We start from the raw sequence: 113,073 nt of genomic DNA on the forward strand, positions 1-113,073 counted from the left end.
GCTAGGTTGCCGCGGTTTAGAACGATCCAAATTGATGTCCGGCCCGGCCCCGGACCAGGAGCGAACGATGCCCCGCCTTGCCCTCACTACCGCCACACCTTCCGCGCCGCGCCGCCTGTTCCTGCTGTCCGCGCTGTGCACCTGGGCGCTGGCCGGGATGGCCGTCGCCGCGCCGGCGCCGAAGACTGACGCCGCGGCCGCACGCGCGTATGCCTCGGTCGATCCTTTCATCGGCACCGGCGGCGAAGGCCACACCTTCCCGGGCGCCGTGGTCCCGTTCGGCATGGTCCAGCTCAGCCCGGACACCCAGATCAAGTCGCGCAAGGAAGGCTACGGCTGGGCCGCCGGCTACCGGTACGACGACAGCACCATCACCGGCTTCTCGCACACGCACTTCTCCGGCACCGGCCATTCCGACCTCGGCGACGTGCTGGTGATGCCGATCGCGGGTGAGGTGAAGCTCGAGCGCGGTGAAGCGGGCAAGCCCGGCAGCGGCTACATGTCGCGCTTCAGCCACGGCGACGAAGTCGCCCAGCCCGGCTACTACGCCGTGACGCTGAAGGACTACGCGATCCGTGCCGAACTGACCGCCAGCCCGCGCGTCGGCGTGCACCGCTATCAGTTCCCCAAGGGCAAGCCGGCGCATGTGCTGGTCGACCTGCGCACCAGCATGTACGACTACCCGGGCAAGGTGCAGTGGTCGCGCATGCGCCTGCGTGCCGACGGCACCGTCACCGGCTTCCGCGAAACCCGCGGCTGGGCGCCGGGCCGGCAGCTGTACTTCGCGATGCGCTTCTCGCAGCCGGTCAGCGGCCACCAGTTCAACGACACCGAGCAGGACGTCGTCTACAAGGGCTTTCCGCCGCCGGGCGAGAACGACCCGCGCCAGCGTGCGCAGATCGAAGGCCGGCAGCTGGTCGGCGCATTCGACTTCAACGGGTCCGCGGGCAAGTCGATGGTGGTGAAGGTGGCGATCTCGCCGGTGAGCGAGGACAGCGCCATCGCCAACCTCGACGCGGAAGTGCCCGGCTTCGACTTCGACGGCGTGCGCGCCGCCGCCAAGGTGCAGTGGATGCAGGCGCTGGGCGCGATCGACATCGACGCACCCGAGCCGCAGCGCCGCAGCTTCTACACCGCGCTGTACCACACGCTGATGGGCCCGAGTCTGTTCATGGACAGCGACGGCCGCTACCGCGGCCCCGACAACGCCGTGCACCAGGCCAAGGGCTTCACCCATTACTCGACGTTCTCGCTGTGGGACACCTACCGCGCGCTGCATCCGCTGCTGACGCTGGTGCAGCCGGAGCAACGCAACAACGACTTCGTCAACTCGCTGCTCGCATCGTACGAACACAGCCCTTACGGCGTGCTGCCGGTGTGGGCGTTCCACGGCCAGGAGACGTGGTGCATGATCGGCTACCATGCCGTGCCGGTGATCGCCGATGCCTACATGAAGGGCATTCGCGGCTACGACACCAGCAAGGCGCTGAAGGCGATGGTGGACAGCGCCAGCTACGGCCCTTACGACGGCATCGCCCAGTACATGCAGCTGGGCTACGTGCCGATAGACGAGGAAGGCGAGGCCGCTTCGAAGACGCTCGAGTACGCCTTCGACGACTGGACCATCGCGCGCGTGGCCGAATCGATGGGCAACAAGGACATCGCCGCGCAGTTCGGCAAGCGCGCCGGCAACTGGCGCCACGCCTTCGACGAGAAAACCGGCTTCATGCGCGCACGCAAGCGCGACGGCAGCTTCCGCGAACCCTTCGACGCCACCGCCAGCGGCTACGGCAGCGACTACACCGAAGGCAACGCCTGGCAGTACTCGTGGTACGTGCCCCAGGACGTCGCCGGCCTGGCTGCCGCGCACGGTGGCGAGGACAAGCTGATCGCGCGGCTGGACGCGGTGTTCGACGCCAAGGTCGACCCGAAGATCTTCGAGCACATGGAAGACATCACCGGGCTGATCGGCTGGTACGCGCACGGCAACGAGCCGAGCCACCACGTGGCCTACCTGTATGCGTACGCCGGCCAGCCGTGGCGCACCCAGGAGCGCCTGGGGCAGATCATGGCCACGCAGTACGCGCCGCGGCCGGACGGCCTGGCGGGCAACGACGACCTTGGGCAGATGTCGGCCTGGTATGTGTTTACCGCGCTGGGGTTCTATCCGGTCGCGCCGGGCAGCAACGAGTACATCATCGGCCGGCCGTTCCTGCCGCGCGCCAGCCTCAACCTGCCCAATGGCAAGCGCTTCACGGTGGTGGCCGAAGGGCTTGACGCGGCGCACCCGTATATCGGTCGGGCGATGCTCAATGGCAAGCCGCTGGAGCGGGCGTTCCTTCGCCACGAGGAGATCATGGCCGGCGGAGAACTGCACTTCACCATGCAGGCGCAGCCCGACAAGGCCTGGGCGACGGGGGCGGCGGAGCGGCCGTACTCGATGTCGGCTGGGCGCTGAGGCGGGACGGGGGTTGCCCGAAGGCCGGGCTGCCGGAATCCGTGGGCTGGTAAGATGCGCAGCCCACGGGCCTATAGCTCAACGGTTAGAGCAGGGGACTCATAATCCCTTGGTTCCAGGTTCGAATCCTGGTGGGCCCACCAGTTCATTGCGTCGTCGTCGACCGCAGTGTGCGTTCAACCATAATCTGGCCGGAATGGCCAAACTATGAGGAACGTCCAGCAAGTTGGGCCGCAATTTGACGCGGGAAAGGCACTGCGATGTGTGGCCGACTCCGCAGGCGAGCATTCCGGAGTGTGGGCCCTTGAGGCGCGGTCACCACGACCGCTTGAAACCGCAACCCATAGCGCGCGTTCACGTCTTCAGAATCCGATCGCACACTCGTTCGTTACTGGCTGTGAAGAAGGAGTGACCTCACGCCAACAGGTCACTCACTATGATGAAGGCAGGTGCGGAGCGTTCGCCGCGAATCGGAGCATCCGATGGCCGCCTCAAACAAGCCCAATTTCATCATGATCATGGCTGATGATGTGGGCATCTGGAACATCAGTGCCTACCATCGCGGCATGATGGGCGGCAGCACGCCGAACATCGATCGGCTAGCACGGGAGGGTGCGCTGTTCACCGATTACTACGGTCAACAATCCTGTACTGCGGGACGCGCGGCGTTCATCACGGGGCAGACGCCGTTCCGGACCGGGCTGTTGAAGGTCGGCCTGCCTGCGGCGAAGCAGGGCTTGCAGGATTCTGATCCGACGATCGCGGAGTTCCTCAAGCCGTTGGGATACGCGACGGCACAGATCGGCAAGAACCACCTTGGCGACAGGAACGAGTATCTGCCGACGGTCCACGGCTTCGACGAGTTTCACGGGATCCTCTATCACCTCAATGCGATGGAAGAACCCTACGACGCGGAGTATCCGACGGACAAGAAATTCCGCGCAATGTTCGGCCCGCGCAACGTCATCCACAGCGTGGCAACCGATGTCGATGATCCGACGGAGGATTCGCGCTGGGGTCGCGTCGGCAAGCAGAAGATTGCGGACGCCGGCCCATTGCCACCGCATCCGGGCATGGATCCCGCTGCCACGGTGAGCATGGAAGACGTCGATGCGGATCTGGTGAAGCGCTCGTGCGATTTCATCGACCGCTCGGTGAAGGCAGGACAACCGTTTTTCCTCTGGCACAATTCCACGCGGTGCCACTCCTGGACGCATCTGTCCAAGAAATGGGACGGCAAGACCGGCTTCGGTTTGTTTGCCGACGCGATGGCCGAGCTGGACTGGGTAGTGGGTGAGTTGCTCGCCAAGCTGGACGAGCTGGGGATCGCTGACAACACGGTCGTCCTGTTCACCAGCGACAACGGCGCCGAGATCTTCAGCTGGCCCGATGGCGGCAACCATCCGTTCCGCGGCGAGAAAGGCACGGTGTACGAAGGTGGTTTCAGGGTGCCCATGCTTGCGAGGTGGCCTGGCGTCATTCAACCGGGCGTCATCATCAACGACATCATGTCGGCCGAAGACTGGATGCCTACCCTTGTTGCGGCAGCGGGCGAACCGGATCTGAAGGAGAAACTGCTCACCGGCTACACGGCGGGCGAGAAGACTTTCAAGAACCATCTCGACGGTTACAACTTCAAGCCGTTCTTCGAGGGCAAGGCCACCGAGGGCCCGCGCCGGGAATTCTTCTACTTCAGCGACAATGCCGACCTCATGGCAGTGCGTTACAACCAGTGGAAGGTCACCTTCAAGACCATCGTCGGCAACCTGTTCAGCGGCAAGGAGGATTCGACCAACGTTCCGCTTGTGACCAACCTGCGCGTCGATCCTTGGGAGCGGTACCAGACCGAATCGACGTCCTACGGTCAGTGGTGGGGCGAAAAACTGTGGGTCATGATGCCTGCCACAGTCATCATGGCCAAGTTCCTGTCCACGTTCAAAGACTACCCGCCCAGCCAGGTCTCCGGATCGCTCAGCGTGGAAAAGGCGCTGCAGTCATTGCAGGAAGGAAGCAGGAAGAACTGAACGTCCCCACAGCCAGACCTTGTTGGTGCTGACATCCAGCTTGTGGCCGCAAGCGGTCGGTACCGCAGGCAGGTCAGCGCCTTCCGGCGCGAGCGGTCGTCCCGCCCGGAATCATCGCTTCAGGCGGAGCCTGGAATTTGCCGCTCGCCAGGCTTCGCGGCAAGATGCAAGCAGATCCACATGGTTCGAGACCGATATGCGGTTCGGCTTGATTCAAGCGTCAGGTGGCCATGGAGGAACTGTTGCACATGCTGACAATGCTCATGGTGCTGCTGCCCCTGTGGGCGATCCTGGCCGCTCCCATCCTGCTGGTCTTCTTTGTCGCAGCCCGCTTGATGCGGCGCCGGTCGTTCCGTTCCCGCTGGGCCATCACGGCGCTCGCCCTGGCTTTCGCGCTGGTTGCCGCACCGGTTCCAACGCCCATCATCACCGTGTTCGTACCGCACGGTTATGCGCTCCTTGATCGGAGCTACTACGACAGCATCCTGCACGGGCCCGGGATGTTCTCGGGGCTTTGGCGATGGATCGTACCCTCGCTCATCATCACCTTCGGCGCGGCTCTGGCGTTGATGCGGCGCTACATGCGACCCACCCGGTTCGGGCCAGAAATCGAGCATCCTTGATTCAGAGGAGGCACACCATGCAGCACTTCACCGGCGGTTGCCTCTGCGGCGACGTCCGACTTGTAGCGTCGGGCCTCCCGTACCGAGTAGGCCTTTGCCACTGCCTCGACTGCCGCAAACACCACGGCGCGCTCTTCCATGCGTCCGCAATCTTCCCCCAGGACGCAGTTTCGATAGAGGGTGAAACGCGCGAGTACGCCGGCCGGCACTTCTGCCCCCGTTGCGGCTCCACCGTCTTCGGCCGATCCGGCGACGAAGTCGAAGTGAATCTGGGCTCGCTGGACGCCCCTGATCAGCTCGTGCCGACGTACGAAAGCTGGACCATCCGCCGTGAGTCCTGGCTGCCGCGATTCCCGCTCGCCAGGCACTACGAGCGCGATCGCGAAGGGACAACGCGCTTCGAGGGATAGCCCCCACGCCCTCTTGCCGCAACGGCCGTCTACGTATCCAATGCGGCAATGCCGACCCGACCTGATCCAGACCGCCGTCGCTTCATCGCCCACGCTGCCGCGCTCGGTACCGTCGGCGTGCTGCCTTCCAGTCTCGCGATCGCTGCTCCGTGCAAGACCGCGGACAGCGCCTGGATTCCCGACGACGCATTTCTCGCCGAGCTGCCGCGGATCATGCAGGCGTTCGCCGTCCCCGGGGTGGGCATTGCCGTGGTCGACAACGGCGCGTTGGCCTGGAGCCGCGGCTTCGGTGTAACCAATGCGATGACCCGCGCGCCCGTGGATGCGCGCACGGTGTTCGAGGACGCTTCGCTGAGCAAGCCGGTGTTCGCCTATCTGGTCATGCAGCTCGTCGACCAGCGCCTGATTGATCTGGATCGCCCGCTGGTGCAGTACCGGCGTCCCGCCTACCTGGCCGACCATCCGTGGATCGATCTGATCACGCCGCGCGATGTCCTGCGCCACACCACCGGCCTGCCGAACTGGCGCACGACGCCAGCGACGGAGAAGCTGGTGCCAATGGTCAAGCCCGGCACCCGCATCGACTATTCCGGCGAGGCGATCTTCTGGCTGCAGCTGGCGGTGGAGTCGATCACCGGCCAAAGCCTGGACGACTCGATGCGCACGCACCTGTTCGCCCCGGCCGGCATGAACGACAGCAGCTACACCTGGAATGCGGATCTTGCCGCGCGCTCGGTCTACGGCCATCGCGCGCACGATCAGACCGAAGCAGGGATGCCGCCGCAGATGTTCCGCGAGCAGTGGAGCATCGCCCAGCGGGTCGCCGACCGCTGGGGCAAGCCGCTGTCCGCATGGAAGTACGAAGACGCCGAACGTGCGCTGCCCGAAGTGATGGCGCTCGCACCGTCCGGACTGGTCACGTGGCCCGGCGACATTCTCGCCAACGCGGCGGCGAGCCTTCGCACCACCGTGCAGGACTACGCGACGTTCTTGACGCTGATGATGGCGCGCAGGCAACGCGCGCCATGGGAGATCACCGAGAGCACGCGCCAGGCCATGCTCACGCCGCAGATCAACCTGCCCGGTCGCTGGACGCAGAAGGGCCTGGGCTGGAACATGGAGCCGACCCGCGACGGCCCGGTCTTCTACCACTCGGGCAGCAACGGCGGCATCTTCAAGAACTTCGCGGTGGGCCACGCACAGCGGCGGCGCGGCATCGTGGTGCTGACCAACGGCGGCAGCGGCTCGTTCGTCCACCAGCGCGTGGTGCGCGCGGCCACCGGCTACGACCTGCTGTCCTACGACCTCTAGGGCGGCAGCGGCCCGAAACGGTGCCGAATTGGCCGCTCCCGCCTTGAACCACCGCCCGCGGCCCACATCTAGCAACCACCTGGCGGCGCGATGTCCGCGTCCGACCAGGCCACTGTGGAGATGACCGGAATGACCACTGCAACCGAGACCGCCATCCTTGCCGGCGGCTGCTTCTGGGGCATGCAGGACCTGCTGCGGCGCTATCCCGGCGTGGTGTCCACGCGCGTGGGCTACACCGGCGGCGATGTGCCCAACGCCACCTATCGCAACCACGGTTCGCACGCCGAAGCCATCGAGATGGTGTTCGACCCGGCCGTGATCAGCTATCGCCAGATCCTGGAGCTGTTCTTCCAGATCCACGATCCGACCACGAAGAACCGCCAGGGCAACGACGTCGGCGCCAGCTATCGCTCGGCCATCTACTACACGAGCGATTCGCAGAAGCGCGTGGCCGAGAACACCGTCGCCGATGTCGACGCATCGGGCCTGTGGCCCGGCAAGGTCACCACCGAGATTGTCCCGGCGGGTCCGTTCTGGGAGGCTGAGCCGGAGCACCAGGACTACCTGGAGCGCTATCCCGAGGGATATACCTGCCATTTCATCCGGCCGGACTGGAAGTTGCCCGAACGGACGCAGTGATGTGCGTGTGCAAGCCGCATCACGGCTTCCACTCCACCTTGTGTTCCTCGACGTAGGCATCCACCGCGGAACCGATGGTGGGGTACGGCGTGCCGAAGCGCTCGAGGATCTCGAAGCGCTTCAGCTTGTCCTTGACCGGGTCCTTCATCTCGGCGAAGCGCATCTCGATGCCGGACTCGCGCAGGGCCGTCTCCATCCCCGCGAGCATGTCGGCCGATGTCACGTCGATGCTGGTCACCGGTTCGGCGGCGATCACGATCCGCTGCACCGGCGTGGGTGACTTTGCGATGGCGTCGAGCACGCGCTGATGGAACAGCTCGGCATTGGCGAAGAACAGTGGCGCATCCCAGCGGAACAGCACCAGGCCCGGGACGAGGCGCGCCTGCGGGTAGCGGCTGATGTCATGGAAACCGCGGATGCCCGCCACCCGTCCCATCACGGCGTGGTGCGGGCGCCAGCCGTCCCAGAGGAACTCGAGCACGGCGATGCCGATGGCGATGCCGATGCCCGGTATCACGCCCCACACCGCGACGCCGACGAAGCAGGCGATCGACAGCCAGAACTCCCATGGCTGGATGCGGAAGATGCGGTGCAGGTCCTGGAATTCGAACAGGCCAATTGCCGCGGCGATCACCACGGCCGCCAGCGCGCTGCTTGGCAGGTGTTGCAGCAGGTTCGGCGCGACCAGCAGGAGCAGGGCGACGGCCAGTGCACCGACGACACCGGTGAGCTGGGTCTGTGCACCGGCGGCTTCGGCCACAGGCGTGCGCGAGGAACTGCTGCTGACCGGGAATCCCTGGAACAGCCCCGCCGCCAGGTTCGCCGCACCCAGGCCGATCATTTCCTGGTTCGGGTCGACGTTGACGCCGGTCTTTGCCGCATAGGTGCGCGACAGCACGCTGGTATCGGCGAATGCCACCATTGCCACGGCGCAGCCGCCAATGGCTATCTGCGCCAGATGGGCCGGTTCGATCAGCGGCAGCACGAACATCGGCAGGCCCTGCGGCAGCGGCCCGAGCACCTTCACGCCGGCGCTGACGTCCAGGCCGAACGCACCGACCACCACGGTGGCCGCGACCACCGCGATCAGCAGGCCGGGAATCCGCTTCCACGGTTTGAGCAGCAGGATCACCACCAGCGTGGCGGCGCCGACCGCGAACGCGGTCCAGTTGGGCTTGCCATCGGCGATTGCCTGCGCGATCTGCACCAGGTCGCGCAGCGGTCCATGGCCCTCGATCGAAAAACCAAACAACTTGGGCAGCTGGCTGATCAGCACGGTGAAAGCGATGCCGTTCATGTAGCCGTAGCGGATCGGCTTGGACAGCAGCTCGGTGACGAAGCCCAGCCGCAACACGCCGATCAGGATGCACACCAGCCCTGACACCACCGCCATGAGGCTGGCGATGATCACGGCACGTGCGGCGTCGCCGCCGGACAGGGGCAGCACGACGGCGAGAATCACCGCGGCCAGGGAAGAGTCCGGCCCCAGCACCAGGATGCGGCTCGGCCCGAACAGGGCGTAGGCGAGCAGCGGCACGATGGTGGCGTAGAGGCCGTAGATGCCCGGCACGCCCGAGGCCACGGCGTAGGCGATGCCGACCGGGACCAGCATCGTGGTCAGCACCAGTCCGGCCATGATGTCGCGCGGCAGCCAGGCCGCCTGGTAATCGCGGATGACCTGCAGTCCCGGTAGCCAGCGCGTCCAGCCGTTCATGCCTGCAAGCTCCTGGGAAATGTCACGGCGGCGTCAGTATTGCTCCCTGATGAACTTGTACGGATAGTCCGGTTCGACGTAGTCGCCGCGCTTCTGCCGCTTGGGCAGGCGGAACTTCTCGCGCGGGAGTTCTTCGTAGGGAACCTTGTCGAGGATGTGGCGGATGATGTTCAGGCGCGCGCGGCGCTTGTCGTCGGTGCGCGCCACGTACCACGGTGCGTGCGGCGAGTCGGTGGCGGCGAACATGTCGTCGCGCGCCCGCGAATAGTCGTACCACCTGCCATACGACTTCAAGTCCATCGGCGACAGCTTCCACAACTTGCGGCCGTCGGTGGCGCGGTCCTTCAGCCGCTGCGTCTGCTCCTCGTCGCTGACTTCCAGCCAGTACTTGAGCAGGATGATCCCGGACTGCACGATCGCCGCCTCCAGCAGCGGCGCGGTCCGCAGGAACCTGCGCACCTTCGCCTCCGAGGTGAAGCCCATCACGCGCTCGACGCCGGCGCGGTTGTACCAGCTGCGGTCGAAGATCACGACCTCGCCCGCGGCCGGCAGGTGCTGCATGTAGCGCTGGAAGTACATCTGGCTCTTCTCGCGATCGGTCGGCGCCGGCAGTGCCGCCACGCGGAACACGCGCGGGCTGACACGTTCGGTGATCGCCTTGATCGTGCCGCCCTTGCCGGCAGTGTCGCGTCCCTCGAAAACGACGCAGACCTTCAGCTTCTTCTCCACCACCCACATCTGCAGCTTGACCAGCTCCACGTGCAGCTTTTCGAGCTCGGCCTCGTATTGCTTGCGCTTCATCCGTTCCGGTTCCGCGGAACTGCCGTCATCGCGTTTGCCAGGCTTCATGGTCGTTGCTCCGCTGCGCGGGACTGCGGTCAGGCGTTCTTTTCGTTCTCGATGCCCTTGCGGACGATCTCGTTGTAGAGCGAGGCGATCTGTTCGCCCAGGCCCTGGAATTCCGGATTGCGCGACACGTACTTCTGTCCGTCCTGGGCGTCGGTCAGCGCAGTCTTGAGGAAGGTGATGTCGGAATCGGTGAGGCGTTCGCCGTTGTCGACGCGCTTCTTGATCGCCATGGCGCGGGGCAGGCGGAAATGCACGAGGCGATCGAGCAGCGCCTGGATCGTGGCGGTGTCGTCGGTCTGGTCGGACATGGCAGCCCCCTGAATACGTGCGAGAGGCTATTCTGCGCCGGTCCAAAGGGGGCCGGCTTCACGATGACTTCACGGCATAGGCGGGACACGTGCTGGATCCAGCCGGTTGCTGGGACGCGCGCTATCGCGCCGACGACCGTGCCGCATCGACCATCGCCGTTGCCGCTTGCAACAGGATGCGCGTCGCGTCCTCCCCGGCGAGCAGTTCGGAACTTACGAACGCGCCGTTGACCAATAGCGCCAGCTGCGCGCCCATGACATCGGGATCGGACACGTGCAGTCGCCTTGCAATCGCGCCGAGCCGCGAGCGCAAACCCTGCATGTGCGCGCGTGCCACGTGCCGCGTCGGATGGTCGGGCTCGGGGAACTCGGCCGAGACGTTGATCTGCGGGCAGCCGCGATAGTTCGAACGCGACAGGCGTTCGCCAATCCAGCGCATATGGGCAGCCAGTTCGCCAGCCGGGTCGTCGGCATGCTGGGCGGCCACGGCATCCCAGGTCGACCAGAAGTCGATGTCCTCGCGCTCCAGGAACGCGACGATCAGATCGTCCTTGGTGCGGAAGTGTCGATACAGACTGGTCTTGGCCACGCCGGCCTGGGCCACCACCAGGTCGACGCCGACCGCGCGCACGCCCTGGCGATAGAACAGGCCGGAAGCGCATTCGAGGACCCGTTCGCGCACGTCCAGCGGTTCGGCGGCCCGCGCCTTGGGCGATCGGGTAGGGGTGGCAGCCATGGGGTCGGGTCCGGTGAACTCTGTGGTTGACACACTACAGACCGGTCTGTACCTTGGCAAGAACAGACAGGTCTGTAGCGTCTCTTCGACGCGCCCCGCATCGCTGATGGCTCACTGATTGCTTGCTCATAGGGAGAAGTGAAATGGCTGGAAACAAAGGAGTTGTTGCCGTCTATGGTGCTTCCGGCCATACCGGCGCATTCGTCGTCGCCGAACTGCTGCGACGTGGGTTGGGCGTGGTCGCGGTCGGGCGCGATGCCGCCCGGCTGCCCGCGGGCGTCACCGGGCGGGTGGCCGCAATCGACGACCCCGATGCGCTCGACCGGGCATTGCAAGGCTGCGCGGTGGTGATCAACTGCGCCGGTCCGTTCCTCGACACCGCCTCGCCGCTGGTGGAAGCGGCGCTGCGTGCCGGCGCGTCCTACATTGATGTCACGGCCGAGCAGGCCAGTGCCCAGGCCACGTTCGAACGCTATGACGAACCGGCACGCGCGGCCGGCGTCGCGGTCATCCCGGCGGCAGGGTTCTACGGCGGCCTGGCCGACCTGCTGGCCACTGCGCTGGTGGGCGCCGACCGCGTCGACGACCTGACCGTTGCCGTCGCGCTCGACCGCTGGTGGCCGACCGAAGGAACGCGCAGGACCGGCGAGCGCAATCGCGTTCCGCGCGTGGTCCTCGACAACGGCCAACTGGTGCCGATGCCGGTGCCCGCAAGCCGGACGCAATGGACGTTCGACGCGCCGCACGGCGTGCAGGCGATGGACGAACTGCCGTTCTCGGAGATCATCACCATCTCGCGCCACCTCGATGTCGGCAACCTGCGCGCATACCTCAACAGCACCTCGCTCGCCGACGTCCGCAACGACGCCACACCAACGCCGACCGCGGTCGATGCGCAGGGCCGGTCGGCGCAGACGTTCGCGATGGAGGTCAGGGCAGGTGGCAGTGAGGGATCGCCGCGCGCGGTCGCCTGGGGCCAGGACATCTATGCGGTGACCGCGCCACTGGTGGCCGAAGCGGCCGAGCAGATACTCAAGGGCGACTTCAATCGCGCCGGTGCGCTGGCACTGGCCGAGGCGTTCGACGCGGAAGACTTCCTGCGCTCCTTCACGCCGGACCAGTTGTCGTTCCGGCTGGGGGTGGCCTAGCCTGTCGCGATGGACTCCCTGATTGCCGCCGCCGGGCGCGCGCTGGTCGCCGGCGACGCGCTCGGCGCGCTCAAGCGCGTGGCGCTGCGCGATGACCCGCCGGCGCTGGCCCTGCGCGGCATCGCGATGGCGCAGCTCGGCGAGTACCCGCGCGCGCGCGAACTGCTGCGGTTTGCCGCCCGCGGTTTTGGCAGTCGCGAGGAACTTGCGCGCGCGCGCTGTGTTGTCGCCGAGGCCGAGGTGTCGCTCGCGATGCGCGACCTGGGCGGTTCGCCGCGCACGCTCGCACAGGCGGAACAGACCTTGTCCGCGCGCGCCGATCACGCCAACGCCATGCAGGCGCGCCTGATCGCGATACGCCGGCAGCTCCTGCTCGGTCGCCTCGACGAAGCCGCCACGGCGCTGGCCGCACTGGATCTGCAAGGCCTGTCTGCATCGCTGCGAGCGGTGGCCGAACTGGCGACAGCCGAAGTGGCGTTGCGATCGCTGCGCACGGCGGTGGCGCGGGCAGCGCTGCAGCGCGCCCTCGACGCGGCACAACGCGCAGGCGTGCCCGCGCTCATCGCCGAGGTGGTCGAGGCGCGTGCCGGGCTCGATCGCGCCGCCGCGCGCAGCATCCACGCCGGCCACGAGCAACCGTTGCGACTGGACGAGGTCGAGGCACTGGTGGCCTCCGCCACGCTGGTCGTCGATGCCTGCCGACGTGGCCTTCGCGCCGCTGAGCACTGGCAACCGATGGCGCGGCGGCCGGTGTTGTTCTCATTGCTGCGTGCACTGGCCGAAGGTTGGCCCGGTGATGTCGAACGCAGCACGCTGATCGCGCGCGTGTTCCGTACACGCCACCCGGATGAAACGCACCGGGCGCGGCTGCGCGTGGAAATCGGTCGCCTGCGCGCGCTGGTGTCGCCGCTGGTGGACATCGAAACCACTGCGCGCGGCTTCGCGCTCGCGCCACGCGCCGGGCAGGCCGTCGTCGTGCTCGTGCCGCCCATCGATGGCGAGCAGGCGTCCTTGCTGGCGCTGCTCGCCGATGGCGCCGCCTGGTCCACCTCGGCGCTGGCGTTGGCCCTGGGCGACAGCCAGCGCACGGTGCAGCGTGCGCTGGTCGAACTGGAAGCCGGCGGACAGGTGCGGTCGATCGGTCGCGCCCGCGCGCAGCGCTGGCTGGCGCCGCCTCTGGTCGGATTCACGACGATCTTGTTACTCCCTGCCGCGCTGCCGCCTGAGTAGATTGACCCTACGCGCCAAGACCGGCGCCAACAGGAGCCACGCCATGTCCCCCACCCTCGCCACCACCGACAAGACGACAGAGCAGGTGCCGGCGCGCGCCGCGGAGATCGTCCGCGAGTACGGCCCGTTCGACGGCGCCGAGAACATCGCCGGCGTCACCTACGACGGCCACCGCGTGTGGGCCGCCACCGGTCCCAGCGTGCTGGCCTTCGACCCGGACAGCGGGCAGGTGGAGCGCACCATCGATTGCCCCGCAGACGCGGGCACGGCCTTCGACGGCACGCACCTCTATCAGATCGCCGAGGCGCGCATCGACAAGATCGATCCGGCGACCGGCGCGGTGGTCGCCTCGATCCCCGCACCCGGCGGCGGTCGTGACTCGGGCATGGCCTGGGCCGAAGGCAGCCTGTGGGTCGGGCAGTACCGCGATCGCAAGATCCACCAGATCAATCCTGAAACCGGCGCCATTTTGCGCACCATCGAATCCAACCGGTTCGTCACCGGGGTGACGTGGGTCGACGGCGAGCTCTGGCACGGCGTCTGGGACGGCGACGAAAGCGAACTGCGGCACATCGATCCGGCCAGCGGCACTGTCCTGGAGCGGCTCGAGATGCCGCCTGGCGCGGGGGTCAGTGGCCTGGAGTCGAACGGCGCCGACCTGTTCTATTGCGGCGGCGGACCCGGCGGAACGGTCCGTGCCGTGCGCCGGCCACGCAAGTAGCCACGGCGTAGAACGCGCCACGGGCTGTGCCCCGTCGCGCTGACGCACGCAACAACGCAATCGCGTACCCCCTGCAGGTACCCATCCGGTGCAACCACCGGATACGGGCGCGGCTTGCCCGCACGCCGCTGGTCGCCACGCATCACCGATCATGGCCCAACGGGCCGAGGAACCACTCATGAACGCAGCAATCGCACAAGCGAACACGCGCGCCCCCGCCGTCGTGTCGCCGGATCAATGGATCGCCGCACGCAAGGCGCTGCTCCTACGCGAAAAGGAACTGACCTACCTGCAGGACCAGATCGCACGCGAGCGCCGCTCGTTGCCGTGGATCAAGGTCGACAAGGAATACATCTTCAACACGCTCGATGGCCCGCGCACGCTGGCCGAACTGTTCGACGGACGCAGCCAGCTGCTGGTGCAGCACTTCATGTTCGCACCGGGCTGGGAGCAGGGCTGCAAGAGCTGCTCCTACATGGCCGACCACAACGACGGCGCCAACATCCACCTGGCCCAGCGCGACGTCACCTTCCTGGCCGTGTCGCGCGCGCCGCTGGCCGACATCGAACGCTTCCGCCAGCGCATGGGCTGGCAGTTCAAGTGGGTGTCGTCGCATGGCACCGACTTCAACCACGACTACGGCGTCAACTTCACCCAGGACGAAATGACCAGCGGCAAGGTCGACTACAACTACGTCCGCCAGCCATTCCCGCATGAAGAAGCGCCGGGCATCAGCGTCTTCTATCGCGACGAGGCGGGGGATGTCTTCCATACGTACTCGCGTTACGGCCGCGGCGTGGAGGTGATGATGCACACCTACAACCTGCTGGAGCTGACTCCGAAGGGGCGCGACGAGGACGGCCTGGACTACCCCATGGAATGGGTGCGTCACCACGACCGCTACGACGTGCAATCGCCAGCGAAGCCGGTTCCGGCCGCGGCCGGATGCGACTGCGGGCAGTCCTGAGTCCGGGTTGCCGGCAGGCCGCGTCGTGGAAACGCTATGGCCATGGTTGGCCGTTGCCGGGCTCGGCGCGCTGCACGGCGCGAGTCCGGCAAATGGCTGGATGTTTGCTGCGGCATTGGGGCTGCGCGCCGGCGATGGCGCGCAGTCGCGGCGGGCCCTGCTGCCGATCGCGATCGGTCACGCCGCCTCGATCGTCATCGTGGTCCTGGCGGTGACGCAGGGCATCCTGATGGATCGCACGCGGGTCCAGGCAGTGGCCGGCGCGGTTCTGGTCGCTGTGGCGTTCTACCGCTGGCTACGCGGCGCCGTGCCGCAAACCCACGGCGCCAACATCGCCGTCGGCAGGCGCGTCGGCCAGACCGGCATCGCGCTGTGGTCCTGCCTGATGAGTACCGCCCACGGCGCCGGCCTGATGCTGGTCCCGGCACTGGTGCCACTGTGCCTGTCGAACTCGCCGGCGCGGGAGATCACCGCCTCCGGTTCGGCGCTACTGGCGCTGGCCGCCGTCAGCGTCCACATGCTGGCAATGCTGGCCACGACCGGCGCCATCGCCGCCGGCGTGTGCCGGGGCGCCGCGTTGCATCCTCGTCTGTTGGGGGCGGCAACGAGGCCCCATGCATGGACGGCCGCGCTGGCCCTCACCGGCACGGCGCTGCTGCTGGTCCGCTAGCACGCACGGGTGTGTCCCGACGCCCCCGTGCGGGGCGTCCACGGCCTATCTGCTAGGGTCGGGCGAATGCCGTTGCAGAAGAACGAGGCTTCCCCGATGCGCAACACGTCCTGGTATTCCCGCTTCGCAAAGGCTGCGTCGCATTTCTGCGGCCGGCCACGGGTGTTCGCCTTCGCGGCACTGCTGATCGTCGTGTGGATCGTGACCGGCCCGATCTTCGGCTTCAGCGACACCTGGCAGCTGGTGATCAACACAGGCACGACGATCATCACCTTCCTGATGGTCTTCCTGATCCAGAACACGCAGAACCGCGACACCGAAGCGATCCAGGTGAAACTGGACGAGCTGATCCGCGCGACCAAGGGCGCGCACAACGCGCTGCTGGACCTGGAAGAGCTCGAGGAGATGAGCCTCGACGAGTTCAAGGCGAAGTACCAGGCCCTCGCCGCCACGGCGCGCTCGCAGCTCGACCAGGGCGACAAGGACACCGGAACGCCGGAACCCTGATCGCCGCCGCGCTACAGGTGGTACTTGAGCATGACGCTCACGGCATCCTGGTTGGTGTCGAAGGACGGCGAATTGACGATCTGGTACTTGTTCCACCACAGGTCCACTTCGACACCGATGAAGAACTTGCCCGGTGTGTTCCACATCGCCGCACCGGCGTCCCAGCTGATCTGCGGGTTGAGGTGGTAGCTCCAGTCCTCCGAGCCCAGACCGGTGACCCAGTCGAAGTACCCATCCACGAGGAACTTCGCGCCTCCGATCTGGAATGGATAGCTGGCTGCCAGCGTGACCTGCATGTCGTGGAAACCGTGCCGGGTGTTCTCGGTGAGTTCGGCGCGGCCATAGAAGTTCAACTGCACGTAGTTGAACTTGCCCATGCCGCCCAGCGGGCCTTCCTTGCGCACGTCCAGGTTCAATCCCAGGCCGAGCAGGGCGGCCTCGGCCAGGTCAGGGTCCTCACCGCGCTCGTACTGCATCGCCAGCAGTACATCCTTGATCTCGAACAGGCTGTGCTTGAACAGCGTGCGCGACAGGTCCTTGTCGAGCATCTTGCCGAAGCTCAGGCGCGGACCGAATTCGCCGTACCAGGTCGAGTCGGTCGCGGGCTCGCCGTGGAAGTCGGTGAAGTCGATGAACATGAAGAAGTCGCCGATCTTCGACTCGTGCGCATGCTCGAGCGTGAACGTCGACTGCTCGTCGGGGTCGACCGCGAAGCCCTTGCCGTACGCGAGCAGCGTGAGGCTGGTATCCGTCCACAGGAAGAATGAGGAGTCCGCCGCTGGCGGTGCTTCTTCGGGGGGCTCAGCGGTCTGTGCAGCGGCCGCGGTCGCAGCCAGCAGGCCGATCACCGCGACGGCGAGAACGCGTGCGGGCCTCGCCCGCGATTGCCGCGATTGACGCGACTGCCGTGACTGCCGTGACTGCCGTGAGGCCATTGCCGGTTCCTGGCAGGTCGCTCACAGCTTGCCTTCGGACCCGGTGTAGCTGACGTTCCAGACCTTGCCCTTCTGGTCGGTCATGCAGGCCCAGGGCGCCTGGGCACCAGGTACCTTCACCGACACCGAGATGCCGGCCTCGCTGCCCATCGACTCGATCACCGAAAGCTTGTTGCTGGCAATGCCGACCTTCTTGGACACGGCGGCCAGGCAGGCCTGTTCCGAGCCCGGATGCGACTCGCCCGACGCAGGCGTGGGCGCGGCCGCCGCGGGTTCGGCAACCTCGGAGCTGGCGACCGTGCAGATGCCGTTCGCGCGGGCCTTGCCGGTGTACGAGACATCGGGTGTGCCGTCGGGATTGATCGTGATCGAGATGGTCGTTCCCGTTGCCGCGTCCTTGGCCTCGTAGGCGTTGTCGTTGAACACCTTGAGCTTGGCTTCCTTGCCGTTGACATAGACCGGGCCGCCCTGGTCGACGTGGACATCCAGTTTGCCCGGGCAGGTGGCGTTGATCAGCGGCAACTTCGCCTCGGCGTCAAAGGCGAGCAGGGAAGCGGCGAAGGCGATCGGAATGAGCAACGATTTCATGACGGACTCACCTGCGGGGGAGTGTGGTTCAGGGATGTGGTCCAGCAATGTGGCCCAGCAATGTGGGTCAATACAGCGACGCGGCCGTGATGCCTGCGTGATGGGCACAAGACGCATGCATGGCCGTACACGCATGCCCGTACGTTTGTGCAACACAGTGTCGCGGACCGGCTGGCGAGAGACGGGCATAAGATGTCGGCCTGATCGCGGCAGCGACTGTCGCATCGCCATCGGAGCCTTCCATGCCGCAGACCGCCAACGTGAACCGCCGTATCGCCCTTGCCTCGCGCCCCAAGGGTGCGCCGACGACGCAGGATTTCCGCCTCGAACAACTCGACGTACCGACGCCTGGAGACGGCCAGGTGCTGCTGCGCACGCTGTATCTCTCGCTCGATCCCTACATGCGCGGCCGCATGAGCGATGCGCCCTCGTACGCACCGCCCACCGAGGTGGGCGATGTCATGGTCGGCGGCACGGTCAATCGCGTCGTCGCATCGCGCCATCCGAAGTTCGCCGAGGGTGACCTCGTGCTCGGCGGCGCCGGCTGGCAGGACTATGTGATCTCGGACGGAAGCGACCTGATGCGACTGGGCGATGCCGCCCATTCGTCGCTGGCGCTGAGCGTGCTGGGCATGCCCGGCTTCACCGCCTACCACGGGCTGCTGAACATCGGCGAGCCCAAGCCCGGCGAGACTGTGGTCGTCGCCGCCGCCAGCGGCGCCGTGGGCGCCGTCGTCGGCCAGATCGCGAAGATCAAGGGTGCCAGGGCCGTCGGCATCGCCGGTGGCGCCGACAAATGCCGCTACGTCCTCGACGAGCTCGGCTTCGATGCCTGCATCGACCGCAATGATCCGCAGTTCGCCAAGCAGCTGGCGCAGGCCTGCCCGGACGGCATCGATGTCTACTTCGAGAATGTGGGCGGCGCAGTACTCGATGCCGTGCTGCCGCTGCTCAACATCGGCGCACGCGTGCCGGTATGCGGGCTGATCGCGCACTACAACGACCAGAAGCTGCCGCCCGGGCCGGACCGGTTGCCGCTGCTGATGGGGCTGCTGCTGCGCCAGCGCATCCGCGCGCAGGGATTCATCATCCTCGACCATTACGCCGACGGCTTCGCGCCGTTCTACCGCGAGATGAGCGCCTGGGTCGCCGCGGGCAAGGTGAAGTTGCGCGAAGACATCGTCGACGGGCTGGAGAATGCGCCCGAGGCGTTCATCGGCATGCTCGAGGGCCGGAACTTCGGCAAGCTGGTCATCCGCGTCGCCGACTGACGGCGCTGGCCGACTTCACGACAGCGTAATGCGGGGCCGCGAAGACTGCGGGGCTTGCACCGTGGAGCGGCGAGCGTGGGCTTCGCATCGCAGGTAGTGCTGTTCTCGCTCGGCCTGTTCGCCGGGATCCTGCTGTTCGTCGAGCTGGGCCGTCGGGTTGGCATCGCCCATCTGGCGCGCGAGGGACGTGGGCTGACCAAGGGCGCCGAAGCCGCGGAAGGTGCGGTGTTCGGCCTGCTGGCGCTGCTGATCGCCTTCACCTTCTTCGGTGCGGCGTCGCGCTTCGATGACCGCCGCCGCCTGGTCGCCGACGAAGCCAACGCGATAGGTACCGCCTACCTGCGCCTGGACCTGCTGCCGGCCGATGCGCAGCCGGAGCTGCGGGCGTTGTTCCGGCGCTACCTGGAAGCGCGCCTGGTGACGTACCGCAACGTCGAGGACCGGGTCGCGACTGCGGCGCGTCTGGGCAGCGACGCGGCGCTGCAACGGCAGATCTGGTTGAAGGCCGTGAGCGCATGCAAGCGAGTGGAGACCCCGGGGCCGGCGATGACACTGATGGTGACCTCGCTGACCGAGATGTTCGACATCACCGACACGCGCGTGGCGGCCACGCGCAATCATCCACCGCGGGTCGTCTACTGGCTGCTGGGCAGCCTGTGCCTCATCGCCGGGCTGCTGGTCGGCTATGCCACTTCGCGCAATCCCGATCGCAGCTGGCTGCACATGTTCGTGTTCGCCACGATCCTGTCGTTGACGGTGTACGTGACCATCGAGATCGAGTACCCGCGGATGGGGCTGATCCGCGTCGATTCGACCGACCAGGCACTGGTCGACCTGCGCGACCAGCTGCGCTGAGAAGCGGCTCGGGGGCCCCGGCGCCCCCCGCTGTCCGCGTTCCAGCCAGAAATGGGGGGTCCGGCCCCCCATCAATTGCGGGATAATCGCCGGTGCCGGGATTTCCCCGGCCTCAGCGCACCTGCCAGACCGGGCTCCGCATGGCCTCACGATGCGGGCCCGCGAAGGAGTGTCGCTGTCGCACTCCGACGAAGACCCAGCAGCCGCCATGAATACCCAACACCGCAAGCCGCTCCCGGGCACCGCGCTCGATTACTTCGATGCACGCGCCGCGATCGAGGCGATCGCGCCCGGCGCCTACGACCGGCTGCCGTATACCTCGCGCGTGCACGCCGAGAACCTGGTGCGCCGCGCCGAGCCGCACATGCTCGATGCCTACCTGACGCAGCTGATCGAACGTCGCCGCGACCTCGACTTCCCGTGGTTCCCGGCGCGCGTGGTCTGCCACGACATCCTCGGCCAGACCGCGCTGGTCGACCTGGCCGGTTTGCGCGACGCGATCGCCGAGCGCGGTGGCGACCCGTCGCAGATCAATCCGGTGGTGCCGACGCAGCTGATCGTCGATCACTCGCTGGCCGTGGAATACGGTGGCTTCGACAAGGACGCGTTCGCCAAGAACCGCGCTGTCGAGGATCGCCGCAACGAAGACCGCTTCCACTTCATCAACTGGACCAAGAAGGCGTTCCGCAACGTCGACGTGATTCCGCCGGGCAACGGCATCATGCATCAGATCAATCTGGAGCGGATGTCGCCGGTGGTGCATGCGCGCGACGGCGTCGCGTTCCCGGACACGCTGGTCGGCACCGACAGCCATACGCCGCACGTCGATGCGCTGGGCGTGATCGCCATCGGCGTCGGCGGCCTCGAAGCCGAGAGCGTGATGCTTGGTCGCGCCTCGTGGATGCGCCTGCCCGACATCATTGGCGTCAACCTCACCGGCAAGCCGCAGCCCGGCATCACCGCCACCGACGTCGTGCTGGCGCTGACCGAGTTCCTGCGCCAGTCCAAGGTGGTCGGCGCGTACCTGGAATTCCACGGCGAAGGCGCATCGGCGCTGACCCTGGGCGACCGCGCCACGATCTCCAACATGGCGCCGGAATACGGCGCGACCGCGGCGATGTTCTTCATCGACGACAAGACCATCGACTACCTGCGCCTGACCGGCCGCGAAGACGCGCAGATCAGACTGGTCGAGACCTACGCCAGGCAGGCCGGCCTGTGGGCCGATGCGCTGAAGAACGCCGAGTACGAGCGCGAACTCACCTTCGACCTGTCGACGGTGGTGCGCAACATGGCCGGACCTTCCAACCCGCACAAGCGCCTGCCGACCTCGGACCTGGCCGCACGCGGCATTGCCGGCGAGTGGCAGGACGTGCCCGGGCAGATGCCCGACGGTGCGGTGATCATCGCCGCCATCACCAGCTGCACCAACACCAGCAATCCGCGCAATGTCATCGCCGCCGGCCTGATCGCGCGCAACGCCAACGCGCGCGGACTGGTTCGCCGGCCGTGGGTGAAGTCGTCGCTGGCGCCAGGTTCCAAGGCCGTGCAGTTGTACCTGGAAGAGGCCGGCCTGCTGTCGGAGCTGGAGCAGCTCGGCTTCGGCATCGTCGCCTTCGCCTGCACCACCTGCAACGGCATGAGCGGCGCACTCGATCCGGCGATCCAGCAGGAAGTGATCGATCGCGACCTGTATGCAACGGCGGTGCTGTCGGGCAACCGCAATTTCGATGGCCGCATCCATCCGTACGCCAAGCAGGCGTTCCTGGCCTCGCCGCCGCTGGTGGTGGCCTATGCCATCGCCGGCACGGTGCGCTTCGACATCGAACGCGATGCGCTCGGCCATGACGCCGACGGCAACGCGATCACGCTCAAGGACATCTGGCCGAGCGACGAGGAGATCGACGCGATCGTCGCCAGCAGCGTCAAGCCGGAGCATTTCCGCCAGGTGTACGAGCCGATGTTCCGCATCAGCCAGATGCACGGCGAAAAGGTCGGCCCGCTGTACGACTGGCGCCCGCAGAGCACCTACATCCGCCGTCCGCCGTACTGGGAAGGCGCGCTGGCCGGCGAGCGCACCCTCAGCGGCATGCGTGCGCTCGCCGTGCTCGGCGACAACATCACCACCGACCACCTGTCGCCGTCGAACGCGATCATGGCCGACAGTGCCGCCGGCGAGTACCTGGCGAAGATGGGCCTGCCGGAAGAGGACTTCAATTCCTACGCCACCCACCGCGGCGACCACCTGACCGCGCAGCGCGCCACCTTCGCCAACCCGAAGCTGCTCAACGAGATGGTCCGCGACGAGGCCGGAAACGTGAAGCAGGGTTCGCTGGCGCGGATCGAGCCGGACGGGCAGGTCACGCGCATGTGGGAGGCGATCGAAACCTACATGGAGCGTCGCCAGCCGCTGATCATCATCGCCGGCGCCGACTACGGCCAGGGTTCCTCGCGCGACTGGGCGGCCAAGGGCGTGCGCCTGGCCGGCGTCGAGGCGATTGCCGCCGAGGGTTTCGAGCGGATCCACCGCACCAACCTGATCGGCATGGGCGTGCTGCCGCTGGAGTTCCTGCCGGGCACCAACCGCACCACGCTGGCCATCGACGGCACCGAGACGTTCGACGTCATCGGCGAGCGCACGCCGCGCGCGCAGCTGACGCTGGTGATCAACCGCCGCAACGGCGAACGCGTCGAAGTGCCGGTGACCTGCCGCCTCGATACCGCCGAGGAAGTGTCGATCTACGACGCCGGCGGCGTGCTGCAGCGTTTCGCCAACGATTTCCTGGAGTCCGCGCAGGCGGCCTGAGGCCGCCACCCGCCGCCCGCAATTCCCCGCAGTCCCCGACAGCAAGGAGATACGGAAATGACAGCAGCCACCGGAACCGTGCGCCTCCACCGCGTACTGCGTGCGCCCGCCGAACGCGTCTATCGTGCATTCCTCGATCCCGACGCGATGGCCAAGTGGCTGCCGCCGCACGGCTTCACCGGCAAGGTGCATCACATGGACGCGAAGGTGGGCGGCAGTTACCGCATGTCGTTCACCAACTTCGGCACCGGCAAGAGTCATTCGTTCGGCGGCAAGTACCTCGAACTGGTGCCGGGAGAACTGCTGCGCTACGTCGATGAGTTCGAAGACCCGAACATGCCCGGCCAGATGCAGGTCACCGTGACGCTGAAGACGGTCCTGTGCGGCACCGAACTCAACGTGGTGCAGGAAGGCATCCCGGCGATGATCCCGGTGGAGTTCTGCTACCTGGGCTGGCAGGAATCGTTGACGTTGCTCGCGCAGTTGATCGAAGCCAATGTCCCTGACGAACCTGCCCCCTGACCACAACCCCTGATTCGACGGAACTCCCATGTCCCATCTCCCCCAGATCCGCGTCCCGGCCACCTACATGCGTGGCGGCACCAGCAAGGGCGTGTTCTTCCGCCTGCAGGACCTGCCTGAAGTGGCGCAGGTGCCGGGCCCGAAGCGCGATGCCTTGCTGATGCGCGTGATCGGCTCACCCGATCCCTACGGCAAGCACACCGACGGCATGGGCGGTGCGACCTCGAGCACCAGCAAGTGCGTGATCATTTCCCGCGCGTCGGTGCCCGACCATGACGTCGACTACCTCTATGGCCAGGTCCTCATCGACAAGCCGTTCGTCGACTGGAGCGGCAACTGCGGCAACCTCAGTTCGGCGGTGGGACCGTTCGCGATCAGCGCCGGCCTGGTCGATGCCAGCCGCGTGCCCGCCGACGGCATCGCGGTGGTGCGGATCTGGCAGGCCAACATCGGCAAGACCATCATCGCCCACGTGCCGATGAGCAACGGCCAGGTGCAGGAGTCCGGCGACTTCGAACTCGACGGCGTGACGTTCCCGGCCGCCGAGATCGCGCTGGAGTTCCTCGACCCGGCCGACGACAGCGACGGTGGCTCGATGTTCCCGACCGGCAACCTGGTCGACGACCTCGAAGTCCCGGGCGTCGGGACGCTGAAGGTGACGATGATCACCGCCGGCATCCCGACCATCTTCGTCAATGCCGCCGACCTGGGTTACACCGGCACCGAGCTGCAGGGCGCCTTCAACGACGACCCCGCGGCGCTGGCCAGGTTCGAAACCATCCGCGCGCACGGCGCGTTGCGCATGGGGCTGATCAAGAGCATCGAGCAGGCCGCCACGCGCCAGCACTCGCCGAAGGTCGCGATCGTCGCGCCGGCGCAGGACTACGTTGCTTCCAGCGGCAAGCACATCGCCGCCTCCGACATCGACCTGCACGTGCGTGCGATGTCGATGGGCAAGCTGCACCACGCGATGATGGGCACCGCTTCGGTTGCGATCGGCACCGCCGCTTCCGTCCCGGGCACGCTGGTCAACCAGGCCGCTGGCGGTGGCGAACACAGTGCGGTGCGTTTCGGCCATCCGTCGGGCACGCTGCGTGTCGGTGCCGAGGCCAGGCTGGTCGACGGCGAGTGGACAGTCACCCGCGCGGTGATGAGCCGCAGCGCACGGGTGCTGATGGAAGGCGCGGTGCGGGTACCGGCCGACTCGTTCTGAGGCTTGGGAGTGGGCGCATGACCGACCAGAAGTCCGATTCGCCGAAACTGCTCGCCGGCGGCAACCCGCAGATCGCCAAGGGTTACGGCGACGCCCCGGTGCAGGCCTACATCGCGGCCATGCCGGGCTGGAAGCGCGACGTCGGTCGCCGCCTCGACGAGCTCATCGTGTCCGCCGTTCCGGCCGTCAGCAAAGCCGTCAAATGGAACTCGCCCTTGTACGGCATCGAGGGCGATGGCTGGTTCCTCAGCGTCCATTGCTTCACGAAGTACATCAAGGTGGCGTTCTTCCGCGGCAGCTCGCTGCGCCCGGTTCCTCCGGGCGAGTCGAAGAGCCAGGACACCCGCTACCTGCACATCGGCGAGGCCGAGCCTCTGGACGAGTCGCAGTTCACCGCCTGGGTGAAGCAGGCCAGCCAGCTGCCCGGCGAGCGGATGTGAATTCAGGGGATGTGAATTCAGGGGATGTGAATTCAGGGGGGCGCCTGATCCCCCTCAATTTGTCCCGGTTTGGCCGGTCGCCGACAGCTGCCATTCAAGCCGGTGTGATAGCGTCAAGTCCCGCACCGCGCAGCCGCGCACTTTCGAGACACCTGCCATGAAACCGGTCGCGACAATCAGTCTCGTGCTTGTGTGCGGTGTGCTGGCCGCCGGCCCGGCCGGGGCGCAGCAGGCGCCCGATTCCACCGCCCGCGCACTGGACCTCAGCGTGCCGGCAACGAAGATCGCCTTCGCCAACACCGCCGACTATCTCAACGTTCCGCCCGGCACCCCGGAGGGAGTGGCCAGTGCCAGCAACCAGACGGGCTGGCGCCCACGGGACCCGCGCGACATGGCCAACGGCAACGGCGACTGGCAGGTTCACGGCAACCTGGAAATGGGCGTGGGCTGGTCCGAGCACGGCGGCAACAGCAACTACCAGGCCGCCAACATCAACCTGGGCAAGGACTACACCACCGACGACGGCGACACCCGCCGCATCGGCCTCAACATCAGCGTTGGCCAGTACGACGGTCCGATGTATGGGCCGGGCTATGGACCAGGTTATGGACCGGGCTATTACTACGGCCCGGGTCCGGGAGCGATGTCGGCACCGATGCTGGACGGGCCCTTGCCTGGCGGCCCGATGCCCGGTGCGTTCCGCCCGCCGTTGCGGCGCTGACCTGCGCCAGCCTCTCCTGCTTTCCATCGGGGTGAGAGTCCATCTCGATTGTTCCCCGGCGCGGAAGGATGTCTGCCCAGCCTCGGGGATTCGCGGGCCGATACCTCACGCGTAGATTCTGCGCATCGACCAATCCGGTCGGCGGAGGTGTCACATGAACAAGGGCTATTGGGTAATCGCGTGGAAGTCGGTATCCGATCCGGTCGCGGTCGGGCGCTACATCGCGCCCGGGACCGAGGCGATCCTCGCGCACGGTGGGCGCATCGTCGCTGGCGGAGAGCCTGCCAGGACCTACGAACAAGGCATGCCATCGCGGCTGGTACTGGTCGAGTTCGAGAGCCTGGCAGCGGCCATATCGGCCTACGAGAGCGCCGACTACCAGGCGTCGCTGACCTTCCTGGTGGGTGCGGCCGAGCGCGACGTGCGCATCATCGAAGGGCGGGAGTGACCGCGGTCAGCGCCGCAGGACGAGCAGTACCAGGCCGCCGGTGATCATCCCGATGCCGGTCCATTCGCGCCAGCTGAGGCGTTCGCCGAGGAAGGCGAACGCGAACACCGCCACCAGCACCACACTGAACTTGTCCACCGGCGCGACCAGCGATACGTCGCCCATCTGCAGCGCGCGGAAGTAGCAGTACCACGACGCGCCCGTCGCCAGCGCCGACAACACCAGGAAGGCCAGGGCGTTGCCGGGCAGCTGGAACGGGTTCGACCATTTGCCACTGAACATCACGAACGGAACGATCACGGCCGCCACGACCAGGGTGCGGATGGCCATGGCGAGGTCGGAATCGACATCGTGCACGCCAACCTTGGCGAACACGGCGGTCAGTGCTGCGAATACGGCTGACATCAGGGCCCAGATGGCCCAATTGCTGGGGATCGCCATGCGCATCTCCTGACCGGTCGGCGGCGTGGATGCCATTTCAGTCCCGAACGGGCCCGTGGGCAAGCTCGGTGATGGGGCAGCGTCGTGTCTGCCACGCAGCTTGCGGCCGGAAAATCGCTACTTGTAGGCGACCGCCGCGCTCGCCGGACCGCCCAGCGAAATAACCTCCGTGCGCTCGAACCCCGCTTCCCGGCACCAGCCATCGAAGTCGCGCGCGGTGAAGTCGAAGGCGTCGCCAAACTCGATCAGCATGTTCAGCGACATCATCAGGCCGAACGCGTTCTCGCGGCGGGCGTCATCGATGAGGTTCTCGATGACGACGAACGCGCCGCCCTTGCGCAGCGAGTCGTATGCCGCTTTGACGAGGTGGCGCTTACCCTCCAGGTTCCAGTCGTGCAGGATCATCCCCATCGTGATGATGTCGGCGCCGGGCAACGGCTGGGTCAGGAAGTCGACCGACTGCGCGCGCACCTGCTCGGTCATGCCCGCCCGGGCGATCTCGCGCTCGGCGATGGGCGTCACCACCGGCAGGTCGGCGCTGATGCAGCGCATGTGCGGATGGCGACGCGCCACCGCCATCGACAGCTGGCCGGTGGCGCCGCCGACATCGCACAGCGTGGTATAGCGCGAGAAGTCGAAGGCTTCGGCAAAGGCGTGGAAGTTGCCGGCGGAGATGCCCGCCATCGCGCCCATGAACTGCTCCAGGCGCGCCGGGTCGCGGTACAGCTCGTCGAACATCGAAGCGCCGGTGCGCTTGATCTCGTTCTGCGGTTCGCCGGTTCGCAGTGCCTGGCTGAGGTCGCCCCAGAACGGATACAGGCGGTCGTTGGCCATCGACAGGAAGCCGCCGATGTAGCCCTTGCTGGCACGGTCCAGGAAGTGCGCGGTTTCGGCGGTGTTGCGATAGCGCGCCTGCGCGCCGTCGCCGTCGCGCTCGAGGAAGCCCAGCGCCAGCAGGGTGTCGAAGAAGTCGGGGTTGGCGCGCGGGCTCAGGCCCAGCGCGGCCTGCAATTCGGCGCCGGTCATCGCGCCGTCCCCGAGCCGGGAGAACACACCAAGGTCCACGGCCGACAGCAGGGTCTTGGCAGGCCAGAAGCCCATGCCGACCTCGATGATCCGGGCGGGGGACAGGTCGTTCATGGCGCTACCTCGGCAGTCCGGAGTCTGCTGGACAACGCGGCCGGGCGGTGCGTTCGGCCAGAAGGCCGCGCCCGGCGTCCCAGGCGTGTACGGCTACCGGTTTGCAGCCTCGTCGCCGTGCAGCGTCATCAGCGACTGCATCAGGTGTTCGTCGCTGCTGGAGCACACACCGAGCAGGACGACTTCCTCGCAACCCTCGGCGGCGACATAGGCATGGCCCATGTTGGAGTCGATGTACACCGATTCGCCGGCCTCGAGCACGATCGGGTCGTAGAACTCGGTATGCACTTCAGCGCGGCCTTCGAGCACGTAGATGTACTCCTCGCCCGAGTGCCGGACCAGGTCGCCGAACTCGCCGATGCTCTTGGCGCGCACGCGCGTCACCACCGGAATCATGCGTTTGCGGCGCAATTCCGGGCACAGGTAGAAGTAGTCGTAGTTGGGCGTGTTGACGCGGATCGAGTCGTCGATGCGGCCGATGCTGCGGCGCGCGGTGACCGCCGGCTCGGCGGCCTCGTCGGGCTCGGCGAACAACTCCGACATGCGGATGTTCAGGCGCTGGCTGAGCTGCAGCAGCTTGTCGTAGGTCAGCGTCAGGCGGTCGTGCTCGATCTTCGACAGCGTCGACAGCGGAATGCCGCAGCGCTGGCTCATTTCCTTGAGCGTCCAGCCGTTTCGCGCGCGCAGCGAGCGCAACAGGCTGCCAATCGTGGGGTGTTGCGAAGTCATCTAGCGGGGGCTCCTGCCGGGCAAGGGTCCGGGGCACGCCTGGGGCGGGCCGGGGACTGCAGCCATGATCCTGCCATTTCCTCGGATTGACCAGAACAGGTTGACAATTCTCTGATTAGGATCATTAATGCCGAAACAGGTCGATAAGGGCCTGCGTGCGCCCGGTTTGTCCGGATGCGCCGGTGGGATCCGCCTTCGGGCATGAACTTGGGGAGTACGTGTCGATGCGTCTGACTGCAGTCTCGTACCTGATCGGCTTGATCCTGGCGCTCCCGGCAGTGCCGGTTCTGGCCCAGGAAGGACAGGACATCAAGCCGGCCGTGCCGGCACCGACCGTGCCGGCGCTGCCGCAGGCCGCGCCCGTGGCGACCGACGTCCCCGCGCCAGGCGTGGCTGCGCTGAACCGCGCCGATGTCGAAGCCTGGCTCGACGGCTTCATGCCCTACGCGCTCAACCGTGGCGACATCGCCGGTTCGGTCGTGGTGGTGGTGAAGGACGGCCAGGTCCTGCTGCAGAAGGGCTACGGCTACGCCGATGTCGCCTCGCGCAAGCCGGTCGACCCGGAGCAGACGCTGTTCCGTCCCGGCTCGGTGTCCAAGCTGCTGACGTGGACCGCGGTGATGCAGCTGGTCGAGGCCGGCAAGCTCGACCTCGACGAGGACATCAACAAGTACCTCGACTTCGAGGTTCCCGCCCGCAACGGCAAGCCGGTGACGCTGCGCCAGGCCATGACCCACACCACGGGCATGGAAGAAACCGCGCGCGCACTGATCGCCAACGACGAGAAGGGCCTGATCCCGCTTGAGACCTACCTCAAGCACTGGGTGCCCACGCGCATCTACGACCCGGGCACCACGCCGTCGTACTCCAACTACGCCACCGCCATGGCCGGCTACGCCGTCCAGCGTGTCTCGGGCATGCCGTTCGACGATTACATCGACCAGCACATCTTCAAGCCGCTGGGCATGCAGCACTCCAGCTTCCGCCAGCCGCTGCCGAAGAACCTGCAGCCGCTGATGGCCAGCGGTTATTCGCAGGCCTCGGAAGGCAAGGCCAAGTCGTACGAGATCGTCAATCCGGCGCCGGCGGGCAGCCTGGCATCGACCGGCGCGGACATGGCCAAGTTCATGATCGCGCACCTCAACAACGGCGCCTACGGGGATGCCCGCATCCTGTCGGAAGCGACCGCGCGGCAGATGCACGAGACCACGCTGACGATCCTGCCGCCGCTCAACCGCATGGCGCTGGGTTTCTACGAGGCCAACATCAACGGCCACCGCTCGATCGCCCATGCCGGCGACACGCAGTGGTTCCACAGCGACCTGCACCTGTTCCCGGATGACGGCGTAGGCCTCTACATCTCGGTCAACTCCAGTGGCAAGGAAGGCGCGGCGCACGTGGTCCGCACCGAGCTGTTCCATGCCTTCGCCGATCGCTACCTGCCGGGCCCGAACGCCGAAGGCAAGGTCGACGAAGCCACCGCCAAGCTCCATGCCGCGCAGATGGCGGGCCGCTACGACAACAGCCGCCGCTCCGAGGACGGCTTCGTTGCCCTGGCCTACCTGCTTGGCCAGTCGCAGGTGGTCGCCAACGAAGACGGCACCATCACCGTGCCCGACCTGCTCGGCGCCAACGGCGCACCGAAGAAGTGGCGTGAAGTCGCGCCGTACGTGTGGCGCGATGTCGACGGTCCCGACCGCATCGCCGCGCAGGTGATGAACGGCAAGGTGGAGCGCTTCAGCACCGACCCGATCTCGCCCTTCATGGTCTTCGACCGCACGCCCTGGTACCGCTCGGGCGGCGTGTTCCTGCCGATCCTCGCGCTCGGCCTGTGCGCGCTGCTGCTGACCGTGCTGGCCTGGCCGATCTCGGCCCTGGTGCGCCGCCACTACCGCGTGCCGTATGCACTGACCGGTGCCGACGCGACCTGGCACAAGCGCATCCGCCTGGCCTCGCTGGCCGTGGTGGTATCGCTGGGTGCTGCGGTGGGCCTGGCGGTGTGGATGCTCAGCAGCCTCGACATGCTCTCGCCGGCCAGCGACAAGTGGGTGCACACGCTGCGCCTGCTGAACCTGGTGGTGCTGCCGCTGGGTGCGCTGGTGGGACTGGGCAATGCCTGGCACGTGCTGCGCAGCGGTCGCCGCTGGACGGTCAAGCTGTGGAGCGTGGTGCTCGCGCTGTCGATGCTGGGCCTGCTGTGGTTTGGCATCTCCCAGAACATCCTCGGCTACAGCGCCAACTACTGACGGCAGCAGGACTGATCCACGTGGCTACTTCCGTCAGTGTCGACATCCGCAACGAACTGCTCCGCCTGGCGAAGCCGTTCCGTATCTCCGGTCACGTCTTCCGCGATTCGCCGGTGACGGTGGTGACCCTGCGCCATGGCCCCCACCAGGGCCGTGGCGAAGGGGCCGGCGTTTATTACCTTCGCGACGAACCGGCCGACATGCTGGCGACGCTGGAGTCGCATCGCGCGGCGATAGAAGCCGGCATCAGCCGCGAGGAGCTGCGCGCGCTGCTGCCGCCGGGCGGCGCCCGCAACGCGCTCGACTGCGCGTTGTGGGAACTGGAAGCCAGCCTTGCCGGCGTGCCGGTGTGGAAGCTGGCCGGGCTGGAAACGGCGCGTCCGCTGCTGACGACCTACACGCTCGGTGCGGACGAACCTTCGGTGATGGCCGCCGGTGCGGTGGCCTACTCGCACGCCCGCGCGATCAAGATGAAGCTCACCGGCGATGTCGACCTCGACATCGCGCGCGTGCATGCCGTGCGTGCTGCGCGAACGGATGTCTGGCTCGGTGTGGACGCCAACCAGGGCTACGTGGCCGATACGCTGCACAAGCTCTTGCCGGCGCTGGTGGATGAAAATGTGTCGCTACTCGAGCAACCCTGCGCGCGCGGCGACGAAGCCTGCCTCGACGGCCTCGATTGCAGCGTTGCGATCGCGGCTGACGAGAGCGTGCAGGGCCTGGACGAGATCGAGCCGCTGCTGGGCCGCTTCGACGTGGTCAACATCAAGCTCGACAAGTGCGGCGGCCTGACCGAAGGCCTGCTGATGGCCGAACGCGCCCGCGCGCTGGGCCTGCAGGTGATGGTCGGCAACATGATCGGCACCAGCTGGGCGATGGGTGCGGGTTTCGTGCTGGGCCAGCATTGCGACATCGTCGATCTCGACGGTGCGTTGTTCCTTGCCCAGGACCGCAGCCCGGGCGTGATCTATGCCGACGGCCAGGTCGACTGCCCCGGCAACGTGTGGGGCGGTTGCTGAGGATGGTCGCAAGCGCGCGCAGCCGCGACCTGTTCGGCCAGCCGCGTGGCCTGACCGTGCTGTTCCTGACGCAGATGTGGGAGATCTTCTCCTACTACGGCATGCGCTCGCTGCTGGTCTACTACATGACCAAGCAGCTGTTGCTGGGCCAGCAGCACGCGTCGCTGGTGTATGGCGCGTACACGGCGACGGTCTACTTCACGCCGATCATCGGCGGGGTGATCTCCGATCGCTGGCTCGGGCGCCGTCGCGCCGTGATCATTGGCGCCTCGATCATGGCGCTCGGCCATTTCCTGATGGCCTCCGAAAGCCTGTTCTACTTCGCGCTGGCCGCCATCGCGCTCGGCAACGGCCTGTTCCTGCCGAGCCTGCCGAGCCAGATCGACGGTCTCTACGCCAAGGACGATCCGCGTCGCGGCTCGGCCTACAACGTGTACTACGTCGGCATCAACGTCGGCGGCCTGCTGGCGCCACTGGTCTGCGGCACGCTCGGCGAGTTGTACGGCTGGCATTACGGATTCGGCGCCGCCGGCATCGGCATGCTCGCCGGTCTGGTGATCTATGTGCTCGGTTCGCGCCACCTGCCCGAAGAAGGCCCGCGACGCACCGACGCGCCCACGCAGCCGGCGGTCGCGCTGCAGCGCCATGAGTTGTGGCAGCGCGTGCGCGTGCTGGCCGCGATCGCGCTGACGGTGATGCTGTTCCGCGGCGCCTACGAGCAGCTCGGCAACACCATCGCGCTATGGGCGGACACGGGCGTGAACCGCGCGCTCGGTGGCTTCACCATCCCGATGACCTGGTTCCAGTCGCTCAATCCCCTGCTGGTGATCGTGCTGACGCCGTTGTTCGTTGCGCACTGGACCCGACAGGCCCGCAACGGTCGCGAACCTGCGCCGGCCCGCAAGATGGCCATCGGCGCGCTCGGCGTCGCCTGTGCCTACCTGCTGCTGGCCGTGGTCAGCGCGACCGCGCCGGCGGGGCAGGCGAGCTGGATCTGGCTGGCGCTGTTCTTCCTGGTGCTGACCTCGGGCGAGCTCTTCATCCTGCCGATCGGCCTGGGATTGTTCGCACGGCTCGCGCCGGCGGGGCACGGCGCGACCACCATCGCCGCGTGGTTCTTCACGACCTTCGGCGGCAGCCTGCTGGCCGGCGTGCTCGGTACCTACTGGAGCGTGCTCGGCCCTTCTTCCTTCTTCGTACTCATGGGCGCGGTCGGCATTGCCGCCGGCGCCCTGCTGTGGCTGCTCGATCGCCCCACCCGAAAGGTGGAAGCGGTCGCGCAGTTGCCCGCCGCGGCCATTGGCCACGCGACACCTTTGTAAGACTTACCACCAGGGGAACGACGACATGTACGACGTTGACGCAAGCAGCAACCCGGTAGCCCTCAAGCGCGCGTCGGTGCGTTCGATGCGTCGCAGCCCGCTGGCGGTTGTCATCGCCGGCACGCTGGCGATGGCAGTGGCAGGCTCGGCCTTCGCCCAGGATGCGGCCTCGGCGGGAGGTCACAGCGCGACCGACCTGGACAAGGTCGTAGTCACGGCCAACAAGCGCTCGGAGAACATCCGCGAAGTTCCGTCCTCGATCAGCGTGATCACCGAGGAGAGCATCGAGAACTCGCACGCCACCCAGCTCAGCGACTTCCAGGCGACCGTGCCGGGCCTGTTCATCAGCACCAATGGTTCGCCGGGCAAGACGCAGGTCTCGCTGCGCGGCGTCTCGCCGCTGTCGTCAAGCGCCACCGTCGGCACCTACCTGGACGAAACGCCGCTGGGCTCCAGCGGCATCTACCAGGCCGCCAACTTCTTCGCCCTCGACCTGCTGCCCTACGACATCAGCCGCATCGAAGTGATGCGCGGCCCGCAGGGCACGCTCTACGGCGCCAGCGCGATGGGCGGCCTGGTCAAGTACGTGTCGGTGGCCCCGGACCTGTCCAACACCGAGTTCCGCGTCGGTGGCGGACTGTCGAGCGTCGAGGATTCCGGCGACCTGGGCTGGAACGCCCGCTTCGGCGCCAACCTGCCGCTCGTCGACGATCGCCTCGGCCTGCGCGTGAGCTACGCGCAGAACGAACTGCCGGGCTACATCGACAATCCCGTCAATGGCGAGGAAGACATCAACTCCGCCAAGCAGACCAGCGCGCGTGTCGCGCTGCGCTGGCAGGGCGAAAGCGCCACGCTCGACCTGACGGCGATGCGCCAGACCGTCGACAGCGACAACAACGCCCTGGTCGCGCTCGACCCGGAAAGCCAGAAGCCGCTGTTCGGCGATCTCACCAACAACGTCGTCGTCGACGAACCGTTCTACAAGGACGTCGACTACTACTCGGCGACGGTGAACTGGAACCTGGGCTGGGCCGACTTCGTTTCGGCCACCGGCTATTCCGAGTCGCGCAGCAACCAGCGCACGGACACCACCGTGCTGTACGGCGGCGTCGCCGACATGCTGCTGGGCCTGCCGGAACCGGGCAGCTCGTACTTCGACATCGGCCTGGACCTGGACAAGTTCACCCAGGAGTTCCGCCTGGTCTCGAAGCAGAGCGGTCCGTTCGAATGGATGGCCGGCGTGTTCTACACGAAGGAAGACGCTTTCCAGAAGCAGACGGCGAAGTTGAACCAGCTTGACGGTTCGCCGCTGCCGGCGCCATTCGACACCATCGCAGGCACGCTTGCGGTCCTGCAGATCCCCAGCACGTACGAAGAAACCGCGTTCTTCGCCAACGGCGCATACAACTTCACCGATGCCTTCAAGGTCAGCGCCGGCGTGCGCTGGTCGCGCAACGAGCAGGATTTCTCGCAGGACGTCACCGAAGGCATCCTGGTGCCGCTGGGCAGCACGCCCAACAGTTCGTCTGAAGATGTATTCACCTGGAGCCTGAGCCCGCAGCTCCAGCTCAGCGACGAAGCCATGGTCTACGCACGCGTCGCCACCGGCTACCAGCCGGGCGGCCCGAATGTGCTGGTCGATGGCCTGCCTTCGCAGGTCGACGCCTCGACGCTGACCAACTACGAGCTGGGCCTGAAGTCGCTGTGGCTTGATAATCGCCTGCAGTTCGACGTGACCGGCTTCCATATCGCCTGGGACGACATCCAGGTCGCGTCGGTGGTGAACGGCATCTCCGGTCTGGTCAACGCAGGCAAGGCCAGCAGCACCGGTATCGAGCTGGCCACGGTGTTCCATGCCAGCAGCAACTTCGACATCGGCCTCAACGGCTCCTACACCGATGCCAAGCTCGACGAGAGCTTCCCGGTGATCTCGGTGGAGTCGCCGCCGTACCTGGTGGAGATCACCAGCGGCGCCAAGGGCGACGCACTGCCCTATGTGCCCGACTGGTCGTGGAACGCGACGGCTGATTACTATCTGCCGCTTTCCAATGGCTGGACGGCCCACTTCGGTGGCGCCCTGCGCTACGTCGGTGCGACCAGCAATGGCACCACCGCGCGCCAGGACATCCTCGACCCGAGCACCACGCCGCCGACGCTGCTGGCGAGCGATGTCACCCCGCCGCTGGAGCTCGACAGCTACATCACCGCCGACCTCAACGCGTACCTCAGCAACGAGAACTGGACCTTGCGCGCCTACGTCAAGAACGTCAGCGACGAGCGCGCCTACCAGTCCATCGGCGACATCACCAGCGAGCTGACCGACGTCACCGAGAAGCTGGTCGCGGCACCTATCCAGCCACGCACCTTCGGCATCGAGGTCGACTACAGGTTCTGACCGCAGATGCAAGTCGCCCCCACGCTGCACGAACCCGAGACCCCGGCATTGCCCGCACCGTACCTGCTGTTCCTGGGGGACACGGTGGAGCCCGGTTACGCCAAGACCGCGTTTGGTCTGCGTGACTGGGCGCCGGAGCAATGCCTCGGGGAATACCTCCTGCCCGGCGCCCGTGTCAGCACGGGCCTGCCGGCCATGACGCCGGCGCAGGCACATGCGGCCGGTGCGCGCGCGCTGGTCATCGGTGTCGCCAACGCCGGCGGCGTCATCCCGGAACACTGGGTGGCGGCGCTGGTCAATGCGCTCGAAGCCGGGCTCGACATCATCAGCGGCATGCACATGCGCCTGGCCGACCTGCCAGGTCTGCAGCACGTCGCCAAGCGCCATGGCCGTCGCCTGATCGATGTGCGGCGTCCGCCGGACAAGCTGCCGATCGCATCGGGACGCAAGCGCAGCGGCAAGCGCTTGCTGACCGTCGGCACCGACTGCGCACTGGGCAAGAAGTACACCGCATTGGCGCTGGCGCGCGAGTTCACCTCGCGCGGCGTCGCGGCGGACTTTCGCGCCACCGGCCAGACCGGGATCCTGATCGCCGGCGGCGGCATTCCGCTGGACGCGGTGATCGCCGACTTCGCCGCCGGCGCAGCCGAGATGCTCACGCCCGATGCCGCGGCATTGCACTGGGACGTGATCGAAGGCCAGGGGTCGCTGTTCCATCCGGCCTATGCCGGTGTCTCGCTGGCGCTGCTGCACGGCAGCCAGCCCGACGTGATCGTGGTCTGCCACCAGCCCGGCCGCGAGCGCGTTCTGGGCAGTCCGCATTACGCCGTGCCGAGCATCGAAGACACGATCGCACTGAACCTGCAGCTGGGCCGCCGCACCAATCCGCAGATCCGTTGCGGCGGCGTCAGCCTCAACACCGCGCACCTCGACGACAACGCCGCGCGTCGCCTGCTGGCGGCAGAAAGCGATCGCCTGGGTTGCGCCGTCGCCGATCCGATCCGCGGCGGCGCCGAATTCGAAGCACTGGTCAACCAATGTCTGGGATGAAAATGTCTGACGAGCGACGGATGCACCCGCGAACCCTGCTGAAACTGGTGCCGGCCGCGGCCGGGCTGGCGTTCTCCTTCGCGGTCTGGGCAGCGCCGCCTGCCGACCTGGACGCGCACGTCAACGCGGTGATCCGCGAGCAGGGCGTGCCAGGCATGGCGGTGACCATCGTCGAGCAGGGCAAGGTGGTGCATGCCAAGGGTTACGGCGTGCGCAGGCTCGGTTCGAACGAGCCGGTCGACGCCGACACCATCTTCCCGACCGGTTCGACCGGCAAGGCCATCACCACCGCGGCGCTGGCCGTGCTGGTCGACGAAGGCAAGATCGGCTGGGACGACAAGGTCATCGACCACATGCCGGGCTTCCAGATGTACGACGCCTGGGTCACGCGGGAGATGACCATCCGCGACCTGCTGGTGCATCGCAGCGGCCTGGGCCTGGGCGCGGGCGACCTGATGTTCGTGCCGCGCTCCTCGCTCAGCCGCGCCGAGACCGTGCGTCGCCTGCGCTACATCAAGCCGGCCACCAGCTTCCGCAGCGGCTACGCCTACGACAACCTGCTGTACGCCGTCGCCGGCCAGCTGATCGAGGACGTCAGCGGCCAGGACTGGGAAACCTTCGTTCGCGAGCGCGTGCTCAAGCCCGCCGGCATGCGCACCTCGACCACCCGCGACGCCGACCGTTTCGCCACGGCCAACCGCGTGCAGCCGCATGCGCGCATGGACGGCGGCTTCCGTGGCGTCGGCAAACAGGAAGTGCTGGACGAGCGCCAGAGCCTGGGTGCCAATGCGTCGCCGGCCGGTGGCGTGTCGTCCAGTGCCAATGACTTCGGCCGCTGGCTGTCGATCCAGCTGGCCCACGGTGCGTTGCCCGAGGGCGGTCGCCTTTTCAGTGAGGACGCATCGCGCGAGATGTGGACCCCGCAGGTGCTGATGCCGATCGATGCCTATCCGGCCCCGATCGCCGAAGCCACGCCGCAGTTCTCGGCTTACGCGCTGGGTTGGGACGTGCGGGACTATCGCGGCGTCAAGATCCTCGAGCACGGCGGCGCCGTGTTTGGCGTGCAGACGCTGGTGGTGTTGATCCCCGACAAGCAGGTCGGCTTCTCACTGCAGATCAACTCCGAAGACGGCGTCGTCCTGCGCGGGCTTGGCTACGAGCTGCTCGACCATTACCTGGGTGCACCGCATCGCGACTGGGTCGGCGACTTCGCCGCCTACAAGAAGAGCCGCGTGCAGGGCGCGCTGGACTTCCTGGCCAAGAGCAAGGCCGAGAAGAAACCGTCACGGCCGTCGATGCCGCTGGCCGGCTACGCCGGCAAGTTCGCCGACCCGTGGTACGGGCCGATCGACATTCGCGAGGAGAAGGGCCATCTGCGCCTGGACTTCAAGCAGACGCCGAACATGGTCGGCACGCTTGAGCACTGGCAGTACGACACCTTCATTGTGCGCTGGGACGACCGCACCGCCGAGCCTGCATACGTGAGTTTCGGGATCGATGCCGACGGCAAGGTCGACCGGATCAAGATGAAGGCGGTGTCGCCGATCGCGGACTTCAGCTGGGACTACCACGACCTGCTGTTCACGCCGCAGGCGGGCAAGTAAAGAGACCTTGCGGCGCCGGTAACCCGGCGCCGCGACCTGCACGGTTACTGCGCCTGCGCGACCGGCGTTCCCGGCGGGAACGTTGCGAACATCTTGTCGACGCTGGCGAGCATGTTGGTGGTCTGGCGCTGCGGATTGGACGGGATGGTGCCCTGGGCAATGCCACGCCAGATCGCGCGCTTGCTCTGCGAATCGAACATGTCGAGCACGAGCGTTCCGTAGGTGTAGGCGCGGGTAGTGGTCGAACCGTAGCTGGCGCCCCAGCCCCAACCGCCGCCGCAGCAACCCCAGCCGCCCCAACCGCCGCCCCAGCCCCAGCCGCCCCATGCCGGGCCGCTGTAGAAACTGTCGAGGCTGTAGCGCGTTTCGGTGGCGACGTTGGCGACGATGTCGATCTGCGCTTCGGTCGACTGGGTCCAGCCGCGCTCGCGCAGCTTGGCGTCGACCGCCGCGACCAGGCGCTGCTGCTCGAGCGGCGAATAGCCTTCCGGCTTCTGCGCCCAGCGGTAGGTCCGGTACTGGCCGAAGCTCACGCCCGGGTCGTAGTCGGTGAACACGGCCGGCGTGGTGGCGCAGCCGGAAAGCATCGCGATGCCCATCGCGACGAACAGAATGAGTGAGCGTTTCATGGCCGGCTCCCAAGTGGCGGCGACATCAGCATACGCCTGCCGCCGTCGCGCAAGCGAGGGGTGACGGGGGGCTTTCTGAAGCATTCAGTCAGGTCCGCGCGACGTGACCGTTTTTCCCCCAGGCAGGCGTTTTGCCAGCCGGTTGGCAGCCGGGGCGAGCGGGCCGGCTACGGCGCGGGCGCCTGCTTCGGGTACGCGACGATGATCACCAGGTCGGCCTGTCCGCGCTGCGCCAGGGCGTGGGTACTGCCGTTGCGCGTAAGGATCGCGTCGCCGGCACCGACCTCCCGTCGCTTGCCATCGAGCATCAACTCGCCGCGGCCCGACAGGACGTAATAGATCTCGTCCTTGTCGTTGCGGTGCTCGCCGATGGTCGCGCCCGGGTGCAGGGCGCGCTGGCGGAACACCAGGTCGAACCCGGCGGCGTCGGCGAAGAACGGGTAGGCGGTGGTGGTGCCCAGGCCCTCGTGCGGGCCCGGTTGCTCAACCGCGATGTCGCGCGCCTGTTCGACATAGGAGTCGCGGCGCGGTTCGCCTGCGCACGCGGCACCGCAGGTGAGGGCGGCGACAATGCTGATCACGTTTGAGAGCTGTGCGCGCATCGTCGTCGCCTTCCGTTACTCGCCTGATCAGCGCGCCAGCCAGCCGCCGTCGACCGGGATGATCGCGCCGTTGACGTAATCCGACGCGCGCGACGCCAGGAACACGGCCGCACCGCCGAGGTCAGAAGGCTCGCCCCACCGGCCGGCCGGAATGCGACCGAGGATCTGCGCGTTGCGATCCTCGTCGGCACGCAGCTGCGCGGTGTTGTTGGTCACCATGTAGCCTGGCGCGATCGCGTTGACGTTCAGGCCCTTGCCCGCCCATTCGTTGGCAAGCAGGCGGGTGATGCCGGCAATGCCGCTCTTGCTGGCTGCATACGACGGCACGCGGATGCCGCCCTGGAACGACAGCATCGAGGCGATGTTGATGATCTTGCCGCTGCCCTGGCCGATCATGTGGCGGCCGGCGGCCTGGGCGAGGAAGAACGCCGACTTGAGGTTGACGTTCATGACGTCGTCCCAGTCCTGCTCGCTGAAATCCACGGCGTCGGCGCGGCGGATCATGCCGGCGTTGTTGACCAGGATGTCGAGGCCGCCGAGTCCGTCGACGGTCTCGTGCACGATCCGTTCGACCGGCTCCAGGCTCGACAGGTTGGCCTCGATCGCGATGAAGCGGCGACCCAGTGCGCGCACCTTCTCGCCGGTTTCGGTCGGCGCCGAGGTGCCGGCCGCGGCGATGTCGGCGCCGGCCTGTGCCAGCGCCAGCGCGATGCCCTGGCCCAGCCCGGTGTTGGCGCCGGTGACGACCGCGACCTTGCCCTGCAGGTTGAACAGTTCCGTGCCCATGCGTCCCCTTACTTGAGCTGGCAGATGTCGAGCTGGTTCATGTCGGTATAGTCGAGGTTCTCGCCGCCCATCGCCCAGATGAAGCAGTAGTTCTTCGTGCCCGATCCCATGTGGATCGACCACGGCGGCGAGACCACGGCCTCGTCGTTGGCGATGACGATGTGGCGCATGTCGGCCGGCTCGCCCATGAAGTGCATGACGCGCTCGCTGCCCAGGTCGAAGTAGAAATAGACCTCCGAGCGACGGTCGTGCAGGTGCGGCGGCATGGTGTTCCAGACGCTGCCGGTCTTGAGGATGGTCAGGCCAAGCAGCAACTGGCACGACTTGACCGTGGCCGGGACGATGTACTGGTAGATCGTGCGTTCGTTCGAGGTCTCCAGCGAACCGCGCTCAAGCGGAACCGCCTGCGAGATCGAGATGTGCTTGGTTTCGAAGCGCGTGTGTGCCGGCGTCGACGCCAGGTAGAACTTCGCGGGATTGGCCGCATCGGCGGATGCGAACTCCACCTTCTCGCTGCCCATCGGCACGTACAGGCCGTCCTTGGGCTCGAGCGTGTAGGCGGTGCCGTCGACGGTGACCGTGCCGGTGCCGCTACCGACGTTGACCACGCCGAGCTCGCGGCGCTGCAGGAACGGCTGGCCGGCGGCCGAGGCCGGTTCGGTCTGCGCGGGCAGTGCGACCGGCGCGGCGGTCGGGGCGGCGCCGCCGATCACGAAGCGCTCGTTGTGCGAGTAGTTGAGGACGACCTGGCCGGCAACGAACAGGTCCTGGATCAGGTAGCGCTCGCGCAGCTGGTCGTTGCTGGCCCCGTCCATCATGTCGGGATGGGTGGCGTGGTAGGTCTTGGCGAACATCGGGCCTCCGATACGGGCTTTGCAGTGCTTGTGCCGGGTGCCAGCAGGCGCGCGGCGGGATGATGTGGCGATGATAACGGGGTTTTGGTAACCGGTGTCAAAAGCCGGCGGCCAGGCGGAAGAGGGGTGCTTTTGCTTCAGGCCTTGGGGCGCTGGCTCGAATCCCGGACCACCAGCTGCGGCGTCACCGTGCGCGGCACGGCCGGTGCGGCAGTTTCGGTGGCCAGCAGCATCTGCGCGGCCTGGCGGCCGAGGTCGCGGATCGGCGAGTGGATCGTGGTCAGCGCAGGCCACAGCTGCGAAGCCAGTGGGCTGTCGTCGTAGCCGACCACCGACAGGTCGCCGGGGATCGACAGACCGCGACGCATCGCCGCCTTGTAAACACCGGCGGCCATCTCGTCGTTGCAGGCGAAAATCGCGGTCGGGCGCGGCGACTTGGCCAGCAGGTACTCGGCGCCGGCGACGCCGGACTCGAAGGTGTAGCCACCTTCGAACATGTAGTCCGGTGACAGCTCGATGCCTCGATCGGCCAGGCCGGCGAGGAAGCCACCGCCGCGCTCGATGGTCGAGCGATAACGGCGCGGGCCGGTGATCAGGCCAAGCGTGCGGTGACCGAGCGATTCGAGATAGTTGGCGGCCTCGGTGCCGGCGCGGCGGTCGTGCGTGACCACCATGTTCGCGGCCTGGTCGAGCGGGATCGAGGCGATGCGCACGTAGCGGACGCCGATCTCGCGCAGGGCGGTGGCCAGCTGTTCGTCCTCGGACACGCGCGGAATCAGGATCACGCCGTGCAGCTTCTGCTGCTGGGCAAAGCGCCTGACGCCGTCGATGTAGTCCTCTTTCGAGCTGTCGCACGGATGCACGACCAGTTCGTAGCCCGAGTCGCGCAGCGCGTCGAGCGCGCCGTACTGCATGTTGACGATGAACTGCGCGGTCGGGTTGTCGTAGACCAGGCCGATCAGGAACGAGCGCCGGAACGCCAGCCCGCGCGCCTGCGGATCGGGCGAGTAGCCCAGCTGCTTCATCAGCGCCAGGACCTTCTCGCGCGTCTCCGGGTGCACCAGCGGCGAGTCGTTGATCACCCGCGACACGGTCTTCTTCGACACGCCGGTGAGGCGGGCGATGTCGTTGATCGTCGCCTTGCCTGCCAGCGTCACCGGCTCGGACGGCGCGGCCGCGGCGGTGGCCGTGGTGGTGCGGACGCGGCGGCGGGGTCGGGAGGTGGAGTCGGTCATGGGCAGCCTGTTGGTTGACCCATTCTAGGGCCTGTCCTCCGTCAGCGTGTCTCGTCCGGGCCTTACTTGAGCGCCGCGGGCAGCCACAGCGACAGCTGCGGGATGAATGCCACCGCCAGCAGCACCGCCAGCGCGGCCAGCCAGAACGGCCAGATCGTGCGCATGCTCTGGCCAATGCTGATCTTGCCGATGGCGGTACCGATGAACAGCACCGACCCCACCGGCGGGGTGACCAGGCCGATGCCGCCGGTCAGCACCAGCACCAGGGCGAAGTGGATCGGGTCGATCCCATAGGCCTTCGCCACGGGCAGGAAGATAGGGGTGCAGATCAGGATCATCGGCGCCAGATCCATGAACGTGCCCAGGATCAGCAGCACGGCGATGATCAGCAGCAGCACCATGGTCTTGTCGTGGGCGACGGACTGCAGCATGTCGACCGCGGCCGCCGGCACCTGCAGGTAGGCCAGGATCCAGCCGAACACGGCCGCGGTGGCGATCACGAACAGGATCACGCCGGTGGTGCGTGCGGCATGGGTCACCGTGCCGACAAACTCGCGCCACTTGAGCTGGCGATAGACCAGCACCGTCACGATCAGCGCATACAGGACCGCCATCGCCGCGCTTTCCACCGCGGTGAACACGCCGGCGCGGATGCCGACGAAGATCAAGGTGACCAGGCCAAGCCCCGGCAGCGCCGCCACCAGCCTCACCACCACCGCGCGCATGCCGGGGAAGGGTTCGGTGCCGTAGCCGCGCGATCGCGCCACTGCCCAGCCGGTGAACATCATCACCACCGTCATCAGCAGCGCCGGGGTGATGCCGGCGGCGAACAGGTCGGTGATGGAGATGCCGCCACCGGCCGCGGCCGAGAACAGGATGAGGTTGTGCGAAGGCGGCACGAGCAGGGCCACCAGCGCCGCGGTGATACTGACGTTGACCGCGAAGTCGCGGTCGTAACCGCGCTGGATCATCTGCGGAATCATCGTGCCGCCGACCGCCGAGACATCGGCGATGGCCGAGCCGGAAACGCCGCCGAAGAACAGCGACGACAGCACGCTGACTTGGCCCAGGCCGCCCCGAAGGCGTCCCACCAGGGCCGCGGCGAGTGCGATCAGGCGCTCGGAGATGCCACCGCGCAGCATGATCTCGCCGGCGAAAATGAAGAGCGGGATCGCGATCAGCGTCACCGAGCCGGCGCCGGCGCCGATCTGCTGCACCAGCACCACCAGCGGCAGGTCCAGATAGAACAGCGTCGCCAGTGCGGCGGCGGCCAGCGCGAATGCGACCGGCACGCCGAGCAGCAGCAGCACGCCGAAGACTACGAAAAGCAGGGTAATGGCCATGGGTCAGTGCGCTTCGCGGTTCGGCTGCGGGAACATCGCCCGGCGCAGGCGATCGAGTGCGAACAGCACCATCAGCGCGCCACCCAGCGACATCGGCAAGTAGTTGATGCTCTGCGGCAGCGGCGCGCCGGCCAGGCGGATGTCCCAGCCGTCGAGCAGCAGTTCCGCGCTCCACCAGGCCAGGACGCTGCCGATGGCGATGATCACCAGCGCCACCAGCGCATCGACCGCGCGGTGGGCGCGCGGCCCGAGCGCGTCGGCGAGCAGGAAGAAGCCGAAGTGGCGGTTCTCGCGCACGCCGGTCGCCGCGCCCAGGCTCATCGCCGTGCTCAGCAGCAGCAGCGTCAACGGCTCGGTCCAGCTGGGCGAGTCGTTGAGGATGTAGCGGGCGTACACCTGCCAGCCCTGGATGATCACCAGCCCGACCAGCGCCAGCGCGGCGATGCCGATGGCGATGGCCGACAGGCGGTCCAGGCTGCGGTGCAACGTGCCGACGGAGAGGTCAGAAGGTTCGGTGATGGTCTCGGTCGACATGGGATCAGGCCAGTTCGCGGATGCGGCGATGCAGGGCGGCGATGTCGGCCTTGCCCAGGTACTCGTCGAGCAGCGGCTTGGCCGCCGCCTTGAATGCAGGCATGTCGACGTCGTTGAACTTGACGCCGGCAGCGAGCACGGCCTCGCGCGCGACCGCTTCGGACTCATCCCATTGCTGGCGCATCACCGTCACCGAGCGACGTGCCAGGTCGCGCAGCAGGTCGCGATCACGCGGTTCCAGTGCATCGAAACTCTTGCGCGACATCAGCAGCACGTCGGGCGCATAGGAGTGCTGGCTCTGCGACCAGTAGCGGGCCACTTCGAACTGACGGCTGGAGTGGTAGCTGCGCAGGTTGTTCTCGGCGCCGTCGATCAGATGGGTTTCCAGCGACGAGAACACTTCGCCGTACGACAGCGGCGTCGGGTTGGCGCCGAACAGGCGCAGCAGGCGAATGAAGATATCCGACGACGGCACGCGGAAGCGCAGGCCGTGCAGGTCGGCCGGGCGCTGCAACGGCCGTCGCGTGTTGTAGAAGCAGCGTGCGCCGGAATCGTAGATGGCCAGGCCGACCAGGTCGCGCGCCTCGAAACCGGCGAGCACGCGCGCGCCGACGTCACCGTCGAGCGCGCGGCGCAGGTGCGGCACCGTATCGAACACGTACGGCAGGCACAGCGCCTGCGTCAGCGGAAAGGCATTGTTGAGCGCGCCGGAGTAGACGCGGGTGATGTCGATCGCGCCGAACCGGGCCATGTCGATGGCTTCTGATTCACGGCCGAGCTGGCCGGCGTGGTACATGCGCAGGCTGATGCGGCCACCGGTTTCACGTTCGAGCTGCTCGCCGATCCAGCGAACGGCGTTGACCGTCGGATAGTCCTCGACGTGGACATCGGTGGCGGTCAGCACGCGTGAGCCGCCGGCAGCACGAAGAGTGGGAACCGCGACGGCCGCACACGCGGCGGCCAGGCCGGTCAGGAAACGGCGGCGTTGCGTCATGCGTTGCCCTTGTCGCTGGCGGTGGCACGGGTGGTGCGGCAATGCAGTTCACCCCAGCTGCCGAAGCTGATGCGCGAATCCTGCCCGGCGAGAATGTCATGGATGCCGGTGGCGGCGCCCGTGGTGACCAGCATGCCCGCCTTGAGCGGATGACCGCGACCGGCGCAGCGGGAGAGCGCGAACGCCAGCGCGGCAAGCAGGCCGCCGGGAATCGAGTTGGCGCCGCCGCTGCCAACCGACTGGCCGTCGATGAAGGTCTCGCAGCGAAGACCGGCCGGATCCAGTGCGCGCCAGCCCCGTACTTCGGGACCGAGGATCAACCCGGTGTTGTTGCCGAAGTCGGAGACCACGATCGGCGGCCCGAGCACGTTGATCAGCGGCAGCGGGCTGCCGGCGAGTTCGACACCGACCAGCAGCACGTCCACCAGCGAGGCGGCTTCGTCGTCGCTGTAGCGGGTCTTGCCAGCGGGCGCATCGGCACGCAGGCGGAACACGTATTCGGCCTCGACCGCGGCAAAGCCGCCCGTGATCACCGCGAATTCGCCGACGCCATCGGCAGGCGCCTGCACCGCGCCTTCGAAGATCGGGCCGACCAGACGCTCCTCACCCAGGCGCGTTTCCCAGTCGGCCGGGATGCGGCCGACCTTCCAGCCCACCACCGGCTGTCCCCACAGCGCGATGGCATGGTCCTGGATCGCATAGCCCTGATCGAGCGTCTCCGGCAACGCACCGGGGTAGTCCGGCAATGCCACCGCCTGGCGCCGCGCCGTGACCAGCCGTTGCGCAATTTCGGCGCTCCCGGCGTTGTCCCCTTCCGGCGCGAGTCTGTCCATGCGGTGCCTATCCCCTGGTTATGTCTCTTCGATGGTGTTGTATAGGAAACCGGTGTCATTGACAATCGGGGCCTACACTCGGACCACGACTCGGGGAGAGGCACGGATGGGGAAGCAGGGGAAGGGGCACATTTTTCAGGGGCTTGGCCGCGGATTCGCGGTGACTGCGCTGGCTCTGGCAATGGCAGGCCCCGGTCTGGCAGCGGACGCGCCGCAGGCGACGCCTGTCTCGGCGGGGACAGCCGCGGCAGCGCCCGCGCTGGCCTTTCCGGGCGCGCAGGGCTGGGCGGCGCAAACGCCCGGCGGCCGCGGCGGCAGGATCATCCGCGTGACCACGCTGGAAGCCTCCGGACCGGGCTCCTTTGCCGAGGCGCTGGCGGCGAGCGGGCCGCGCATCGTCGTGTTCGAGGTCGGCGGCGTGATCGACCTGGGCATGAAGGAACTGCGGATCACCGAGCCGTTCCTGACCATCGCAGGTCAAACCGCGCCACAGCCCGGCATCACCTTCGTCAAGGGCGGCCTCACCATCGCCACGCACGACGTGGTGGTGCGCCACATCCGCATGCGTCCCGGCGACGGCAACAAGCCCAAGTGGTCGGGCGACATCGATGCGATCACCACCGTGCGTGGCGCGCATGACGTCATCGTCGACCACTGCTCGCTGAGCTGGGCCACCGACGAGAACCTGTCGGCATCGAGCACGCGCTTCTACGGCGAAAGCGAGCAGCAGTGGATGGACGCAGCGTCGCGCCGCATCACCTACAGCAACAACATCATCGCCGAGGGCCTGGCCAACGCCACCCACGCCAAGGGCGAACATTCCAAGGGCTCGCTGATCCACGACCACGTCAACGACGTGCTGATCATCGGCAACCTCTACGCCCACAACTACGAGCGCAATCCCCTGTTCAAGGGCGGCGCGCGTGGCCAGGTGATCAACAACCTGATCTACGACCCGGGCCAGCGCGGCGTGCACTACAACCTGATCGCCGAGGAATGGCTCGGCCATCCGTACTCGCGCGGGCAGGTGATCGCGCGCGGCAACGTGATGCGTGCGGGTATCTCGACCGAGGAAGTGGCGTTCTTCAGTGTCGGCGGTTCCGGCGATCTCGATGTGTATCTCGATGACAATCTCGCCGTCGACCGGCTCGGCGCGCCGCTGCCGCAGCAGGGCCGCTATACCACTTCGCCGATCAAGGTCGACATGCTCAAGAAGGCGCCGGCATTGCCGTTCGGCGTGACCGTGCTGCCGTCGGCGCAGGTGCAGGATGCGGTGGTCGCCAACGCCGGTGCGCGGCCGTGGGACCGCGACGACGTCGACCGGCGGATCCTCGCCGACACCATCGAAGGGCGGGGTCGCATCATCGACAGCCAGGAACAGGTCGGTGGCTACCCCAAACAGCAGGCGACGACGCAGGCCTTCGTACCGGCCGATTGGGACCTCGACACGATGGAGCCGCTGAAGCCGTTGCCGCGGCGGGCGCCGTTGAAGTAGGGCTCGGGGAGACGGTTCAGGGGTTGCCGAGCAACTGCGCCAACGGCAACCCCGACCCGCGCAGCGCGAACGCAAACTCGCGCGCCATGCGCTCGGCTCCCGCCGGCGAGAAGTGCGTGTTGTCTTCCACGCCATCGGGATAGTTCGGATTCGCTCCCGCCGGCACCCACAGGAACAACCGCTTCGACGCTTCCACACCGGACTCCCGCAGTACCGCCGCGCTGCGCCGCTCCATGTCGATCAGCATGACCTTCTCGCGCGCAGCCAGCGCACGCACCAGGCCCGGGTACTCGCCGTGGCTGTCGAGCACCTTGCCGTCCTCGTCAAAGCGTCGCCGCGCCACAGGTGTCAGCAGCACCGGCGTGGCCTGGCGCGCGCGGACGTCGGCGACGAATCGGGCGAGGTTGCGGGCGTAATCCGCCGGCGGCGTATAGCGGTCCTTCTTCTCCACCGACTGGTCGTTGTGGCCGAACTGGATCAGCACCACGTCACCGGCGCGTGTCGCATCGAGCAGCGCCTGCCAGCGCCCTTCCTCGATGAACGTACGCGTGCTTCGACCGTTCTTCGCGCGGTTGTCGACCGCGACCGTTCCCGGCCGGAACTGCGCCGCCAGCAATTCGCCCCAGCCCGTTTCGGGCCGCTTCTCCGGCAGCTTTTCCGCCATCGTTGAATCGCCGGCGAGGTGGATGGTCACAGGCGCCGCATCGCCCGCGCGGGCCGTGCCGGTCACCGACAACATCGACAGGCACAGGGCCAGGCCAAGTCTTAACATTGCAGTCTCTCGTTACGCTTCGGGTTTCCAGCCGGCGAGCACGCGCGCTCGCGTGTACATCGCCAGCTGCCGTGGATCGATCTGGCGCCGCGTTGGCGAGCGATGAGCACCCGGGCCGCGGCTGTCGTGCTCGAACAGCCGCGCCAGCTCCGGCTCCAGCATCACGCGCTGGCCGTCGCGCGCGGTGTAGCCCATCGCGTCCCAGCCCTTGGCGTCGATGTGCGCATCCATCCAGCAAGAAAGGTAGACCGCGGCCCCGACCGCATCGGGGTCGCCGTACTTGCCGTCGGCAAACGTGCGACCGGGGCGCCACGCGCGTCCGAGTGCGACGCTGGCGTCGGGGATCTGCGCATCGCGGCTGAGGCGGCAGCGCAGGAAGGTCAGGCCATAGGTTTGGCTGGCCGGCGTGCACGGCACGGCGACATAGCCCTGGCGGTCCTTGCCCGGCCGGAACCGCGAATGCAATTCGCAATCCTCGAACAGCGCATTGCCGCCGCCAAAGACGAAGTCGACGCTGCCGCTGATGCGGCAGCTGCGGAACAGGCTGCGCCCGGCATCGGCGAACAATGTGTCCTGATGGCCGCTGAGGTCGACGTCGTCGAACTCGCAGCGGTCGGCGCCGGCATCGAGCATCAGCGCCACCGCCTGCGCACCGTTCGGGCCGATCGGTTCGAACTTCGGCGTGGCCAGGCTGCCGACGTAGTCAAACGCGTTCTCGATCGCCAGCCGCTGCGCGCGGAAGTCCGGCGCGCGCACCGTGACACTGGCGCAGCCCCAGGTACCCCAGGGTTCGCCGTCGGGGCGCTTCATGCCGGCGGCGGCGTCGAAGGTGAGCACGCTGTCGCGGCGGTCCTCGCCGACCAGGTGGATGTTGGGCCGGTCGACCACCACCTTCTCGTGCCAGCGCCCGCGCGTGACCAGGATACGGAACGGCACCCGGCCCTCCACCGGTGCGGCGGCAATCGCCTCGCCGACGCTGGCGAACGTGCGCACGCCCGGCTGGGGCGTGCGCGCGACGATGGCGTCGAATGGCGGCGCGGTGGCGGCTGCCCGCAGCGGCGGAAGCGTGGCCGCGGCTGCGACGGTCAGCGACGCCTGCAGCAGGCGTCGCCTTTGCTTCGACACATCATGGTTCATCAAGGTCGGACGCTCACTTGAATGGACCTGCCCCCAGGATGACCGTCAACGGCACCGACCAGGTCGGATCAATGCGTCGATACAGCGTCGGCGTCCATGCCACGTTCGGATCGAGCGGCGTGGCGCTGGTCGCATTGAAAGCGGCGACCACGTCGACCTCGCTGAAGCGGGTGAAACCGTTCAGCAGCGTGCCCTGTGCATGCAGCGCGGTGCCGTTGAAGCGTTCCACGAAAAGGTCCGGGGTAACCGCGACGGGCATCAGGAAATGGTTGTTCTGTGCGTATATCTGCGACTCGATGCCGGCGCCCCAGCTGTAGCCGTAGGTCAGGGCGCCGTCATTGGTCAGGCTGTACTGGTTGTTGTAGACGTGGACCTGGCCGTAGCGCACCCGCGGCACGCGCTGGCCGAGGTCGTGGAACAGATTGTGGTGCAGGCTCACGCGCAGCTTGCCGCGGTCGGCGACGGCGCTGTCGGACGAACCGATCAGCATCGCCTTGTCGTGGTTGGCCAGCAGGTTCCACGAGACCGTGACCAGGTCGGACTCGTTGGTCACGTCGACCAGGCCGTCGTGAACCTGGTACAGCCGGCCGAAATAGGTCGGCTGGGTGCGGTCGGCGCTGTCGATGTCGAGGAAGGCGTTGTGGTCGATCCAGACATGGGTCGAGTTGCGCACCGAGATGGCGTCGTACAGCGAGTTCCAGTTGCCCTCGGCGCCGTCGGTCGGCGCCCACTGCGGGAAGCAGTCGTAGGTGTCGACGGAGCTGATGTTGCGCACGATCACGTTCATTGGCTGGTTGCCGCTGGTGCTACCCGGGCGGATGTCGATCCACGCGCCGCGCAGCCCGGCGCCGTGACCGACGCCGACGATGGTGGTGTTGGCCGGCACGCGGATGCGCACGCGCGCCTGCTGCGCCGCGGCCGAGGCCACGCGCGCGCGCTCGAGCGGGCCACTGGGATTCACTCGGCCCCACACGGCCGGGTCGTAGGTAGCGAGGAATGCCTCGAGCGAATAGGGCGTGGCCGTCTGCGGATCCGGTCGTGCGTAGTCGGCGCAGGTCAACGGATTGCCGGCGTCGTCGACGTTGGCGTCGATCATGCCGGCGATGCGGATGATCTTCGGCGTGGCGTCGGGGAATGCCAGGGCGGCAACGAGCGCGTTGCGGTCGCTGACGGTGTAGACGTGCGCGGCATCGGCGGCCGAGCCACCGGTGGTGCCTTGCGGCAAGGCGGCGGTAGGCTGCGAGGCCCAGCCGTCATTGGGTGCAAGGGTCTGGCGTTCTAGATCGGCCGGTGGCGCGGCGATGGTGCCGGCGACGGGCAGGGACAACAGCATTGCGGACAGCAGGACGGACGTGCGAGTGCTCATCGATACCGCTCCTTCGTGGTGTGGACGGAGCGGACGTCGGCAGCGGAGGCGGCACGGCGTCCGCTGATGGGACACGACATGCGACTGCGGCAGGTAGCACCCCTCTCCCGCGAGCGGGAGAGGGGCTTGAGGCAAGCATCAGAACTTGTAGCGCGCGCCCAGGAAGTACTGGCGGCCGGTGTGGTGGTAGACCGATGCGCGATCGCCGATCGAATCCACCCACTGGTCCTGGAACTCGTCGGTCAGGTTCAGACCTTCCAGGGTCAGCTCGAACTGATCGTTGATCTTGTACGAGGCCGACATGTCGATGGTCAGCGTTTCGGCCGTGCCTTCGACGTCGTTGTTGTTGCGTCCCGGCACGGTGGTCAGGAACTGGTCGCGGTACGCAGCCGAGACACGCGCGCTGAACTTGTCGCCTTCGTAGTAGAGCGTGGCGTTGTAGGCGTTCTTCGACAGGCCGACCAGGTCGGTCCTGAGCGAGTTGGCGCCCGCGGCGGTCATGTACTGGATCTTGGAATCGACGTAGGTGTAGTTGAGCTGCACACCGAAGTCGCTCCAGAAACCAGGCAGGAAGGTGAACGGCTGCTGGTAGCTCAGCTCGGCGCCCTGCAGGTCACCGCCCGGGGTGTTGAGCGGGATGTTGAACTGGAAGTCGTCGGTCGGCAGCGCGGTGGTGCCGGCCAGCAGGCTGTCCGGCAAACCGGAGGTGTTGTACGGACGGATTTCGCGCGAGGTCTGCACGAAGGTGTCGATGTCCTTGTAGAACAGCCCCAGGCTCAGCAGCGCCTCTTCGGTGAAGTACCACTCGAAGCTCAGGTCGAAGGTCTTGGCGCGGAACGGTTCCAGGTCCGGGTTGCCGCCGGTGACGACCTTGTTGCCGCCGCTGACGCTGACCGTGACGCCCGGGGTCAGGTTGCCCAGGCCCGGGCGCGCCATCACCTTGGCGCCGGCCAGGCGGATCAGGAAGTCCGGCGTGACATCGGCGACCAGGTTGAACGAGGGCAGGGTGTCGTCGTAGCTGCGCTTGACCGTGGTCAGCCTCGGCGTGCCGCCGACGGTGGCGTAGCCGGTCGAGGCCTGCGACGTGTTGACCTGGCGCACGCCGACGTTGCCGCTGAAGGGCATGCTGCCGATCTGCGTGTTGAAGTCGCCCTGGATGAAGAAGCCCTGGTCGCGTTCGGTCACGCTGCGGTTGTTGCCGAGCACGCCGGGCACCTGGTCGCTGACGGCGAACATGCCGCTGTCGCTGTAGATGCCGAAGGCACGGTTGAACGCATCGATGTCCGGGATCAGCCAGGTCGAGTCGTTGCCGGCGCCGGCATTGATATCTTCCAGGCTCATCTGGCGGGTGAAGTCGGCCAGTGTCGAGCCGGCCGGCAGCGCCGGGATCGTCAGCTCGTTGGCGCGACGCTCTTCGCGGGACTCGAAGGTGTACTCCTTGAACTGGCCGCCACCCTTGAGGCTGAAGGCATCGTTCAACGCCCAGGTGAAGCCGAGCTGGCCGCTGTCGATGGTGTTCTCGGCGAACTGCGGACGCAGGCGGATCTCGGACGTGCCGCTGATGAAACCCCACTGCGACGGATCGTTGACGTCGAAGCCGTTGTGGATGATGGGCAGGCGGTTGTCGCCGCGGTAGTCGTAGCTGTAGCCCTGGGCGTTGTTGCGGTCGAGCGTGATGGTGGTCTGGATCGGGTTTTCGAACTCGCTCTTGGCCTGGCCGAACTCGGCGTTGACCTTGAAGTCGTCGGTGATCGAGTGGTCGGCGTAGAAGTTCCACTGCGTGAACTTCGTCTCCAGCTCGTCGTAGCGTGCCTCGGAGCGGACGTCGACGTTGTTGAACAGGCCGTAGACCATGTTGCCGTGCGCATCGACCGCGCTGTCGACGACCACCGTCTGCGGCTTGCCGGTGCCGGTGCGGCTGAAGGAGATGCCTTCCAGGAAGTTCTCGGTGCGGTTGGCGTCCAGGTCGGCGTACATCAGGTCCAGGCCCATGTGGGTGCTGGCGCTGGGATCGAACTGCAGCGAAGCGGTCACGCCCAGGCGTTCCTGCTCGTGCTCGAGCACGCCGTAACGCGGGATGCGCGGATGGAACACGGCGGCGTTCTCGACCGACGGCGTGCCCGAGAAGCCGCCGCTGCTGGTGCCGTTGTCCCAGCGCACCGTGCTGTGGCCTTCCTCGATCAGGCGACGCTTGGTATAGGCGACCGACATCAGCGCGCCGAACTTGTTGTCGAACCAGGTGTCGCTGATGAGCATCGTGGCGCGCGGATCGAGATCGCCGGCCAGGTCGTTGTAGCCCATCTGCGCGCCGGTGACGAAGGTGAAGCCGTCGTAGTCGAACGGGCGTGCGGTCTGCAGGTCGACGGTGGCGCCGAGCGAGCCTTCCTCGATGTCCGCCGAGGCGGTCTTGCGCACCTTGATGCTGTTGAACAGCTCGGAGGCGAACACGTTGAAGTCGAAGCCGCGGCCGCGGTTGGCGCCGCCGGAACTGTCGGTGCCGCCGGTGGTGGTCAGCGCCTCCATGCCGTTGATGCGCACGCGGGTGAAATCCGGGCCCAGGCCGCGCACCGAGATCTGCCGCCCCTCACCGGCGTCTCGTGCAATCGACACACCCGGAATGCGCTGCAATGATTCGGCCAGGTTCAGGTCCGGGAAGTCGGCGATGTCCTCGGCAACGATGGCATCGACCACGCCGGTTTCGCTGCGCTTGATGTCGAGCGCGCGCTCGAGGCTGCCGCGGAAGCCGGTGACCACGACCGTGTCGAGATCGGTCGCCTGCTGGCCCTGGGCGGCGGTATTGGTGACGGCTTCGGCCGGTGCGGTGGACTTGTTGGTCGTCGACGCATCCTGGGCAAGCGCGCTGAGCGCCGCCATCTGGAGCGCGAGGCCTATCGAGGCCGCCAATAAGGTAACCGGTGTCTTTTTGGTGGCACGCTGAAATTGCATAGGTTCCCCTCCCTAATGACGAATACAGCTTGTAAGGTGCTTGTTGACTGGCTTGCGACGCTTGCTATCGTGTTCCGGCGGTGCAAATGACACCGATGGTCAAAACCCTAGCAAAAGGGACGGCGGATGGCATGCTGCGGTGCGCCATAACCGGCCCGCGGGGTCGCCATCGGGCCATCCATGGGGTCACCGTGCGACCCAGAAGGGGTCACAAGCCGCATGACTGGCGGTATCAATAGGGGCAATTCCTTCCTCCGGGAGCAGGGCGTGAGTCAACGGATCGTGTGTTTTGGGGAACTGCTGCTGCGCCTGTCGGCGCCGGGGCGGGAGCGTCTTCTACAGTCGCCGGGCCTGGACGTCCACATCGGTGGCGCCGAAGCCAACGTCGCCGTGTCGCTGGTGCGGTTCGGCCACGACGCAGCTGTGGTCAGCACGGTGGCCGACAACGCGCTGGGCGAGGCGGCGGTCGGAGAACTGCGCCGGCATGGCGTCGACACGCGTCATGTGCGCACAGCGCACGGACGCATGGGTCTGTACTTCCTGTCGCACGGCGCGATGCAGCGCCCGAGCGAAGTGCTGTACGACCGCGCCGATTCGGCGTTCGTGCGCGCGACCAGCTACGACTGGGACGCGATGCTCGACGGCGCAAGCTGGCTGCACCTGTCCGGCGTGAGCCCGGCACTGGGCGCCGCGACGGCCGAGGCGACCATCGCCGCGGCCCGCGCCGCGCGCCGGCGCGGGGTCAAGGTGTCGTTCGACGGCAACTTCCGCGGCAAGCTCTGGCAGGCCTGGAACGGCGATGCTGGCACCATCCTGCGCAGCATCTTTGCCGAAGCCGATGTGCTGTTCGCCGACCATCGCGACATCGCGGTGGTGCTTGGGCAGGCCAGCAGCGGGGAAGGCGAGGATGCCGTGGCCGATGCGGCCGCGCACGCGTTTGCCGCTTTCGAGCATCTGCAATGGCTGGCCTGCACCCTGCGTGGCCAGCACAGCGTCGACCACCACACGCTGTCGGCGGTGATGGTCGGCCGCGGTGGCGAGCGCCATCGCGCACCCGCCTACGAGCTGGAGGCGATCGTCGATCGCATCGGCACCGGCGATGCATTCGCCGCCGGCGTGCTGCACGGCCTGATCGAGGGCATGGCCCCGGCCGAAATGCTGCATTTCGGGCTTGGCGCGGCCTGCCTCAAGCATTCGCTGCCGGGCGATTTCAACCTGGTCGCACGCGCGGACGTGGAGGATTTCATGGCGCAGGCGGGCTTCCATGTCCGTCGTTGATGCGCGGGCACTGCTGCGCGGCAGCCGCATCATCCCGGTGTACACGCCGCGCAGCGTCGTGGAAGCCGTAAACGTGGCACAGGCGCTGCTGCGCGGCGGTATCGACGCCATCGAAGTCACGCTGCGCACGCCGGTGGCGCTGGACGCGATCGCCGCCGTCGCCGAACAGGTGCCGGGCATGAAGGTCGGTGCCGGCACCGTGCTCGACGTCGGGCAGATGCGCCAGGTGCAGCGCGCCGGCGCCTCGTTTGCGGTGTCGCCGGGTTCCTCGGCGAAACTGCTGGCGGCCGCGCGCGACGAATCGATGGCCTACCTGCCCGGCGTCGCCACCGGCAGCGAAGTGATGACGGCGGTGGCCGCGGGGTTCGGCCTGCTCAAGGTGTTCCCGGCCGAGGCGATCAATGCGCTGGCGTTGCTGGCTGCCTGGCGCGGGCCGTTCGCCGGGGTCAGCTTCTGTCCGACCGGCGGTATCGACGCCACGCGGGCGCCCGAATACCTGCGCCAGCCCAACGTCGCCTGCCTGGGCGGATCGTGGCTGACACCCGCCGACGCACTGGCGCACGGCGACTGGAACCGCATCGAAACCCTGGCGCGCGGGGCCGCGGCGTTGTCGATTGTCTGACGGACAAACGGTCGCGGCGGGCCATCCGGATGGCCGCAAACGAAGAAAGTAGCGATTTCCCGCATTTTTTCGCCTCTTACCACTTGGCGTCGCCTTTGGCTTGCCCTACATTCCGCTTGCCTAGCGGGGAAATCCGGGCACCCATCAACTAATCGAGTACTACGAGACACATATGGCGAAGACGAAGAAAGTGGCAAAGAAGGCCGCGCCGAAGAAGGCCGCCGCCGCCAAGCCGGCTGCACCGAAGCCGATCAAGGAAGCGCTGACCAAGTCGGGCCTGGTGGCGCACATCGCCGAGGCTGCTGGCGTTGCTGCCAAGGACGTGCGCGCTGTCCTGGCTGCGCTGGAAGGCGCAGTGCACGGCTCGGTCAGCAAGAAGGGCGCCGGTGCATTCACCCTGCCGGGCCTGCTGAAGATCACCGCCGTCAGCGTTGCGGCCAAGCCGAAGCGCAAGGGCATCAACCCGTTCACCAAGGAAGAAGTCTGGTTTGCCGCCAAGCCGGCTTCGGTCAAGGTCAAGGTCCGTCCGCTGAAGAAGCTGAAGGACGCCGCAGCCTGATAGCTGCGTGATGTACCGGGATGCGGTGTGCGCAAGCCACCGCATCCATTCCGGCCCGCGTGCATGCGCCGGCCGTCGATTCAGCGTCTCCGGGCGCCACGCCCCGACACCGATCCGCGCTCAGCGGTCGAGCACTCCCAGCGCCGCGGCTTCTTCGACGTCCTCCTCGCGATCGATGTCCAGTCGCAGTTCCGGCGCATCCAGCCGCCATACCGTCGCCGCCATCGCCGTCAGCTGCGCGCCCAGTCCGCGATCGCCCTGAAGTTGTGCGCAGGACTGCATCAGCGCCATCGTGACCACCGCCGGAATGCCGGCCGCTTCGCCGTGCGTGGTTGCCGCGCACCCCGAGGCCGACGCGCCCGCGCCCAGCAACAGCGCGTGGAGATGAGCGAGTTCCAGCGCCGGCTGGTCGCAGCCGAGCACGAGCACCGACCCGTCGAATCCCGACAGTGCCGCGGCCGCGCACTTCAGGCTGCTGGCCAGGCCTTGCGACCAGTCGGGGTTGACGATGCATTGCGCGCCTGAATCCGCCGCTGCGGCTGCCACCCGTGCCGCATCGGCGCCGGTCACCAGCAGCAACCGTCGCGGTCGTGTCGCGGCGGCCAGGCGCAGGGCACGGTGGACCAGGGTCTCGCCGTCCCTGCACAGCAGCTGTTTGGGACGTCCGAGGCGGCGACTGCCGCCGGCCGCAAGCACGACCGCGGCATGTGTCGTCGTCGCCTCGCTCATGCGCGACCGCCGTGCAGATGGTTCTGCAGCTGGGCGGCGATGCTCAGCGCGATCGCCTCCGGCCCAGTGCCGCCGAGTGCCAGCCCCACCGGCGAATGCAGGCGCGGCAACAGCGCGTCGCGCACCGGGGCCGACAGCACGCGGAACAGATCCTCGCGGCGGCGCACCGGGCCAAGCAGGCCGATGAAGCGGATGCTGCCCTCCGCCAGCGCCGCCAGTGCTTCGCGGTCGAGTTCGAAATGGTGGTGCATCACCAGTGCCGCATCAAACTGGCCCTCGGCCGCCGGCAGCACCTGTGCCGGCAACTGGGCGAGGGCGACGTCGGCAGCCGCGGCGGCGGACTGCCAGCGCGGGCGGCGCTCGACCAGCGTGGTGGTGAAGCCGAGCAGGCGCAGCATCGGCAGCAGCAGTTCGGTCTCCGGGCCGGCGCCGAGCAGCAGCACCGACGGCGGGCGCGCGATGCTCAGCGTCCAGGCCGGCGGCACATCCGGCCACGGCACGGGCGTGACTTCAAAACGGTGTTCGCCCTGCTGCGAACCAACGCTGCCGACGAACACGCCGCCGGGATCCAGGGTGAACTCGAGTGGTCCCTGCCGCGAGCGCCACGCCGTGATCAGTGCCGGCCATGGTGCCAGTTCCGCCAGCGGCACCAGCGCGATCCGAAGGCGGCCGCGGCAACCGACGGCGGACCCGGAGAGCAGGTCCTCGTCGTTGCGCGTGTCGATCTCCAGCCACTGGATCGCCTGCGTGCGCACCGCTTCGGCGGCGCGCAGTGCGATTTCCGGCTCCAGGCAGCCGCCACTGAGCCAGCCGACCTGGCGGCCTTCGCTGCCGAACAGCGCCAGTGCGCCGGCATGGACGTAGGTCGAGCCCGACGTCTCCAGCACCAGGGCAAGGGCGGCCGGCTCGCCGTGTGCGATGGCGTTGGCAGTGGCTTCGAGCACGCCACGGGTGGCGCCGGGCTTGAAGGGTTCCATGGCGCGAGTCTAGAGCCTGTGCGGGCACGCTTGCCGTGATCGCCACGCCTGCACGCGGCGCTGGCAGGGGCGGTGCTAGGCTGCCCCGGTCCCCAGCCGCCGCAAGGGAATCGTCATGAAATTGCTGGTCAACGGCAGCGAGCACGAGGTCGCTGCCCCACCCGACATGCCACTGCTGTGGGTGCTGCGCGACCTGCTCCATCTCACCGGCACCAAGTTTGGCTGCGGCATCGCCCAGTGCGGCGCCTGCACGGTGCACGTCGACGGCGCACCGCGGCGCGCCTGCGTCACGCCCGTGGCCACCGTCGCAGGCAAGCAGATCACCACCATCGAAGGGCTGTCGAAGGACGGCTCGCACCCGGTGCAGCGCGCCTGGGCAGAACTCGACGTGGTCCAGTGCGGCTACTGCCAGTCCGGCCAGATCATGTCGGCCGCGGCGTTGCTGGCGAAAGTGCCGGCGCCCAGCGACACCGATATCGACCAGGCGCTGTCGGGAAACATCTGCCGTTGCGGCACGTACCAGCGCATCCGCGCCGCCGTGCATCGCGCCGCCGAGCTTGACAAGGCCTGACGCTGCAAGGCATGACATTTCCGGAGGTCCCATGAACGCCGCGATGCAAGCGTCCCGTCGTCGCTTCCTGAAGTCCGGCGCCGTCGCAGGCGCGGGCCTGGTGGTCGCTTTCGTCATTCCCGGCGCCAGTCGATTCGCATTGGCCGCCGCCGAGCCGGCAACCGCCGCCGTGGCGGCCGGCTTCGCACCCAACGCCTTCCTGCGCGTCGGCGACGACGACAGCGTGACCGTGCTGGTCTCGCATTCGGAAATGGGCCAGGGCATCTGGACCGGCCTGGCAATGCTGATCGCCGAAGAGCTGGACGCCGACTGGTCCAAAGTTCGGGTCGAACACGCACCGGCGGCGCCGGCCTATGCGCACACCGTCTTCGGCATGCAGATGACCGGCGGGTCGACCTCGACCTGGTCGGAGTTCGATCGCTATCGGCAGGCCGGCGCCACCGCGCGGGCGCTGCTGGTGGCCGCCGCCGCGCAGCGTTTCGGCGTGCCAGTCGATCAGGTCCGTACCGAGAACGGTATGGCGATTGCCGGCGACCAGCGCGCGCGCTACGGCGAACTGGTCCAGGCCGCTGCGCAGTTGCCGCCACCGGCGAAGGTGGCGCTGAAGGATGCCAAGGACTGGAAGCTGATCGGCCAGCCGACCAGACGCCTGGATACCCCGGAGAAGATTACCGGCCGCGCGCAGTTCGGCATGGACGTGCAGTTCGAAGGCCTGCTGACGGCGCTGGTCGCGCGGGCGCCGGTGTTCGGCGGCACGGTGAAGTCGTTCGATGCAACGACGGCGTTGGCCGTGCCGGGCGTGCGCAAGGTGGTGCAGGTGCCCAGTGGCGTGGCGGTGGTCGCCGACCACTTCTGGGCGGCCAAGCTCGGTCGCGATGCCCTGCGCGTCGACTGGGACCTCGGCCCCAACGCCGCGCTCGACACCCAGGCACTGCGCGAGCAGTTCCGCGCGCTCGCCGCCAATGCCGGCACGGTCGCCAGCACTGCAGGCGACGCCAAGGGCGGGATGGCCAAAGCGGCCAAGACGCTGGAGGCCGAGTACCACGTGCCGTACCTGGCGCATGCGCCGATGGAACCGCTCAACTGCACGGTCAAGATCGATGCCGCCGGCTGCGAGATCTGGACCGGCACCCAGTTCCAGACGATCGACCAGCAGGTGGCCGCGCAGATCACCGGGCTCAAGCCGGAACAGGTGCAGATCCACACCACCTTCCTGGGCGGCGGCTTCGGCCGGCGCGCCACGCCCACCTCGGATTTCGTCAGCGAAGCAGTGCAGGTGGCCAAGGCCGCAGGCGCGCCGGTGAAGACGGTCTGGACCCGCGAAGACGATGTGCGCGGCGGCTACTACCGTCCGATGTACCTGCAGCAGGCGCGCATCGGCCTGGACGCGCAGGGCATGCCGATCGCCTGGCACCACGTGCTGGTCGGGCAGTCGATCCTGGCGGGCACGCCGTTCGAATCGGCGATGGTCAAGAACGGCATCGACTCGACCTCGGTCGAGGGTGTCGCCGACTCGCCCTACCTCGAGGACATCGCCGACCACCGCGTCGAACTGCATTCGCCTCGCACGGGCATCCCGGTGTTGTGGTGGCGCTCGGTCGGGCACAGCTACAACGCATTCGTCATGGAAAGCCTGGTCGATGAACTGGCGCATGCGGCCGGCCAGGATCCGGTCGCGTACCGGCGCGCATTGCTCAGGAACCATCCGCGCCACCTGGCGGCGCTGAACCTGGCCGCGGAGAAGTCCGGCTGGGGCACGCCGCTGCCCCAGGGGCGCGGGCGTGGTGTTGCCGTGCACGAGTCGTTCGGCAGCTACCTGGCGCAAGTCGCGGAAGTGTCGGTCGAGAACGGTGCGATCCGCGTGCACCGCGTGGTCTGCGCGATCGACTGCGGCCTGGCGGTCAATCCCGAAGGCGTGCGCGCACAGATGGAATCGGGGATCGCCTTCGGCCTGGGCGCGGCGCTGCACAGCGCGCTGAACTTCAAGGACGGCCACGTGCAGGAGTCGAACTACCACGACTACCAGGTGCTGCGCTTGAGCGAGATGCCGAAGGTCGAAGCGCACATCGTGCCGAGCAGCGAAAAGATGGGCGGCGCCGGCGAGCCCGGCACCGCACCGATCGCGCCGGCCGTGGCCAATGCGGTCTTCGCCCTGACCGGCCAGCGCCTGCGCGAGTTGCCGCTGCGCCTGGCGGCTGCGGCGCCCGAAAAGAGCGCACCCGCCGCAGCCACTGCCTGAGGAGCCATCCATGCGTCTTTCGATCGCATCGCTGATCCTGTCGGCACTGGCCGTGTCCACGGCCTGCGCGCCGAAGATGAGCCCGGAGCAGAAGGCCCAGGGCATTGCCGCCTTCGCCACCATCGAGAAAGTGTTCCAGCACCCGCGCTGCAGCAACTGCCATATTCCGGGCGACCAGCCGCTGCAGTTCGATGCGCAGACGCCGCACATGATGAACGTCGTGCGCGGCCCCGACGGCAAGGGCGCGGCGGGCCTGCCATGCGCGAGTTGCCACGGCGAGGCCAACCTGCCGGCGAGCTACGGCCCGCACGCGCCACCCGGTGCGCCGCACTGGTCGCTGCCGCCACCGGACCGGAAGATGGCGTGGATCGGCGTGCCGGCGGCGCAGCTGTGCGAGATGATCAAGGACCGCAAGCGCAACGGCGATCGCGACTTCAACGCGCTGTTCAAGCACATCGCCGAGGACAAGCTGGTGCTGTGGGGCTGGGCCCCGGGTGGCAACCGCGAACCGGTGCCGGTGCCGCACGACGAGTTCGTGCAGGCCTTCAAGGCGTGGACCGACGCCGGTGGGCCGTGCCCGGACGCGGTGGGCCACTCGTGAAGCCGGGCCAGTCGTGACGTGACGGCAGGAGCCGGCGGTCGGCTCCTGCCACCGGACACCATCAGGTTGCTGCGGTCGCGTTGGTGCCCTCCTTGCGGTGCAGCCAGCGATACAGCACCGGCAGCACCAGCAGGGTCAGCAGCGTCGACGAAACGATACCGCCGATCACCACCGTCGCCAGCGGCCGTTGCACTTCCGCGCCGGCGCCCTGGTTGAACGCCATCGGCACGAAGCCCAGCGAGGCCACCAGCGCCGTCATCAGCACCGGCCGCAGCCGGCCGAGCGCACCGTCGCGAATCGCCAGGTCCAGCGCAGTGCCCTGTTCGCGCAGCTTGCGGATGAAGGCGATCATCACCAGCCCGTTGAGCACCGCCACGCCCGACAGCGCGATGAAGCCGACGCCGGCCGAAATCGACAACGGGATTCCGCGCAGCGCCAGCGCGATCACGCCGCCGGTCAGCGCCAGTGGCACGCCACTGAAGACGATGCCGGCATCGCGCACCGAGCCCAGCGACCAGAACAGCAGGGCGAAGATGATCACCAGCGTCACCGGCACCACCACCGACAGCCGCTGGCTGGCAGAGATCAGCTGTTCGAACGTGCCGCCGTAGTCGATCCAGTAGCCGCTCGGCATCTCGACCTGGCTGCCTACACGCGCGCGCAGTTCCGTCACGAAGCCGCCGAGGTCGCGGCCGCGCACGTTTGCCGTCACCACCACGCGGCGCTTGCCGTTCTCGCGGTTGATCTGGTTCGGGCCCAGTTGCGTCTCGATCCTGGCCACTTCGCGCAGCGGCACGGTGCGTGGCGTTCCCGATGTCCAGCTGCCGGCGAGGCTGGACTCGTCGTCATCCGCATCACCGCCGGGCAGCGGTATGGGCAGGTCGGCCAACGCGGCCGGATCACGCCGCAGGCGTTCGGGCAGGCGCACGACGATGTCGAAGCGACGATCGCCCTCGAACAGCTGCCCGGCGACCTCGCCGCCGACGGCGGTAGCGACCGTGGCCTGCACGTCGCCCGGATTGAGGCCGTAGCGGACCAGCGCCTGCATATCGGGGAGCACGGTCAGCAGCGGCAGGCCGGTGGTCTGCTCGATCTTGACGTCGGCCGCACCCGGCACCGACCTGGCCACCGCCTCGATGCGTTTTCCGACCTCCACCAGCGTGTCGAGGTCGTCGCCGTACACCTTCACCGCGACGTCGGCGCGCACCCCCGAGATCAGCTCGTTCATGCGCATCTGGATCGGCTGGGTGAACTCGTAGTTGTTGCCGGGCAGGCTGCGCGCCGCCGCCTCGAGTTCGGCAACCAGCGTGTCCTTGGACTTGCCAGGGTCGGGCCAGGCCTTGCGCGGCTTGAGCATCACGAACGTGTCGGTCACCGATGGCGGCATCGGGTCGTTGGCGATCTCGGCGGTGCCGATCTTGCTGAAGACCCGCTCGACTTCGGGCAACGCGCCCAGCGTGCGCTCCAGTGTCGTCTGCATGCCCACTGCCTGGGTCAGGCTGGTGCCGGGAATGCGCATGGCATGGATGGTGACGTCGCCTTCGTCGAGGTTGGGGATGAACTCGCTGCCCAGGCGCGTTGCCAGCAATCCGCAACCCACGACCAGCGCTGCCGCGGCGGCGAACACCCAGCCGCGCCGTTGCAGCGTCCACGCCAGCATCGGTGCATAGCGGCGGCTGCACCACTGCATCACCCGGTTTTCCTTCTCCTCGACGCGGCCACCCAGGAACAGCGCGATCGCCGCCGGCACGAAGGTCAGCGACAGCAGCATCGCCCCGCTCAGCGCCAGCACCACGGTGATCGCCATCGGGTGGAACATCTTCCCCTCGATGCCGGTGAGGGCGAAAATCGGCAGGTAAACCGCGGTGATGATGCCGACACCGAACAGGCTCGGCCGGATCACTTCGGCGGTTGCCGTGGCGGTCAGCTCGAAGCGCTCCTCCTTGTCCAGGGCTCGGCCCAGCAGGTGTTGCATCTCGCCGAAGCGGCGCAGGCAGTTCTCGATGATGATCACCGCGCCGTCGACGATCAGGCCGAAGTCGAGCGCGCCCAGGCTCATCAGGTTGCCCGAGACGCCGCCGCGGACCATGCCCCAGACCGTGAACAGCATCGCCAGCGGAATCACCGCGGCAGTGATCAGCGCCGCGCGGAAGTTGCCGAGCAGGACGAACAGCACCACCACCACCAGCAACGCACCCTCGGCCAGGTTCTTCGACACCGTGGCGATGGTGCGGTCGACCAGCCCGGTGCGGTCGTAGACCGGTGTCGCTTCCACCCCCGGCGGCAGGCTGGCATTGACCGCCTCCAGGCGGGCGGCGCTGGCCTGGGCGACCTGGCGGCTGTTGGCGCCCACCAGCATGAAGACGGTGCCGAGCACGACCTCGCGACCGTCCTGCGTGGCCGCGCCGTTGCGCAGCTCGGGACCCTCGCCCACGCGGGCAACGTCGCCCACGCGGATCGGCACGCCGTCGCGACGGTCGAGCACGATCTCGCCGATTGCGGCGATGTTGGCGACCTGGCCCGGCACCCGCACCAGGAACTGCTGGCCGTTGCGCTCGATGTAGCCGGCGCCGATGTTCTGGTTGTTGGCGGCGATGGCCGTTACCAGGTCGCGCAGGGTGAAGCCCAGCGCCATCATCCGCGACGGTTCCGGAGTGATGTGGATCTGCCGGGCAAAGCCGCCGATCGTGTTGACCTCGGTGACGCCCGGCGTATTGCGCAACTGCGGCCGGACCACCCAGTCCTGCAGCGTGCGCAGGTCGGTCGCGGTCCACGGCGTGCCGTTGGCCTTGCGCGCCTCGGGATTGGCCTCGACGGTGTACATGAAGATCTCGCCGAGTCCGGTCGCGATCGGCCCCATTTCCGGCTCGATCCCCGATGGCAGCTGCGAACGCGCCTGCTGCAGCCGCTCGGCCACCTGCTGGCGGGCGAAGTACAGGTCGGTGCCGTCCTTGAAGACCACCGTCACCTGCGAGAGGCCATAGCGCGACAGCGAGCGCGTGTAGTCGAGCCCGGGCAGTCCGGCCATCGCCGTCTCGATCGGGAAGGTGATGCGCTGTTCCGATTCCAGCGGTGAATATCCGGTGGCTTCGGAGTTGACCTGCACCTGGACGTTGGTGATGTCGGGCGTGGCGTCGATGGGCAGCTGGCGGAAGCTCCAGATCCCCAGCACCACCAGCACCAGGGTGAGCGCGAGCATCAGCCAGCGGTGGCCGATGGCGAAGCGGATGATTTTCTCGAGCATGTCGGCGTCTCCTCAGTGATCGTGCGAGGCGCCGGACTTTTCGATGTCCGCCTTGATGAGATAACTCTGTTCGACCACGACCAGGTCGCCCGGCTTCAGGCCGGAGCGCACTTCCACCCGTTGTCCGTCGCGTTTGCCCAGTTCCAGCGGACGCACCTCGTAGATGTCGCCGACGCGGACGAACACCACGTCCCAGTCGCGGAAGGTCTGCAACGCCGACAGCGGCACCACCAGCGACGCCGGTTGCTGGGCCACGGTGATGCGCGCGCGCACCGCCGAGCCCGGGCGCCACAAGCCGTCGATGTTGTCGAGCGTGGCGCGGGCGACCGTGCTCTGGCTGGCGGTGGCAGTGTTGGGCAGCACACGCTCGAGCTGGGTGTCGGCACTCACGCCGTCGCTCAGCCGCGTCACCCGCACCGGCACGCCTGGACGGATGTGCTGGGCGTCGGCACCGAAGATGTGCAGGTCCACCCACAGCTTCGACAGGTCGGCAATCTCGAACAAGGGCGCGCCTTCGCTGGCGACATCGCCGACGCTGGCATTGCGCGCCAGCACGACGCCGTCGATGGGCGAGGCGACCGTGTAGCTGGTCAGGCTGAGGTTGCTTTCGATCGTCGCCAGTGGCTGGCCGGCGCGGATGCGGTCGCCCAGGTTGGCGCGCAGTGCACGGACCGGCCCGGGGAAGCGTGCCGCGACTTTCGCTTCGCGGCCCTCCACCGGGGTCAGCAGACCCTGCACCTCGTGCTCGTCGGCGATCAGCCCCGGCGCTGCCGGCGCAACGCGGATGCCCGACGACTGCGCAGTGGCGTCCTCGATCCGGGTACGTCCCTCGTAGCTGGGGTAGTTCCAGCGCAGCGGCTTGCCTTCGATGCTGGCAATCACCTCGACGTCGAACGAATGCGGCTCGGCGACGGTGCCGGTGGCGATGAGGCTGCCGTCGGGCCGGGCGGTGAGGGTGTGTCGCTCGCTCGCGCCTCCCAACCGCCGCAGTCGGACTTCGACCGTGCCGGCCGTGGCCGGCAGCGGTGTCTCGCCGCGATAGATCCACGCCTGGTAGCGCGGTGGCGTGCCGTCTTCGGCGATGGCCAGTTCGACCCGATAACCGGACTGCTCCAGCACGCGTCCACCGTGGACGCCCTTGACGGCCTCTTCGGCCTGGCCGTGGTCGTCGCCGCTTTCGTCGGCGTGGCCCGCATCGCTGGAGGTTTCGCCGCCGCACGCGGACAGCAGCAGGGACAACATCAGCGCCAGCGCGCTGGTCCTGGCGAACGTGATCATGGGGTCTGGCCTCGTGCGTGGGCGGTGGCGACGACGAGGGGCTCGCCGGTGAGTCGCTGGATTTCGATCAGGGCACGCTGCGCCGACAGCGCGGCCTCGAGTTGCTGGCGGCGTGCGTCGGTGACGTCCGATTGCAGCTGCGACAGTTCCAGGTAGCTGATCGCACCGGCGCCAAATGCGTGCTCGGCCGCGCGCTGTGCACGCGCCAGTTTCGGCAACACGTCATCGCGCAGGCGCAGCACTTCCAGTTGCGCCACGCGGTAGCGGCCGTGGGCCTCGACCAGGGTCGAGTACAGCGCCATGCCCTGTGCCTCGCGTTCCACTTCGGTGACGACCAGCTCTGCCTCCGCCGCGCGCACCAGCGGCTGCGCACGGCTGCGGCTGGCCAGCGGCAGCGAAACGCCGCCGAGCAGCGCGACGTCGTTGTCGGCGGCGTCGGTCTTCTCGTTGAACATCCGCACGCCCACCTGCCATTGCAGGTCCGGCGCGGCCTGGGCACGCGCCAGCTGCAGGCGTGCTTCCCCGATCCGGCGCTGGTCGGCGAAACGCAGCAGTTCCGGTGTGCGCAGCAGCAGTTCGGCGAGGACGTCGAAATCGGCAATGTCCGGCAGCGCCAGCAGGCTGGCGCTGGCGAGCTCGAAGTCGGGTTCGCGTTCGCCCCACAGTGCGGCCAGGTGCTGGCGTGCGGCATCGCGCGCCTGGGTGGCGCGGCGGCGTTCGAGTTCGGCGCGTGCCAGTGCCGCCTGCGCGGTAAGCGCCACCGACTCGGGCGATGCGCCGGCATCGAGGCGCCGCTGCGCGGCGGCCACGGTGCGGCGTCGCTGCGCGATGTCGTCGTCGGCGATCTGCAGCAGCGGCGTGCCCGCGGCGACGCTGAGGTAGCGCCGCGCGGTTTCCGCCAGCAGGTCCAGGCGGGTGGTTTCGCGCTCCATGCCGAGCGCGTCGATGCGGCTTTGCGCGAGCGCGCGGCGAGCGTCGCGCTTGCCGCCGCGTTCGAGCACCGAGGCCAGCGTCAGGCTCAGTTCGGCGCGGTCCAGCCCGCGGTAGTCGTTGCTGCCCAGTACGTTCTCGAGTTCGGCGCCGGCGACCAGCGCGGGACGCTGACCGGCGAGCTCGCGCTCGGCGCTGAGGATGTCGCCGCGCACGTCGGACAGGCGAAGGTCGGGATGGGGCAGTGGCTGGTCCGGGCTGCCCGATGACTTGGGGGCAACGACGCGTGCGAACGCATCGTCCAGGGTCAGGCGGTCGGCGGCTTGGGCGGGCAGGGCCGCAGCAAGCACGACGACCAACGCGGCACAGGCCGCGAGTCGCGAAGGCATGGGAATTACTCCGATTGGAAGGGTGGCGGAAAACCGGCGCAGGGGCCGGGACCGGTCACGCCTGGATCGGAGGACGGAACGGAGCTGTCAGGCGCGCCGGCGCGAAAGCGACCGACAGCGTGGCGACCGGCGAGGCGGCCACGGCGACGGCTAGCTCGATCTGCATGCGCGGCAGCACAGCCGCCTGCTGGCCACAGCAGTGGCTCAGGTGCCAATGATCGTCGTCGTGCCCGTCCTTGCCATCCGGTGCGGGCGCGCCGTCATGGCCGTGGACACTCGCCTCGTGGTCGTGCGCCTGCGCGCCCGCCGCCACGTGCGCGGTGAGTTCATGCACTTCCTCGGCGAACGCCAGCGCCGGCTTCAGCGTGAAGCCGGCCAGCAGCAGGCCAAGCAACAGCAGGCGCAGGGCAGCGGCGATGGCGGAGGACGCAGGCATGACGGCAAGGGTAAGCGTTGGACGCGGCGATACACAATTTCGCTGATGGCATCGCCGGCAAGGCACTATTGCCCCAGGGGGCGGCCGATTTGGCGCAGCAAGCCCGGGAAACGACCTCGCCATCGCGGCGGCGATGGCAGGGCAGCGCCGCAGCGGCGACAATGCCGGCATGGATGCCATCGCCCCCCTGCTCGAAACAGTCGAGCACGAAACCGCCCCTTCGCCGACCTGGACCGTGCTGTGGCTGCACGGCCTGGGCGCCGACGGCAATGACTTCGCCCCGATCGTGCCCGAGCTGGTGCGTCGCGACTGGCCGGCGCTGCGCTTCGTGTTCCCGCATGCGCCGGTGCGTCCGGTCACGATCAACAACGGCATGCGCATGCGCGCCTGGTACGACATCATCAGCTTCGACTTCGACGCGCTGGCTGCCGGCAAGCGTGCCGACGAGGCCGGCGTGGCCGAGTCGGTGGCGCAGGTCGAAGCCCTGATCGCGCGCGAAGGTGCGCGCGGCATGCCGCCCGAGCGGATCGTCCTGATCGGCTTTTCCCAGGGCGGCGCGATTGCGCTGGCGTCGGCTTTGGGCCGGGAAGTGCCCCTGGCCGGCGTGGCCGGGTTGTCGACCTACCTGCCGCTGGGGCAGCAGCAGGCAGCGGCGAAACTCAGGCCTGCGGCCTTGTCGCAACCTGTGTTCATGGCCCATGGCCAGTTCGATCCGGTGGTGCCGGCGGTGATCGGCCAGCTGGGTGCGGCCACCATGAAAGACCTCGGTTTCGCCCTGGAGTGGCACGACTACCCGATGGCCCACCAGGTCTGCGCCGAGGAAATCCAGGCCCTGGGCGACTGGCTGGGTCACCGTTTTGCGGGCTGAGTCGCATCCTCATTGATCGAAAGGCCCCGGCCGATTGGTAGCGGGCGCTGGCGGGGGCTACCATCGGTGCGGATGCAATGCCGACCGGATGGACGCGCCAATGAGGGTAGTGATCGCCGATGACGAGCCGCTGGCGCGCGAGCGCCTGCGGGGACTGCTGGCCGAACAGGTCGGCGTCGAAGTCGTCGCCGAAGCGGCCGATGGCCAGCACGCACTGCATGCCTGCGCCGAACACCATCCCGATCTGGTGCTGCTCGACATCGCCATGCCCGGCATCGACGGGCTCGAGGCGGCACGACACCTGGCCGCATTCGAACCGCGGCCGGCGGTGGTGTTCTGCACTGCCTACGACGCGCACGCGCTGTCGGCCTTCGAGGCCGAGGCGATCGATTACCTGGTCAAGCCGGTGCGCGCCGAGCGCCTGGCCGCGGCGCTGGAGCGCGTGCGCACGTTCGCTGCCGGGCGTGAACGCACCACCGCCACCGCGACGGCTGGAACCAGCCTGCGCCGCAGCCACCTGTGCGCGCGCCTGCGCGGCAGCCTGCGCCTGATCCCGATCGAGGACGTGCACTACCTGCAGGCCGAAGAGAAGTACGTGGTCGTGCATCACGCCCGCGGCGAGGACCTGATCGAGGAGTCGCTGAAATCGCTCGAGGACGAGTTCGGCGAGCGCTTCGTCCGCATCCACCGCAATTGCCTGGTCGCCCGCCACGAGATCGTCGAACTGCGTCGCGCCGCCGACGGCCACGTGCAGGCGGTGCTGCGCCATGGCAAGCAGCCGCTGGAAGTCAGCCGGCGCTGCGTGGCCGGGCTGAAGGATGCGCTGAAACACCTCTAGGCCGCCGCCCCGCGTGCTCCTGCCTGAGTGTTCCGGCGATAATGCCGGCATGACCACGCTCCGCATCGCCACCCGCAAGAGTCCGCTCGCCCTGTGGCAGAGCGAGCATGTCGCCCAGCGCCTGCGCGAGGCCCACCCCGGCCTCGCCGTCACCCTGGTGCCGATGAGCACGCGCGGCGACGAGGTGCTGGACCGCTCGCTGGCGGCGATTGGCGGCAAGGGCCTGTTCCTCAAGGAACTTGAGCTGGCGATGCTGCGCGGCGAAGCCGACTGCGCGGTGCACTCGCTCAAGGACGTGCCGATGGAGCTCGAACCGGGATTCGCGCTGCCGGCGATCCTGGCGCGCGCCGACTACGCCGATGCCTTCGTCAGCAACCACCATGCCGACATCGCCGCGCTGCCGCAGGGTGCGCGCGTGGGAACGTCCTCGCTGCGGCGCCAGGCGCAGTTGCGCGCGCTGCGGCCCGACCTGCAACTGCTCGACCTGCGCGGCAACGTCAACACCCGCCTGTCCAAGCTCGACGGCGGCGAGTACGACGCGATCGTGCTGGCCTGCGCCGGCCTGGATCGACTCGGGTTCCACGCCCGCATCCGCTCGCGCCTGCAGGCGCCGCAGTGGTTGCCGGCGCCGGCGCAGGGCGCGGTTGCGATCGAGTGCCGCGACGACGATGTCGCCACCCGTGAGCTGTGCGCCCGCCTCGACGACAGCGACACGCGCGTGTGCGCCGAGGCCGAGCGTGCGATGAACCGAGCCCTGCACGGCAGCTGCCACGTACCGGTCGCGGCCTACGCGCAACTCGACGGCGAACACCTGCACCTTGCCGGCCTGGTCGGTTCGGTGGCCGATGGCCGCGTCGTGCGCGCACAGGCGCAAGGCCGCGGCGATGCGCCCGAATGCCTCGGACTGGAAGTCGCGCAGATGCTGCTGGAACAGGGCGCCGCCGAGTTCATCGCGGCCACCTGAGCAAACCCCCGTTCGTCCTGAGCGTAGCGCCCAGGCGCGAAGTCGAAGGGCGCCTCAGAACCGGCGCCGCAGCTCCAGCTTGCTCTCGGCCGTTTCGCTGCCGCCACCGTTCTGCGTGTCATGGCGGATCGCGAAGTCGCTTTGCAGCGTCCAGTTCGGCCACAGCGTCACGTCCAGGCTCAGCGATTGCTTGACGAAGGCCTCGCCACGGCCGCTCTCGAACTGCACGCGCTGTGTCCAGGTCGCGCGCTCGCCGATCTTCTGGCCGAAGTTGAGCTCGCCGCGCAGCACCGGCCCGGCCTGGTTGATGCCGTCGTCATACAGCGGCGCCAGGCGGTAACCGGCGCCAAGGGTCAGGCCGAGCTGGGTCGGGCCATCGCGCATCGCCTGCACGCCGTAGCGCGTGCCGATGCGGAAATCGTTGGAGTAGTTGCCGCGGCTTTCGCGCGGTGTCGCCGGCGCGCTGAGCTGCGCATAGCGCTGGCTGCCGGGCAGTCGCACCGAGCGGGCGCGGGCGTTGGCCGGAGGCGGGGTGGGCGCGGAAGCCGACGTCGCCAGCTTCCATTCCTCGTCGCCGCAGCGCGTGGAAAAGCAGTACAGCCGCATCTGCGCCGGATCGCTCGCAATGGCGATCAGCGTCGGGTCGCCATTCAACGCTGGCGAGGGCAGGGTGAGGAGGGAGCCGCCCAGCAGGGCGAGCCCGAGCACACCAGGCATGACAGGGGCAGGCGGTGGTGAAGGGCCCGAATAATGCAGTGAAAGCGGTTACAGGTCCACCCGCACGGCCGCTTTGTGCGAATTGCGTTCAGTAATAGAGCGTGACCAGGTGCTTTGCCTGGGCAAAAAACAGCCAGCGCTCGACGAAGGCGCCCAGCAAGGCCGAAAGGGCTGCCAGCGGCAACGCAACCGGCGCCGATGCCGGCAATGCCCACACAAGCAGGGCCGCCATCACCGGCACCAGCCCGAACAGGACCAGCGCGATGGCGCGCAACTTGCGCGCATGCTTGCGCGCCACGACGAAGCCCATTTCGCGCGTCAGGTAGTTCTGCTCGCTGTGGGGGCGCTCGAACACGCTGACCTCGCGCCCCGGCAATCCGACCGCATCGCCGCGCGTCGCCGGCAATGGATCGCGGTCGATATCGCGCCAGTAGCGCAGCTTGATCGCCGCCAGCACCAGGCTGACCAGCCCGAGCGCCAACGCCAAGCCCGCCGCAGGCCAACCCAGCAGGGCGATAGCTGCAGCGACGATCGCAAGGCCGCCCTGCAACGCGAAGCCCAGGTACGCCGGCAGCACCAGTCCATGCCGCCAGGCGGGAATCGGCACGAGCGAGGCGTAGATCATCGCCGTGCAGGCAACGGTCAACACGGCCAGCGCCGCGGCCGCCCAGGCAAGCGCGGGCCCAGCCGAGGCAAATGCATCGCGGCCGGCGGGGTTGCCGAGCATCACTGCCAGCGTCAATCCCAGCAACGCCAGCGCCGGCACGTATGTCGCCAGCGAAAGCACGCCCTCGCGCGACAGCCAGGACGTGCGCCACTGCGAGAACGCGCGCCATGCCCGCATGGGTTTGCCAAGGTGGAACGTCGAACTGAGCAGGCCGATGGTGACCATCGCCAGTGCCAGAACCAGCAGCACGGCCAGCAGCATCAAGAAGCTGCCCGCAGGTTCGCCAGCATCGACGCGGGTACCCAGCGGTGCGTCCGTCAGCAACGCGCCGATCAGCGCGAGCACGCCGTAGCCTGCGCCGGACAGCGTGGTGAAGAAGATGACGGAAAAGGCGGGATGCATCGTTCAGTTCTCTTTCGGCCCATTCATTTCCAGCGCGCCGCACGCCGTCATCGCGACAGCACGCGGTCGACCCAGCGCAGCAGCGGCGACAACGCGGCGGTGTCAACCGATTCGGTAGCTTCGACAGGTTCGGCCGGCGCCGGCACCGCCGGCTGCGTCTCGCCGGCGCGGCGCGGCCGCGGCGGCAGGTACTTGTTGACCGGCTGGTAGCCCAGCTGCGGCAACAGATCCAGGCCGCCACGTTCGGCCACCAGCTTCGACACGTTCGAATCCGGATCGCCAAGGTCGCCGAAGTGGCGTGCGCGGGTCGGGCAGGCCTGCACGCAGGCGGGCTGGCGCTCGGCCTCGGCCAGGTTCTCGTTATAGATGCGGTCGATGCACAGCGTGCATTTCTTCATCACGCCTTCGACCGGGCTGTACTCGCGCGCGCCGTAGGGGCAGGCCCAGGAGCACAGCTTGCAGCCGATGCACTTGTCCTCGTCGACCAGGACGATGCCATCTTCGGCGCGCTTGAAACTGGCGCCGGTCGGGCAGACGGTGACGCAGGCCGGTTGCTCGCAATGCAGGCACGAGCGCGGGAAGTGCAGGGTCATCGCCGGCAGCGGCGCCGCACTGCCGCACGAACCTGGCGCCGTTTCCGCCACTTCGTAGCTATGCACGCGGTTGAACCAGATGCCGCTCGGATCCTTGCCGTAGGGCTGTTCATCGGTCAGCGGTGCAGAGAAGCCGCCGGTGTTCCATTCCTTGCAGCTCACCGCGCAGGCATGGCAGCCGACGCAGGTGTCGAGGTCGATCACCAGCCCCATCTTCTTCTTCGATGGCGGCGGCAACCCGGTCATCGCGGGCCATCCTTCAACAGCAGCCACACGCCGAGTACAAACAGCGCCAGCGAGAAGCTGGTGCTGGGCAGAAGGCCAATGAGGGTGGGCACCATCGAGGTCGATCCGGTCGGAGTGACGTACGGCAGTTCGAACACGCCAAAGCCCAACAGCACCACCAGCACGAAGCTGAGCAGGATGCAGCTCCAGCCGGCAACCAGACGCAATGCTTTCATCGGGACGGATTCCTGCGGAATTGCGCGCCGTAGCGCAGCGGTTTGTCGTCGGCCTGGCCAAGATCGAGCGGCGGGAACTGCGGCGCGCTGGCCGAAGTGTCCGCCACTGCCGCCGGAGCGATGCGCACGCGCAGATCGAACCAGGCGGCCTGTCCGGTCACCGGGTCGGCGTTGGCGTAGTCGCCGCGCGGCGTGATGTCGGAAATGAGGTGATTGAGCAGGAAGCCCTGGCGGCCCTCCGGCGCATCCTTGCCCAGGCGCCAGGCACCGCGGCGCTTGCCGATCGCGTTCCAGGTCCAGACCGTATCGGGCTGCACGTTGGCGGCGAACTTGGCCTGCACCGTGATCGTGCCGTTGTGCGAGGTCACGTCGATCCAGTCCTCGTCGGCGATGCCATGCCGCGCGCCGGTGTCCGGATGCATGTACATCCAGTTGCGCGTGGCGATCTGGCGCAGCCAGGCATTCTGCGAACCCCACGCGTGATACATGAACATCGGTCGTTGCGTGACGGCGCTGAGCGGAAACGCGTTGGCTTCGGCAGCGGCCACCTGCGCCCCTTCAAACGGCTCATACCAGATCGGCAGCGGATCGAAATACGTGGCCACCCGCTCGCGGTGTTCGTCAGGCGGCTGCGCACTGCCATGCCCTTGAGCTGCCAGGCGGAACTTCTGCAGCGTCTCCGAGTACAGCTGCAGGACGATGGGCTCCGCGTGACCGAGAAAGCCCATCCGCTGCGCCCAGTCGAGGTAGCCGCGGTTGGCCATCTTGAAGTAGCGCGCATCCTCGGGGATCTCGCTGCGCCAGAAACCGCCGTTGTCGATGTAGCGCTGCAACTGCTCCGGATTGGGCTGGCCCTTGGCTTCCAGTTCGCCGTCAGCGCCGCGCCAGCCGGCAAGCAGGCCCACGCCCGGCGCGCGCTCGTGGCGGGTGATGTAGTCGGCGTAGTCGTGATACCGGGCCGAGCCGTCCTCGTTGATCAGGCCAGGCAGGCCGAGCCGCGCGCCCAGATCGATCAGCACCGACTGGAACCCGCGCACGTCACGGCCCGGGCTCTGCTCGGCGGCGTCGAGAACCGGATGGCGGATCGCATCGGCGGCGCCGTCGGCATCGGAAATCGGCCGGTCGAGCAGGCTGATCGCGTCGAAGCGTTCCAGGTACGTGGTGTCGGGCAGGACCAGGTCGGCATAGGCGACCATTTCCGAGGCATAGGCATCGGCGTAGATGATGCGCGGGATGCGGTACTCGCCCGAGTCGTCCTTGTCGGTGAGCCACTGCATGGTCTGGGCGGTGTTCATCGCCGAATTCCAGCTCATGTTGGCCATGAACATCATCAGCGTGTCGATCCTGTACGGATCGCCGGCCCAGGCGTTGCGGATGACGGTGTGCATCATCCCGTGCGCGGACAGCGGGTAGGCCCACGAGAACGCGTGATCGATGCGGCGCGGCTGGCCGTTGCTGTCGACCACCAGATCCTCGGGCGAATGCACGAAACCCAGCGGCGCGGCGTCGAGCACGCCGTTGTCCTGGCGGCGCTTGCCGGGCCGGTTCGGCGGCGGAATCGGCTTCGGGAACGGCGGCTGGTAGCGGAACGAACCGGGTGTATCCACTGCGCCGAGCAGCAATTGCAGCAGGTGCAGGGCGCGGCAGGTGTGGAAGCCGTTGCTGTGCGCGCTGATGCCTCGCATCGCGTGCATCGCCACCGGGCGGCCGCGCATGGTGGCGTGCTTGCGGCCCCAGGCATCGGTCCAGGCGATCGGCAGTTCGATGGCGTGGTCGAACGCCGCCTGCGCCAGTTCGCGGGCGATGCGGCGAATGGTTTCCGCAGGGATGCCGCAGCGCTCGCTGACCGCATCGGGCGAGTACTGCAGGTCGAGGTAGCGTTCGGCGACCAGGTGGAAGACGGGGACGACGCGGCGGCCGTCGGCCAGGGTGTACTCGCCAACCACCGCCGGCGAAATGCCGATGTCGTTGGCGTTAGCCTGCGCGCCCTGGCGATTCCAGCACAGCGCGTTGTCCTCGCCATCGCGCGCGAACAGGCCATCGTCGGCGCCGCCGGGATTGCGCAGCACCAGCCAGTGCGCATTGGTGTAGCGCACCAGGTATTCCAGGTCGATGCGATCGGCCTTCAGCAACTCATGCGCGAGCGCGAACGCGAACAGCCCATCGGTACCGGGACGGATGCCGATCCATTCGTCGGCGATCGCGCCGTAGCCCGAGCGCACCGGATTGACCGCGACGATCTTGGCGCCGCGCCCCTTCAACTGGCCAAGGCCGAGCTTGATCGGGTTGGAGTCGTGGTCTTCGGCCACGCCCCACATCATCAGGTAGCGGGTGTGCTCCCAGTCCGGCTCGCCGAACTCCCAGAAGCTGCCACCCAGCGAATACAGTCCGCCAGCGGCCATGTTGACCGAGCAGAAGCCGCCGTGGGCGGCGTAGTTGACCGTGCCGAACTGCTGCGCCCACCAGCCGGTCAGCGCCTGCGACTGGTCGCGGCCGGTGAAGAACGCCAGTTCGTCGGGATTGCGCGCGCGGATCGGCGCCAGCCACGAGGTGGCGATCTCCAGCGCCTCGTCCCATTCGATCTCGCGGAACTCGCCACTGCCGCGCTCGCCCACGCGCAGCAAGGGTTTGTCCAGCCGCGCCGGCGAGTAGTGCTGCATGATCCCGGCCGAACCCTTGGCGCACAGCACGCCGCGGTTGACCGGATGCTCGGGATTGCCCTGGATGTAGCGGATCTGGCCGTCGCGCAGCCACACCTTGATGCCGCAGCGGCACGCGCACATGTAGCACGTCGTGGTCTTGACCTCGTCGGCGGTCGCGGGTGACAGATCGATGGCTGGCTCTACGGGCGCGCGCATCCGGGCATTGTGCCTGCGACGGCGCGGGCAAGCGAACGCAACGACGCCGCTCACGCCGTTGCTGCGCTGCCGCACCCGTCGCCCGGCAGCCGTATGGTCGCAGGGCAGTTAAGCGACGGTTACCGGAAAATGGCGCCCGCACGCCGTCGAAGGCCCGCCAGGCAGCCGCTACCTGCCTTGACGGCGGACCCGGTTGCGATGCGTCGAGGTGGCGGCAAGTGCGCCGGCAGTGCGATCCTTGGCCCTGATTCCCTGATGCCACGCCAATGGAACGCATCGAACGCATCCACTCCCTGCATCGCATTCTCAGCGCCTCACGCTACCCGGTCACGGTGCAGCGTCTGCAGGAAGACCTGGAGTGTTCGCGTGCCACGGTCTACCGCGACCTGGCCTACCTGCGCGACTACCTGATGGCGCCGGTGGTCGGCAACGGCGAGGCCGGCTTCCGCTACGACCACAGCGAAGGCGAGCGCTTCGAGCTGCCCGGCCTGTGGCTCAGTTCGGAGGAACTGCATTCGCTGCTCGCCGCGCAGCAGCTGCTCGTGCGCAGCGGTGGTGGCGTGCTGTCGAATGCGCTGGCGCCGCTCCAGCACCGCATCGAGAAACTGCTCGACGAACACGCCGGCGGCCGCCGGGTGCCGGTCGAGCGCGTGCGCGTGATCCCGCACCGCACGCGCAGGCTCGACGAAACCTCGTTCCGGATCGTCGCCACGGCGGTGCTCGACCGCAAGCAACTGAGTTTCGAATACCGTGCCCGTTCCACCGACGAGCAGACCCGGCGCCTGGTCTCGCCGCAGCGCCTGACCCACTACCGCGAGAACTGGTACCTGGATGCCTGGGACCACAACCGCGAAGCGCTGCGCAGCTTTGCCGTGGACCGCATCAGCGCGGCAAAGCTGGGTGAGCAGGCGGCCCAGGACGTGGCGGACGAACAGCTCGACAGCCACCTGGCGTCCAGCTACGGCATTTTCTCGGGCACGCCCAAGGGCTGGGCGACGATCCTCTTCAGCCCCAAGGCCGCGCGCTGGGTCGCCGATGAGCATTGGCACTCGCAGCAGCAGGGCCGCTTCCTGCCCGACGGCCGCTACGAGCTGAAGGTGCCCTACAGCGCCGGCCGCGAACTGCTGATGGACGTGATGCATTACGGCAGCGACGCCGAGATCGTAGAACCACCGGTGCTGCGCGAACAGGCACGCGCCCTGCTGCAGCTGGCGCTGTCGAACTACGACCGCTGAGGGTCCGTCACTCCCGCCTTCGCGGGAATGACCGTGGACCGTCGCAGCCCGTGAGACCCCCCGCCAGCACGCTCGCTCCATCCACCCAGGAGCCAGCGCGATGAACCTGCCCAAAGACCTGCCCCGCCAGGACGCCGAGACAGCCGAACCCGGCCTCGAAGACCTGCTGCGCCATGCCGTCGCCATCGGCGCCGCCATCGTCGTGCTGCTGCCTGCCGCGCGTGGTTTCAGCGATACCCTTGGCTGGTTGCCGCTGTGGCTGCTGGCGATGCCGCTGAGCGCCTGGTGGGCGCTGCAACGCCTGCGCCGCTCGGCGCACGGAGAGGCCGCCGGGTCGCAGTCGCGAGTGCGCCGTCGCAGCGGCGAGCAAGCCCGGCGCCGGCGTTCGGCCAGCCCGCGCAGGAAGCATTCGCAGGCGGCCTGATCGGGCGTGCCCGCTGTGCTAGCGTTTGGCCCTTGATTGGCGGCCGTTGGCGCCGCCCCCAAGGAATCCCCCAACGTGTCCGAAGACCCCTACGCCTGGCTCGAGGATGTCCAGGGCGAGCGAGCGCTGACCTGGGTCAGGCAGCACAACGCCCAGGCCGAAGCCGAGCTGACGACCACGCCGCATTTCAGGCAGCTCGAAGCCGCCATCCGCGCCATCCTCGATTCGGACGCCAGGATCCCGGGCGTGGAGAAGATCGGCGAGTACTACTACAACTTCTGGAAGGACCAGCAGCACGAGCGCGGCCTGTGGCGCCGCACCACGCTGGAGGAGTACCGCAAGGACAAGCCGGCGTGGGAAACCATCATCGACCTCGATGCGCTCAACAAGGCAGAGGGTGAGAACTGGGTCTGGCACGGCGCCGATTGCCTCAAGCCCCAGCGCCAGGGGGAAACGCCCGAGCGCTGCCTGATCGCGCTCTCGCGCGGCGGCGCCGACGCCAATGTCACCCGCGAGTTCGACCTGGCGACGAAGACGTGGGTCGAAGGCGGCTTCTTCCGCCCCGAGGCCAAGGGAGGCCTGCAGTGGATCGATCGCGACACCGTGTATGTGTTCAGCGATTTCGGCGCGGGCTCGATGACCAGCTCCGGCTACCCGCGCATCGTCAAGGAATGGAAGCGCGGCACGCCGCTGGAGCAGGCGCGCCTGGTCCACGAAGGCCAGGTGAGCGACCTCTACATCGCCGCCACGCACGACCACACCCCGGGTTTCGCCCGCGACTTCGTCAGCCGCACGCTGGCCTTCTACAACGACGAACTCTTTCTGCGCGATGCCGACGGCAAGCTGCGCATGGTGGAGGCGCCGAATTCGGCCAGCAAGTCGGTCCATCGCGACTGGCTGCTGCTGGAACTGCGCGACCCTTACAGCACGGGCGGCCAGACCTACGCCGCGGGCAGCCTGATCGCCACGCGTTTCGACGATTTCATGGCCGGCAAGCGCGATTTCACCGTGCTGTTCGCGCCGGGGGAAAGCACCTCGCTGGCCGGCTTCAACTGGACCCGACATCACCTGGTGCTCAACGTCCTCGACGACGTCAAGAACCGCCTCAGCGTGCTCACCCCCGGCGACGATGGCGCCTGGAAGCACGGCGAGTTCTTCGGGGCGCCGGCCTTCGGCACGCTCGCCGTTTCCGCGGTCGATGAAGACGAGAGCGATGCCGTGTGGCTGACCGCCACCGACTACCTGACCCCGACCACGCTGTCGCTGGCGCAGGTGGGCGAGCGTCCGCAGGTGCTCAAGACCATGCCGGTGTTCTTCGACGGCTCCGGCGACCTGATCGAACAGCACTTCGTCACGTCGAAGGACGGCACCCGGGTGCCGTACTTCCTGGTGCGGCCGAAGGATCTGGAGCTCGACAGCAAGGCGCCGACCCTGCTGTACGGCTATGGCGGCTTCGAGATCTCGTTGACCCCGGCCTATTCGGGCAGCGTCGGCAAGGGCTGGCTGGAGAAGCGCGGCGTGTATGCCGTCGCCAACATCCGCGGCGGCGGCGAGTACGGGCCGCGCTGGCACCAGGCCGCGCTCAAGGCCAAGCGCCACAAGGCCTACGAGGACTTCGCCGCGGTCGCGCAGGACCTGGTCGCGCGCAGGATCACCTCGAAGCAGCACCTGGGCATTCAGGGCGGCAGCAACGGCGGCCTGCTCACCGGCAACATGCTGACTCAATGCCCGGACCTGTTCGGCGCCGTCGTGGTGCAGGTGCCGCTGCTCGACATGAAGCGCTACAGCCACCTGCTGGCCGGTGCGTCGTGGATGGCCGAATACGGTGATCCCGACAGCGCCGACTGGGATTACATCCGCAGCTTCTCGCCGTATCACCTGTTCGATGCCGGGCGCGAGTACCCGCCGGTGATCTTCATGACCTCCACCCGCGACGACCGCGTCCATCCGGGCCATGCCCGCAAGATGGCGGCGAAGATGCTCGACGCGGGCAAGGACGTGCGTTACTACGAGAACATAGAAGGCGGCCACGGCGGTTCGGCCAACAATGCCCAGGCCGCGCACATGAGCGCGCTGGCGTTCACCTTTCTGTGGAATGAGTTGAGCAAGTGACGCCCCCCGTTGTCCCGAGCGTAAACGGACCCAATCTATGAACCCGACCTCCCTCCTGCTTTCGGCCGTCCTGACCATGACCCTCGCCACCCCCACCATCGCCGCGACCGCCGCCACACCGCCAGACGCCATCAGGAAGCCGCACGTGGTCAAGGCGCCGTTCGGCGCGCAGCGCGACGACGAGTACTACTGGTTGCGCGACGACAAGCGCAAGAATCCGGAGATGCTGGCGTACCTCAATGCCGAGAACGCCTACGCCGACACCCTGATGGCGCCGCTCAAGCCGCTGGAGAACAAGCTGTACGAGGAAATCGTCAGCCGCATCAAGCAGGACGACAGCTCGGTTCCGTACCACGAGCGCGGTTTCTACTACTACAGCCGCTTCGAAACCGGCCAGGACTATCCGATCCATGCCCGCCGCAGCGGCAGCATGGACGCGCCCGAGCAGGTGCTGCTCGACGTCAACGCGATGGCCAAGGACAAGGACTACTTCAGCGTCGGCGACTGGGAAGTCAGCCAGGACAACCAGATCCTGGCCTGGGCCGATGACGCCGTCGGCCGCCGCCAGTACACGGTCCGCTTCAAGAACCTCGCCACCGGCGAGGCCTATGCCGACGAGATCCCCGGCGTGTCGCCCAACATCGTCTGGGCCGACGACAACCGCACCCTGTTCTACGTCGAGAACGATCCGGAAACCCTGCTCACCGTGCGCGTGAAGAAGCACGTGCTCGGCACGCCGGCATCGAAGGACGTGCTGGTGTACGAGGAGAAGGACGACAGCTTCTACATGGGCATCGACCGCTCGCGAGACGACAAGTACATCTGCATCGGCGTCGAGAGCACGGTGTCGAGCGAGATGCGCTGCGCACCGGCCGCCAAGCCCGACAAGTTCGTCGTGCTGGCGCCGCGCGAACGCGACGTCGAGTACCAGGCCGACCATCTCGATGGCCGCTGGGTGATCCGTACCAATGCCCCGGGTGCGGATGGCAAGCCCGCCGCCAACTTCAAGCTGGTCACCGCGCCCAGCGATGCGACCTCGCGCAAGCAGTGGAAGGACTGGGTGCCGCATCGCGACGATGTCTTCGTCGAGGGCTTCGAGCTGTTCGACGGCTTCACCGCCGTGGCCGAGCGCTCCGACGGCCTCGAGCGCCTGCGCCTGCTCAAGAAGGACGGCAAGGAAGAGTTCGTGAAAGCCGACGAGCCGGCCTACGCGATGGGCCTGTCGGTCAACTCCGAGCACGACACGCCGTGGCTGCGCTACAGCTACACCTCGCTGACCACCCCGGGCACCACGTACGAGGTGAACGTCGAAACCGGCGAGCGCAAGCTGCTCAAGCGCGATCCGGTGCTCGGCTACGACCCGGAGAAATACGTCACCGAGCGCGTCTGGGCGACCGCTCGCGACGGTGTCAAGGTGCCGGTGTCGCTGGTCTACAGGAAGGGCTTCGAGAAGAACGGCAAGGCGGCGATGCTGCAGTACGCCTATGGCAGCTACGGCAGCTCGACCGACCCGCGCTTCAACGGCCCGGTGGTGAGCCTGCTCGACCGCGGCATGGTCTATGCGATCGCGCACATCCGCGGCGGCCAGGAAATGGGCCGCAAGTGGTACGACGACGGCAAGCTGTTCCACAAGAAGAACACCTTCACCGACTTCATCGACGTCACCGACGACCTGGTCAAGCAGGGCTATGCAGCCAAGGACCGCGTCGCCGCCTACGGCGGCAGCGCCGGCGGCCTGCTGATGGGCGCGATCGGCAACATGGCCCCGGACCGCTACCGCGTGATCCTGTCGCAGGTGCCATTCGTCGACGTGGTCACCACCATGCTCGACCCGACCATCCCGCTGACCACCAACGAATACGACGAGTGGGGCAACCCGGAAAAGAAGGAGTACTACGACTACATGCTGTCGTACTCGCCGTACGACAACCTCACGGCCCAGGCCTATCCGGCGATGTTCGTCGGCACCGGCCTGTGGGACTCGCAGGTGCAGTACTGGGAGCCGGCGAAGTACATCGCGCGCCTGCGCGACCTCGACGCCGGCAAGCAGCCGATCGTGTTCCGCACCAACATGGACGCCGGCCACGGTGGCAAGTCGGGCCGCTTCCGCCGCTACCGCGAGCTGTCGGAGATGTACGCGTTCATGCTCGACCAGCTCGGCCTGGCGGGCACCACCCAGCAATAACCGTCACCGTCATCCCCGCGCAGGCGGGGATCCATGGACGTTGCTCTTCCGGGCGCCCATCGCGTCCATGGATTCCCGCCGGCGCGGGAATGACGGACAGAAATCCCCATGTCCAGACCTTCCCCCAACCCTTCCACGCCCCCCAGCCGCTGGCGCTGGGCCTGGTGGCTGCTGGCTTATGCCAGCCTGGGCCTGGGCGTGATCGGCATAGTCGTACCCGGCCTGCCGACCGTGCCGTTCGTGCTGCTGTCTGCGTTCGCCGCCGCGCGCGGTTCGCAGCGGCTGCACGACAAGCTGCTGGCGCACCCGCAGTTCGGGCCGATGATCCGCGACTGGCAGGCGCACGGCGCGGTCAGCCGCCGCGCCAAATGGCTGGCGGTGACGATGATGTCGGCCTGTGCGGTGATCATGTTCCTGACCGCACCGCGCTGGTGGATGGCGGCGACCGGGACGGCCATCATGACGGTCGTCGCACTCTGGCTGTGGGCGCGGCCGGAGCCTCCGCCGCCCCCGCGATGACAGCCCGGCCCGGCCACGTCGAATCGTTCATCGCCGCGGGCTACACTGCGGCCATGAACGCACGTCCTGCCGCACGACTGATCCTCATCGCGCTGTCCCTGGTCGCGCTGCCGCTGGCCCTGGCCAGCTGTGGCAACAAGGGCCCGCTGATCCTGCCGCCCAAGTCGATCCCGGTCGACCCGTCGACCCTGCCGCCGCGGCAGCCGGTCGACGCGCCCGCACCGGCCACCGAAGCGCCGGCCAACCAGGTCCCGGCCACGGACGCCGAGGACATCGACGGCAAGAAGAAGGACACCGCCGTACCGACCCCCGTTCCCGCGCCGGCCGGCAATGGCAATGGCTGAGCCAGTGCACCCGCGCAAGCCGGTGCGGTTCAGCAAGATGCAGGGCGCCGGCAACGACTTCGTCGTGCTGGATCTTCGGCAAGACGACCTGCGCGGCACTTCGCCGGCACCCGATGCGGACCTGTGCAGGTCACTGGCCGATCGCCACTTCGGCGTCGGTTGCGACCAGATCCTCACCGTCGAGGATGCGCACGGCAGCGATGCCGTCGCCCGTTACCGCATCTGGAACGCCGACGGCTCGTCCTCGCAGCAGTGCGGCAACGGCGCGCGCTGCATTGCCGCCTGGCTGGTGCGCGACGCGCAGGCACGCGGCAAGGCGCTGCCTGCCGACTTCCTGCTCGACAGTCCGGTCGGCACGCACGCGGTGACGCAGCTCGGCGAAGGCCGCTACCGGATCGTCATGGGCACGCCGCGCTTCGCCCCGGCGAGCATCCCGCTGCACGGCTTTGCCGGTGCGCAGGACGAGTACGTCGTCGAGCAGAACGATTCGGTGTTCACCTTCGGCGCGGTGTCGATGGGCAACCCGCACGCGGTGATCGAGGTCGAGAATGTCCAGGCCGCACCGGTCGAAACCGTTGCGCCGGTATTGCAGTCGCATGCCGCGTTTCCGGAATCAGTCAACGTCGGCTTCGCCCAGGTCGAGTCGCGCAAGCGCATCCGCCTGCGCGTGTACGAGCGCGGCGTCGGCGAAACCCTGGCCTGCGGCAGTGGCGCCTGCGCCGCGGCGGCAGTGCTGATGCGCCGTGGCCGTGTCGATCGTGACGTCACCGTGGCCCTGCCGGGTGGCGAGCTGCAGATTTCCTGGCCGGCCGACGACGTGCCGCTGACGATGTCCGGGCCGACCGCATTCGTGTTCGAAGGGGAGTGGAACCAATGAACGAGACACAGGAAAAGTTGGGCGCGCACGAAGTGGCAGCCTGGCTGCGCCGGCATCCGCGTTTCCTGCAGCAGTTCCCCGACCTGGCGGTGACCCTGGTGGTGCCGCGCGAGGAAGGTTCGGCGGCGTCGCTGGCGAGCTACCAGCTGGAAGTGTTGCGCGACAAGAACCGCGAACTGTCGCGGCGCCTGCAGGAGCTGTTCGGCAACGCCCAGGAGAACGAGCGCCTGTCGGTGCGCACGCACCAGCTCACGCTGGCGCTGATGCGCCAGGGCAGCGCAGCCGACACGCTGCGGGCGATGGCGGCGAGCCTGGCCGAAGACTTCAACGGCGACCTGGTGCGGCTGGTGATGTTCAAACCGGTTGACGGCGTCGGCGACGTCGATTGGCTGCAGGTCGTCGCGCAGGACGACGCGCGCCTGCAACCGTTCCGCGATTGCCTCGGCGACGGCGAGCCGCTGTGCGGCCGCCTGCAGCCGGAGAAGCATGCATTGCTCTACGGCATGCGTGCCGAGGAAGTGCAGTCGACCGCGTTGCTGCCGCTGCCGGGCGTGGGCATGGTCGCCGTCGGCAGCCGCGATGCGAATCGCTTCTTCCCCGGCATGGGCACGCTGTTCCTGCGGATGATGGGCGAGTCGCTGGTGACGGCGCTGAAGCGCTTCGACTGACGATGAAAGCAATGCGCCCCGCGTTGCTCCTTCCCTTTCGCGCAGCGAAGGGGAGGGCCGGGGAGGGGTGCTCCTGCGCATGAGCACGACAAAGCCCAACGTGCAGCCTGCGGCGCCCGACCCCACCGTCGAGCAATACCTCGCCCACCTCCAGGTCGAGCGACGCATGTCCGCGCACACGCTCGATGCCTACCGGCGTGACCTGCTGGCGCTGGCGCAATGGGCGCAATCGCAATCGACCGACGTTACCGCGCTGCATGCCGAGCAGGTGCGCGCATTCGTCGCTTCCGAACATCGCCGCGGCCTGTCGCCAAAGAGCCTGCAACGACGGCTGTCGGCCTGCCGAAGTTTCTTCGCCTGGCTGGTCCGCCAGGGCCGCCTGAGCGCGAGTCCCGCCGCGGCGATCCGTTCACCGAAAGCACCGCGCAAGCTGCCGCAGGTGCTCGACCCCGACGAGGCCAAGGCGCTGGTGGAAGTGCCTACCGACGCGCCGCTGGGCCTGCGCGATCGCGCGTTGCTCGAACTGTTCTATTCCTCCGGTCTGCGCCTGTCGGAACTGTGCGGCCTGCGCTGGCGCGACATCGACCTGGCCGATGCGCTGGTGAATGTGCTGGGCAAGGGAAGCAAGCAGCGCAGCGTGCCGGTGGGCCGGCATGCGCGCGCGGCGCTGCAGGAGTGGCGGGCATCCACCGGCGCCGCGAACGGTGCGCCGGTGTTTCCCGGACGCGGCGGCGGCCCGATCACCCCGCGCGCGGTGCAGCTGCGCCTGCGTCAGCTGGCGCAGCGGCAGGGGCTGTTCAAGCGCGTGCATCCGCATCTGCTGCGGCATTCGTTTGCCAGCCACATCCTGGAATCGTCCGGCGACCTGCGTGGCGTGCAGGAGCTGCTCGGCCACGCCGACATCGCCACCACGCAGATCTATACGCACCTGGATTACCAGCACCTGGCGAAGGTCTACGACGCAGCGCACCCGCGGGCGAAGCGGAAGCCTTAAGGCATTCCCCTCTCCCTCGGCGCCTGCGGCGGCCTGTCCTTGAAAAGCCGCACCGCCCGACCCCATCTCGTTCCGGTCCCCCCCGGAGGTCCCCATGGACCCGAGCCAGAATCCCAACGTCTTCCACGCCACCACCATCGTCTCGGTGCGTCGCGATGGCCGCGTCGCCGTCGCCGGCGACGGCCAGGTCACCCTCGGCCACACCGTGATGAAGGCCAATGCCCGCAAGGTCCGCCGCCTCGGCCGCGATAGCCAGGTGCTGGCCGGTTTCGCCGGCGCCGCCGCCGACGCCTTCACCCTGTTCGAACTGTTCGAAGCCAAGCTCGAGAAGCACGGCCAGCTCGCACGCGCCGCGGTCGAGCTGGCCAAGGACTGGCGCACCGAGCGCCGCCTGGGCAAGCTCGAAGCGCTGCTCGCCGTGGCCGATCGCGACACCTCGCTGATCATCAGCGGCACCGGCGACGTGATCGAGCCGGAGGACGGCATCATTGCCATTGGCTCGGGCGGCATGTACGCCTTGTCGGCCGCGCGCGCGCTGATCGCCCACACCCAGCTCGACGCCCGCACGATTGCCACCGAGGCGATCAACATCGCCGGCGACGTGTGCATCTATACCAATCGCAACGTTGTCGTCGAAGAGCTGTAAACCCATGCCCATCAAGCCCGATACCAGCCACGCCACCATGACTCCGCGCGAGATCGTGCAGGAGCTCGACCGCCACATCGTCGGCCAGCACGCGGCCAAGCGCGCGGTCGCCATTGCCCTGCGCAACCGCTGGCGGCGCATGCAGCTCGACGACGAGCTGCGCAACGAAGTCATGCCGAAGAACATCCTGATGATCGGCCCCACCGGCGTCGGCAAGACCGAGATCGCGCGGCGACTGGCCACGCTCGCCAACGCGCCGTTCGTGAAAGTCGAGGCAACGCGCTTCACCGAAGTCGGCTACGTCGGCAAGGACGTCGAGCAGATCGTCCGCGACCTCGCCGACACGGCGGTCAAGCTCTACCGCGAGCAGGCCAAGCAGAAGGTGCGCACCCAGGCCGAGGAACGCGCCGAGGAGCGCATCCTCGACGCGCTGCTGCCGCGGCGCGCCGGTGCCGCCAGTTCCGCATTCGGATTCAACGCCGCCGAAGCGGCCAGGGACGAGCCGTCGTCGCAGGACAACGAGACCCGCGCCAAGCTGCGCAAGCAGCTGCGTGCGGGCGCCCTCGACGACCGCGAGATCGAGATCGAAACCGCGGTCAACGTCGGTGTCGACATCATGGCACCGCCGGGCATGGAGGAAATGGGTCAGCAGCTGCGGCAGATGTTCTCGCAGGTCGCCGGTGCCAAGACCCACAAGAAGACCATGGCGATCCGCACCGCCCGTGCACAGCTGACCGAGGACGAGGCCGGCAAGCTCGTCAACGAGGACGATGTGCGCGAGGCCGCGATCGAAGCCTGCGAACAGCATGGCATCGTCTTCATCGACGAGATCGACAAGGTGGCCAAGCGGGGAGAATCCGGCATGACCGGCGGCGATGTCAGCCGCGAAGGCGTGCAGCGCGACCTGTTGCCGCTGGTCGAAGGGTCGACCGTGAGCACCAAGTACGGCCCGGTCAAGACCGACCACATCCTGTTCATTGCTTCCGGCGCGTTCCACCTGGCCAAGCCGAGCGATCTGATTCCGGAGCTGCAGGGCCGTTTCCCGATCCGCGTCGAACTGACCGCGCTGAGCAAAGACGACTTCGTCCGCATCCTGACCGAACCCAAGGCGGCGCTGGTCACGCAGTACGTGGAGCTGCTCAAGACCGAGGGCGTGGCGGTGCAGTTCGGCGCCGATGCGGTGGATCGCCTGGCCGAGATCGCGGCACTGGTGAACGAGCGCCAGGAGAACATCGGCGCGCGGCGCCTGCATACGGTGCTGGAGCGGTTGCTCGATACGTTGAGCTACGAGGCGCCGGACCGTGGCGGGCAGGCGATCACGATCGACCGCGCTTACGTGGACTCGCACCTGGGCGAGCTGGTGAAGGATCCGGATCTGAGCCGGTACATCCTGTGACATGAGCCCCTCTCCCGCTGCGCGGGAGAGGGGACTCAGCGCGCCTCCACCGTCACCTCGGTCTTCACCGAATTGGCGATGAAACAATTGCGATGCGCCGACTCGTGCAATTTCGTCAGCGCCTCCGCATCCGGCCCCTTGCCGGCCGCAAACACGATCCGCGGCCGCAGCACGACGCGCGTCACCGCCAGCCGGCCTTCGCCGTTCTTCTCCAGCGTGCCGACGGCCTCATCCTGGTAGTCGTCGACCACCCAGCCCTTCTTCACCGCGATCGCCAGCAGCGTCAGCATGTGGCATGACGACAGCGCCGCGACCAGGGCTTCTTCCGGATCCACGCCTTGCGGGCTGCCAAGGTATTCCGGTGCGGCCGAGCCGGTGATGCGCTGGCCACCGTCGAATGCCCATTCGTGGTCGCGCAGATAGCCTTCATTGCCGAACGGCTGGTCGTTGCGCAGCCAGTGGATCGAAGCGCGATGCTCGGACATGGACGGCTCCTGTCTGGGGGAGCCGTCACGATGCCATGGCCTTGGTTACTTCGCGACCGCGGTGGAGGCCGCCCTGGCCTTGCGCTGGCGGGTGTCTTCCAGCAGCTGGTCGCGCGCCGCCACCTGCAGCTCGTCGATGCTGACCGCATCGGGCGACTTGCCCAGGCGCGTGGTCAGGTCGGCGACGACGCGCTTGTTGGCATAGGTATGCGGCGAGCTCATGTCGTCGCTCTGCGCGGTGATCATCCAGCCCAGGCGCTTGGCGCTGACCTCGCGACCCTGTGCCAGTTCGACCAGCTTGGCGCGATATTCCAGCTCCCACGGGGCCAGGCCCGGGAATGCGTTCTGGTCGGCGAAGTGCTGGGTTTCGTGGCCGAGGAAGACGACCCGGAACGCTTCGCTGTCGAGGCCTTCGGTGTAGCTGGGCACCACCGCGAACAGCGCCTTGTCGGTTGCCCAGCCGCCGGCCGAGCCGCGTTCGCAGCGGCCGTAGGCGGTCCAGCCGCGGCTGGCGAAATCATCGAGCAGTTCGACCTGGACCTTGTACGGACCATCGGGCAACTGGACATCGAACATGCGCGTGTCCTGCTTGCGCCAGACCATCAGCTCGCGCAGCGGCGGAGTGCGGCCGAGCTGGGCGTGATATCCGTGCTGCTCCAGCTGGGTCTGCAGGAACGGTTCGATCTCGTCCATGCTGGTGGCCTTGGCCGCGCGCGCACCCAGGCGCTTGTGCAGCTTGGCCAGCAGCGCCGCTTCCTGCGCGTCGCGCTGCGCCGGCGCCGCCATCGAACGCCACCAGTAGTCCTGGTAGTCGTCGAGCACGCCGCGCAGGTAGGGATCGTCGATGCCGGCCGTGGTCAGCACCGGCTTCTTCGCCTGGTACTGCCCGAGCATGCAGGCGCGGTAGTCCGCGTCCTTGCCGAGGAACCCGGCGGCAGGCGCCGCTTCCAGCGCCACCAGGGCACGGGCGCTGTCGCCCTGCAGGATGGCATTGGTGGATTCGGCAATCGCGGCGATCGCGGTCTTGCTGCTGGCCGGCGCGTCGGCGGCGGTGGCCGGGAGGGCCGCGGCGAGGGCCACGGTCAGCGCGGCCGAAGTCAGGAAAGAAGTGAGCGTCATCTGGGGCTTCCATTCGGGGGTGGCGGTCGCAGTGCCGCCTTCACCCCTATTGCAGCCGAAGGACGGCCGAGCGGTCTTGAACGGATTTGATCTGCCCGCGCAGCCGCCCCGGGGTGGTGCCGGTGGCCAGCCGCAGGGTTCGGTTCAGATGGCTCTGGTCGCTGAAGCCGGCGGCCGCGGCAACTTCCGCCAGCGGCGCCTCGCCGCCGAGCAGGGCCAGCGCCTGGCGGCAGCGCAGCTCGCGCCGCAGCAGCTGCGGCGGCATCCCGTGCGAACGCAGGAAGCTGCGCGAAGCATGGGCGAGCGATACCCCGGCACGGCGCGCCAGCACCGACACCGGCAGGTCGCCGTGCTCGAGCTCGTGCAGGAATGCCGGCTGCCACTCGTGCAGCGCGGGCGCCTGTGCCGGCGTGCAGGCCCGCAGCAGGTCATCGAGATGATGATGTGCGCGGGCGAACACCGCGCCCGCCTCGACCAGGTCGGCTACCCGCAGCACGCGCAACGCCAGCCCGCCGGCGCCGACGGCGAAGTCGCCGCCCAGTTCGAGGTTGATCACCTTGGCGCCGGTGCGGCCGAAGCGGTTGCCGTGGGCATGCCAGCGCGGATGCAGCACCAGCGTGCCCGGAGTGCATTCCACCGGGCCATCGGCGCTGGCTTCGACATGGCTGCCATCGAGCACCAGCGCGGCGTAGGCGCCGTCATGGCGATGCGTGCGCAGCGTGTCGCCGGCGCCGTGGCGGGTTTCGTACTCGTGGGCGGGCATGGCGGCATCCTGCGCGATGGCGGCGGCGGGGGCATCGGACGGAAGTCACGAATGCCGCCGGGTCAGTCCTCGCCGATGTCCTCGTTCCACACCTCGGGGTGCCCGGCGATGTACTCGCCGAGCATGTCGATGCATTCGCCGTCGTTGAGGTCGACCACCTCGACGCCGTTCTCGCGCAGCCAGTCGATGCCGCCGCGGAAGTTCACCGATTCGCCGACCACCACCGTGCCGATGTTGAACTGCCGCACCAGGCCGCTGCAGTACCAGCACGGCGCCAGCGTGGTGACCATGATGGTGTCGCGGTAGCGGCGCTGGCGCCCGGCCTTGCGGAAGGCGTCGGTTTCGCCGTGCACAGACGGATCGCCTTCCTGGATGCGGCGGTTGTGGCCGCAGCCGAGCAGGCTGCCACTGCGGTGGTAAAGCGCCGCGCCAATCGGGATGCCGCCCTCGGCCAGGCCCTGGCGGGCCTCGGCGACGGCGGCGGCGAGCAGCGCGCGGTAGTCGGGCGGGGTGATCATGCGGGCACCTGTGCGGTTCGGCCGCAGTCTGCCGCGATCGCGATGCCGCGTCGATAGCGCGGCTCAGCCGTGGGCGCGGCGCAGCATGTCGACGTGGGGGATGCCGTCGTCAAGGTAGGGTTCCGACGACGGCACGAAGCCGTGCCTGCCGTAGTACGCCTGCAGGTGCGCCTGCGCGCCGATCTGGATGTCGGCGCCGGGCCAGCGCGCCTCGATCTGCTGCAGCGCGGCATGCAGCATCGGCTCGCCGAGTCCGCGGCCGCGATGGCCCGGCGCGGTCAGGACGCGGCCGAAGCTGACCTGCGGATAGCTCAGGCCCGCCGGCAGGATCCGCAGGTAGGCCGCCAGCTCGCCGTTGTCGGCGTGGCCGAGCAGGTGGACCGTGTCCGGGTGGCGGTCCTTGCCGTCGGGATCCAGATAGACGCAGTTCTGCTCGACCACGAACACTTCCGAGCGCAGCTTCAGCAACGCATACAGGGTGTCGATGTCGAGCTCGCGAAAGTGCCTGGCCTGCCAGTGGATCGTCGGGTGGTCGCTCATGTCGACATGATGCCAGCGGCGACGCGCGCGGTCCTCACGCGCTGAGTCGTCGCGCGCTCAATCGTCGCGCGCTCAATCGTCACGCGCTCAATCGTCACGCGCTCAATTGCCACGCTGCGCCGACGTATCGATGTCGACCACCACCGACATGCCCGGCCGCAACCGCGCGGCCGCTTCCTGGCCGCGGTCGATGGACACCTTGACCGGGATTCGCTGGGCGATCTTGACGAAGTTGCCGGTGGCGTTGTCGGCCGGCAGCACGCTGAACTCCGAACCTGCCGCGGGCGAAATCTCCAGCACGCGGCCGGTCAGGCGCTGCCCGCCGAGCGCATCGACGCTGAAGCGCGCCGGCTGGCCGATGCGCATGTGCTGCATCTGCGTTTCCTTGTAGTTCGCCACCACCCACAGGATGCCCGGCACCAGCGCCATCAACTGCGTGCCGTTGGTGACATAGGCGCCCTGGCGAACCGTGACCTGGCCGAGCTGGCCGTCGCGCGGCGCGTCGATGCGGGTGTGGTCCAGGTTGATCTGGGCCAGCTTGACCGCGGCTTCGGCGCCGGCCACCGCCGCCTCCAGCGCGGCGCGGTTGACGCTGACGCTGCGCACGCTCTGTTCGGCCGCCTCTACCGCCGCGCGCGACTGGCTCAGCCCGGCCACCGCCTGGGCGTTGGCGGCGTAGGCGTTGTCGAGGTCCTGCGCCGACAGCAGTTGCTGGCCGGCCAGGCTGTCGGTGCGCCGCAGCGTCGCCGCGGTGCGGACATGCACGGCATTGTTGCTGGCGACCGTCGCGCGGGTCTGCGCCACGTTGGCCTGCGCGCTGCGTAACTGCTGCGTCCAGTTGGCGAGATTTGCCCGCGCCGCCTGCAACTGCGCACTGGCCTGGTCGACCTGTTGCCGGTACAGGCGGTCGTCGATCTGCACCAGCAGTTCGCCCTTGCGCACGTGCTGGAAATCGCGCACCGGCACATGCGTGACGTAGCCGCTCACCTGCGGGCTGATCACGGTGACCAGGCCACGTACGTAGGCGTTCTCGGTGCTCTGCACCGGCGTGCGGAACGGTGGCAGGTGCCAGGCATAGAGCACCACCAGTGCGCCACCGATCGCCACCGCGGCAAAGGCCGCGATCTGCCAGCGCGGGCGCGGCGGCAACGTGGGCGGCGCGGCCGGCGCCGGTTGCGGCGGCGCGGTGGCGGGTGTGGGCGCGGACGGAGGCGGCGGAGGCGAGGGTGTGCTCATGGCGTCGATGCCGCGGTTGCGTGGGCGGCCGCAAGGCGTTCGCGTCGGGCCTGCAGGCGCGCCCGGGTCGCGACGATGGTCAGCCAGATCATGGTCATCAGCGCGAGGGCGGCGATGGCGAAGTAGACATCGTTATAGGCAAGCACATTGGCTTCGCGTGAAGCCGCCACGCCCAGCTCGCGCACGCCCAGGGCGCTGCGCAGGGCCGGGTCGGTGACGGTCTGCCCGTAGGTGCCGGCGCCGGACTGGATGCGCGCGGCCACCTGCGGGTCGAGCAGGGTCAGGTTCTGCACCAGCTGGCTGGAGTGGAACTTCTCGCGCATCACCTGGAACGTGCCCAGGAACGCCGAACCGAACAGCGCGCCGACGTTCTGGGTGATGCTGAACATCACGAAGAAACTGATCAGGTTGCGCGGCTGCGCGATCACGCTGCCGACGCCGGCGATCAGCGCCGGTGCGAGGAAGTAGGTGCTGCCAAATCCGATCAGGAACTGGCTGACCATCAGCTGCGGTGGCCGCGTGAGGTTGTTGGAATAGGCATCCATCAGCGCGCCGATCATGATGCAGGTCAATGCGATCAGCGCCGGCACGCGGGTCAGCACGGGCTTGACCGTCATCGCGCTGGTGGCGATGCCGATCAGGCAGCCCAGCAGCACCACGGTGAACAAGCCGCGCATCTGCTCGTTGGTCAGGCCCATCGCCTGCAGGAAGCCGACCGCGCCGACGCTCTGCTCCGACAACGCCATGCGCAGCAGGATGATCGCGATGCCCAGGCGCAGCATCAGGCCGCTGCTGAGCCAGCGCGTGTTGATCAGCGGGTTGGCGCGGAAGTGCTCCACCGCGATGCCGGCCACCACCAGCACGATGGATCCGGCCAGGCACCAGCCGATCCACGGCGCCTCCCGCCACCACACGGTCCTCCCCAGCGACAGCACCGCGCAGAGCAGGGCCATGCCGACCGACAGCAGGGTGATGGACAGCGCGTCGAGCCGTTCGAAGACCTTGTAGCGGTCGCCGGGCGGCAGTCGCAACAGCAGCACCGCGCCCAGCGACAGCAATGCCAGGCCGAGTTCGAACAGATACAGGCCGCGCCACTCGCCGAATTCGAGCAGGTCCGGCGAGATCACCCGCGCGATCGGCGCGCCGATCTGGCTCAGGCCGATGCCGATCGCCAATGCGCGAAGCCGATGCTGCGCCGGCAGCGCCTGGATCATGTAGAAGATGCCCAGCGTGGTCAGCGCCGCGCCGACGATGCCGTGCGCGGCGCGCACCGCGATCGCCGAGCCCAGGCCGTGCACGAACAGGTGTCCGAACGTCACCAGCGCATACAGCACCAGGCTGATTTCGGTGAACAGTCGCAGGCCGTACTGCTGGCGGAACTTGATCAGGATGAGGTTGGCCGAGACGTTGGTCATCACGTACGCGGCCGGCAGCCACGCGATCTCCACCGCGGTCACGCCGAGCGAGCCCTGCAACTGCAGCTGGTTGGTGACGACCATGGCGTTGCCCAGGCTGCCGGTGATGGCGACCAGCGCGCCGACCAGCCCGAACGACCAGCGCAGCCAGGTCGGGTGCAGCGGGGTCGAGGGCGAGCCCGGAAACTGCGGCCGCTCGTGCGGCAGCCATTCCCGGGGCGCAACCTGGCTCATCGCGGTTCTCCCTCCAGGCTTGGGTCGGGGCCGGGGCCGGGCGCTGGGGCGACCCCGGAATTGCACGTTGATGCGATAATCGCCAGATGAGCCATTCCAGCCCAGAAAAGCCCGGCGACAAGCCCGGCACCACCCACTTCGGCTTCCGCGACGTTCCCACCGGCGAGAAGCAGAAGCTGGTCGGCCAGGTGTTCTCCTCGGTCGCCAGCAAGTACGACCTGATGAACGACCTTATGTCGCTGGGCGTGCACCGCGTGTGGAAGCGCTATTTCGTCGGCACCGCCCAGGTCAAGCGCGGCGACCGCGTGCTCGACCTGGCCGGCGGCACCGGCGACATCGCCCTGCTGCTGCGCGACCGCGTCGGCGATGCCGGCAGCATCGTGCTGGGCGACATCAACGGCGAGATGCTGCGCGTCGGCCGCGACCGCATGACCGACATGGGCAAGGTCGCCGGCTTCGAATACGTGCAGATGAATGCCGAGAAGTTGCCGTTCCCGGACGCTACCTTCGACCTGGTCACGATCGCCTTCGGCCTGCGCAACGTCACCGACAAGGACGCGGCGCTGCGGGAGATGCAGCGCGTCCTGAAGGTTGGCGGCCAGGCGCGCGTGCTGGAGTTCTCGGAAGTGAAGGCCGACTGGTTCAAGCCGATCTACGACTTCCATTCGTTCAAGGTGCTCCCGCAGCTGGGCAAGCTGTTCGCCAACGATTCCGACAGCTACCAGTACCTGGCCGAGAGCATCCGCAAGCATCCGCCGCAGGATCAGCTGAAGGCGATGATGGTCGACGCCGGATTCGCGCGCTGCGACTACCGCAACCTCTCGGGCGGCATCGTCGCGATCCACACCGGCTACAAGGTCTGACCCGTCGTCCCGGTGAATACCGGGGATCAGGCCACAACCCATCAGCCCCGTCATTCCCGCGACGGCGGGAACCCAGCGACGTTGCCGCTGATCGGGGCCATCGAAGCGTGCAATCAAGATGGACCCCGGCGTTCGCCGGATGACGGTGAGGGGTGGCTGACGGCCCCCAGAACGGGCCGCAATCCAGCCGTGCCTCCGGTCCGGCGAGGCGCTAAACTCGGCCGATCACCCTGTCCGCCGTGGCCCTCATGCGTTATTCGATCCTGTCCCTCTGCCTCGTTGCCGCCCTTGCCGCCGGTTGCTCGCGCGATGCCGCGCCGCCGGCCGCCACTGCTTCCAGGGAGGCCGCCGCAGTGGCCGCATCCGACCAGAAGACCGCTGCCGTCGTCGACGAGTTCTCCTATTCCGAGCCGTCCAAGGTACGCATCGACGACCTCGCCCTGATGCTGCAGGTCGACTTCGACAAGAAGGAACTCGGCGGCAGCGCGACCTACACGCTGGACTGGACCGACCCGAAGGCGACGCAGCTGGTCCTCGACACGCGCGACATCGCCATCGAGAAGATCGTCGGCGAGCGCGCCGACGGCAAGTGGGACGACCTGACCTGGAAGGTCGGCGACAAGGACAAGATCCTCGGCAGCAAGCTGGTGATCGAATCGCCCTCGCGCAACAAGCGCATCCGCGTCACCTATCACACCTCGCCCAACGCCTCCGGCCTGCAGTGGCTGACGCCGGCGATGACCGAGGGCAAGAAGACGCCCTTCATGTTCAGCCAGTCGCAGCAGATCCACGCGCGTTCGTGGGTGCCGCTGCAGGACACGCCGCAGGTGCGCTTCACCTACACCGCGCACGTGACCTCGCCCAAGGACGCGATGGTGCTGATGAGCGCCGACAACGACCCGAAGGCGGCGCGTGATGGCGACTACACCTTCACCATGCCGCAGAAGATCCCGTCGTACCTGCTGGCGATCGCCGCCGGCGACCTGGTGTTCCAGCCGATCAGCGGCCGTGCCGGCGTGTGGGCGGAACCGGCGATGGTGAAGAAGGCGGCGAAGGAATTCGACGACACCGAGAAGATGATGCAGACGGCCGAGCGCCTGTACGGGCCGTACCGCTGGGAGCGTTACGACATCCTCGTGCTGCCGCCGTCGTTCCCGTATGGCGGCATGGAAAACCCGCGCATGACCTTCGCCACGCCGACCGTGATCGTCGGCGACAAGTCGCTGGTGTCGCTGGTCGCGCATGAGCTGGCGCACAGCTGGTCGGGCAACCTGGTGACGTTCTCCACGCCCAAGGACAGCTGGCTCAACGAAGGCTTCACCAGCTACGTCGAGAACCGCATCGTCGAGGATCTGTACGGCAAGCCGGCCGCCGACATGGAGAAGGTGATCGCGCGCAACGAGCTCGCCGCCGAGTACAAGGAGATCGATCCGAAGCTGCAGGTGCTGGCACAGCGCCCGGGCACGGTGAGCAATCCCGATGACTCCAGCAGTTCGACCGTGTACACCAAGGGCGCGTGGTTCCTGCAGTTCCTCGAGGAGCGTTACGGCCGCGAGGCATTCGATCCGTTCCTGAAGGGCTACTTCGACCACTTCGCCTTCCAGAGCATCCCGACCACCACGTTCATCGAATACGCCAAGGCCAACCTGCTCGCCAAGTACCCGGGCAAGGTCAGCGAGGCCGAGCTCGACGAGTGGATCTACCAGCCGGGCGTGCCGGCCGATGCACCCAAGACCGTGTCGCCGCGCTTCGACGCCGTCGATGCCGCGCGCAAGGCATGGCTCGACGCCGGCACGCTGCCGGCAAAAGACGCGACCGCGAAGTGGAGCACGCAGGAGTGGGAGCACTTCCTCGACGGCATGCCGCCCACGCTCAAGCCGGAACAGCTGGCCGCGCTAGACGCCAGCTACCACTTCACCGGCACGCCGAACGGCGAGATTGCGCAGCGCTGGTATCCGCTTGCCGTGCGCAGCGGCTACGCGCAGGCCAATGACGCCATCGCTGCGTTCCTGGAGCGCATCGGCCGCCGCAAGCTGATCATGCCGACCTACAACGAGCTGGTGAAGACGCCTGCGGGCCTGAAGCTGGCCCAGGACACCTTCGCCAAGGCGCGCCCGGGCTACCACCCGATCACCACCGAATCGGTGGAGGCGGCGATCGCCAAGGCGCAGTCGGCTTCGGCCAAGCAGTAATCGCTCTGCTCCCTCCCCTGCATGCAGGGGAGGGTTGGGGAAGCATCGAGGACCACACGTGCCACCACGCAGGCCGCGCACCCTCACCATTGTCCTGCTCGCATCGCTGGTGCTCGTCGCCGCGATTGCCGCCGTTGCACTGTGGCGCGATCCCTACACGGTGGTTCGCGCCGACTTCGCGCGTCAGCGCCTGGCCGCGGGCCTGTCGCGGCAAAGCGTCCAGGTCGACGATCATCTCTGGGTCTACGCCTACAGCGACGATGCCCCGAAGGACGCGCCGACGCTGGTGATGCTGCACGGCTTCACCGGCAGCAAGGAAAACTGGTACCCGGTGGCGCGGCGTCTGCGCGGACACTACCGCCTGCTGATTCCGGACCTGCCGGGCTGGGGCGAGAGCCAGCGCGTTCCCGGCGCCGACTATGGCTTCCTCGCCCAGAGCGAGCGCGTCGACCATTTCATCAGGCAGGTCGCCGCCGATCCGCGCGGCGTCGTGTTGCTCGGTCATTCGATGGGTGGTGGCATCGCCGCACTCGTCGCCGCCCGCCATCCGCAGGAGGTCGCGCGCGTCGGCCTGATCGACGCCGCGGGCGTGCGCTTTGCCGACAACCGCTTCGGCGCGCGCGTGCTGGCGGGGCAGAACCCGTTCGGCGTCGAGGACGAAGCCTCGCTCAAGCGCTATCTCGATACCGTGTTCCACGACCCCGACGCGCGGCCGTGGATTCCGTGGCCGACCGACCGCATCTACATCAACCGCCGCCGCAGCGACGCCGCGTTCGAGCAGCAGGTGCTCACGCGCATCGGTCGCAGCGACGAAAGCTTCCTGCCCGGCCAGGCCGCCGCCGACATCCGCCAGCCGGCGCTGCTGCTGTGGTGCCGTCAGGATGCGGTGATCGACTCCAGTGCGCTGGCGCTGTACGCGCAGCAGATTCCGCACGCCAACCGCGTACTGCTCGATAACTGCGGCCATATGTCATTGGTCGAGCAACCCGACATGGTCGCGCAGGCGATCGAGATGCTGATTGAACGAGGGCAGGGACCATGAGTGGCATGCGCAGACTGACCGGCCCGGCGATCCTCGCCGCGGCCATGGCCGTGGCCGCCTGCGGACCCGCGCAGGATCCGAAGGTGGCCGAAGCGCAGCAGGCGGCCGCGCGCGAACACGAGGCCGATGCCATGGCCGACGCGTTCGAGGCCGAGTACGGCAAGCAGAACTGGGAGCTGGCGCGCGCCCACGGCGACGTACTGATGGCCAAGTACCCGGACAGCGCGGCCGCCGCACGCATCGAGGAGCGCCACCAGGAGGTCAGGGACAAGGCGACGCATGCGCGCGAGCAGCGGCGCCTGGCCGCGCTGTGGACCTATCAGACGCAGTCGGTGAAGGGCGGCGAGCAGCTGTCGGCGTCGATCTACGGCAAGGACTACGTCGACACCGACGGCAGCGGCGCGCGGCCGGTGCAGCTGATCTTCCGCGACCACCCCGATTGGGGGCGCAGCAGCTACCTGGTGCTGGAGGCCGGCGACTTCGACTGCTACGGCGGCTGCAAGGTGAAACTGAAGGTCGACGATGCCGCGCCGAAGCCGGTGGCGGCGAGCCGGCCGAAAACCGACCAGGCGATCGCGATGTTCATCGAGGACGAGCGCGCGCTGTGGAAGACCGTGAAGGCGGCCAAGACCATCGCCATCGAGTTCCCGGTCAAGGCCGGCGGAACGCGCACGGCCGTGTTCGAGGTAGGCGGGCTGGACCCCCCGAAACTGCCGAAGTGGAACTGAGGTCGACACGCTGTGGGCCATGCCTGACGCCTGATCGGCTGTGCGGATGCGACGCGCAGCTCGCTTCCGGCATCGGCCACGCTTACGAGATCGTTACAGGCATGGAGTAAAGTCCAGTTCATGCAGGACCGGTGGTCTTGCTGAGGCGGCGCGCGGCCGGATGTGCGCGCCGGTCCACCCAGCGGCACGGCCGTGACTGGAGCGCAGCCGAGCCAGGCGGAGGTCGCCATGCTCTCTCCACGCCTGCACAACCTGCTCGATCAGGGACAAGCGCCCTACACCACGTTGAACCACCCGCGCACGATCACCGCGCACGACACCGCCTCGATCGCCCACATCGAACCGGTGCATTTCGCCAAGTCGGTGATGATCAAGGCCGACGGCCGCATGGCGATGGTGGTGATGCCATCGACTTACCGGGTCGATCTCTATCGGCTCGGGCTCGCCCTTGGCGGCGCGACGGTCGAGCTGGCCGAGGAAGCCGAGTTCCGCGGCGCGTTCCCCGACTGCGAGCCCGGCGCGATGCCGCCGTTCGGCCACCTCTATGGCATGCCGGTATATGTCGACTCGCGCCTGGCGCACCAGGATGAAGTCGCGTTCAACGCCGGCAACCACACCGAAGTGGTGCGCATGCCCTACAAGGAGTTCGAACGCCTGGCGGCGCCCGAACTGCTGTGGCTTGCGCACATGATGTGACCCTTACAGCGAGTAGCCGAACTGCTGCTTGAACTGTTCGTTGAACTCGTCGTAGTCGAAGCGCTGGTTCTGCGTGCCCGGGTGTTCGACCTTGAGCGCGCCCATCAGGTTGCCCATGCGGCCGATGGTGAGCCAGTCGTAACCCTTCTCGATGCCGAAGATCAGGCCGGCGCGGAATGCATCGCCGCAGCCGGTCGGGTCGGTCACGCGGCGCTCGTGCGCCGGCGGGATGTCATAGGTCTTTTCCGGCGTGTGGATCTGCGAGCCGTGCGGGCCGCGCGTGGTGATGTATGCCTTCACGCGCTTGACGATGTCGTTCTCGCTCCAGCCGGTGCGTTCCTGCAGCAGGTTCGACTCGTAGTCGTTGACCGTGACGTAGTCGGACTGCTCGATGAAGTGGCGCAGCTCTTCGCCGTTGAACAGCGGCATCGCCTGGCCCGGATCGAAGATGAAGGGGATGCCCAGCTCGGCGAACTCGGTGGCGTTCTGCAGCATGCCTTCGCGACCGTCGGGGCTGACGATGCCGAACGTGACACCCTTCACGTCGCGCACGTGGTTCTCGTAGCTGCGCATCATCGCGCCCGGATGGAACGCGGTGATCTGGTTGTTGTCGTGGTCGGTGGTGATGAAGGCCTGCGGCGTGAACAGCTCCTCGATCTCCTTCACCTGCGACAGGTTGATGCCCTGCTGCTCGAAGTGCTCGCGGTACGGCGCGAAATCCTGGCCGACGGTCGCCATCGGGATCGGATCGCCGCCGAGCAGCTTGAGGTTGTAGGCAATGTTGCCGGCGCAGCCGCCGAACTCGCGGCGCATGCGCGGCACCAGGAACGACACGTTCAGGATGTGAACCTTGTCCGGCAGGATGTGGTTCTTGAACTGGTCGGGAAACACCATGATGGTGTCGTAGGCCAGAGAGCCGCAGATCAGCGCAGACATCGTTGATACCCCAAAAGAAAAAAAGCGGCCCGAGCGCCGCGCGGGCGCTAGGGTAGCCGAGGGGGGCTCCGGCGGCCAGCGGCCGCGGCCGTTGCCACCCGGGGCCGCGCTTCCGGGCGCCCTTCGCGGCGGAAGTCGGGTCGCGACGGGGTCGCGGTGAGGCCGCAATGGGGTCGCAATGGGGTCGCAATGGGGTCGCAATGGGGCCGCAACCCCCGGGGTGACCCTCGGCGGCACGAAGTGCCGGGATTTGCAGGTTTTTTCCTTGCTCGCAGGGGGGGCGGTTGCTAGGCTAGCGAACCCCTCGCGCCCCCATTTGACGGCCTATCCCTCGATGTTCAAGAAGTTTCGCGGCATGTTTTCCAACGACCTGTCCATCGACCTGGGCACGGCCAACACCCTCATCTATGTCCGCGGCCAGGGAATCGTCCTGAACGAACCATCGGTCGTCGCTGTCCGCCAAGACCGCCTGATCGGCGGCAACCGCACCGTCGCGGCGGTGGGCAGCGAAGCCAAGATGATGCTCGGGCGCACCCCGGGCCACATCACCACGATCCGCCCGATGAAGGACGGCGTCATCGCCGACTTCACCTACACCGAGGAAATGCTCAAACATTTCATCCGCAAGGTGCACAAGTCGCGCTTCCTGCGCCCGAGCCCGCGCGTGCTGGTGTGCGTGCCCTGCGGCTCGACCCAGGTCGAGCGCCGCGCCATCAAGGAGTCGGCCGAAGAAGCCGGCGCCCGTGAGGTCTACCTGATCGAAGAGCCCATGGCGGCCGCGATCGGCGCCGGCATGCCGGTCACCGAGGCACGCGGCTCGATGGTCGTCGACATCGGCGGCGGCACCACCGAAGTCGCAGTCATCGCCCTGAACGGCATCGTCTACTCGGCCTCGGTCCGCATCGGCGGCGACCGTTTCGACGAGTCGATCATCAGCTACGTGCGCCGCACCTACGGCACGCTGATCGGCGAAGCGACCTCCGAGCGCATCAAGATCGAGATCGGCTGCGCCTACCCGCAGACCAAGGCAAATTCGATCGAGGTCTCCGGCCGCAACCTCGCCGAGGGCGTGCCGAAGATGATCACGATCAACTCCAACGAGGTCCTCGAGGCGTTGCGCGAGCCGCTGGCCGGCATCGTCTCGGCGATCAAGCTGGCGCTGGAGCAGACCCCGCCGGAACTGTGCGCCGACGTCGCCGAGCGCGGCATCGTGCTCACCGGTGGCGGTGCCCTGCTGCGCGACCTGGACCGCCTGATCAGCGAGGAGACGGGCCTGCACGTGCAGGTCGCCGACGACCCGCTGACCTGTGTCGCCCGCGGTGGTGGCCGCGCGCTGGAGCTGGTCGACATGCACGGCAATGAGTTTTTCGCGCCGGAGTAACTGCGTAAAGGCGGGAACGGGGAAAGGGGAACAGGGAACGAAGGGCGTCCGGGGGCTGCGAAGCGATGGGCGCCGTGGAACGTGGATGGTGACGGTGAACCCGTTCCGCCCGTTCGTTCACCAGACGCCTGTGCCTGCGCGTCGTTCCCGCTTCATACTCCCGACTCCCGCTTTCCATTCCCGCCCTCGAAACCCTCGACGCCCTCGTGCCTTCCTACGCCGGTCCTCCTACCGCAGCCCGCACGGGCGATGTCGCCGGTACGTTGAAGTTGCTGGCCTACCTGGCGCTGGCGGTGATGCTGATCATGCTCGACCATCGCGGCGGCTGGCTGAACCAGGCGCGGCGCCAGGTCACGCTGATGGTGCAGCCGCTGTGGATGGTCGCCGGCTGGCCGGGGCAGGTGGTGGAGCGCATCAGTGACGATGCCGGCACGCTGACCCAGCTCACCGCCGAAAACCGCCGCCTGCGCAACGACCTGATGCTCAACCAGGCGCGAATGGCGCGCCTGCAGACGCTGGCCGCCGACAATGCCCGCTTGCGCGGCCTGCTCGATGCCGCCGAGCGCGGCAAGCTCGACGTGGTGCTGTCGCCGGTGCTCGACATCGACCTCGACCCGACCCGCCAGCGCCTCGTCCTCGATGCCGGCAGCCGCGATGGCGTCCAAGTCGGGCAGAGCGTGATCGACGCCGGCGGCCTGCTCGGCCAGATCATCGCGGTCACGCCGATGTACGCCAACGTGCTGTTGCTGACCGACCCCTCCCACGCCGTCCCGGTGGCGGTGGCGCGCAATGGCGTGCGCCTGGTGGTCTATGGCGAGGGCCGAAGCGACCTGTTGCGGGTGCCGAGCGTACCGCTGTCGAGCGACATCAAGGTCGGCGACGTGCTGGTGACCTCGGGCCTGGGCGGGCGTTTCGCGCCGGGCTTCCCGGTCGGCACCATCGCCTCGCTGCGCCCGGACGACAGCCGCGCCTTCCTGATCGGCGAAGTCACGCCGGCCGCCCAGCTCGACCGTGGCCGCGAAGTGCTGGTGCTGCTCAACCGGCCGAGCCCGCTGCCGGGCGCCACCGCCTTCAATGCCACCACTTCGCCGGCGACGACCGCGCCGGCAGGGACCGCGCCGGCGGCGACGATCGCCATCGGACAAGGCACCACCTCCGCGCCGCCTGCGACGGCAACACCCGCAACGACACCCGCGAAACCGAAGCCGGTCACGCCCGCCAGGCCGCAGCCCGCCCAGACGGAGCCGCGCCGATGATGACGCGCGTCCGTCCGCAATGGGTGTTGCCGCTGAGCCTGGTCGTGGCGCTGATCCTGGGCCTGCTGCCGCTGCCGCCGACACTGCAGCCGCTGCGGCCGTACTGGCTGGCGCTGGTGCTGGCGTACTGGGTGATCGAGGACCCCGACCACATCGGCCTGGGCGTGGCGTTCCTGATCGGCCTGGCCGGTGACCTGGTCTACGGCGGTCTGTTCGGCGAGCAGGCGCTGCGGCTGGTGGTGATGGCCTACATCCTGCAGCGCTTCCGCGCGCGGCTGCGCTTCTTCCCGATGTCGCAACAGGCGCTGGCGATCGGCGGCCTGCTGCTCAACGACCGCATCGTCACCTCGGCCATCCATTTCGCCGTTGGCGAACCGACCCTGCCGGCCTCGTACTGGCTGGCGCCGCTGGCCGGCATGTTGCTGTGGCCGTTGCTGTTCGTGGGCCTGGACTCGCTGCGACTGGGCCGCTGGCGGGGGCGTTGACGATGGGTCCGCGTCGTCGCGTCCTCAAGAACGCCGCAGCCGAAGCCAACCAGTTCCGCCTGCGCTCCGCCATCGCATTCAGCTGCGTGCTGCTGGCGCTGGCCGGGCTCGGGCTGTGGTATTTCCGCCTGCAGGTCTGGCAGCACGCCGACTACGCCACGCGCTCGGAGGCCAACCGCATCAAGTTGCGGCCGGTGGTGCCGGGACGCGGGCTGATCCTCGACCGCAAGGGCAGGGTGCTGGCCGACAACGTCCCGGCCTACCGCATCGAAGTGACGCCGTTCGAAGCCGGCAAGACCGAGACCTGGTTGCCGGAGCTGGCCAAGGTCATCGCGCTGACGCCCGAGGACATCACCCGCTTCGAGGACGAGCGCCGCGCCACCCGCGGCTTCAAGCCGATCACGCTGAAGCTGCGCGTGAGCGAAGAAGAAGCCGCGCGCTTCGCCGTCGACCGCTGGCGCTATCCCGGCGTCGACCTGGTGTCGTACCTCAATCGCCGCTACCCGTACGGCGACCTGTTCTCGCACGTGATCGGCTACGTCGCCCGCATTGATACCGACGACCTCAAGGCGCTCGGTGAAGGCGGCGCCTCGCTGACCCACATCGGCAAGACCGGCCTGGAGCGCTATTACGAGGAAGCGCTGCGCGGCAAGGTCGGCTACGAGCAGATCGAGACCAACGTCGATGGCCGGCCGATGCGCCAGGTCGGCCACGTCCCGGCCACGCCCGGCGCCGACCTGCGCCTGAGCATCGACCTGGATCTTCAACAGGCGATGGTCACCGCCTTCGGCGACATGGACGGCTCGGCCGTGGCACTCGATCCGCGCACCGGCGAAGTGCTGGGCATGGTCAGCCTGCCGGGCTACGACCCCAACCTGTTCGTCAACGGCATCTCCAACGTCGACTACCGCGCGCTGATGGACAACCCGTCGCGGCCGATGTTCAACCGCAACGTGCTCGGCGGCGGCCCGCCGGGTTCGACGGTGAAGCCGCTGATCGGCCTGGCAGGTCTCGACAGCGGCCTGCGCCGGCCCGAGGACAAGTTCTTCTCGACCGGCACCTTCTACATCCCCGGCCAGCGCCGCGGCTGGCGCGACGCCCACGGCGGCGCCGGCTGGACCGACCTGCGCAAGTCGATCTCGGCGTCGGTGAACTTCTATTACTACAAGCTCGCCTACGACATGGGCATCGAGCGCTTCGACCAGTACATGCGCAAGTATGGATTCGGCGAACCGACCGGCATCGACCTGCTCGGCGAGAAGGCCGGCGTGGTGCCGTCGCCGGATTGGAAGCGCAAACGCAGCAAGGAGCCGTGGTACGCCGGCGAGACCGTCAATGCCGGCATCGGCCAGGGCTACTGGGTGGCGACCGTGCTGCAGCTGGCCCGTGGCACCGCCGCCATTGCCAACGGCGGCAACCTGGTGCGCCCGCACATCGTCGCCGATCGCCGCGACGGCTATCTCGCACCGTGGACGCCGCTGCAGCAGCCGGCGCCGACGCGCATCACCGACAACGCCGGCAACCTGCGCGCAGTGCAGGAAGGCATGATCGGCACCATCCACGGCCCGGGCGGCACCGGTCGGGCGATGGCGATCGGCGCGCCGTACATGATGGCCGGCAAGACCGGCACCGCGCAGAAGATCAGCCGCAAGGGCAACATCAGCTTCGACCCGCATTCGCTGCCGTACAACCTGCGCCACCAGGCGCTGTTCGTCGGCTACGCGCCGGCCGACAACCCGACGATAGTGGTGGCGATCTCGGTCGAGCACGGCGGCTTCGGCGGCAGTACCGCCGCGCCGATCGCGCGCAAGATCTTCGACGCCTGGCTGCTGGGCAAGATGCCCGAGCCGGCGCCGAGCGATCCGAAGTCGGTGCGTCCGGCGCAGCCGTTGGCCGCGCCTCCGCTTGAAGAAGACGCCGTGATCGAAGTTGCAGGTCCTACCCGATGAGACAGATCCTGCGCTGGCTGTTCGACCTGCTCGTGCGCTTCATGCGCACCTTCGACCTGCCCCTGCTCGGCGCCGTGCTGGCGCTGATGGTGATCGGCCTGGCCGTGCTCTACAGCGCCGCCGACCACGCCGTCGGCCTGGTCGTGCGCCAGGGCGTCTTCTTCGTCGCCGGCCTGGGGATGATGTGGGTGCTCTCGCGCATTCCGCCGAACCAGTTGCGCAACTGGACGCCGATCGCATTCGGCCTGTCGCTGCTGCCGCTGCTGCTGGTGCTGCTGATCGGCACCGGCAAGCACGGCCGCCACTGGATCAACCTCGGCGTGGTCTACGTACAGCCGGCCGAACTGCTCAAGCTGACCCTGCCGATGATGGTCGCCTGGTACCTGGACCGGCAGTCGCTGCCGCCCCGGTTCCGCACGGTGCTCGTTGCCGGCCTGCTGATCGCGGTGCCCACCGGCCTCATCCTGCTGCAGCCCGACTTCGGCACGGCGATGCTGGTCGCCGTGAGCGGTGCGTTCGCGCTGTACCTGGCCGGGCTGCCGTGGTGGTGGTTCGGCATGGCCTTCGGCGCGGTCGCGGCCATCGCGCCGGTGGCCTGGTTCTGGCTGCTGCGGCCGTACCAGCAGGACCGCATCCTGACGTTCCTCAATCCCGAATCCGACCCGCTCGGCACCGGCTGGAACATCATCCAGTCGAAGATCGCGATTGGCGCCGGCGGCCTCACCGGCAAGGGCTGGGGGCAGGGCTCGCAGTCGCACCTGAACTACCTGCCCGAGCACACCACCGACTTCATCTTCGCCGTGCTCAGCGAGGAGTTCGGCTGGGTCGGCGTGGCGACGGTGCTGGCGCTGTACCTGTTCGTGATCGGCCGCTGCCTGTGGATCGCCGCCGAGGCCCGAGACGGTTATTCGCGCCTGATCGCCGGCGCGCTCGGCCTGGCGTTCTGCGTCTATGTGATCGTCAACGGCGGCATGATCTCGGGCCTGCTGCCGGTGGTCGGCGTGCCGATGCCGCTGCTGAGCTATGGCGGCACCTCGGCGGTCTCGCTGCTGGCGGGCCTGGGCGTGGTGATGGCGGTGCGGGCGCACCGGCCGGTGTACGCGCGCTGACCCCGGCCTGGCGTGCTCCCTTCTCCCGCAAGCGGGAGAAGGTACCCGCAGGGCGGTGAGGGCAGGCCCTCGCGCTCCCACCTGTTCAGCCAGAATGAACCTGACTACCGGTTCAGCCTCCCCTGAACACGCGGTTTTGACCTTGTTGACCGCGTGCTACCCTCGCGGCGATGACCCGACGCCACACTCTCCGTAGCGCCGCGATCAGCGCGCTCCTGTTCGCGTTGGCCGGCTGCGCCACCCAAGCTTCGGCGCCAGCTCCCCAACAAACTCCCGCCAAACCCGCTGCCCCGGCGACCTCGGTCCCGGGTACGCCTGCGCTGCCCGAGCCGCACGAGCGCAAGGCGCTGCCGGAAGCGCGGGCCGCGTTCGTGCGCGACACCGCGGCCCGGTACGGCATCGACCCGGCCTACATCGAATCGGTGCTCGACCGCGCCGAAATCCGCGACAGCATCATCGCGGCGATGTCCAAGCCGGCCGAAGCCAAGCCGTGGCGCGACTACCGGCCGATCTTCATCACCCAGGGACGCATCGACGGCGGCCGCGCCTTCCTCGCCGAGCACCGCGCCGAACTCGATCGCGCCCAGGCGAAGTTCGGGGTGCCGGCCGAAGTGATCGTGTCGATCATTGGCGTGGAAACCAACTTCGGCAAGAACACCGGCAGCTATCCGGTGCTCGATGCGCTGTACACGCTGGCGTTCGCCTATCCGCGGACCGGCGACCCGGCCAAGGCCGATCGCGAGAATCGCCGCGAGGCGTTCTTCCGCGGCGAGCTTGGCCAGCTGTTCGCGCTCGGCAAGGAAACCGGCTTCGACATCACCGCGCTCAACGGCAGCTACGCCGGCGCGATGGGCTGGGGCCAGTTCATGCCGTCGAGCTACCGCGAATTCGCCGTCGATGGCGACGGTGACGGCAAGCGCGACCTGTTCAACGACCTCGACGACGTCTTCGCCTCGATCGCCAACTACTTCGCCAAGAAGGGCGGCTGGGTGCGCGGCGGCCCGGTCACGGTGCGCGCCAATGTCGCCGCCGATGCCAGGCCGATCGATCCGGAAAACCTCGACCCGGTCTACTCGATGGCCGACCTGGCCGCGCGCGGATTCCGCCCGCTGACCACGGTGCCGGCCGGGCAGACCGCCACGGTGGTGATGCTCGATGGCGTGGACGGCCAGGAATACTGGTTCGGCTTCCGCAACTTCTACGCGATCACCCGCTACAACATCTCCAAGCACTACGCGATGGCGGTGTACCAGCTCAGCGAGGCGATCGCCGGCCGCGCCAACGAGCCGACCGCAGCTGCTGCAGCTCCTGCTGCCGCACCAGCCGCCACCAGTCCTGCCGCCCCCGCAGTCGTCGCCACACCGCCCTCGGCATGAGGTCCACGGCCATGCATTGCAGCCTTGTCCGCTCCACGCTCATCGCCTCGCTGGCGTTGGGCCTGGTCGCCTGTGCGAGTGCGCCGAAGAAGTCTGTTTCGCAGTCGTTGGGCATCCCCGACAAGGGCGGGGTGCAGCACAGCCAGTTGCCGGGCGGGAAGAAGAAATCGCCGTACGCGGCGGCCCAGGAAGATCCCAGCACGCGCGGCCACTACACCGCCGGCGGCCTGTACAAGCCGGGCGTGTCCGACAGCACGCCCGACCACGTGCCTGACGTGGATGCGATCCCGGAGCCGGAAGTGACGAACGAGCCGCGTTCGGCGATCGGCAACCGCCCCAGTTATTCGGTGCTCGGCAAGCAGTACCGCGTGCTCGACAACCCCAAGGGTTACGTCGAGCAGGGCACGGCCTCGTACTACGGCCAGAAGTTCCACGGCCGCCGCACCTCCAACCTGGAGGTGTACGACATGTACGCCTTCACCGCCGCGCACAAGACGCTGCCGCTGCCCAGCTTCGCCCGCGTCACCAACCTCGACAATGGCAAGTCGGTCGTGGTCCGGGTAAACGATCGCGGCCCGTTCCACGAAGGTCGCGTCATCGACCTGAGCTACGCCGCCGCGGTCAAGCTGGGCATCACCGCGCGCGGCACCGGCCGGGTCGAAGTGCGCGCGCTGGTGCCTGGCGACGATGACCGGCCGGTGCTCGCTTCCGCGCCCACCCCGGCAGCCAGGCCGGCGGTGCCCACGCCCATCGACCGACTGATCGCCGCGATGCCCGTGGCCAGCGCCCGGGCCGGCGAACTGCCGCCCGGTGTGCGCATCGCCACCGGCAAGCCGACCGCGATGAACCAGGCGGCCGCCGCCGCGAACGCCACCGTGGCTGCGACCCCGTTGCCGCCGGCGGCAGCATCCATATCGACAGTGCCGGCACCTGCGCCTGCCGCGCCATCGCCCAGCCCTGCCGACGGCGTGGTCCTGCAGGTCGCCAGCTTCACCGCCCGTGCCAATGCCGACCGCGCGCTGACGACATTGCGCCGCGCCGGCATCGACACGGCCCAGATCACCGACGCCAGCGCCAATGGCCAGACCATCTGGCGCCTGCGCGTGGGCCCCCTCCAGGCCGCCCAGGCCCCGGAACTTGCAGCCCGCATCGCGGGTCTGGGTTTTGGCCAGCCGCAGCGCGTCCGCGACTAGAATTCACCCTCGGTACAACCCCAATATCTGGCCGGCACGTCGCCGGCCTCCGGAGCAGTTGAGACAATGAAAGTACCCGCTCTTGCCAGAGCCGCCGCGCTGGCCGCCGTCACCACCCTGGTGACCGGTCTCGCCATCGCCCAGACGCCGACGCCGCAGCCGGCTGCCGCCCAGCCCGCTCCGGCGCTGCCCGCGGCCAGCGACTCGCTGCCGGTCCCGCCGCCGCCGCAGATCACCTCCAAGGCATGGGTGCTGATGGACGCCGCCAGCGGCAACATCCTGGCCGGCGAGAACTACGACGAGCGCGTCGAGCCGGCCAGCATCACCAAGGTGATGACCAGCTACGTGATTGCCGCCGAACTCGCCGCCGGCAAGGTCAAGGACACCGACCAGGTGATGATGACCGAGAACGCCTGGCGCACCGGCGGCGCCGGCACCGACGGCAGCTACTCCGGCTTCGAGGTCAACAAGACCGCGCCGCTGGTGCAGATGGAAAAGGGCATGGTGGTGCAGTCCGGCAACGATGCCGCGATCGCCCTGGCCGAGCACGTCGCCGGCTCCACCGACGCCTTCGCCGCGCTGATGAACCAGTACGCCGCGCGCATCGGCATGAAGGGCTCGCACTTCGTCAACCCGCACGGTCTGTCGGCGGAAGGCCACTACTCCACCGCGCACGACCTGGCCCTGCTCGGCCGCGCCCTGATCCACGACTACCCGGTCGCGTACTCGTACAACAAGATCAAGGAATTCACGGTCGGCCCGATCACCCAGCCCAACCGCAACCTGCTGCTGTGGCGTGATCCGTCGGTCGATGGCATCAAGACCGGCCACCACTCCAATGCCGGTTACTGCCTCATGGCGTCCGCGCTGCGCGGCGACCAGCGCCTGATCTCGGTGGTGATGGGATCGAGCAGCGAGAACCAGCGCGCCGTCGATTCGCAGGCACTGTTGAACTGGGGCTTCCGCTTCTTCGAGACGCACAAGCTCTACGACGTCGGCAAGCAGATCGCCAAGCAGAAGGTGTGGAAGGGATCCGCCGACGAGGTCCAGCTCGGCGTCGCCGAGCCGCTGCTGGTGACCGTGCCGCGCGGCAAGTACAACCAGCTCAAGCCGATGATGGACGTGCCCAAGACCCTGGTTGCTCCGATCGCCAAGGGCCAGAAGATCGGCACGGTGAAGGTGATGCTCGACGGCAAGGTGATCTCGCAGCGTCCGCTGGTCGCCATCAACGCGATCGAGCAGGGTGGCTTCTTCAAGCGCCTGTGGGACGAGCTGCTGATGTGGTGGAAGTCCGAGTAATCCGGCGCCAGCATCGGGCAACAGGAAGAAGGCCGGCGCATGCCGGCCTTTTTCATGCGCGGCAAAAAATCGCCCGGGCAACAAGCCCGGGCAAAGGTCCAGTGGAAAGGTGGCGCGGGGGGCGTGACACCACCACCGCCGGACCGGGACGAAAGACAGCGCCGGATCAGTTGTGGCGCGCCTCCAGCGTCACGCCGGTGAAGGCCTTCGCGCCGACCACCTTGATGTAGTACGTGCCCGACAGCGTTGCGGCGATGCGCACGGTCTCGTTGTTGCCCGGACGCACCGACCGCAGATCGGCCGCATCCAGCGTCGGCACGGCGTTGTAGCTGGCCAGCAGCGTGACGTCGCCCGTGCCGCCGTAGGTCATCAGGCTGAGATTGCTCGCGCCGGCCGGAACCTGCAGTGCGAACAGCAATTCATCGCCGGCGACGGCGGCAAGGCCGGTCACCGGCATGCGGTTGCCAATCGGCGTGGCATCGATCGGCGGTTCGCAATCGTCACCTTCGCAGGGCGGCTCGACCGCGGTGACGGCGGTTTTTGCGTTGAGGATGCCGGTGCCGATCGGCGTGCCGACGGGAATGGTCACGGGGAAGTTGCGCGCCGACGACTTGAGCAGCGTTTCCATTTCCGCGGGTGTCAACGGCGTGGTCGCGATGCTCTGCACCATCGCCGCCACCGCCGCAACGTGCGGCGCGGCCATCGACGTGCCGGACATGCCGCCGTAGGTCTGCGTACCCAGTTCCGGCGAGGTCTCGCTGTCGTTGATGTTCTGCCACACGTAGCCGTTGGGGTTGCCATCGATCGAGCCGCCACCGCCTGGCGCCGACAGGTCGACCTTGCTGCCGAAGTTGGAATACGACGCCCTGCCGCCGGTAATGCGGGTCGCACCGACGGTGATCGTGTTGTTGCAGCTGGCCGGAGTGAAGTTGGCGGCATCGGCGTTGTTGTTGCCAGCGGCGACGACGACCACCGTGCCATTGGCCACGGCAGTATCGATCGCGCTCTGCATCGTGGCCTCACAGACCGAGGCGCCGCCCAGACTCATGTTGATGACTTCGGCAGGCGTGGTGTTGGCGGGGACGCCATCGACGCTGCCGCCGGACGCCCACACCACCGCATCGGCAATGTCGGACAGGTAGCCGCCGCAACGGCCGAGCACGCGCACCGGCAGCACCTTCGCGTCGTGCGCCACGCCGGCCATGCCCATCGCATTGTTGGTCAGTTCGGCAACCGTGCCGGCGACGTGCGTGCCGTGGAAGCTGCTACGGCTCACGTCGCACTCGGCCGGATCGTCGTTCCAGTCGCCGTAGTCGTGTGCGCCGGGAACGCGCTCGTCTGTCTCGCGCCGCGAGATGAACGCGTCGGTGATGAAGTCGTAACCGGGGAGAATGTTCGCGTCGAGATCATCGTGGCTGGTGATGCCGGTATCGATCACCGCCACCACGATGCCCTCGCCGGTGGCCTTGTCCCATGCAGCCGGTGCGTTGATGCCACCGGTGGTGTCGTGCAGGTGCCACTGGTACTGCGCGTAGTGGGTATCGTCCGGCACCAGGGCCGGGTCGACGTTGCGGGGGGCCGCCATGCCGGTGTGATGCAGCAGGCGATCAGGCTCGACATAGGCCACGGACGGATCGGCAGCGAGGGTGCGGACCAGCGAAGCGCTGGCGACGCGATCGAGCGCGCGCGACAACTCCACCACGTCCGCGCCGGTCGCCAGGCGGCGGACATGGCGCACCGTCGGTTGCGCGCCGTTTGCGGCAATGCCCGCGCGCGACAGCGCGGTGCGGAACGTGCCAAGCGCCTGTGCGGTGCTGCCGCGCTGGGCGGTGCCATTGCGGTAACCGACGATGTAGCGCGAATGCAGCGCTGTCGACGCGGCGATCGTGGTGGGAAGTGCGCGTGCGTCGCGGGTCAGGAGCGGTTTGCCCGCAGCGTCTGCAGGCAGGGTCGGAATGGCCAGGGCAATGGCGATGGCGAGGCTGCTGGCAACGGAAATGGACAGGGAAGGCGAGGGCGAACGATGCGACGTCATGGAAGAACTCCGTGGCAGAGGGGCGCCGGACGGGCCGGCGCGAAGCGATGGCTGAAGCAAGCGGGGGAAGTGGCGGGACTCACCAGCCGAAACCGACACCGGCGCCGGCCGAACTCTCGTCGTCGCTGAAGGCGCCGCCGAAGGTGACCGTGGCCCGGTCGCCGATCGCGCGCTGGTAGCCGATCGACAAGGCCTGTTGGCCACCACTGAAGCCGACGCCGACGCCCACGCGGTTCTGCGTGCGCACGCCCGCGGCGCTGGTGGCCATGTTCAACATGGCCGCGTTCATCGCGCCCATCTTGTCGATGCGCTTGTCGGTCTCGTCGAAACGCTGGCCCATGTCGGCGCGCAGGTCGTCGATTTCCGCCATCGGCGCGGCGACCAGGTCGTTGAATCGGGTGTCGGTGTAGGCCTTCGATTCGGCCAGGGTGCGGGCGTCGCCGGCGTTGACCTGGCGCACGTTGGCGGCATCGGTATCTGCCGTGCCGTCGGCGACGTTGGCGACCTGGCGCTCGTGTCCCGCCGAACCCACCGAGACCGTGTTCGCACGGGAAGCGACCGACCCCTGGCCAAGCGCGACCGCGCCCGTGGCGCCGGCGTCGACGCTGGCGCCCTGGCCGATTGCCGTGCCCGACGCCGCGTTGACCGTGGTGCCTTCGCCGACGGCGACGGCATTGGTCGCAGCCGCCGCAATCGTGCTGTTGGCGCCCACCGCGGTGCTGCCGTCGGCCTGCACCCGGGCATTGCCGCCAATGGCGGTGTCGTTGGCGCCGGCGGCATGCGCGTTGCCGCCCACCGCTATCGCACCGCTGCCACCGGCGTTGGCGTTCGCACCCACGGCGACCGCGCCCGAACCGGTGGCGGCATGGGCATCATCGCTGCCGGCAACGCCACCATCGACGGCGACGCGACCACCGCCGTTGCCATTGCCATTGCCGTTGCCCGGCGGGTGCGAGGCGCCGTCCTGCAGTGCATCGACACGCTCGTCGAGGGCGAACAACCCGCGATCCAGCGCC

General features: G+C 67.9%; 100 protein-coding genes, 1 tRNA gene and 3 pseudogenes. 61 read left to right on the forward strand and 43 right to left on the reverse strand.

Annotated elements, in window-relative coordinates:
* Positions 1–67: 67 nt before the first annotated feature.
* From AC1DER_RS10895 to msrA, 7 genes are all read left to right on the forward strand, one after another.
* Complete coding sequence (locus tag AC1DER_RS10895; RefSeq protein ID WP_477245716.1) at positions 68–2,458, forward strand: GH92 family glycosyl hydrolase; 2,391 nt, start codon at positions 68–70, stop codon at positions 2,456–2,458.
* A 67-nt stretch (positions 2,459–2,525) separates the two neighbouring features.
* Positions 2,526–2,601, forward strand: a tRNA-Ile gene (locus AC1DER_RS10900).
* A 339-nt stretch (positions 2,602–2,940) separates the two neighbouring features.
* Positions 2,941–4,482, forward strand: a complete 1,542-nt coding sequence (locus AC1DER_RS10905) for an arylsulfatase (RefSeq protein WP_477245718.1) — start codon at positions 2,941–2,943, stop codon at positions 4,480–4,482.
* A 230-nt stretch (positions 4,483–4,712) separates the two neighbouring features.
* Positions 4,713–5,105, forward strand: coding sequence for a hypothetical protein (locus AC1DER_RS10910; RefSeq protein ID WP_477245720.1), 393 nt, complete (start codon positions 4,713–4,715; stop codon positions 5,103–5,105).
* Between the two features lie 17 nt (positions 5,106–5,122).
* Entirely contained in the window at positions 5,123–5,515 is a 393-nt protein-coding gene (locus tag AC1DER_RS10915) for a GFA family protein (RefSeq protein WP_477245722.1), read from the forward strand.
* A gap of 48 nt (positions 5,516–5,563) precedes the next feature.
* Complete coding sequence (locus tag AC1DER_RS10920; protein WP_477245724.1) at positions 5,564–6,826, forward strand: serine hydrolase domain-containing protein; 1,263 nt, start codon at positions 5,564–5,566, stop codon at positions 6,824–6,826.
* Positions 6,827–6,955: 129 nt separating this feature from the next.
* Positions 6,956–7,465, forward strand: coding sequence for a peptide-methionine (S)-S-oxide reductase MsrA (gene msrA / locus AC1DER_RS10925; RefSeq protein ID WP_477245726.1), 510 nt, complete (start codon positions 6,956–6,958; stop codon positions 7,463–7,465).
* 19 nt (positions 7,466–7,484) lie between these two features.
* Here msrA and AC1DER_RS10930 read toward each other — a convergent pair whose 3' ends face one another.
* From AC1DER_RS10930 to AC1DER_RS10945, 4 genes are all read right to left on the reverse strand, one after another.
* Positions 7,485–9,179 (reverse strand): SulP family inorganic anion transporter, encoded by a 1,695-nt coding sequence (locus AC1DER_RS10930; protein WP_441815364.1) that lies wholly within the window; start codon positions 9,177–9,179, stop codon positions 7,485–7,487.
* A 33-nt stretch (positions 9,180–9,212) separates the two neighbouring features.
* Positions 9,213–10,028, reverse strand: coding sequence for a polyphosphate kinase 2 (gene ppk2, locus AC1DER_RS10935; protein ID WP_477245728.1), 816 nt, complete (start codon positions 10,026–10,028; stop codon positions 9,213–9,215).
* A gap of 29 nt (positions 10,029–10,057) precedes the next feature.
* Positions 10,058–10,336: a hypothetical protein gene (locus AC1DER_RS10940; RefSeq protein ID WP_441815362.1), complete on the reverse strand. Its 279-nt coding sequence runs from the start codon at positions 10,334–10,336 to the stop codon at positions 10,058–10,060.
* A 121-nt stretch (positions 10,337–10,457) separates the two neighbouring features.
* Positions 10,458–11,072, reverse strand: a complete 615-nt coding sequence (locus AC1DER_RS10945) for a TetR/AcrR family transcriptional regulator (RefSeq protein ID WP_477245731.1) — start codon at positions 11,070–11,072, stop codon at positions 10,458–10,460.
* A gap of 143 nt (positions 11,073–11,215) precedes the next feature.
* On the opposite strand from AC1DER_RS10945, the gene AC1DER_RS10950 reads away from it, so the two are divergent.
* The 6 genes from AC1DER_RS10950 to AC1DER_RS10975 all read left to right on the forward strand — a co-directional run bounded on the left by AC1DER_RS10950 (position 11,216) and on the right by AC1DER_RS10975 (position 16,315).
* Positions 11,216–12,220, forward strand: coding sequence for a saccharopine dehydrogenase family protein (locus AC1DER_RS10950; RefSeq protein WP_477245733.1), 1,005 nt, complete (start codon positions 11,216–11,218; stop codon positions 12,218–12,220).
* A 9-nt stretch (positions 12,221–12,229) separates the two neighbouring features.
* The gene (locus AC1DER_RS10955; RefSeq protein WP_477245735.1) at positions 12,230–13,450 is read left to right on the forward strand and encodes a helix-turn-helix domain-containing protein; all 1,221 of its coding nucleotides are present in this window, start codon (positions 12,230–12,232) and stop codon (positions 13,448–13,450) included.
* Between the two features lie 43 nt (positions 13,451–13,493).
* A complete protein-coding gene (locus AC1DER_RS10960) occupies positions 13,494–14,171 on the forward strand; it encodes an NHL repeat-containing protein (protein WP_441815358.1) in 678 nt (225 codons plus the stop codon).
* 178 nt (positions 14,172–14,349) lie between these two features.
* Positions 14,350–15,138, forward strand: coding sequence for a DUF899 domain-containing protein (locus AC1DER_RS10965; protein WP_477245737.1), 789 nt, complete (start codon positions 14,350–14,352; stop codon positions 15,136–15,138).
* Positions 15,139–15,163: 25 nt separating this feature from the next.
* Positions 15,164–15,808 carry a hypothetical protein gene (locus tag AC1DER_RS10970; RefSeq protein ID WP_477245739.1) on the forward strand — a complete coding sequence of 215 codons (645 nt, stop codon included), beginning with the start codon at positions 15,164–15,166 and terminating at the stop codon, positions 15,806–15,808.
* A gap of 96 nt (positions 15,809–15,904) precedes the next feature.
* On the forward strand, positions 15,905–16,315 hold the full coding sequence (locus AC1DER_RS10975; protein WP_477245741.1) for a low affinity iron permease family protein: 411 nt from the start codon (positions 15,905–15,907) through the stop codon (positions 16,313–16,315).
* Positions 16,316–16,326: 11 nt separating this feature from the next.
* Here AC1DER_RS10975 and AC1DER_RS10980 read toward each other — a convergent pair whose 3' ends face one another.
* Together AC1DER_RS10980 and AC1DER_RS10985 are read right to left on the reverse strand one after the other, a co-directional pair.
* Positions 16,327–17,250 carry an outer membrane protein OmpK gene (locus tag AC1DER_RS10980; RefSeq protein ID WP_441815354.1) on the reverse strand — a complete coding sequence of 308 codons (924 nt, stop codon included), beginning with the start codon at positions 17,248–17,250 and terminating at the stop codon, positions 16,327–16,329.
* A gap of 21 nt (positions 17,251–17,271) precedes the next feature.
* Positions 17,272–17,838, reverse strand: coding sequence for a hypothetical protein (locus AC1DER_RS10985; protein WP_477245743.1), 567 nt, complete (start codon positions 17,836–17,838; stop codon positions 17,272–17,274).
* A 242-nt stretch (positions 17,839–18,080) separates the two neighbouring features.
* Between AC1DER_RS10985 and AC1DER_RS10990 the strand changes: the two genes are divergently transcribed.
* The 8 genes from AC1DER_RS10990 (at position 18,081) to AC1DER_RS11025 (ending at position 26,114) form a co-directional block, all read left to right on the forward strand.
* Positions 18,081–19,109, forward strand: coding sequence for an NADP-dependent oxidoreductase (locus tag AC1DER_RS10990; RefSeq protein ID WP_477245745.1), 1,029 nt, complete (start codon positions 18,081–18,083; stop codon positions 19,107–19,109).
* Positions 19,110–19,184: 75 nt separating this feature from the next.
* Entirely contained in the window at positions 19,185–19,964 is a 780-nt protein-coding gene (locus tag AC1DER_RS10995; protein WP_477245747.1) for a bestrophin-like domain, read from the forward strand.
* Positions 19,965–20,172: 208 nt separating this feature from the next.
* The gene (acnD, locus tag AC1DER_RS11000; RefSeq protein ID WP_477245749.1) at positions 20,173–22,770 is read left to right on the forward strand and encodes a Fe/S-dependent 2-methylisocitrate dehydratase AcnD; all 2,598 of its coding nucleotides are present in this window, start codon (positions 20,173–20,175) and stop codon (positions 22,768–22,770) included.
* A 57-nt stretch (positions 22,771–22,827) separates the two neighbouring features.
* Positions 22,828–23,292: an SRPBCC family protein gene (locus tag AC1DER_RS11005; protein ID WP_477245751.1), complete on the forward strand. Its 465-nt coding sequence runs from the start codon at positions 22,828–22,830 to the stop codon at positions 23,290–23,292.
* 28 nt (positions 23,293–23,320) lie between these two features.
* The gene (gene prpF, locus AC1DER_RS11010) at positions 23,321–24,505 is read left to right on the forward strand and encodes a 2-methylaconitate cis-trans isomerase PrpF (RefSeq protein WP_477245753.1); all 1,185 of its coding nucleotides are present in this window, start codon (positions 23,321–23,323) and stop codon (positions 24,503–24,505) included.
* Positions 24,506–24,522: 17 nt separating this feature from the next.
* Entirely contained in the window at positions 24,523–24,945 is a 423-nt protein-coding gene (locus AC1DER_RS11015; RefSeq protein WP_477245755.1) for a DUF1801 domain-containing protein, read from the forward strand.
* A gap of 157 nt (positions 24,946–25,102) precedes the next feature.
* A complete protein-coding gene (locus AC1DER_RS11020) occupies positions 25,103–25,666 on the forward strand; it encodes a hypothetical protein (RefSeq protein WP_477245757.1) in 564 nt (187 codons plus the stop codon).
* A 154-nt stretch (positions 25,667–25,820) separates the two neighbouring features.
* Positions 25,821–26,114 carry a DUF1330 domain-containing protein gene (locus tag AC1DER_RS11025; RefSeq protein WP_477245759.1) on the forward strand — a complete coding sequence of 98 codons (294 nt, stop codon included), beginning with the start codon at positions 25,821–25,823 and terminating at the stop codon, positions 26,112–26,114.
* 6 nt (positions 26,115–26,120) lie between these two features.
* Here the strand turns inward: AC1DER_RS11025 and AC1DER_RS11030 are convergent, their stop codons facing one another.
* The 3 genes from AC1DER_RS11030 to AC1DER_RS11040 form a co-directional block, all read right to left on the reverse strand.
* Entirely contained in the window at positions 26,121–26,555 is a 435-nt protein-coding gene (locus AC1DER_RS11030; RefSeq protein WP_477245761.1) for an EamA family transporter, read from the reverse strand.
* Between the two features lie 117 nt (positions 26,556–26,672).
* Positions 26,673–27,695 (reverse strand): methyltransferase, encoded by a 1,023-nt coding sequence (locus tag AC1DER_RS11035; protein WP_477245763.1) that lies wholly within the window; start codon positions 27,693–27,695, stop codon positions 26,673–26,675.
* 93 nt (positions 27,696–27,788) lie between these two features.
* The gene (locus AC1DER_RS11040) at positions 27,789–28,424 is read right to left on the reverse strand and encodes a helix-turn-helix domain-containing protein (protein ID WP_441815342.1); all 636 of its coding nucleotides are present in this window, start codon (positions 28,422–28,424) and stop codon (positions 27,789–27,791) included.
* A 224-nt stretch (positions 28,425–28,648) separates the two neighbouring features.
* Between AC1DER_RS11040 and AC1DER_RS11045 the strand changes: the two genes are divergently transcribed.
* Genes AC1DER_RS11045 through AC1DER_RS11070 form a run of 6 tightly spaced genes read left to right on the forward strand, consistent with a single transcriptional unit; the run spans position 28,649 to position 38,060 of the window.
* On the forward strand, positions 28,649–30,670 hold the full coding sequence (locus tag AC1DER_RS11045; protein WP_477245765.1) for a serine hydrolase domain-containing protein: 2,022 nt from the start codon (positions 28,649–28,651) through the stop codon (positions 30,668–30,670).
* A 20-nt stretch (positions 30,671–30,690) separates the two neighbouring features.
* A complete protein-coding gene (locus tag AC1DER_RS11050) occupies positions 30,691–31,689 on the forward strand; it encodes a dipeptide epimerase (protein ID WP_477245767.1) in 999 nt (332 codons plus the stop codon).
* Between the two features lie 2 nt (positions 31,690–31,691).
* The gene (locus AC1DER_RS11055) at positions 31,692–33,011 is read left to right on the forward strand and encodes a peptide MFS transporter (RefSeq protein ID WP_477357950.1); all 1,320 of its coding nucleotides are present in this window, start codon (positions 31,692–31,694) and stop codon (positions 33,009–33,011) included.
* 25 nt (positions 33,012–33,036) lie between these two features.
* Positions 33,037–35,406, forward strand: coding sequence for a TonB-dependent receptor (locus tag AC1DER_RS11060; protein WP_441815338.1), 2,370 nt, complete (start codon positions 33,037–33,039; stop codon positions 35,404–35,406).
* Between the two features lie 6 nt (positions 35,407–35,412).
* A complete protein-coding gene (locus tag AC1DER_RS11065) occupies positions 35,413–36,456 on the forward strand; it encodes an N-acetyltransferase DgcN family protein (RefSeq protein ID WP_477245771.1) in 1,044 nt (347 codons plus the stop codon).
* Between the two features lie 20 nt (positions 36,457–36,476).
* Entirely contained in the window at positions 36,477–38,060 is a 1,584-nt protein-coding gene (locus AC1DER_RS11070) for a serine hydrolase (RefSeq protein WP_477245773.1), read from the forward strand.
* A 44-nt stretch (positions 38,061–38,104) separates the two neighbouring features.
* Here the strand turns inward: AC1DER_RS11070 and AC1DER_RS11075 are convergent, their stop codons facing one another.
* From AC1DER_RS11075 to AC1DER_RS11115, 9 genes and pseudogenes are all read right to left on the reverse strand, one after another.
* Positions 38,105–38,689, reverse strand: coding sequence for a DUF4136 domain-containing protein (locus AC1DER_RS11075; protein WP_441815335.1), 585 nt, complete (start codon positions 38,687–38,689; stop codon positions 38,105–38,107).
* A 167-nt stretch (positions 38,690–38,856) separates the two neighbouring features.
* A pseudogene (locus AC1DER_RS11080) lies at positions 38,857–39,243 on the reverse strand (cupin domain-containing protein); the annotation flags it as partial.
* A gap of 75 nt (positions 39,244–39,318) precedes the next feature.
* Positions 39,319–40,077, reverse strand: a complete 759-nt coding sequence (gene kduD / locus AC1DER_RS11085) for a 2-dehydro-3-deoxy-D-gluconate 5-dehydrogenase KduD (protein ID WP_477245775.1) — start codon at positions 40,075–40,077, stop codon at positions 39,319–39,321.
* Between the two features lie 8 nt (positions 40,078–40,085).
* Complete coding sequence (kduI, locus tag AC1DER_RS11090; RefSeq protein ID WP_441815332.1) at positions 40,086–40,931, reverse strand: 5-dehydro-4-deoxy-D-glucuronate isomerase; 846 nt, start codon at positions 40,929–40,931, stop codon at positions 40,086–40,088.
* Between the two features lie 137 nt (positions 40,932–41,068).
* Positions 41,069–42,166 carry a LacI family DNA-binding transcriptional regulator gene (locus tag AC1DER_RS11095; protein ID WP_441815331.1) on the reverse strand — a complete coding sequence of 366 codons (1,098 nt, stop codon included), beginning with the start codon at positions 42,164–42,166 and terminating at the stop codon, positions 41,069–41,071.
* A gap of 62 nt (positions 42,167–42,228) precedes the next feature.
* The gene (locus AC1DER_RS11100) at positions 42,229–43,509 is read right to left on the reverse strand and encodes a TRAP transporter large permease (RefSeq protein ID WP_477245778.1); all 1,281 of its coding nucleotides are present in this window, start codon (positions 43,507–43,509) and stop codon (positions 42,229–42,231) included.
* A 3-nt stretch (positions 43,510–43,512) separates the two neighbouring features.
* On the reverse strand, positions 43,513–44,028 hold the full coding sequence (locus AC1DER_RS11105; RefSeq protein WP_477245798.1) for a TRAP transporter small permease: 516 nt from the start codon (positions 44,026–44,028) through the stop codon (positions 43,513–43,515).
* Between the two features lie 19 nt (positions 44,029–44,047).
* Positions 44,048–45,037, reverse strand: coding sequence for a TRAP transporter substrate-binding protein (locus AC1DER_RS11110; RefSeq protein WP_477245780.1), 990 nt, complete (start codon positions 45,035–45,037; stop codon positions 44,048–44,050).
* Entirely contained in the window at positions 45,034–45,870 is an 837-nt protein-coding gene (locus AC1DER_RS11115) for a 2-keto-4-pentenoate hydratase (RefSeq protein ID WP_477245782.1), read from the reverse strand. The genes AC1DER_RS11110 and AC1DER_RS11115 overlap by 4 nt, the downstream gene beginning before the upstream one ends.
* A gap of 181 nt (positions 45,871–46,051) precedes the next feature.
* On the opposite strand from AC1DER_RS11115, the gene AC1DER_RS11120 reads away from it, so the two are divergent.
* On the forward strand, positions 46,052–47,365 hold the full coding sequence (locus AC1DER_RS11120; RefSeq protein ID WP_477357953.1) for a pectate lyase family protein: 1,314 nt from the start codon (positions 46,052–46,054) through the stop codon (positions 47,363–47,365).
* 16 nt (positions 47,366–47,381) lie between these two features.
* Here the strand turns inward: AC1DER_RS11120 and AC1DER_RS11125 are convergent, their stop codons facing one another.
* From AC1DER_RS11125 to AC1DER_RS11140, 4 genes are all read right to left on the reverse strand, one after another.
* Complete coding sequence (locus AC1DER_RS11125; RefSeq protein WP_477245786.1) at positions 47,382–48,137, reverse strand: rhamnogalacturonan acetylesterase; 756 nt, start codon at positions 48,135–48,137, stop codon at positions 47,382–47,384.
* 12 nt (positions 48,138–48,149) lie between these two features.
* Positions 48,150–49,262 carry a pectinesterase family protein gene (locus tag AC1DER_RS11130; protein ID WP_477357956.1) on the reverse strand — a complete coding sequence of 371 codons (1,113 nt, stop codon included), beginning with the start codon at positions 49,260–49,262 and terminating at the stop codon, positions 48,150–48,152.
* 25 nt (positions 49,263–49,287) lie between these two features.
* Entirely contained in the window at positions 49,288–50,640 is a 1,353-nt protein-coding gene (locus AC1DER_RS11135; protein WP_477248126.1) for a pectate lyase family protein, read from the reverse strand.
* 138 nt (positions 50,641–50,778) lie between these two features.
* The gene (locus AC1DER_RS11140) at positions 50,779–53,586 is read right to left on the reverse strand and encodes a TonB-dependent receptor (protein WP_477357959.1); all 2,808 of its coding nucleotides are present in this window, start codon (positions 53,584–53,586) and stop codon (positions 50,779–50,781) included.
* Between the two features lie 219 nt (positions 53,587–53,805).
* On the opposite strand from AC1DER_RS11140, the gene AC1DER_RS11145 reads away from it, so the two are divergent.
* From AC1DER_RS11145 to AC1DER_RS11155, 3 genes are all read left to right on the forward strand, one after another.
* On the forward strand, positions 53,806–54,864 hold the full coding sequence (locus tag AC1DER_RS11145) for a sugar kinase (protein WP_477357962.1): 1,059 nt from the start codon (positions 53,806–53,808) through the stop codon (positions 54,862–54,864).
* Positions 54,851–55,486, forward strand: coding sequence for a bifunctional 4-hydroxy-2-oxoglutarate aldolase/2-dehydro-3-deoxy-phosphogluconate aldolase (gene eda / locus AC1DER_RS11150; protein WP_441815321.1), 636 nt, complete (start codon positions 54,851–54,853; stop codon positions 55,484–55,486). The genes AC1DER_RS11145 and eda overlap by 14 nt, the downstream gene beginning before the upstream one ends.
* Positions 55,487–55,658: 172 nt before the next feature.
* Positions 55,659–56,045: an HU family DNA-binding protein gene (locus AC1DER_RS11155; RefSeq protein ID WP_158732745.1), complete on the forward strand. Its 387-nt coding sequence runs from the start codon at positions 55,659–55,661 to the stop codon at positions 56,043–56,045.
* Positions 56,046–56,165: 120 nt separating this feature from the next.
* On the opposite strand, the gene AC1DER_RS11160 is transcribed toward AC1DER_RS11155, so the two are convergent.
* Together AC1DER_RS11160 and AC1DER_RS11165 are read right to left on the reverse strand one after the other, a co-directional pair.
* Complete coding sequence (locus tag AC1DER_RS11160; protein WP_477248119.1) at positions 56,166–56,774, reverse strand: nucleotidyltransferase family protein; 609 nt, start codon at positions 56,772–56,774, stop codon at positions 56,166–56,168.
* Positions 56,771–57,751: an XdhC family protein gene (locus tag AC1DER_RS11165; protein ID WP_477248117.1), complete on the reverse strand. Its 981-nt coding sequence runs from the start codon at positions 57,749–57,751 to the stop codon at positions 56,771–56,773. The genes AC1DER_RS11160 and AC1DER_RS11165 overlap by 4 nt, the downstream gene beginning before the upstream one ends.
* A 115-nt stretch (positions 57,752–57,866) precedes the next feature.
* Here AC1DER_RS11165 and AC1DER_RS11170 point away from each other — a divergent pair, with 115 nt between their 5' ends.
* Genes AC1DER_RS11170 through AC1DER_RS11180 form a run of 3 tightly spaced genes read left to right on the forward strand, consistent with a single transcriptional unit; the run spans position 57,867 to position 61,162 of the window.
* Positions 57,867–58,322, forward strand: a complete 456-nt coding sequence (locus AC1DER_RS11170; protein WP_477248115.1) for a (2Fe-2S)-binding protein — start codon at positions 57,867–57,869, stop codon at positions 58,320–58,322.
* Between the two features lie 43 nt (positions 58,323–58,365).
* Positions 58,366–60,561: a xanthine dehydrogenase family protein molybdopterin-binding subunit gene (locus AC1DER_RS11175; RefSeq protein WP_477248113.1), complete on the forward strand. Its 2,196-nt coding sequence runs from the start codon at positions 58,366–58,368 to the stop codon at positions 60,559–60,561.
* Positions 60,562–60,571: 10 nt separating this feature from the next.
* Positions 60,572–61,162, forward strand: a complete 591-nt coding sequence (locus AC1DER_RS11180) for a hypothetical protein (protein ID WP_477248111.1) — start codon at positions 60,572–60,574, stop codon at positions 61,160–61,162.
* A 61-nt stretch (positions 61,163–61,223) separates the two neighbouring features.
* On the opposite strand, the gene AC1DER_RS11185 is transcribed toward AC1DER_RS11180, so the two are convergent.
* The 4 genes from AC1DER_RS11185 to AC1DER_RS11200 are packed head-to-tail and all read right to left on the reverse strand — an operon-like array spanning position 61,224 to position 67,439.
* Entirely contained in the window at positions 61,224–64,406 is a 3,183-nt protein-coding gene (locus AC1DER_RS11185) for an efflux RND transporter permease subunit (RefSeq protein WP_477248109.1), read from the reverse strand.
* Between the two features lie 12 nt (positions 64,407–64,418).
* On the reverse strand, positions 64,419–65,684 hold the full coding sequence (locus AC1DER_RS11190) for an efflux RND transporter periplasmic adaptor subunit (RefSeq protein WP_477248107.1): 1,266 nt from the start codon (positions 65,682–65,684) through the stop codon (positions 64,419–64,421).
* Entirely contained in the window at positions 65,681–67,003 is a 1,323-nt protein-coding gene (locus AC1DER_RS11195) for a TolC family protein (protein WP_477357965.1), read from the reverse strand. Before AC1DER_RS11195 ends, AC1DER_RS11190 begins: the two co-directional genes overlap by 4 nt.
* A gap of 55 nt (positions 67,004–67,058) precedes the next feature.
* Positions 67,059–67,439, reverse strand: a complete 381-nt coding sequence (locus tag AC1DER_RS11200) for a hypothetical protein (RefSeq protein ID WP_441815312.1) — start codon at positions 67,437–67,439, stop codon at positions 67,059–67,061.
* 169 nt (positions 67,440–67,608) lie between these two features.
* On the opposite strand from AC1DER_RS11200, the gene AC1DER_RS11205 reads away from it, so the two are divergent.
* From AC1DER_RS11205 to hemC, 3 genes are all read left to right on the forward strand, one after another.
* Positions 67,609–68,307: an alpha/beta hydrolase gene (locus AC1DER_RS11205; RefSeq protein WP_477247969.1), complete on the forward strand. Its 699-nt coding sequence runs from the start codon at positions 67,609–67,611 to the stop codon at positions 68,305–68,307.
* Between the two features lie 100 nt (positions 68,308–68,407).
* The gene (locus AC1DER_RS11210) at positions 68,408–69,145 is read left to right on the forward strand and encodes a LytR/AlgR family response regulator transcription factor (RefSeq protein WP_477247967.1); all 738 of its coding nucleotides are present in this window, start codon (positions 68,408–68,410) and stop codon (positions 69,143–69,145) included.
* A gap of 49 nt (positions 69,146–69,194) precedes the next feature.
* On the forward strand, positions 69,195–70,109 hold the full coding sequence (gene hemC / locus AC1DER_RS11215) for a hydroxymethylbilane synthase (RefSeq protein WP_477247965.1): 915 nt from the start codon (positions 69,195–69,197) through the stop codon (positions 70,107–70,109).
* Positions 70,110–70,163: 54 nt separating this feature from the next.
* Here hemC and AC1DER_RS11220 read toward each other — a convergent pair whose 3' ends face one another.
* The 5 genes from AC1DER_RS11220 to AC1DER_RS11240 all read right to left on the reverse strand — a co-directional run bounded on the left by AC1DER_RS11220 (position 70,164) and on the right by AC1DER_RS11240 (position 75,807).
* The gene (locus tag AC1DER_RS11220; protein WP_477247963.1) at positions 70,164–70,826 is read right to left on the reverse strand and encodes a DUF481 domain-containing protein; all 663 of its coding nucleotides are present in this window, start codon (positions 70,824–70,826) and stop codon (positions 70,164–70,166) included.
* Between the two features lie 88 nt (positions 70,827–70,914).
* Positions 70,915–71,895, reverse strand: coding sequence for a dimethyl sulfoxide reductase anchor subunit family protein (locus AC1DER_RS11225; RefSeq protein WP_477247961.1), 981 nt, complete (start codon positions 71,893–71,895; stop codon positions 70,915–70,917).
* 47 nt (positions 71,896–71,942) lie between these two features.
* Positions 71,943–72,734, reverse strand: coding sequence for a 4Fe-4S dicluster domain-containing protein (locus AC1DER_RS11230; RefSeq protein WP_441815306.1), 792 nt, complete (start codon positions 72,732–72,734; stop codon positions 71,943–71,945).
* Entirely contained in the window at positions 72,731–72,949 is a 219-nt protein-coding gene (locus AC1DER_RS11235; RefSeq protein ID WP_441815305.1) for a hypothetical protein, read from the reverse strand. Before AC1DER_RS11235 ends, AC1DER_RS11230 begins: the two co-directional genes overlap by 4 nt.
* Positions 72,946–75,807 carry a molybdopterin oxidoreductase family protein gene (locus tag AC1DER_RS11240; protein WP_477357968.1) on the reverse strand — a complete coding sequence of 954 codons (2,862 nt, stop codon included), beginning with the start codon at positions 75,805–75,807 and terminating at the stop codon, positions 72,946–72,948. The genes AC1DER_RS11235 and AC1DER_RS11240 overlap by 4 nt, the downstream gene beginning before the upstream one ends.
* A 266-nt stretch (positions 75,808–76,073) precedes the next feature.
* Between AC1DER_RS11240 and AC1DER_RS11245 the strand changes: the two genes are divergently transcribed.
* The 11 genes from AC1DER_RS11245 (at position 76,074) to hslU (ending at position 87,207) form a co-directional block, all read left to right on the forward strand.
* Positions 76,074–77,042, forward strand: coding sequence for a helix-turn-helix transcriptional regulator (locus tag AC1DER_RS11245; protein WP_441815303.1), 969 nt, complete (start codon positions 76,074–76,076; stop codon positions 77,040–77,042).
* A 100-nt stretch (positions 77,043–77,142) separates the two neighbouring features.
* Positions 77,143–77,466 carry a hypothetical protein gene (locus AC1DER_RS11250; RefSeq protein ID WP_477247957.1) on the forward strand — a complete coding sequence of 108 codons (324 nt, stop codon included), beginning with the start codon at positions 77,143–77,145 and terminating at the stop codon, positions 77,464–77,466.
* 36 nt (positions 77,467–77,502) lie between these two features.
* Complete coding sequence (locus AC1DER_RS11255) at positions 77,503–79,578, forward strand: prolyl oligopeptidase family serine peptidase (RefSeq protein WP_477247955.1); 2,076 nt, start codon at positions 77,503–77,505, stop codon at positions 79,576–79,578.
* Between the two features lie 37 nt (positions 79,579–79,615).
* Entirely contained in the window at positions 79,616–81,763 is a 2,148-nt protein-coding gene (locus AC1DER_RS11260) for a S9 family peptidase (RefSeq protein ID WP_477247953.1), read from the forward strand.
* A gap of 108 nt (positions 81,764–81,871) precedes the next feature.
* Positions 81,872–82,282 (forward strand): YbaN family protein, encoded by a 411-nt coding sequence (locus tag AC1DER_RS11265; RefSeq protein WP_477247951.1) that lies wholly within the window; start codon positions 81,872–81,874, stop codon positions 82,280–82,282.
* A gap of 53 nt (positions 82,283–82,335) precedes the next feature.
* Entirely contained in the window at positions 82,336–82,626 is a 291-nt protein-coding gene (gene lptM / locus AC1DER_RS11270; RefSeq protein WP_441815298.1) for an LPS translocon maturation chaperone LptM, read from the forward strand.
* Positions 82,619–83,503: a diaminopimelate epimerase gene (gene dapF / locus AC1DER_RS11275; protein WP_441815297.1), complete on the forward strand. Its 885-nt coding sequence runs from the start codon at positions 82,619–82,621 to the stop codon at positions 83,501–83,503. The genes lptM and dapF overlap by 8 nt, the downstream gene beginning before the upstream one ends.
* Positions 83,500–84,171, forward strand: coding sequence for a DUF484 family protein (locus AC1DER_RS11280; protein ID WP_441815296.1), 672 nt, complete (start codon positions 83,500–83,502; stop codon positions 84,169–84,171). Before dapF ends, AC1DER_RS11280 begins: the two co-directional genes overlap by 4 nt.
* A gap of 79 nt (positions 84,172–84,250) precedes the next feature.
* Positions 84,251–85,165: a tyrosine recombinase XerC gene (xerC, locus tag AC1DER_RS11285; protein ID WP_477247948.1), complete on the forward strand. Its 915-nt coding sequence runs from the start codon at positions 84,251–84,253 to the stop codon at positions 85,163–85,165.
* Positions 85,166–85,259: 94 nt separating this feature from the next.
* Positions 85,260–85,811 carry an ATP-dependent protease subunit HslV gene (gene hslV, locus AC1DER_RS11290; protein WP_441815294.1) on the forward strand — a complete coding sequence of 184 codons (552 nt, stop codon included), beginning with the start codon at positions 85,260–85,262 and terminating at the stop codon, positions 85,809–85,811.
* Between the two features lie 4 nt (positions 85,812–85,815).
* A complete protein-coding gene (gene hslU / locus AC1DER_RS11295; protein WP_477247946.1) occupies positions 85,816–87,207 on the forward strand; it encodes an ATP-dependent protease ATPase subunit HslU in 1,392 nt (463 codons plus the stop codon).
* Between the two features lie 35 nt (positions 87,208–87,242).
* Here the strand turns inward: hslU and AC1DER_RS11300 are convergent, their stop codons facing one another.
* From AC1DER_RS11300 to AC1DER_RS11330, 7 genes are all read right to left on the reverse strand, one after another.
* Positions 87,243–87,692: an OsmC family protein gene (locus AC1DER_RS11300; protein ID WP_477247944.1), complete on the reverse strand. Its 450-nt coding sequence runs from the start codon at positions 87,690–87,692 to the stop codon at positions 87,243–87,245.
* 45 nt (positions 87,693–87,737) lie between these two features.
* Positions 87,738–88,811, reverse strand: a complete 1,074-nt coding sequence (locus tag AC1DER_RS11305; protein ID WP_477247942.1) for a hypothetical protein — start codon at positions 88,809–88,811, stop codon at positions 87,738–87,740.
* A gap of 46 nt (positions 88,812–88,857) precedes the next feature.
* A complete protein-coding gene (locus AC1DER_RS11310) occupies positions 88,858–89,574 on the reverse strand; it encodes a helix-turn-helix domain-containing protein (protein ID WP_477247940.1) in 717 nt (238 codons plus the stop codon).
* A 62-nt stretch (positions 89,575–89,636) separates the two neighbouring features.
* Positions 89,637–90,092 (reverse strand): nucleoside deaminase, encoded by a 456-nt coding sequence (locus AC1DER_RS11315; protein ID WP_477247938.1) that lies wholly within the window; start codon positions 90,090–90,092, stop codon positions 89,637–89,639.
* 63 nt (positions 90,093–90,155) lie between these two features.
* Entirely contained in the window at positions 90,156–90,632 is a 477-nt protein-coding gene (locus AC1DER_RS11320; protein ID WP_477247936.1) for a GNAT family N-acetyltransferase, read from the reverse strand.
* Positions 90,633–90,734: 102 nt separating this feature from the next.
* Complete coding sequence (locus AC1DER_RS11325; RefSeq protein ID WP_441815287.1) at positions 90,735–91,868, reverse strand: HlyD family secretion protein; 1,134 nt, start codon at positions 91,866–91,868, stop codon at positions 90,735–90,737.
* The gene (locus tag AC1DER_RS11330) at positions 91,865–93,517 is read right to left on the reverse strand and encodes an MFS transporter (RefSeq protein ID WP_441815286.1); all 1,653 of its coding nucleotides are present in this window, start codon (positions 93,515–93,517) and stop codon (positions 91,865–91,867) included. Before AC1DER_RS11330 ends, AC1DER_RS11325 begins: the two co-directional genes overlap by 4 nt.
* A gap of 86 nt (positions 93,518–93,603) precedes the next feature.
* Between AC1DER_RS11330 and ubiE the strand changes: the two genes are divergently transcribed.
* The 5 genes from ubiE to AC1DER_RS11355 all read left to right on the forward strand — a co-directional run bounded on the left by ubiE (position 93,604) and on the right by AC1DER_RS11355 (position 99,038).
* Positions 93,604–94,380, forward strand: a complete 777-nt coding sequence (gene ubiE / locus AC1DER_RS11335) for a bifunctional demethylmenaquinone methyltransferase/2-methoxy-6-polyprenyl-1,4-benzoquinol methylase UbiE (protein ID WP_441815285.1) — start codon at positions 93,604–93,606, stop codon at positions 94,378–94,380.
* Positions 94,381–94,628: 248 nt separating this feature from the next.
* Positions 94,629–96,572, forward strand: a complete 1,944-nt coding sequence (locus AC1DER_RS11340) for a M1 family metallopeptidase (RefSeq protein ID WP_477243771.1) — start codon at positions 94,629–94,631, stop codon at positions 96,570–96,572.
* 58 nt (positions 96,573–96,630) lie between these two features.
* On the forward strand, positions 96,631–97,614 hold the full coding sequence (locus tag AC1DER_RS11345) for an alpha/beta fold hydrolase (protein WP_477243758.1): 984 nt from the start codon (positions 96,631–96,633) through the stop codon (positions 97,612–97,614).
* 5 nt (positions 97,615–97,619) lie between these two features.
* The gene (locus tag AC1DER_RS11350) at positions 97,620–98,342 is read left to right on the forward strand and encodes a hypothetical protein (RefSeq protein WP_477243756.1); all 723 of its coding nucleotides are present in this window, start codon (positions 97,620–97,622) and stop codon (positions 98,340–98,342) included.
* Between the two features lie 228 nt (positions 98,343–98,570).
* On the forward strand, positions 98,571–99,038 hold the full coding sequence (locus AC1DER_RS11355; protein ID WP_441815281.1) for an aminoacyl-tRNA deacylase: 468 nt from the start codon (positions 98,571–98,573) through the stop codon (positions 99,036–99,038).
* 3 nt (positions 99,039–99,041) lie between these two features.
* On the opposite strand, the gene AC1DER_RS11360 is transcribed toward AC1DER_RS11355, so the two are convergent.
* Complete coding sequence (locus AC1DER_RS11360; RefSeq protein ID WP_441815280.1) at positions 99,042–99,974, reverse strand: carbohydrate kinase family protein; 933 nt, start codon at positions 99,972–99,974, stop codon at positions 99,042–99,044.
* Positions 99,975–100,308: 334 nt separating this feature from the next.
* On the opposite strand from AC1DER_RS11360, the gene AC1DER_RS11365 reads away from it, so the two are divergent.
* The 8 genes and pseudogenes from AC1DER_RS11365 (at position 100,309) to AC1DER_RS11400 (ending at position 110,022) form a co-directional block, all read left to right on the forward strand.
* Positions 100,309–101,355, forward strand: coding sequence for a rod shape-determining protein (locus tag AC1DER_RS11365; protein WP_441815279.1), 1,047 nt, complete (start codon positions 100,309–100,311; stop codon positions 101,353–101,355).
* Positions 101,356–101,561: 206 nt separating this feature from the next.
* Entirely contained in the window at positions 101,562–102,611 is a 1,050-nt protein-coding gene (mreC, locus tag AC1DER_RS11370) for a rod shape-determining protein MreC (RefSeq protein WP_477243751.1), read from the forward strand.
* The gene (gene mreD, locus AC1DER_RS11375; RefSeq protein WP_441815831.1) at positions 102,611–103,096 is read left to right on the forward strand and encodes a rod shape-determining protein MreD; all 486 of its coding nucleotides are present in this window, start codon (positions 102,611–102,613) and stop codon (positions 103,094–103,096) included. Before mreC ends, mreD begins: the two co-directional genes overlap by 1 nt.
* 2 nt (positions 103,097–103,098) lie before the next feature.
* Positions 103,099–105,045 (forward strand): penicillin-binding protein 2, encoded by a 1,947-nt coding sequence (mrdA, locus tag AC1DER_RS11380; RefSeq protein WP_477243749.1) that lies wholly within the window; start codon positions 103,099–103,101, stop codon positions 105,043–105,045.
* Positions 105,042–106,154 (forward strand): rod shape-determining protein RodA, encoded by a 1,113-nt coding sequence (gene rodA, locus AC1DER_RS11385; protein WP_477243747.1) that lies wholly within the window; start codon positions 105,042–105,044, stop codon positions 106,152–106,154. The genes mrdA and rodA overlap by 4 nt, the downstream gene beginning before the upstream one ends.
* 170 nt (positions 106,155–106,324) lie before the next feature.
* Positions 106,325–107,443 (forward strand): annotated as a pseudogene (mltB, locus tag AC1DER_RS11390) (lytic murein transglycosylase B); the annotation flags it as partial.
* A 98-nt stretch (positions 107,444–107,541) separates the two neighbouring features.
* Positions 107,542–108,723: a septal ring lytic transglycosylase RlpA family protein gene (locus tag AC1DER_RS11395; RefSeq protein WP_477243745.1), complete on the forward strand. Its 1,182-nt coding sequence runs from the start codon at positions 107,542–107,544 to the stop codon at positions 108,721–108,723.
* A 66-nt stretch (positions 108,724–108,789) separates the two neighbouring features.
* On the forward strand, positions 108,790–110,022 hold the full coding sequence (locus tag AC1DER_RS11400) for a D-alanyl-D-alanine carboxypeptidase family protein (RefSeq protein ID WP_441815274.1): 1,233 nt from the start codon (positions 108,790–108,792) through the stop codon (positions 110,020–110,022).
* A 166-nt stretch (positions 110,023–110,188) separates the two neighbouring features.
* On the opposite strand, the gene AC1DER_RS11405 is transcribed toward AC1DER_RS11400, so the two are convergent.
* Both AC1DER_RS11405 and AC1DER_RS11410 read right to left on the reverse strand, forming a co-directional pair.
* Positions 110,189–112,057 carry a S8 family serine peptidase gene (locus tag AC1DER_RS11405; RefSeq protein ID WP_477243743.1) on the reverse strand — a complete coding sequence of 623 codons (1,869 nt, stop codon included), beginning with the start codon at positions 112,055–112,057 and terminating at the stop codon, positions 110,189–110,191.
* 79 nt (positions 112,058–112,136) lie between these two features.
* Positions 112,137–112,904, reverse strand: a pseudogene (locus AC1DER_RS11410) (YadA-like family protein); the annotation flags it as partial.
* Positions 112,905–113,073: the final 169 nt, after the last annotated feature.

It is taken from the genome of Lysobacter sp. 05T417 (genome assembly GCF_056396405.1).

What these genes read in the sequence shown, in the direction of transcription:
- AC1DER_RS10895 (WP_477245716.1), top strand. Translation starts at nt 68, where the DNA reads ATGCCCCGCCTTGCCCTCACTACCGCCACACCTTCCGCGCCGCGCCGC.
- AC1DER_RS10905 (WP_477245718.1), top strand. Translation starts at nt 2,941, where the DNA reads ATGGCCGCCTCAAACAAGCCCAATTTCATCATGATCATGGCTGATGAT.
- AC1DER_RS10910 (WP_477245720.1), top strand. Translation starts at nt 4,713, where the DNA reads ATGGAGGAACTGTTGCACATGCTGACAATGCTCATGGTGCTGCTGCCC.
- AC1DER_RS10915 (WP_477245722.1), top strand. Translation starts at nt 5,123, where the DNA reads ATGCAGCACTTCACCGGCGGTTGCCTCTGCGGCGACGTCCGACTTGTA.
- AC1DER_RS10920 (WP_477245724.1), top strand. Translation starts at nt 5,564, where the DNA reads ATGCCGACCCGACCTGATCCAGACCGCCGTCGCTTCATCGCCCACGCT.
- msrA (WP_477245726.1), top strand. Translation starts at nt 6,956, where the DNA reads ATGACCACTGCAACCGAGACCGCCATCCTTGCCGGCGGCTGCTTCTGG.
- AC1DER_RS10930 (WP_441815364.1), bottom strand. Translation starts at nt 9,179, where the DNA reads ATGAACGGCTGGACGCGCTGGCTACCGGGACTGCAGGTCATCCGCGAT.
- ppk2 (WP_477245728.1), bottom strand. Translation starts at nt 10,028, where the DNA reads ATGAAGCCTGGCAAACGCGATGACGGCAGTTCCGCGGAACCGGAACGG.
- AC1DER_RS10940 (WP_441815362.1), bottom strand. Translation starts at nt 10,336, where the DNA reads ATGTCCGACCAGACCGACGACACCGCCACGATCCAGGCGCTGCTCGAT.
- AC1DER_RS10945 (WP_477245731.1), bottom strand. Translation starts at nt 11,072, where the DNA reads ATGGCTGCCACCCCTACCCGATCGCCCAAGGCGCGGGCCGCCGAACCG.
- AC1DER_RS10950 (WP_477245733.1), top strand. Translation starts at nt 11,216, where the DNA reads ATGGCTGGAAACAAAGGAGTTGTTGCCGTCTATGGTGCTTCCGGCCAT.
- AC1DER_RS10955 (WP_477245735.1), top strand. Translation starts at nt 12,230, where the DNA reads ATGGACTCCCTGATTGCCGCCGCCGGGCGCGCGCTGGTCGCCGGCGAC.
- AC1DER_RS10960 (WP_441815358.1), top strand. Translation starts at nt 13,494, where the DNA reads ATGTCCCCCACCCTCGCCACCACCGACAAGACGACAGAGCAGGTGCCG.
- AC1DER_RS10965 (WP_477245737.1), top strand. Translation starts at nt 14,350, where the DNA reads ATGAACGCAGCAATCGCACAAGCGAACACGCGCGCCCCCGCCGTCGTG.
- AC1DER_RS10975 (WP_477245741.1), top strand. Translation starts at nt 15,905, where the DNA reads ATGCGCAACACGTCCTGGTATTCCCGCTTCGCAAAGGCTGCGTCGCAT.
- AC1DER_RS10980 (WP_441815354.1), bottom strand. Translation starts at nt 17,250, where the DNA reads ATGGCCTCACGGCAGTCACGGCAGTCACGGCAGTCGCGTCAATCGCGG.
- AC1DER_RS10985 (WP_477245743.1), bottom strand. Translation starts at nt 17,838, where the DNA reads ATGAAATCGTTGCTCATTCCGATCGCCTTCGCCGCTTCCCTGCTCGCC.
- AC1DER_RS10990 (WP_477245745.1), top strand. Translation starts at nt 18,081, where the DNA reads ATGCCGCAGACCGCCAACGTGAACCGCCGTATCGCCCTTGCCTCGCGC.
- acnD (WP_477245749.1), top strand. Translation starts at nt 20,173, where the DNA reads ATGAATACCCAACACCGCAAGCCGCTCCCGGGCACCGCGCTCGATTAC.
- AC1DER_RS11005 (WP_477245751.1), top strand. Translation starts at nt 22,828, where the DNA reads ATGACAGCAGCCACCGGAACCGTGCGCCTCCACCGCGTACTGCGTGCG.
- prpF (WP_477245753.1), top strand. Translation starts at nt 23,321, where the DNA reads ATGTCCCATCTCCCCCAGATCCGCGTCCCGGCCACCTACATGCGTGGC.
- AC1DER_RS11015 (WP_477245755.1), top strand. Translation starts at nt 24,523, where the DNA reads ATGACCGACCAGAAGTCCGATTCGCCGAAACTGCTCGCCGGCGGCAAC.
- AC1DER_RS11020 (WP_477245757.1), top strand. Translation starts at nt 25,103, where the DNA reads ATGAAACCGGTCGCGACAATCAGTCTCGTGCTTGTGTGCGGTGTGCTG.
- AC1DER_RS11025 (WP_477245759.1), top strand. Translation starts at nt 25,821, where the DNA reads ATGAACAAGGGCTATTGGGTAATCGCGTGGAAGTCGGTATCCGATCCG.
- AC1DER_RS11030 (WP_477245761.1), bottom strand. Translation starts at nt 26,555, where the DNA reads ATGGCGATCCCCAGCAATTGGGCCATCTGGGCCCTGATGTCAGCCGTA.
- AC1DER_RS11035 (WP_477245763.1), bottom strand. Translation starts at nt 27,695, where the DNA reads ATGAACGACCTGTCCCCCGCCCGGATCATCGAGGTCGGCATGGGCTTC.
- AC1DER_RS11040 (WP_441815342.1), bottom strand. Translation starts at nt 28,424, where the DNA reads ATGACTTCGCAACACCCCACGATTGGCAGCCTGTTGCGCTCGCTGCGC.
- AC1DER_RS11045 (WP_477245765.1), top strand. Translation starts at nt 28,649, where the DNA reads ATGCGTCTGACTGCAGTCTCGTACCTGATCGGCTTGATCCTGGCGCTC.
- AC1DER_RS11055 (WP_477357950.1), top strand. Translation starts at nt 31,692, where the DNA reads ATGGTCGCAAGCGCGCGCAGCCGCGACCTGTTCGGCCAGCCGCGTGGC.
- AC1DER_RS11060 (WP_441815338.1), top strand. Translation starts at nt 33,037, where the DNA reads ATGTACGACGTTGACGCAAGCAGCAACCCGGTAGCCCTCAAGCGCGCG.
- AC1DER_RS11065 (WP_477245771.1), top strand. Translation starts at nt 35,413, where the DNA reads ATGCAAGTCGCCCCCACGCTGCACGAACCCGAGACCCCGGCATTGCCC.
- AC1DER_RS11070 (WP_477245773.1), top strand. Translation starts at nt 36,477, where the DNA reads ATGCACCCGCGAACCCTGCTGAAACTGGTGCCGGCCGCGGCCGGGCTG.
- AC1DER_RS11075 (WP_441815335.1), bottom strand. Translation starts at nt 38,689, where the DNA reads ATGAAACGCTCACTCATTCTGTTCGTCGCGATGGGCATCGCGATGCTT.
- kduD (WP_477245775.1), bottom strand. Translation starts at nt 40,077, where the DNA reads ATGGGCACGGAACTGTTCAACCTGCAGGGCAAGGTCGCGGTCGTCACC.
- kduI (WP_441815332.1), bottom strand. Translation starts at nt 40,931, where the DNA reads ATGTTCGCCAAGACCTACCACGCCACCCATCCCGACATGATGGACGGG.
- AC1DER_RS11095 (WP_441815331.1), bottom strand. Translation starts at nt 42,166, where the DNA reads ATGACCGACTCCACCTCCCGACCCCGCCGCCGCGTCCGCACCACCACG.
- AC1DER_RS11100 (WP_477245778.1), bottom strand. Translation starts at nt 43,509, where the DNA reads ATGGCCATTACCCTGCTTTTCGTAGTCTTCGGCGTGCTGCTGCTGCTC.
- AC1DER_RS11110 (WP_477245780.1), bottom strand. Translation starts at nt 45,037, where the DNA reads ATGACGCAACGCCGCCGTTTCCTGACCGGCCTGGCCGCCGCGTGTGCG.
- AC1DER_RS11115 (WP_477245782.1), bottom strand. Translation starts at nt 45,870, where the DNA reads ATGGACAGACTCGCGCCGGAAGGGGACAACGCCGGGAGCGCCGAAATT.
- AC1DER_RS11120 (WP_477357953.1), top strand. Translation starts at nt 46,052, where the DNA reads ATGGCAGGCCCCGGTCTGGCAGCGGACGCGCCGCAGGCGACGCCTGTC.
- AC1DER_RS11125 (WP_477245786.1), bottom strand. Translation starts at nt 48,137, where the DNA reads ATGTTAAGACTTGGCCTGGCCCTGTGCCTGTCGATGTTGTCGGTGACC.
- AC1DER_RS11135 (WP_477248126.1), bottom strand. Translation starts at nt 50,640, where the DNA reads ATGAGCACTCGCACGTCCGTCCTGCTGTCCGCAATGCTGTTGTCCCTG.
- AC1DER_RS11140 (WP_477357959.1), bottom strand. Translation starts at nt 53,586, where the DNA reads ATGCAATTTCAGCGTGCCACCAAAAAGACACCGGTTACCTTATTGGCG.
- AC1DER_RS11145 (WP_477357962.1), top strand. Translation starts at nt 53,806, where the DNA reads ATGACTGGCGGTATCAATAGGGGCAATTCCTTCCTCCGGGAGCAGGGC.
- eda (WP_441815321.1), top strand. Translation starts at nt 54,851, where the DNA reads ATGTCCGTCGTTGATGCGCGGGCACTGCTGCGCGGCAGCCGCATCATC.
- AC1DER_RS11155 (WP_158732745.1), top strand. Translation starts at nt 55,659, where the DNA reads ATGGCGAAGACGAAGAAAGTGGCAAAGAAGGCCGCGCCGAAGAAGGCC.
- AC1DER_RS11160 (WP_477248119.1), bottom strand. Translation starts at nt 56,774, where the DNA reads ATGAGCGAGGCGACGACGACACATGCCGCGGTCGTGCTTGCGGCCGGC.
- AC1DER_RS11165 (WP_477248117.1), bottom strand. Translation starts at nt 57,751, where the DNA reads ATGGAACCCTTCAAGCCCGGCGCCACCCGTGGCGTGCTCGAAGCCACT.
- AC1DER_RS11170 (WP_477248115.1), top strand. Translation starts at nt 57,867, where the DNA reads ATGAAATTGCTGGTCAACGGCAGCGAGCACGAGGTCGCTGCCCCACCC.
- AC1DER_RS11175 (WP_477248113.1), top strand. Translation starts at nt 58,366, where the DNA reads ATGCAAGCGTCCCGTCGTCGCTTCCTGAAGTCCGGCGCCGTCGCAGGC.
- AC1DER_RS11180 (WP_477248111.1), top strand. Translation starts at nt 60,572, where the DNA reads ATGCGTCTTTCGATCGCATCGCTGATCCTGTCGGCACTGGCCGTGTCC.
- AC1DER_RS11185 (WP_477248109.1), bottom strand. Translation starts at nt 64,406, where the DNA reads ATGCTCGAGAAAATCATCCGCTTCGCCATCGGCCACCGCTGGCTGATG.
- AC1DER_RS11190 (WP_477248107.1), bottom strand. Translation starts at nt 65,684, where the DNA reads ATGATCACGTTCGCCAGGACCAGCGCGCTGGCGCTGATGTTGTCCCTG.
- AC1DER_RS11195 (WP_477357965.1), bottom strand. Translation starts at nt 67,003, where the DNA reads ATGCCTTCGCGACTCGCGGCCTGTGCCGCGTTGGTCGTCGTGCTTGCT.
- AC1DER_RS11200 (WP_441815312.1), bottom strand. Translation starts at nt 67,439, where the DNA reads ATGCCTGCGTCCTCCGCCATCGCCGCTGCCCTGCGCCTGCTGTTGCTT.
- AC1DER_RS11205 (WP_477247969.1), top strand. Translation starts at nt 67,609, where the DNA reads ATGGATGCCATCGCCCCCCTGCTCGAAACAGTCGAGCACGAAACCGCC.
- AC1DER_RS11210 (WP_477247967.1), top strand. Translation starts at nt 68,408, where the DNA reads ATGAGGGTAGTGATCGCCGATGACGAGCCGCTGGCGCGCGAGCGCCTG.
- hemC (WP_477247965.1), top strand. Translation starts at nt 69,195, where the DNA reads ATGACCACGCTCCGCATCGCCACCCGCAAGAGTCCGCTCGCCCTGTGG.
- AC1DER_RS11220 (WP_477247963.1), bottom strand. Translation starts at nt 70,826, where the DNA reads ATGCCTGGTGTGCTCGGGCTCGCCCTGCTGGGCGGCTCCCTCCTCACC.
- AC1DER_RS11225 (WP_477247961.1), bottom strand. Translation starts at nt 71,895, where the DNA reads ATGCATCCCGCCTTTTCCGTCATCTTCTTCACCACGCTGTCCGGCGCA.
- AC1DER_RS11230 (WP_441815306.1), bottom strand. Translation starts at nt 72,734, where the DNA reads ATGACCGGGTTGCCGCCGCCATCGAAGAAGAAGATGGGGCTGGTGATC.
- AC1DER_RS11235 (WP_441815305.1), bottom strand. Translation starts at nt 72,949, where the DNA reads ATGAAAGCATTGCGTCTGGTTGCCGGCTGGAGCTGCATCCTGCTCAGC.
- AC1DER_RS11240 (WP_477357968.1), bottom strand. Translation starts at nt 75,807, where the DNA reads ATGCGCGCGCCCGTAGAGCCAGCCATCGATCTGTCACCCGCGACCGCC.
- AC1DER_RS11245 (WP_441815303.1), top strand. Translation starts at nt 76,074, where the DNA reads ATGGAACGCATCGAACGCATCCACTCCCTGCATCGCATTCTCAGCGCC.
- AC1DER_RS11250 (WP_477247957.1), top strand. Translation starts at nt 77,143, where the DNA reads ATGAACCTGCCCAAAGACCTGCCCCGCCAGGACGCCGAGACAGCCGAA.
- AC1DER_RS11260 (WP_477247953.1), top strand. Translation starts at nt 79,616, where the DNA reads ATGAACCCGACCTCCCTCCTGCTTTCGGCCGTCCTGACCATGACCCTC.
- AC1DER_RS11265 (WP_477247951.1), top strand. Translation starts at nt 81,872, where the DNA reads ATGTCCAGACCTTCCCCCAACCCTTCCACGCCCCCCAGCCGCTGGCGC.
- lptM (WP_441815298.1), top strand. Translation starts at nt 82,336, where the DNA reads ATGAACGCACGTCCTGCCGCACGACTGATCCTCATCGCGCTGTCCCTG.
- dapF (WP_441815297.1), top strand. Translation starts at nt 82,619, where the DNA reads ATGGCTGAGCCAGTGCACCCGCGCAAGCCGGTGCGGTTCAGCAAGATG.
- AC1DER_RS11280 (WP_441815296.1), top strand. Translation starts at nt 83,500, where the DNA reads ATGAACGAGACACAGGAAAAGTTGGGCGCGCACGAAGTGGCAGCCTGG.
- xerC (WP_477247948.1), top strand. Translation starts at nt 84,251, where the DNA reads ATGAGCACGACAAAGCCCAACGTGCAGCCTGCGGCGCCCGACCCCACC.
- hslV (WP_441815294.1), top strand. Translation starts at nt 85,260, where the DNA reads ATGGACCCGAGCCAGAATCCCAACGTCTTCCACGCCACCACCATCGTC.
- hslU (WP_477247946.1), top strand. Translation starts at nt 85,816, where the DNA reads ATGCCCATCAAGCCCGATACCAGCCACGCCACCATGACTCCGCGCGAG.
- AC1DER_RS11300 (WP_477247944.1), bottom strand. Translation starts at nt 87,692, where the DNA reads ATGTCCGAGCATCGCGCTTCGATCCACTGGCTGCGCAACGACCAGCCG.
- AC1DER_RS11305 (WP_477247942.1), bottom strand. Translation starts at nt 88,811, where the DNA reads ATGACGCTCACTTCTTTCCTGACTTCGGCCGCGCTGACCGTGGCCCTC.
- AC1DER_RS11310 (WP_477247940.1), bottom strand. Translation starts at nt 89,574, where the DNA reads ATGCCCGCCCACGAGTACGAAACCCGCCACGGCGCCGGCGACACGCTG.
- AC1DER_RS11315 (WP_477247938.1), bottom strand. Translation starts at nt 90,092, where the DNA reads ATGATCACCCCGCCCGACTACCGCGCGCTGCTCGCCGCCGCCGTCGCC.
- AC1DER_RS11320 (WP_477247936.1), bottom strand. Translation starts at nt 90,632, where the DNA reads ATGAGCGACCACCCGACGATCCACTGGCAGGCCAGGCACTTTCGCGAG.
- AC1DER_RS11325 (WP_441815287.1), bottom strand. Translation starts at nt 91,868, where the DNA reads ATGAGCACACCCTCGCCTCCGCCGCCTCCGTCCGCGCCCACACCCGCC.
- AC1DER_RS11330 (WP_441815286.1), bottom strand. Translation starts at nt 93,517, where the DNA reads ATGAGCCAGGTTGCGCCCCGGGAATGGCTGCCGCACGAGCGGCCGCAG.
- ubiE (WP_441815285.1), top strand. Translation starts at nt 93,604, where the DNA reads ATGAGCCATTCCAGCCCAGAAAAGCCCGGCGACAAGCCCGGCACCACC.
- AC1DER_RS11340 (WP_477243771.1), top strand. Translation starts at nt 94,629, where the DNA reads ATGCGTTATTCGATCCTGTCCCTCTGCCTCGTTGCCGCCCTTGCCGCC.
- AC1DER_RS11350 (WP_477243756.1), top strand. Translation starts at nt 97,620, where the DNA reads ATGCGCAGACTGACCGGCCCGGCGATCCTCGCCGCGGCCATGGCCGTG.
- AC1DER_RS11355 (WP_441815281.1), top strand. Translation starts at nt 98,571, where the DNA reads ATGCTCTCTCCACGCCTGCACAACCTGCTCGATCAGGGACAAGCGCCC.
- AC1DER_RS11360 (WP_441815280.1), bottom strand. Translation starts at nt 99,974, where the DNA reads ATGTCTGCGCTGATCTGCGGCTCTCTGGCCTACGACACCATCATGGTG.
- AC1DER_RS11365 (WP_441815279.1), top strand. Translation starts at nt 100,309, where the DNA reads ATGTTCAAGAAGTTTCGCGGCATGTTTTCCAACGACCTGTCCATCGAC.
- mreD (WP_441815831.1), top strand. Translation starts at nt 102,611, where the DNA reads ATGACGCGCGTCCGTCCGCAATGGGTGTTGCCGCTGAGCCTGGTCGTG.
- mrdA (WP_477243749.1), top strand. Translation starts at nt 103,099, where the DNA reads ATGGGTCCGCGTCGTCGCGTCCTCAAGAACGCCGCAGCCGAAGCCAAC.
- rodA (WP_477243747.1), top strand. Translation starts at nt 105,042, where the DNA reads ATGAGACAGATCCTGCGCTGGCTGTTCGACCTGCTCGTGCGCTTCATG.
- AC1DER_RS11395 (WP_477243745.1), top strand. Translation starts at nt 107,542, where the DNA reads ATGCATTGCAGCCTTGTCCGCTCCACGCTCATCGCCTCGCTGGCGTTG.
- AC1DER_RS11400 (WP_441815274.1), top strand. Translation starts at nt 108,790, where the DNA reads ATGAAAGTACCCGCTCTTGCCAGAGCCGCCGCGCTGGCCGCCGTCACC.
- AC1DER_RS11405 (WP_477243743.1), bottom strand. Translation starts at nt 112,057, where the DNA reads ATGACGTCGCATCGTTCGCCCTCGCCTTCCCTGTCCATTTCCGTTGCC.